This is a genomic window from Acinetobacter sp. P8-3-8, from assembly GCF_000214135.1.
GTDB lineage: Bacteria > Pseudomonadota > Gammaproteobacteria > Pseudomonadales > Moraxellaceae > Acinetobacter.
Genome location: NZ_AFIE01000012.1, coordinates 1 through 80933, shown reverse-complemented (window position 1 = coordinate 80933; position 80933 = coordinate 1). Strand labels below are relative to the sequence as shown.

The following is an 80933-nucleotide window of genomic DNA, read 5'->3' as shown; positions in this document are numbered from 1 at the left end:
GGCGTTGTATCTACATTCAATACAAGCGCATCGCTAGGCTCACTCGTATTTCCTGCAGGATCGGTTTGAGTTGTCGTAATTTCATGCGGCCCATCTGTCAATGGGGTATCTGGTGTAAATGTCCAGTTGCCTGCTGAGTCCACTGTTGTTGTACCTAGTGGTTGACCATTATCAATCACTTCAACGGTCGCACCCGGTTCACCTTTACCTGTAATCGTCGGTGTAGTGTCATCTGTCGTACCACCTGATGGAATTTCGCCTACATTTGGTCCGACATTGTCCGTAGCGCCAACACCTTCAGGCTGAATTGGTACAGCAGTGTCGATAGTAATCTTTTGTTCTGTGATTGGACCAATATTTCCAGCTTCATCAATCGTACGGATTTGAACTGTATAGACACCATCAGCCAAAGGATTATTCGTGTTGTCATAACTCCATGACCCATTATTTCGATCAACAACCGCATCTAGCCATGTTTTCCCGCCATCCAAACTAACCTGAACAGTTTCGTCAGCAGCCAAAGGCTGAGTAATCTTTCCATTAAAAATCAGGGTTTTATCATTTGTAATTAAATCTGTAGAACTTGCACCTGTATCATCCGTAATACTGGTTAATGTTGCCTTCGCAGTAGGTGAGCTTTGATCTTTATGGCTATCATGATCACGATGCGCCCACCATAAAATTCCGCCAGCGGTTACAACCGGAAATAACCAAGCAATCAACCCAGCCGTGTCATTTGAATAAAGTAATGGTTCAAGATTATCCAAACCAAGGTAATTAACAGCGCCATTTGCAGAGTCAAACTCGACTAAAGCGAAGCCTTTATCTTGTTCAGGGAACACTAATGAATTGTCGGCATTATTCGCATCGTTGAAAAAGTTATCGATGACAATTTTTTCACCGTTCTTTAGAACAACAACAACATTATTGCCTTCTCTTGTAATAGACGCTACCGCATCTTTCGTTACACCGATTTGCACAACGGATGGCTGACTCAATACAACTTCACTTGCTTGAGTGTCTTGTAATAAATCTCCGCCATTTTTAGCAACGATTACGATTCTTGTCATTATGTAGCCTCATTTTTATAAAATATGAATTAAAGAGATAATCTTGCATATAATAATGTGACTTGTGTCACAAAACAAATGTTGTAACACTATTCAACTATCGTTTTTATGGGTAAATGGGAATCAATTTAATTTTCTTATAGACAAGTTATTCATTTATCGTTGCTTTTTTTTGGGGACTATTGATTATTTTTTTTAATTATTTGTTTATTAATATTTCAAAAATATCTTTATGAGTACTTCCCACATCAGTGAAATGAAACCTGAACAAATAATGTAAATTCTGTAATCATTCATCATGTATAATCCCAGCTCTTTAAATCACAAAAAATGAGCAACTATGGCATCACTTAGCTGTTTTAAAGCCTATGACATTCGTGGGAAACTTGGCACTGAACTGAATGACGACATTGCATATAAAATTGGTCGTGCTTATGGGCAAATTTACCAACCTAAAACCGTTGTTATCGGTTGTGATGTACGCTTAACCAGTGAAGACTTAAAACAAGCAACAATTCGTGGTCTAAATGATGCAGGCGTCAATGTACTTGATTTAGGAATGACTGGAACTGAAGAGGTTTACTTTGGTGCATTCCATCTTGATGTTCAAGGCGGTATTGAGGTCACAGCCAGTCATAACCCAATGGATTATAATGGCATGAAATTGGTGCGTGAAAATGCTCGACCAATCAGTGCGGATACGGGTTTAAAAGACATTCAGGCATTGGCTGAATCAGGACAATTCACAGAGGTTCATCAAAAAGGAACCACTGAAAAATATAATATTCTTCCAGAATTTATTGATCATTTAATGACTTATATTGATCCAACTAAAATCCGTCCACTTAAATTGGTGATGAATGCAGGAAATGGGGCTGCTGGTCATGTTGTTGATGCAATTGAAGAAAAATTCAAACAACTCAATATTCCTATTGAATTTATAAAAATTCATAATGATGCAGATGGTCACTTCCCAAATGGTATCCCTAACCCGATTTTAATTGAAAATCGTGACAGTACGCGTAATGCTGTTTTAGAGCATCAAGCAGATATGGGAATTGCTTGGGATGGTGACTTCGATCGTTGCTTCTTATTTGATGAAAAAGGGCAATTTATTGAAGGTTATTATATTGTTGGCTTACTTGCGCAAGCCTTTTTACTCAAACAAACGGGAGAAAAGATTGTTCATGACCCCCGCTTAGTTTGGAATACTTTAGATATTGTTGAACAATATAACGGGATCGCTGTTCAATCGAAATCTGGTCATGCGTTTATTAAAGATGTCATGCGTGAAAATAATGCGGTGTATGGCGGAGAAATGAGTGCTCATCATTATTTCCGTGACTTTGCCTATTGTGATAGTGGCATGATTCCGTGGTTATTGGCAGTTTCTGTATTATCTGAAACTCAACAATCGTTATCAAGTTTAGTTGAAGACATGATTGAGCGCTTTCCTTGTAGTGGTGAAATCAACTTTAAAGTGACTGATACTCAAACTACCATTCAAAAAATCTTTGATTATTTTGCGGATCAAAATCCTGCTATTGATAAAACGGATGGAGTAAGTTTAGATTTCGGTGCTTGGCGTTTAAATGTACGTGCTTCAAATACCGAGCCATTATTGCGTTTGAATATTGAAAGTCGTGCGGATAAGAATCCTAAACCTATGCAAGATTATGTGGATGAATTAACTCGATTGATTCAGGGTTAATTTCTCAATTTTAAATCTTAGAATATTAAAATAGGCGCTTTATGCGCCTATTTTATTGAAGAAAATATCGTGGAAAACTACGCCTTATAACCTGTTGGATTCTGTTTTTGCCAGTTCCAACTGTCGACCAACATATCTTCTAATTTATATTTTGGTGTCCACTTCAACTCTTTATTCGCTCTTGAGGCATCAGCATAGAAACTCGCTAAATCACCATCTCTCCGATTTACAAATTCAGAATTAACCTGAATACCATTCACTTTCTCAAAGGTATCTTTAATTTGTAATACTGAAATAGGATTTCCAGTTCCTATATTCCATGCACGACACCCTCTATCTTTCAATCTGTTTTCAACAGCTAAAACATGTGCTTTTGCCAAATCCACAACGTGGATAAAATCTCTTTCGCACGTACCATCTTGGGTTGGATAATCATGACCAAAAATAGAAAGTTTCTCTCTTTGTCCGACAGCAACTTGCGTTAAATACGGCATTAGATTATTTGGAATACCTAATGGATCTTCGCCAATACGACCGCTTTTGTGAGCACCAACTGGGTTAAAATAACGTAAGAGTGCAATTGACCACCGCTCATTCGCAATTGATAACTTTTCTAAAAGCTGTTCGGTAATAAACTTAGTATAACCATAATTATTATTAGGCATACCCAATGTCATATCTTCTTGATATGGAGATGAGTTTTGTTCTCCATAAACTGTCGCTGAAGAACTAAATACCAAATTAAAGACATTGGCACGTTGCATTGCTTGAACCAACTGTATTGATCCAGCAATGTTATTATCAAAATAAGTCAGTGGTATTTGCTGGCTTTCACCTACTGCTTTTAATCCAGCAAAATGAATCACCGCATCAATTTGGTTTGAAGAAAAAGCTTGATCCAAATCATTTTGATTGCGAATATCACCTTGAATAAATTTAAGGGTCTTTCCAGTCAGTTCTTGAACACGTTTTAATGATTCTTCTGAACTATTTGAAAGATTATCTAAAACAATTACTTCATGTCCAGCTTCGAGTAACTCAACACAAGTATGCGAACCAATATAGCCCGCACCACCTGTCACTAAAATATTCGCCATAATTTTTCCAGTGTTTCTATTCTTTTCCAAGTAAGATTTTGATCAAGCCTTGTGTAGAACCATCAAGTTGAGAAAGGTCTTTTTCTTTACCACTCAGGATCGGAAGCAATTGATTGGCAATTTCTTTGCCTTTTTCAACGCCCCATTGATCAAATGGATTAATATTCCAAATCACAGATTGCACAAATACTTTATGTTCATAAAGTGCTATCAACATGCCTAAACTATAAGGGCTCAACTCTTGTAACAACAAAGTTGAACTCGGTTGATTCCCCTCATACTGTTTATACAGTGGTAATTGTGACAATTCATCCGCATTTAATGCTTTGTTACCAAAAGCCAATAATCGTGATTGTGCCAAACAATTGGATAATGCCAAATGATGCTGCTCAATCAATGATTCAGCACTTTCTGCATAAGTAAATTGATTGGCATTATAACGTTGTACAGGTGCAATAAAATCACAACTGACTGCATGTGTTCCTTGATGTAGTAACTGATAAAAAGCATGTTGTGCATTTGGACCAACCTCTCCCCATACGATTGGGCAAGTATTTAGATCCACTTTCTCATTATTGCGTTGGATCGATTTACCATTCGACTCCATTTCAAGTTGTTGTAAATATGACGCAAAATATTTTAATCGCCCATCATAGGGCAATACAGCATGCGTCTGAATATTCAGAAAATTATTATTCCAGACACCCAGCAAACCCATTAATACTGGAATATTCTGTTCAAATGGTGCTTTTTGAAAATGTTGATCAATTGCATAAGCACCTGCGAGTAGTTGCTTAAATCCTTCGACGCCAATCTGTAAAGCAATCGGGAGACCAATGCATGACCAAAGTGAATATCGACCACCCACCCAATCCCAAAGTAAGAACTGATTGTCCTTGGCAATTCCCCACTCAGTCATTTTTTCAGGTTTAGTCGAAACACCCACAAAATGATGTTGAACAACACTTTTTTGAGTCCCTAAAGCTTTTTCTAACCATTGACGGACAGTTTGAGCATTCGAAAGTGTATCAATCGTACCAAATGACTTTGAAGAAATAATAAATAAAGTAGTTTCAGGACGAAGTTGGTGTAGTAAATCAGAAAGCTGACTGCCGTCCATCGTTGAAACAAAATGAACTTTTAACGGCTTGGCAGTATTGACTTTATAATCAGATAAAGCATGACTCACCATTAATGGGCCAAGATCAGAACCACCTACACCGATATTAACAACATCCTGAATGACTTCACCTGTAGCACCACGACATTGTCCTGCATGTATTTTTTCAACAAGTTGATACATACGATCTAATTGTTGATGTACTAACTCAGCTAATTCAGGATATTCTTGGTCATGTTTAGGTAAGCGCAAAGCCCAATGCATCGCCGCTCGGCCTTCAGTATAGTTAATTGATTCTTCAGTAAATAATCGTTTAATCCATTCTTTTAACGATTTTGAATCAGCAAATTTAAATAAATCAGCACGAGTTTCTTGATTTATTCGATGCTTACTATAATCAAAACTTAATTGATTAAAAGACACTGAGAATTTTTCAAAACGCTGTGGATCTTGCTCAAATAAATCTGTTAAGCGTACTTGCTGTTGTGTCACAGCTTGGTTTTGCAATTGTTTTAAATTTTGCTGATTTTGATCAATATTTAACATAGAATTTATCATACTCGACCAACTCCTTGATAAGCAAAACCTTGTGCTTTGACAAAATCAGGATCCAAAATATTACGACCATCGAGAATCAAAGGATGGGCCATTTTCTGTAAAAGTTGTGAGTAATCTGGGCTCCAATATTGCTTCCAAGCCGTCAATATACATAAAGCATGTGCATGCTCTGTTGCTTGGTATGGATCATCGCATAAAATTAAATCTGAGCGATCACCATAAAGTTCTGCAATTCTGCCTAAAGCTTGTGGATCATGTAACTTTACCGTAACCCCTTGAGCCCAAAGTGCTGCAAGCATGGTATGAATTGGCGAATTATCAACACTCGAGGTATTTTCTTTAAAAGAAGCCCCCCAAATCGCAACGATTTTATCCGTTAATTGCCCTTGGTAGTAATTCCAAAATTTTCTAAACAAAATTTCTTTTTGTTGTTCGTTAATATTCCAAACTTGATCAAGCAATTGGCTTTTAATACCTGAACCTGCCACAGTACCCGTAAGTGTTAAAATATCGTGCGAGAAATTCTCACCACCAAAACCTACACCTGGTGAAAGATAGGTTGCACCAATACGACTATCCGCAGCTAAACCTTGTTTCACATTTTGAATATCAATATTTAACTTTTCAGCAACTTGCGCCATATCATTCATATAGCTAATTCGTGTTGCCAACATGCCAGAAATACTCAGTTTGGTAAATTCAGCATCCAAAAAAGGCATAAACAAAAATTGTTGTTTTGATTGAAAAAATGGACGAAGTAGCTCTTTGATATGTTGTTGCGTTTCTTCTTGCTCAGTACCGACAATAATCTGTTTTAGATCCATAAAGCTTTGGATCGCATTACCCTCCTGAATGGTATCAGGTAAATATGCCCAATGATCAGTGACTAAAATTTGCTTGAGCTTTTCAGTCCCTTCCAAACCAAACGTTGAACCATTAATCATCAGCTTAGGATGAATTATTGGTCGTCTTTTTAACTCTTCTGCTAAGACAATTGCTTGATCAAATTCTGTTGGATTAAAGCTAAAAAGAAATACATCACTTTGTAAATTGATCTCTTGCAAATTCACCAGTTGCAATGAATGATTTTTAATTTGTTTATGAATCAATTGATTTAAATTTTCATCTTGATAATGCACTGAAGCTTGATTTTCAGTCGCAATTTGAGGACACCAATAGACTTGATGCCCATATTCAGCAAACAAGCCAGCAATTACGCCAGCTTGAAGGGTTGTGCCAAAAACACAAATATTCATATATAATCCAATACTTTATAGATTCAACTCTTTAATGAGTTGTTTGAATTCTTCACCTAATTTAGGGTGTTCTACACCATAATGTAAAACTGCTTTTAAATACCCAATTTTACTACCGCAGTCGAAAGTCTTTCCTTTCATACGGTAAGCTTCAACATTTTCTAATTTTTGTAATGCTGCAATTGCGTCGGTCAATTGAATTTCATTACCTGCACCTTTAGGCGTTTGTTCTAACAATTGCATGATTTTGGCAGGAAGGACATAACGACCAACAACGGATAAATTAGAAGGTGCTTTATCTACAGCTGGTTTTTCAACAATACCTTGCATCACAATACTTTCACCTTCTTTAGGTGAGTGAGCAACATCGACAATACCATATTGATCTACCAAATGATCAGGTACTGCTTCGACCATAATTTGCGCTGCTTTAGATGTATCAAAACGCTGAATCATTCGCGCTAAATCATTTTCTGCGTGATTCTCTTTCACCAATACATCAGGTAAAAGTACAGCAAAGTCTTCATCACTAACAACCGCTTTAGCACATAGAACAGCATGCCCTAAACCTAAAGGCTGTGGTTGACGTACGCTAATCACACTGACATGCTTAGGTAAAATCTCAGTAATTTCTTTAAGTAAATCAAATTTTTTCTTATTTTCAAGAGTCGTTTCGAGCTCAAAATTACGATCAAAATAATTTTCTATCGATGCTTTTGAAGAATGTGTAACTAAAATAATTTCTTCAATGCCTGCTGCAACCGCTTCTTTGATGACGTATTCAATTGCAGGACGATCAACAACAGTGACCATTTCTTTGGGAATGGATTTACTTGCAGGTAAAAAGCGTGTACCTAAACCAGCAACAGGGAGAATGGCTTTCTTGATCATGATTTACTTCAACAACACTATATTATTAACGATTTGTAGACTCGGTATCTGTCGTTTCTGATCCTGAAAAGCGACTTGCACCAACAGCTTGATCAGGTGAATCAATACCTTCTTTTTTCAGCATAACTTCTACAGTTTTAAACATAATTTTAAAATCAAAGACTGTAGATTGTTTTTCAACATATTCTACATCTAAATCGAATTTTTCTTCCCAAGATAAATTATTACGACCACTGACCTGAGCCAAACCCGTCATGCCTGGCTTGACTTCATGTCTACGCATTTGATGAGGTGTGTAATGTTCTACAAATTCAGGAAGTTGAGGCCGAGGACCTACCACACTCATGTCCCCTTTTAGAACATTGATCAGTTGTGGCATTTCATCCAAACTGGTAGATCGCAATTTTTGCCCAAAAGGCGTAATTCTTTGATCATCTGGTAATGGATTACCATTTTCGTCATATGCATTTTTCATTGAACGAAATTTCATCATTTTAAAAAGCTTACCATCTTTACCAGGACGTTTTTGATAGAAAAAAATTGGAGAACCTAAATTTTTGCGTACTTTTAGAGCGACGATCATAAAGATAGGGGATAAAAGGATCAGTGCTATCAATGAAATTACGATATCTATCAAACGTTTCATTATTTAGATTACCACTCTATTTTTCAATTTTTTTCCGTAGAAAAGTATTATATATTATTCCTAACAAGGAGCTCGGCATCAGTCTAAATGCTGATCTCATAAGAAATAACATATTAGCACGAATTGGATTTTGCAACTTAAGTTCTTTCTTTAATTTTAGTAATTGTTTTTCACTTTTTATGTATTCTATACCCTTGCGACGAGCATGCATACCATTTCCAACACGTGCATAAAGAAGTACATCGGCGTGATTACCAACTTTATGTCCAGCAGCTATTACTCGCAACCATAAATTATAATCTTCCATGAATAAATGGTGTTGATAACCTCCAAGACTCTCAATTATTGATTTTTTATACGCAACCGTCATATGGTTAAAAGGGCTTCTTTTTTGTGCAAAAACTTTTATACTCTCATATTCCGTTGGCACTGATTTAAGTGCAGATGCGTCTGAAATATTTTGATTAAATTCTAGTATTTGCGAGCTAAACAAAACCACTTCTGGATTATTCTGAATATATTGAATTTGCTTTTCAAATCGATCCGACAAACAAATATCATCGGTATCCATCCGAAATACCCATTCATTTGAACAGTTCTTTAAACCTTCGTTTAGAGCTTTGCCTAACCCGACATTCTCGAGTAATGAGACTACTTTTAAAGAATCACCGATTTCATTTTTCCAATTCTGAACACGTAATGTAAGATCAACACTTATTGGACCATCTAATACAAGAATTATTTCACTTGGTTTAATAGTCTGATCTGTGTAGATACTTTTTAATGCACTATCAAAAAACTCTGGTCTTTCTTTTACATACAAAGACATTAACACTGAAAATTCTAATGTTTTCATTACTATTTACTTCGAACCAGCTTAGATAACAAAAAATACGATAATAGTCGATAAAGGCAAAAGTAAAAAGACAAATACAAAAATAAATCTGTATATGCAAAACTAGAAAATAAATATAAAAAAATAGCTAAACACAATATTACAGCATAGTAGAATAACCTAAATTTATCAAAATTTGTAAATTTCATAAAACTACTAGTAATAAAACGCTTTTTTGTGGAAAACTCTAGAGTTACACAAAAAGGGTAAATTAAGTACAAAAAAAACGCCAAACTTAAACTTTTTCCAATAAAAACAAATACAATAAAATAACGACAATAAACTAGAAACGAATATAATAGCAAATTAAAATTATTACGAATGCTGTTATAGATAGCATATGTAAATAAAATTAAAAAACACGAGAAAAATATGTATAGCGAAAAATCTCTATAAAAAACAAAAGTTAAAAGAAATAGGACAATCAAAATAAAAGATCTAAAAAGAAAAATTACTTTTCTTTTTTCCCTCATAATAACTTAATTCTTCTTCGTTTAATCTTACCGTAGGATTTTCTTCTTTTTTTATCAATTCACAATCATTAAAAATATAACCTATTTCATATGCAGAATAAATCGAAGAAATTAATAAAAATGATAAGAAAAAGTCAAAATTAAAATAAAAACAAGTTATAAGGACAGGTATAACATACGTAGTAACCCAAGCGATTTTAGCACTTAAAGACAATAATCGAGTATGAAAAGTATAAACAAAGGGAAGGTATAAAAAACCCATCTAAACTAATCCTCTAAAATATAATTAACAATTAAGCCATTTCTTTTCCAAAAATTAACATTTTTCGGTGTAGACAATATGACAGATTTTGAGGATTTTTTTTACTAAGCGACAGATCTGATAAATTATCTGTAACAACAAGCTCTATTTTTTTGTTTTTCTAAAATTTGATCTTTCACACCCAATAAATCTTTACAGATTTTTCCAGTACACACTCCATTTTTGAATTCTAATTCAGAAGCAAAAAAATCAACATTTAGCTCATTTGCTATATGAGCAACAACCACATCCAAACTAGCCGAACAAAGCAATATTTCATCAGTGTTTATTTTTTCAAATATATCAAAAGTATAGTCTATCTTCTTTTTTAATAGAAAATCTTTATAAAATTTCTCCGATAAAATTTCAATGTCTCGCCGAGTAAAATCTTGTAATAACCCAACAAACAATTCTCTATAAATGTCGCGACCAAGTATCTTTCCTAACAATAAAAGAATTATTTTAACAATTTGAGAGTTTAATAAAATCAAAATAAAACTTTTAATATTTTCTGTTTTATATACAAACTTTATAAAATCAAATGTAGTATTCGATTTATACATTGTCCAGCATACATCAAAAATAACTAAGCTCATTATTTAAATAGATCCTTTTTTATTTTTAAACCCATCCCAGATACCTTTATTCATGTATTTCATATACTTATTCCCGTCACTAACAAAGGTTGAATAGTAAAAATATTTAAAAATATATTTAACTCCATTAGAAAATTTCCAATAGAAAGGCACATAATTTCTATTCAACAGCTTTATATAATTTCTAAATTGATAATAAGTTCTAATGGGAGCGGGAATATAAACATTTATACCTAAAAATTTCTTATCCCCCTCTCCAAGTTGATGACTTAATAGTACATCCTCTATAATAAAAAATCTATAATTACCAATTGCTTTAGCACGCCAACACCATTCATGATCAACTGCATCAATAAATAAACCATCCTCCAACAGCCCAACCATATTGAAATTTTCTACTGCTATTAGTGAAGATGAACTGATTAATTCGCTTACTTCTGTAATATTGTGATATAGCTGTTTCCCTTTTTTAATACTGCCTTCGTATTTTTTATTTTCACCACGGTTAAAAGGGCGGGGGCCTACTGCTCCAACATCAATATTTTTATCCAGCAAAAATAGATAATTCTCCAATAAAGTAGGAACTAAATTTTTTGGTGGAATACTATCTTGATCTAAGAATAAGATATACTCATAATCTTTAAAGAAGTTTATTCCTATATTTTGAGCTGAAGCAATACCTATATTATTACCTAATTTTTCAAAAACCACATTACTATAGCTCAAAAAATCTAACTGATTATCTATCGTAGAATTATCTATAATATAGACCATTGAGACCTGATTAACTATCTCATTTAATATTTTAAATAACATAGGTACATTTGGGTTATATAGGACTATTATACAACCTATTTTCTTTTCTATATTCATAAATCAACCTTAGAACTATAATTAAGACAATATGACTAGTATCCAAAAAGTATGGATTACTTATAGCATATGATACATACACCGCATAAATAAATAGCAAATCTTTATAATAAATCTTTTTTAAAGCAAAATAGCACATCAGACTAAAAAAAATAATAGCATTTAAAATACCTAATTGAAATATATAATATACACTTTGCAACTCAAAGTAAATATCTCCCGTGTAGTCACGAAATGAAGTTCTAACTAACAATGTGCTACCTAATCCATTGCCAAAAATAAAATTAGCAATATTATTGGTTAACCCATTTATTAATATATTATACTGATCACTTCTTGTACCCAAAGAGTCTCCTTTCCTTAAAAGCACCTCTAATATATAGTTAATTAAATAACTAGACATTAAAATAATTGCACCAAAAATAATAATTGATTTTATTGCTTTATTCTTTCCAAAAAATAGTGAATAGCCGACTACAAACAAAGCAGTTGAAATCCAAAAAGCAAAATTACCTGCAATGCATATACCTATGAAAGCAAGTATCCTATGAACTTTAATATATTTAATATATTCTTTTACTTCTTTAATAAATGTTAAGTAAAATGCGATTGGTATTAGTGCATTGCCTTTCACTTGCACCCTATAAAAGTACCCATTGTAAGTATATAAATCCCCCCACCCTCTATCTAAAAAATATTCTCTCAAAAGTAAATAAGAACTTTGTGTATAAAAAACATTTAGTACAATTTCCATAACAATTAAAAAAAATGATTGTATAGAAATTAGAATAAAAAATATTTTTAAAATCGTTTTTGGAATATTTTCAACAAAATTACTAGTTATTAACAATAAAATAGCTAGCATAAAGTGTAAAATTAAAGAAAACTCATTTCCCTTAAATAATGAATATTGAACTAAGATACACAACCATAAAGAAACCAAAGATATATTAACAAGATTTAATCGATTATAAGCAACCATTCCAAATACTAAAATCAGTACTGCAATATTCGAAATTAAAGAATAGTCTGAAAATGGAACTTGTCTAGTAATAATAAAAAAAACAATAAAAAATAAAAAACTGTATACAACATTCCTTCCATTAATGTGCATTTCATCTAAACCTTAGCAAATATCATCTCAGTTAATATTTAAAATTAAAATGACTATATAATAAATCCAATTTCAAAAATTCATTTATGCGCATTCAATTCTAGCAAGTTTCTGAACTCATTAAATCTTTAATTAGTTTAATTTAGAAAATCATTTTCAACTAATTGTTCGTAAACTTTAAAAGTTTCATAACCAGTATTTGCCCAATTAAATTTTAGTAATACATTTGTTCTAGGTGTATCTAACTCATAAGCAGCCTTCATAGCTTTATGAATTGATTTTTTACTATATGGGTCACAAACAAACACATGTTGATCAATTAAGTCTTTAAAATATGTATCTGTTGGACAATAATCGCTATCACATACCACCACATTCATCCCACTACCTAATGCCTCTAAAGAACTAAGCCCTGGAGACTCCCTAAAAGATGCTAGTATATGAACTTTATGAGTATTAAATAGATGTCCAAGCTCATTTTGATCAAAATTTTGGGCACTAATCTTTATTCTATCCGAACCAATAGCAAGTTTCTTAACAGCTTCTAAATACCTCAAATTATTCGGTGTTACGCCACCCACTAATGTTAAATCCCAATTGGATGCTCTACAAATATCAACAAGTTGAAGTTGATTTTTTACAGGCTCTATTCGTGCTGCTGATATAAAACCTTTTCTTTCCTTATTGGAAAAATAAGGAAATTTGTTAAAATCAACGCTATTATGAATTACTGAATAGTTTTTATAATTTGTACCAAAAGTGTCATTTATAATTAGCATTTCTTCTTCAGAATTTGGTAAATACCAATCAAACTCCTGAAGAAAACTTCTTACTTTATCTTTATAGTTTTTGGTTACAGATTTGGGTTTTCCAAACATTGATGCCATATAAGCTTCTGAATTTCTGTAAATTTTATACATCCTTTTATAATTTTCACTATTACAAAAAAAACCTAGTCTTGCGAAATTATCAATAAATCGTGCATGGCTCATTTCCCAATAAATCGTAGAGAGGACCACTTTAGCACCTAACAGTTTAGCCTCTTGAACATATTCATTACTCTCCTCAAGAGTTTGCATATTAAATATATGAGCAATATCTGGAGAAAATAAATTTAAATCCTTAATATTATCTATAATTCTGATTTCAACATTATATACTTTTTCAATTTCTGCCTTAGTATTGATCATCTGAACAACGTCACCACCATGTGCAACTTTCCAGTTTTTACGGATACAATATGCGATTTTCATTATAACTCCCGAATCAGTTGAACAATTCGTTCACATGCTTTCCCATCCCCGTAAGGGTTATGGGCACGTGACATGATTTCATATTCATTTTTATCATGAATTAACTTTTCAGCTTCTGTGACTAAAGTTTCTTTATCACACCCTACTAACTTAACTGTTCCTGCTGTTATAGCTTCTGGTCTTTCAGTCGTATTTCTCATTACAAGAACAGGTTTTCCTAAAGAGGGAGCCTCTTCCTGTATACCACCACTATCTGTAATAATGAAATAAGATTGATTCATCAAATAAATAAATTCTTCATACTGAAGCGGATCAATCAAATATATATTCTTAATACTAGAAAGAATATCATTTACTGGTTGTTGTACATTAGGATTTAAATGCACAGGGTAGACAATGTCAATCTTAGGATTCTTTTGAGCTATTTCCTTTAGTCCTTCACAAATATTGATAAACCCTTGACCAAAATTCTCCCGTCTATGCCCAGTAACTAAAATTATTTTTCTCGTCTGATCTAATTGATACTGACTACAAATTCTAGATTTTATTTTCTTTTTTAGTTCTGGCTGATTTTCAATTCTTTGTAAAACATACATTAAAGAATCAATAACTGTATTCCCCGTAATGTAAATATCCTTTTGGTCTCTACCTTCTTTTAAGAGGTTTTTTCCGCTCTGCGGAGTCGGGGCAAAATGATAATTTGCCAATACACTTGTCAGTTGGCGATTCCCTTCTTCAGGCCAAGGGGAATAAATATCATAAGTTCTTAAGCCTGCTTCAATATGACCAACTTTAATTTTAGAATAAAAAGCAGCTAAACTTGCTGAAAAAGTTGTGGATGTATCCCCATGTACAAATACGATATCAGGCTTATAATCTGCTAATACATCTCTTATACCGACTAAAACATTAGCAGTAATATCATATAAATCTTGACCAGCTTTCATAATATTTAAATCGTACTCTGGAACGATATCAAATATTTCTAAGACTTGATCCAGCATTTGTCTATGTTGCGCTGTTACACAAACACGTGTTTCAAAATTTCTCGAATCTTTTTTAAATTCTTTAACTAACGGGGCCATTTTAATTGCTTCTGGACGTGTACCAAAAACAATAAGTACTTTTTTCATAATTTAAACCTAAAAATTAGTGCCAACATGCAAATAGATAGAAGTATTTCACCCGTAATCATTGAAATAAGCACTCCATTGATCAATAAATGAGGGATTAACACTAAATTTAAGAGCACTGTTACCAAAGCAGCAACAATAAAGGAAGAAGTATAAAACTTGTCTTTTCTTGAAGCTGATAAATATTGTATGCCAATAATATTATTTATTACACCAAAGAACAGCCAAATCATCATAATAGCTAAAATATAACTATATGATTGAAACGTTACGCCATAGACTAGCGTAACAATTTTTTCAGAAAATATAGCAATTGTTACTCCAACAAGTAGACCTGCTCCACCAATTATGATAGCCAATTTTTTAATATATGATTTAGCACCACCTTCTTGGTTTACTTTCCTACAACTTATTGGATAGAGTGCTTGTGTGATCGGTGTAAATAAACCAACAATCGCTCTAAATAACTTTTCAGCAGCGGAATAGTATCCTACAACTGTATTTGTTGATACAAAAGATAAAATCACCGTTCCAGAGGAAACTAATAGATTACTTAAAACTGATGTACAAAATAAATTAGAACCACCTTTTAGGTAACTTAAAATTACATTTAATTTCTGAAATTTAAACCTTATCTTAAAATTTTTCCGAATCAAAATTAACGAATAAATTCCAGCAAAGATCGCACCTAATGATGTCAAAAATGGAACTAACAAATAATCTGAACTATGCTTAACAACGAGAAAAATAGCAATTGTAAAAAAAAATTTAGATATAATATTTATAATTGTAATATATCTCATTTGCTCTACCCCCTGAAAAAACCATACAGGAAATAAAATTTGTCCAAGCACCGTTCCAAAAGTTAAATAATACAACCATGGATCTACACTAAACTTATCAAAAAAAACAATTAAAAATGTCAGTATAAATAATGAAATAACAAAAAGTGCGAATTTTATTATCATTACCGAGCTAAAGATTTCATCTAGTTTCTCACTATTCTCACGATTTAAAGAAACTTCTCTAGTAGCAGTAAAATTAAAACCATAATCTGTTAAAACTATAAAGTAACTAACAATAGCCGTAGCAAATGCCAATATTCCAAACTTCTCCGTACCCAATATTCTTACAAGATAAGGCAATGTTAATAATGGCAAAATATAGTTAAGACCCTGGAGTGTTGCTAGAGAGAAAAAGTTAGCTATAAACTTTTTTTTCTCTTCAGTGTCTAAAAATTTATTCAATAATGGTGTGGTCAAGGTATATAACTCATATCATTTTGATTATGTAAAATCACTCACTTATCCAAATTTACCCAACACAATCACATATCACTTACTTAAACAACATAGCACTCTGTAGTTCTAAAGCAATTGCATCTTTATCACTTACTAAAACTTCATCAATATTACTCAATGGCCATTCGATTGCAATTGCTGAGTCATTCCATATAATTGCACCTTCACTTTCTTTATTATAATAATTAGTTGTTTTATATAAAAATTGAGTATTATCTTCTAAAGAGACAAATCCATGAGCAAATCCTTCAGGAATCCAAAATTGCTTATGATTTTCACCTGTAAGCTCCACCCCAACCCATTGCCCAAATGTAGGTGAAGTTTGGCGAATATCCACAGCCACATCCCAAGCTCGCCCTTGAACAACTCGAACTAATTTCCCTTGAGCGAATGGAGATAACTGGTAATGTAATCCACGTAGAACACCTTTTTGCGAATAAGAATGATTATCTTGAACAAATTGCGGAATATCTAAACCGCGTTCTCTTAACACTTGCTCAAAAGCTTTTTGATTAAAACTTTCCATAAACCAGCCACGATCATCACCAAAAACTTTTGGCTCAAGTATCAAAAGACCTTTGATCTTCGTTTCAATAACATTCATTCTTTATTCTCTATACAAAGCAATACTGCATTTATTTACATCAGTGTCATCTATAAAATTATTCCAATCTCATAAAACTTTAGTTTTTTGATGTTCAGCATGCAATTTTAATAAATATTGACCATAACCTGTTTTCTTAAAGAAATTTGCGCGATTCAATAGTTGATTCGAATCAATCCAACCATTATTAAATGCAATTTCTTCTAAACACGCAATTTTCAGACCTTGACGATGTTCAACGATCTGTACAAATTGACTTGCCTCAAGCAATGAGTCATGCGTACCTGTATCTAGCCAAGCAAAACCACGACCAAGTAACTCGACATTAAGTTCTCCCTGTTGCAAAAACACATTATTAACATCTGTGATTTCTAATTCACCACGGTGTGATGGTTTAATATTTTTTGCAATATCAACAACTTTATTATCATAAAAATAAAGCCCTGTGACTGCATAATTTGATTTAGGCTGTTCCGGTTTTTCTTCGATACTTAGTGCTTTACCAGTTACATCAAAATCAACCACGCCAAAGCGCTCAGGATCATTTACATAATAACCAAATACAGTCGCACCACTTTCTTTTTCTGAAGCACGTTTCAGTTGCTCACTAAAATGCTGACCATAAAAGATATTATCTCCCAAAATCAAACAAGCATTGTCATCACCAACAAAGTCTTCACCCAAAATAAAAGCTTGAGCCAAACCATCTGGTGATGGTTGCACTTTATAAGAAAGTTTAATACCTAACTCTTCACCCGTACCTAAGAGTTTTTCAAAGTTAGGTAAATCTTCAGGTGTAGAAATAATGAGAATTTCATTAATCCCTGCAAGCATTAAAACTGACAAAGGATAATAAATCATTGGTTTATCATAAATTGGAAGTAGTTGTTTTGATGTTCCCATTGTAATTGGGTAAAGACGTGTGCCAGAACCACCCGCCAAAATTATACCTTTTCTTTTTTTCAAACTCATTGATAAAGTTCCTTAATAACTTGTGCCACACCAAGCTCCCAATTCGGAAGATGCAACTTAAAATTTTGTTGTAACTTTAGTGTATTTAACCGTGAATTTAACGGTCTTTTTGCTGGTGTTGGGTAAGCAGATGTTTCTATTGGGCTAACCTTATTCAAAACAAAATCCCTCCCATGACCACGTGCTTGAGAAAAAATAAATTGTGCATAATCATACCATGAGCACTCCCCAGCAGCTGCTAGATGATAATGCCCATATAAATTTTCTTTAGAAACTGTATTCAAATCCCAAAAACGAATGACTTGTGCCGTTACATCCGCAATTAACGGTGCTCCAGTCGGGGCACCAATTTGATCGTCAATAATTCCCAATTCTTCTTTAATCATTGCCAGTTTTAGCATGGTTTTTATAAAGTTATTTCCATGTAAACCATAAACCCAACTGGTTCTAAAATTAAAGAATTTACACCCGCTTTGCTCTAAGGCAATTTCGCCATCATGTTTCGATTTCCCATATAAATTTACGGGATTACAAATATCTTCTTCAGACCAGGCAACACTACCTGCCCCATCAAAAACATAGTCTGTAGAATAGTGGATGAACAAAATATTTTTTTGTGCGCAAATTTCTGCAAGGTGTTTTACAGCCAAGTGATTAATCAAATCCGCTTGTTCAATTTCACTTTCAGCCTTATCTACTGCTGTATAGGCTGTAGCGTTAACGATAACACTAGGTTGAGTTTGCTCAATCGCATGAGATATTGCCTCAAAGTTTGTGATATCTCCACACAAACCACTAACATCTATCGAGCGATCAAGGCTAACTATTGAACCTAAGGGCTGCAAAGCACGTTGCAATTCCCAACCAACCTGCCCATTTTTACCCAATAAAAGAATCTTCATCGATTTACTCAAAATTAGGCTTTTTTAGCTTGATATTGTTGCTGAATCCAATTTTGGTATTCACCACTTTGAATATTGGTCACCCATTCTTGGTTATATAAATACCATTCAACAGTTTTACGAATCCCAGTTTCAAACGTTTCTTCTGGTTCCCACCCAAGTTCCCGACCTATTTTACTTGCATCTATCGCATAACGTAGATCATGCCCAGGACGGTCTTTAACAAAAGTAATCAAAGTTTCATAAGATTGTTGATTATCTTGAGGTCTTAATTCATCTAAAATTTTACAAATCGTTTTAACGACTTCAATATTTTGTTTTTCATTATGACCACCTATATTGTAGGTTTCACTTACCTCACCCTCAGTGACTACTTTATATAAGGCACGTGCGTGATCTTCGACAAATAACCAATCTCGGATTTGGTCACCCTTCCCGTAGATTGGTAAGGGTTTGCCATCAAGTGCATTCAAAATCACTAAAGGAATTAATTTTTCAGGAAAATGATAAGGACCATAATTATTCGAGCAGTTGGTCACGATTGTCGGTAACCCATATGTTCTTTGCCAAGCTCTAACCAAATGATCTGAACTTGCTTTACTTGCTGAATAAGGTGAACTCGGTGCATAAGACGTCGTTTCAGTAAATAAATCCGTTGTACCTTCCAAATCGCCATAAACTTCATCTGTTGAAATATGATGAAACTTAAAAGTAGATTGTTCTTGTTCTGTTAAATTTATCCAATATTTTCGAGCAACTTCTAATAAGGTATATGTACCAACGATATTAGTAGAGATGAATTCTGCTGGACCATCAATTGATCGATCCACATGCGACTCGGCTGCAAGATGCATCACCAAATTTGGTTTAAATTGATTAAATGCTTTAGTTAACGCCTCTGAATCACAAATATCAATTTGTTCAAACTGGTATCTTGGATTTTGATCAACTTCAATCAAAGACTCTAAATTACCTGCATATGTTAATTTATCAATATTCAATACTTCATCTTGAGTATTTTTTATAATATGTCTTACAACTGCTGATCCAATAAAGCCTGCACCACCAGTAACCAAAACTCTCATATAGTATCCTATGAATCATTTTTTAATAAAATATATGTTTCAAAGCTTCCCAAACTGATCAATAGGTTAATATAAAACTATATTTTCACAAGAAACTCGCCCTATTTTAACCCTGAAGCATTATACTCAGAATGCACAATAATTCATATGATAAACCAATTTTTAGCGATACGAATCGTTTATCTTGGTAATGTTATGTATATACAATCTGATTTTCTAATTTTTATCTTAGTTTGATAACTTTACAAAGTGATTAAGAATAACAATAAAGACCTTACTTTTTCGTTTTTAATACAATACTCTCTCAACAATAAGATACCCAACTGCTTTTTTTTAGCATACAATTCAGTTTCAAGATTGAATTCTAAGTAGCAACGCAATATAAAATAAGGGTTTTGAATGTGAAGTATGCAGGCACATCACTTTTTACGATTTTAGCAATTTCTGTTTCATTTTCTGGTTGTGCAATCACCTCTGGACTTCAAACCTATGATTTACCTGAGCAAGGTCAATATAAAACAGATCAGGGCGCTGAGCTTTCTGTCGTCCAACTCAATCAGAATAATATTCCAAATCTGAACCTCACAAATCAAGAAAACTCAAATCATGTAATTTCGCTATTTCGTAACCAACAAAATATTTATCGTTTAAGTCCAGGGGATATCCTTTCGATCCAGCTTTGGGCTTATCCTGAAATTACGCCTCCTATTCAGGATGTAAACAATGTTAAAGCGATTGGGTATCCAATTGATCCGAATGGTAATGTACAACTTCCATTAGTCGGTTCAGTTCCTATTGCTGGCAAAACCCTTGCAGAAACCAACCGTTTCTTACATAACCAATTTGCGAAATACTTAAAACATCCAGATGTCGTGGTACGCGTGTTGTCCTATGAAGGACGTCGCTACTTTGTGAATGGACAAGTTGTACGAAGTGGACAATATACTCTAAATGACCAGCCAATTAGTATTTATACAGCCCTAGGTCAAGCGGGTGGTATTGATACGAAAACAGGCGATACGACCAATATTCAACTGATTCGTAATGGTCAAACATTTAATTTGAATACCATTCAACTGGAAAAACAAGGTTTATCTTTACATAACCTACTCATCCAGCCAAATGACACGATTTATGTCAATACAAAACAAGATCAAAAACTTTACGTGATGGGTGAGTCTAATAAAAGCCAAGCACTTGCTTTACGTGATCAAGGCATGACTCTCAGTGATGTACTGGGTGAAAGTGAAGGCATTAGCCCATATTCTGCAAGTGCTGCACGAATTTATGTGATGCGTACTGATTTAAGTACTAAACAATCAACGATTTATCATTTAAATTTAAGTAGTTTGGGTAACTTAGCACTGGCGAATCAGTTTGCAATGAAAAAGAATGACATTGTTTATATTGATGCAACAGGTTTAACCCGTTGGCAACGTATCATGAATCAGATTGTTCCATTCTCAAGCGCGCTTTATTCATTTGATCAGCTAGGTAAATAACATGCAGATCAAGAATATATTGGTGGTCTGTGTAGGAAATATTTGCCGAAGTCCAATGGCGGAGTTTTTTCTTAAAGATCAGTTCCCTCATCTCAGTATTGAGTCTGCTGGTCTTTCAGCGATGGTCGGACATTCGGCGGATGATAAAGCCGTTGCATGTATGGATGCTTTAAATATCGACATGCGTAGTCATATTGCACGACAGATCAATGCTGAGTTGATTAAAAAAGCCGATCTGATTTTAGTGATGAGTAAAAACCAATCACAGCATATTGAACAAAAATGGCCTTTTGCTAAAGGTAAAGTGTTTATGTTAGGACATTGGCAAAACTTAAATGTTCCAGATCCTTATAAACATGATCAAGCTTTTTTTGATGAAACATGTAAAAATATCCAAACTTATGTTGCTGACTGGCAATCACATCTTTAAATTTTAATTAGTTGTTAACTTATGAACCAAAATTCAAAAACTAATGATGATACTATTGATCTAAAAGAGTTATTCTTCTCTTTAATTGCACAATGGAAAGTGATTGCTCTGTGTGTCATTTTAAGTTTGATTTGTGCTTTATTGTATTTACGTATCTCCTCTCCAGTCTATTCAACCGATGCCATGGTGCAAGTTGAAGATGGGAAAAGTGCAGCTTCTGCCGCTTTAATGGGTGAATTAAAAGATATTTCTGGTGGTTTAGGGGCAAAATCTCCAGCAGATGCCGAAATTGAAATTTTAAATTCAAGACTCGTACTTGGCGAAGTCATTAAGAATTTAAACTTAAACATCCAAATTGAAGATAATCAAGATAATTTGCTTCATCGCTTAATTTCACAAGACAAAACTAAGCTGCTATACACGAGCAGTAGCGTAAGTTTTCAGAAAAAAAATGCTGAGTTTTCAATCAAAAAATTTGAAATTCCTTCATATTACAATGATAAAGATTTAATTTTAAGCTTTTTAGATAAGAATCAATACAGTCTAAGCTATAAAGATCAAGTTGTTTTTAAAGGTCGCTTAAATCAGCTTAATCAAACTCAAGATAATAAAGGTCTTTGGTCTGTCAACATTGAAAGCCGAAGCCCATTCCAACAAGATTTTACGATTACCAAGTTATCACTTCCTTCCGCAATAAAAGTACTTCAAGAGACTTACTCTGTTGTTGAAAAAGGAAAAATGACAGGAGTTATTGGCTTAAATTACAGTGGCACAGATAAAGAACATATTACTCAAGTTCTTAATCATATTTTAGCTGTATATCATGCACAAAATATTGAACGTAAGACTTTAGAATCTAAACAAACATTAAATTTCCTTGATCAACAATTGCCTGAATTAAAGAAGCAGCTCGAAGAATCTGAAATTAAGTTTAATAAATTCCGTGAGCAGTACAACACGGTTGATGTGACTCAAGAATCTGAGCTCATGTTAAAGCAAAATGTTGAATTGGAAAAAATGCGTATTGAGTTAAAGCAAAAACAAGCTGAATACTCTGCAAAATATACACCTGATCATCCACTTATGACTGAAATCAATGCACAACTTGCTGCGATTGATAAAAAGTCAACTGAGCTTAATCAAGCAATTAAACGTCTACCTGAAACACAGCGTTTATATTTACAACTGTATCGTGATGTGAAGGTCAATACCGAACTTTATACTTCGTTGTTAAATAGCTACCAACAACTCAAAATTGTCAAAGCGGGTGAAATTGGTAATGTCCGCATTATCGATACTGCAGTTGAACCAGTTGAACCAATTAAACCAAAGAAATTGATTGTGTTAATTCTTTCAATCTTTATCGGTGGTTTTATTGGCATCATGATTGCATTGCTTCGTAATATGCTTGCTTCAGGCATTAAAGATTCCAGCCGTATTGAAAATGAATTGGACCTCCCTGTATATGCAACTGTACCGCGTTCGCCAATTCAGGAAAGTCGTGTTCAATTACTGAAAAAGAAAAAATCAATCCCTATTCTTGCTGTTAAGAACAGTGAAGATATTGCCATTGAAAGTTTGCGTAGTATTCGTACCACCATTCATTTTGCTCTCGCAAATGCGAAAAACAATATTATTGCGGTTTCAGGCCCTGCACCTGAAATTGGTAAATCATTTATTTCGACCAACCTTGCTGCTATTTTTGCACAAAGCAACAAAAAGGTATTATTGATTGATGCTGATTTACGTCGTGGTTATTTACATAAATATTTTGATCGTGAAGCTTCACCAGGTTTAACAGAATATTTGAGTAACCAAAGTAGTTTGGAACAATGTATTGTGAAATCAGATACTGTTGCAAACCTAGACTTCTTTGCACGTGGTAAAAACCAAGGCAATGCTTCTGAAATGTTAAGTTCTCAACGTTTTAGTGAATTACTTGAGCAGCTTTCGCAACAATATGACCATATTATTTTAGATACACCGCCAATCTTAGCAGTAACCGATGGCATCATTATTTCTCAGTTTGTTGGTGTAAATCTTGTTGTTGCACGTTATGCTAAAACACAGATGAAGGAATTAGAACTCACTGTTAGTCGTTTTGAACAAGCAGGTACCAAAGTTAACGGTATTATTCTCAATGACATTCAAGCAACGGCAGGTGGTAACTACGGTTATAACTATGCTTATGCATATACCTCATCTAAAGATGATTAATTGCTGTGAAAGAGAAAGCCAGATTTTAATCTGGCTTTTTTATATGTAGATCTCTGTATATTTTTAGTTGTCAACATCAGATAACTATATCGTTTATGATGAAGACGTTATATGCTTGTTTGGTTTATGCTAATGGTCAAATTAGCCTCTTAAAAGATTAAAATTTGGGAATTTTTATGAGTAAAGCCTTACCCATCGCAGTTGCTGTAATTTTAGGTGGTGCTGCGCTTGTACCTGTTTATTATGCTTCTCAACATCCAGCCGATGTAAACAGTAGTTCAATGTCAAAAGATGCAAAACCTGTCGAAAAAATCAGTTATGCACTCGGTTATGAAGTTGCGAGTCAAACTCCACCTGAAGTCGATGTAAATACATTCATCAAAGGTGTTCGTGACGGTCACGCTAAAAAAGAACGTATTTATACAGATGCAGAATTACAAGCAGCTTATGTTGAATTCCAAAAAGAAATGCAAACGAAGCATCTAGAGCAAGCCAAAGAAGCAGCATCTTCAAATGATTCTTTCTTGGCTGAAAATGCGAAGAAAGCTGGTGTGATTACTACAGCATCTGGTCTTCAATATAAAATCACTCAAGAAGGTACAGGTAAGCAACCTACAGCAAATTCACAAGTTACTGTGCACTACAAAGGACAGTTGCTCGATGGTAAAGTCTTTGATAGCTCATATGATCGTGGACAGCCTGTCGAATTCCCTGTAAACCAAGTGATTCCCGGTTGGACTGAAGGCTTACAACTCATGAAAGAAGGTGGTAAAGCGACTTTCTATATTCCTGCAAAATTAGCTTATGGTGAACAAGGTGTTCCTGGAACAATTCCACCAAATAGCACATTAATTTTCGATGTTGAACTTCTTAAAGTGAAATAATTGTTAAAAAAGGAGAGCTACGCTCTCCTTTTTTGGATATAAATTATGAAAAAAAGCCTCGTTACCATTTGTATTAGTATGCTCAGTGTTGCTAGTTTTGCAGCACCGATTAACAATAAAAGCTCTCAACAAGATCAGCTTGGTTATAGCTATGGTTATGTTATGGGGCGTACCAATGCTGAAACCTTAAAAGACATCAATTTAAATGCATTTATACAAGGCATTAAAGAAGGTTTTTCTGGGCAAAAAGCCACATTAACAGATGAAGAAATGGCAAAAGCTTTGGCGCAATATAAACAGCAAAGTGAAGCCAAGCAAATGCTGGAGTTTAAAAAGTCCGCAGATGAAAATGCTCAATTGGGCGCAGTTTTTCTTGCTGAAAATGCTAAAAAATCAGGTGTTATCACTCGCCCGAGTGGCTTGCAATACACGGTTCTTCAGCAAGGTACAGGTAAATCACCTTCTGCTAAATCTAAGGTATCCGTGAATTACGAAGGGCGTTTAATTGACGGTACAGTTTTTGACAGCTCAATTGCACGTAATGAACCTGTTGAGTTCCAAGTAAGCCAAGTCATTCAAGGGTGGACTGAAGGTCTACAGCTCATGAAAGAAGGTGCTAAATACCGCTTCTTTATTCCTGCAAAGTTGGCTTATGGTGAAATTGGCGCAGGTGATGCTATTGCACCAAACAGCACATTGATTTTTGATGTTGAACTGTTAAAAGTTCTCCCATAAAGTAAATGAAGCACCATAAAAAAACATCGCCATTGGGCGATGTTTTTTACATTGAAACTGGAATTTTTTAATGTTTTAACTGTCTAGGTCTAAATCCTGAAGCAAACAAAGCAACCGCATAAGCGAAAATACCCACAACACACAGCCCAACGACTTCAACAATACGAATCCATTGTGAAACCGTACCATCATACCAAGTCATGGCATACCAAAGTGCTGCGATCATGGCCAGATTGGCAATCACAAATTGGATAAATAATTTCTTCCAATGTGGTCCAAATTTGAAAATATCACGCTTATGTAAATAGAAATAAAGCATCCCTGCATTGACCAATGCCGAGCCTGATGATGCAATTGCCAAAGCCATATGCTGAGCCTGCCAATCGATCAGTTTAAAGAATCCAATAAACACCACATTGAGAATGGCATTGGCAGCAACAGCCATTAAGCCAACTCGTACAGGTGTCTTGGTATCTTGCATCGCATAAAAACCAGGTGCAAAGACTTTAATCAGCATGAATGCAAGCACGCCCCCACTCATACATTGCAGTGCCAATGCCGTCATCTCTGTATCACGTGCATCAAATGCACCATGTTGAAAAAGTGCTTGAATAATCGGTGTAGACAGCATAAACAATGCGATACTTGCTGGCACACCAACCAATACAATCACACGTGCCGCCCAATCCAGCATTTTTCTAAATTTAGCCTGATCTTGTTCAGCCTTACTCATTGACAATGACGGTAGAATCACTGTACCAATTGCAACACCAATCAATCCCAATGGTAGTTCAGTCATACGCTCTGCACTATATAACCATGACACAGAACCATCTTGCATGAATGATGCCCAAATGGTATTCAGCAATAAATTGATCTGAGTTACGGATACACCAAAAAGCGCTGGTAGCATCAGTTTAAGAATACGATCTACGCCTTCATGCTTAAAATCAACTTTAGGTGGAATCAGTAATTTTCTCTTCCACAATTCTGGAATTTGAATCGCCAGTTGTAGAACCCCTGCCACAATAACTGCCCATCCCAATGCCATAATCGGTTGAGCAAGATGTGGTGAAAGCCACCATGCCCCTGCAATCATGGCAATATTTAACAGAACAGGTGAAAATGCAGGCGATGCAAACGAACCATAACTATTTAAGATACTGCTGGCAAATGCTGTTAACGACATAAACATCAGATAAGGAATCGTTAAGCGAAACATATCTACTGCAAGATCGAACTTTGCGGGATCATCATGAAACCCAGGTGCATAAACATACAAAATCACAGGTGCAATGATCATGCTGACAAGTGTCAGTAAAGACATCACCATTAACAGACAACCAAAGACCCGACTAATTAAAATCTGTACTTCTGCATGTAACTTGGTGGTTTTATATTCTGTTAAAACTGGAATAAAGGCCTGAGAAAAAGCCCCTTCAGCAAACAGCCGTCTAAAGAAATTGGGAATACGAAATGCGACAACAAATGTATCGAAATCCTTACCTGCACCAAATACATTGAGCAACACCATATCTCGGACCAAACCCAAGACTCGTGACAACATGGTCATTGCACTAACAATAAAGGTGGATCGCCACAGCGCCATCGTATTCACCTAGTTAAAATAAAGTCGCTATTGTAATTAAATATTCTTAAAATTGGGTTGTTAAATCATAAACAAATTTTTATTTTGCTTTGGACTTCTTCTCAGCAAGACATTCTCTAAAATATTGCCATTGAAAATGTGGCCCAGGATCGGTTTTACGTCCCGGTGCAATATCAGAATGCCCTGCTAAATGCGAATCTGTTTTAGGATAGGCTTTTTGTAAACTTGCGACGACATCGACCAATGTTTGATATTGAATGCTTTCAAAATCAGTATAATCACTGCCTTCCAACTCGATACCAATTGAATAATCATTACATTCAACTTTACCTAAATAACTCGAACGCCCTGCATGCCATGCACGATCATTAAAATTAACGAACTGTAAAACTTCACCTGTTCTTAAAATCAATAAATGCGCAGAAACCTGCATCCCTTGAATGGTTTGAAAATAAGGATGTTTAGACCAATCCAATTGATTTTGAAAGAATTGTTCAATATAACCACCTCCAAACTGCGAAGGCGGTAAGCTAATATTATGAATAACAATCAGTTGTATCTCAGTATTTTCAGGTCGTTGATTAAAATTTGGAGATGGAACTTGTTTTGCGCCAACAAGTTGACCATTTTCAACCTGAAATAGTGGTGCTGATTGCATGTGTCATTCCTAAAGGACAGTTCTATTTTCGATGTATCTATTCAATGTTAATGTGAATATTTTCATTCAATAGCGTTGATATTTTAGTGTACTCCGATCTGTATAAAATAAAAACTTCTTCAAACTTGCAATGACAATGCTAATATATCGCACAAATTTTAAAATGGACCGAAAGGGATTTCCATGAGCATTTCGAAAGCGTTGCTTGAACAATCGATTCAAATGAATATCCAACAGGCACTTCAAGAAGATATCGGTGACGGGGACATTACCGCCCTACTTACACCTGAAGATGAACAAGCCACTGCGACCATTATCACTCGTGAAGATATGATCCTTGCTGGTCAACCGTGGGTGAACGCACTGATTCAAGCCTATGATCCATCGGTACAAATTACATGGTTAAAAAATGATGGCGATTTAGTCAAAGCCAATGAAACCATTTATAAACTCGCTGGTTCTGCACGTAGTTTGCTCACGGTTGAACGTCCTGCATTAAATTTTGTACAAACTTTATCGGCTGTGGCGACTAAAACTGCTGAGTATGTGAAATACCTTGAAGGTACAACAACTAAACTACTCGATACCCGCAAAACTTTACCGGGTTTACGTATTGCACAAAAATATGCTGTCGCTGTGGGTGGCGGTCAAAACCATCGTTTAGGTTTATTCGATGCCTTTTTAATTAAAGAAAACCACATCATGGCAGCGGGTGGGATTGCACAAGCGATTGCCAAAGCACATCAAATTGCACCGGGTAAACCTGTTGAAGTTGAAGTCGAAACTTGGGATGAACTGAACCAAGCGATTGAAGCAAAAGCAGATATTGTGATGTTGGATAATTTCAGCCAACAACAAATGATCGATGCGGTTAAACACGTTGCAGGTCGTTGCAAACTAGAAGCTTCAGGCAATATTACCCTTGATAATTTAGCTGAAGTAGCAAAAACAGGTGTGGACTATATCTCAATGGGTGTACTCACCAAAGATGTAAAAGCAGTTGATTTATCTATGCGTTTCAATGCCTAAGTTCAGATAGATCATCGTATTTAAAAGCAGTGAATCATCACTGCTTTTTTATTGTTCTTACAAAACATAACGATGAATAATTATACAATTCGCTCATTTTGTTCAAAAATCTTTATAGAATCATCAAAATATCTTCAACAGATAAAAAGAGACACAACATGAAAAAACAACTTTTATATTCATCAATATTGGGTCTACTTATTCCAAGCATGAGTTATGCAGAGAATATCGATGTGCATGTACTTAGTGCAACGGTGAAAGACCAAAATATTGCCAATGCAGAAGTCATTCTACAAAAAAATGGTGAACGATCTGCATCGAATACCACCAATGCAAATGGTCGTACCACTGTTGATGGGAATAGTGCTGATGGTGCGGATAATTTATTAATCATCAAAAAATCCGGCTATTCAACCCTCGTTGCAAAATGCCCATGTGATGGTATGACCTATGCGCTAAGTCCTGTACTTAAAGACTTAGACAGTATGCGTATCGTACTGAATTGGAGCAAAAATCCTTTAGACCTAGACTCACATTTAAGTTATAAAAATCAGCATATTTATTGGGACAATAAACAAGGTTTAGCTGCCAATTTAGATGTCGATGATGTTGATTCTTATGGCCCTGAAACCGTCACCATTGATAAGAAACTGGATGGACAATACTACGTCTATTCTGTGCATGACTATTCGAATCGTGAACGACCAAATACCAATAGCTTATCCAATAGCCAAGCCAAAGTGATGGTCTATGCAGGTGAATCACTGATTCGATCTTATTATGTACCCACAACTAAGACAGGAAATTTATGGACTGTATTTCGAATCAGTCCCGAGGGCGAAATCCAAGATATTAACCGTATTTCAGGAACAACCGTCGGTGCAAGTCAAATTGGTTCAAGCGTCTCCAATTATCAAAACCAAAGTACCCGTGTAAATATTGTTCCTGTTTCAGCGGATGCACAAAATCGTGCTAAGGCATTAAATTTAAAAGCAGATAAAGCATATAAAGCCAATCTGTTTGAACAAGCAGCTATGCTTTATCAACAGTCTATCGATTACAATCCAAATGTAGGACAAACCTACAGTAATCTTGCGGTCGCTTATCAAAAATTGAATCGCTCATCTGAGGCGCTTTGGGCAAACCAAAAAGCGATTGCCCTTGCAAGTAATAACAATACCAAAGCCTATTCTCATTATAATATCGGCAAAATTTATGAGAATAATCAAGACTATGTCCAAGCAAAACAGCATTATCAATTGGCAAATCAATATAAACCTAGCCCAAGCTATGATGAAGCAATTCAACGTGTAAGCCATTAAAAAATATCCCTCAAGGAATCAAGTGATTCTTTGAGGGATTGATTTATATTTTGAATAGCTTATGTTTTATTGCTTTGTATAATTGAATGTTCTGATTTTCAAGTTTTACATTTTTTGAAATTTTTAATCAATATTGCTTACAAAATAAGCAACACATACATAGAAAAACCGCACTAATCAGCCTATAATCATTGTCCATTCCAAATCACCCCTGAAATTAAGCCAATGAAGACTTTGAAACAACAAGTGCTGTTTTTACTTGTCGCTTTTTTATCTGTATTTGCTTTTTTCTTATACCAAGAAGATATCACGCGTTTCTTTCAATTACGTGACATCTATTTAAAGCCGCGTTTATTTAAATATGGTTTTTCAATTTTATTGAATTATGCTTTTATCAGCTTATTTTATTTAATTTTAAGAAAGACATTTGCCACTATATTATTGAGTCAGTTCATTATTTTCTTACTGACCTTTATCAATATCAAAAAAGAACAATATCTTTCCGCAAGTTTGGTTCCAAGTGATTTTTTACTGTTTAAAGAAACCTTTATTGCTTCCCCAATTTTTTTAAAGATCACTGTATTTGCCAGTATTGCAGTTTTTATTGCGCTCTTTGCCTTTATTTATAAAAAAGAAAAATTAGGTACGAAATCTTTATTGCTTGCTAACAGTATTTTGTCAGTGGCGATTCTTGGATTTTTTATTACGGCTAATTTTACAAATAACTTTAGCGAGTCTTGTGCCAACGCTAAAAAAGGTTCAATTTGTCAATATACACAATATTTACCCAATACCCGTGGTGATTGGATTGGTGATCATTTAACCATTAAATATTTGGGTTTTTCGACCTTTTTCTTTTCAAAATCTGTGGACAGTTTGAATAATCAAATTTTTCAAACTGAAGTGATTCCTGAGCAAGAAGTCGCTACATTCTATCAGCCAACTGAAAATAATACTCCGATTACAGAACAGACCACGATTGCCAGTAAAGAAACTGTTGAACCACAACCATTACCCAATATTGTCTTTGTGATGAGTGAATCACATTGGGATGCAACGCAACTTGATAAAAGCATTCCACGAAATATCACACCAACTATCAATAAAAATCAGGTTTCCACATTGCTATCGCCAAGTTTTGGTGGTGGTACAGCCAATGTTGAATTTGAAGTTTTGACCAGTTTAAATACTTATTTAAATCATAATGAGTTGGCTTATGTGTCTAAATTAAAGCGTCCAACCTATTCATTACCCATGTATTTAAATAGCTTAGGCTATGAAACGACAGCGATGCACAATAACGGAAAATATTTTTATAACCGTAGCGCTGTTTATAACAACTTAGGTTTTAACCGTTTTACCTCAATTGAAAATATGATCAACATGGCTGATCGTGCGAAATACATCAATGCTGCAGGTTGGGCGACCGATGATTTAATTTATAACAGCATTGAAAATCAGCTCAAAAATACCGATAAACCTCAGTTTATTTATGCGATTAGTGTTGAAAACCATCCGATGTACAGTGATGATCGTTTTGGTAAAGATCACTTTAAAATCAATAAAAAGGGTGTCAGTGAGAATAGTAAACGTGCGCTCAATACCTATTTAACAGGTATGCAACGTGCCGATGATAAATTCAAAACCTTAATTGAAAATGTAAAACAACTCGATCGCCCAACCATTGTGATTTTCTTCGGAGACCATTTACCAAACTTGCAAAAAGTTTATGATGAATATGGTTTCTTCAAGTCTGAGCAAGAAAAAACTGAGAAAAAAGATGTGCGTTTCTTTGAAACACCTTTAGCTGTTTGGGCAAACTTCCCGATTGATAAAAAACAATTTCAAGGGTCATTTGTTGCTGCACACTTCTTAGCGCCTAAAGTTTTAGAAGCAGCCCATGTACCGCTTTCACCTTATTATCATTTTATTGATAAAGTAAATTCTTGCTATAAAACAGTTCATCAAACGGGTATTGAACCGCAGAAGTCTTGTGATTCCAACTCAGCTGAAATTCTTAAACAATATAAAGACATGAATATGGATGTGTTAAATGGGAAGAATTTTACTTATCAATTATTACAAGCTAAAGCTGAGAGCTAACTCATAATACAGTTCAAGTCGATTTTTCGGAGTCATCTTTTACTGAATCATATTGAACATGTTCTATCTTTTGGTCATTTTGCGCGGTTACATCTCGTTGATCCAGTCGATCTAAACGTGGATCACTGGCCATTAATACAAAAGTGATCATGGCAAAAAGAAAAATTAATATTTGCATGTTTATACCCAAGCTTGTTTTGAAATTTCAAATAGCTTAATTGACCTACTATCACATGGTTTGAAGATGTTGTATTAAAATGACTAGGGCTTTTGGCGAGTTTTGTATCTCGTATGCACATTACATGACCCGAAACTTAAATGGGTGACATCATGCAAGTGCTGTTATCATTATGATGTTAATTTCCTAACCCTCGCCTATGACATACGTTTGTAAATAGAAGAAAATAAGAAAAAGTCCATCGAATAATTCAACCGTATTTACCCACTTCCCTTTCCGATTCACCATTATTTTCCAAATAAAAAACGCACTCGAGAGTGCGTTTGATCACAGCTTAAATTGGCTTTTGTATTACCAACCAAGTGCTTCCTTTTGTTTTTTCACTAATTCTTGAATACCTTTTTCCGCCATTTCAAGCATTGCATTTGATTGCGCACGTGTAAATGGTTTTTCTTCCGCAGTTCCTTGAATTTCAATAAATTCACCTGCTTGTGTCATCACAACATTCAAATCAGTTTGGCAGTTAGAATCTTCTTCATAGCACAAATCAAGTAATACTTCGTCTTCAAAAATTCCGACTGAAATCGCAGCAACTAAACCTTTTAATGGATCATGTTTAATTTTCTTTTTCTCTAGCAGTACATTCATTGCATCGATTAATGCAACTGCTGCACCTGTAATCGCCGCAGTACGTGTACCGCCATCTGCTTGGATCACGTCACAGTCGATGGTAATGGTGTTTTCACCTAATTTTTTTAAATCCACCATTGCACGTAGGCTACGACCAATTAAACGTTGGATTTCTTGTGTACGACCAGATTGTTTACCACGTGCTGCTTCACGGTCACTACGTGTATGTGTAGATCGTGGCAACATACCGTATTCAGCAGTTACCCAACCTTGTCCCTGACCTTTGAGGAAACGTGGTACTGAATTGTCAATACTTGCAGTACACAGCACTTTTGTATGACCAAATTCAACCAATACTGAACCTTCCGCATAACGTGTGTAGTTACGGGTAATTTTAACATCACGTAATTGATCTAATGCACGTTGGTCGATACGCATAGTTTGTCCTTATGGGATTTAAAAATATTGCGCATTAGTATAGCAGAAGCAATCGATTTGGTTTTGTTACAAGATGGTGTTTTTAGAATAGAGGCTGAGTGTATTCAGCAGTTTTACTGACTCAACGCGATCTGATGAGAATAAAGCACCTCACACATCACTGTTACCACCACATTTTCAGTGACTTATTATCAAGAATAAATGAATAAGGTTGTAACGTTTGTGCTTCGATAGTTTATTATGTTTTAATACAAAGATTATTAATTAAAAGTAAACAATAACAATGAAAGCATTTATTACTGTCGGCTGTAAAACAGATCATGGTGGGATCATCCTTTTAGGTGATTCTTCTTATATCGTTGAAGGTAAAGCAGTGCATCTCGATGGGATGACGCACTATTGCCCTAAATGCCAAATCCAGTCCAAAGCGATTGCCTCTAACCGAGGTTTTATTACTGTAAATGGTAAAAGCGTCATCGTTGCGGATGATACTTCAACGTGTGGGGCAAAATTTTTAAAAATTTCTAATCTTGTGGTTATGGATAATCAGGGATGAAGATTTCTTTCTCATTTAAAGAACGTAGCTTTAATCCATAAATTTATAGATCAACCAAACTTATGAGATACGCATCATAACATCTAAGGCTCTCGCTATTTTATGATCAGATTGTTATACTCTTTTATACGCCAATGGCGTATTTTAAATTATGCTATTTATTGAAACTAGTATTTTTACTAAACAAATCAAAGAACTTGTCACTGATGAGGAATATCGTCAGTTACAACACGATCTTGTGATAAAACCTGATAAAGGTGTTGTTATTAAAAATAGTGGTGGAATACGCAAAATACGCTGTGCTCAAGGTCATAAAGGAAAAAGTGGTGGTATCCGTGTAATCTATTATTGGATTTCAGCTGATGAACAAATCTTTTTCTTAGTAGCTTACCCTAAGTCGATTAAAGACAATCTTACAGATAAAGAAACCGCAATTCTGCGCCAATTAGTGAAGGAACAGCTTCATGGACAATAATTTATTTGATGACCTAGTTTCTTCAATTAAAGAAGCTGGTGCAATTAAACGTGAAGATATTCAAGCAAGTCAGGTAACAAAACTTGAGTTGCCTGATATTAAAGAAGTACGTGAAAAAACAGGTTTGAGTCAAACTGAATTCGCTGCACGTTTGCATATTAGCCCTCGTACACTTCAGAATTGGGAACAAGGTAGACGCTACCCAACTGGACCAGCCGCAACACTCATTCGAATTTTAGACACATATCCAAGCCTAATTTAAAGCTTTATGTTTAGTCCCCTCCAATTACGTAAATTTTAAGTAATCAAAGTAGTTAATAAATATATGAACTCCATTTCAGCTATTTTTTTGAGAGAACATCCAATCAATGCTTGTATTCAGGATGCAAATGGAAACTCAAAACCATTTCCTATACTTCTAATTGACGGTGTTCCACTAAACTTATGGATAAATGGAAATACGAATATTATTGATAGAACTGACAATTTAGTCCCAGCACAGGGGTGGTTATATAATTTTGAGAATAACCATTCGCTAAGTAATGCTTGGAAACTCCTTGAACCAAAATCTTCTGAATATGGTGCAGTTTCTACTGTTGTACCTCTTTTAATCTGCTCTGATGATTTAGATCTTATATGTAGCGTTATCATGGTTGAACAAGTTGTTACTGATTCTAACGTGCAATGGACTCGATTTGGATTAGCATGTGGAAATACACATGATGTTGTAACATCTGTTATATGGGAAAACCCTATTTCTGCACCAATACTAACATTTAATTATATTGAGTTTGAACAAGCCTATAATGATTTAAAAAGATTAGATGAAATTTGGAATCAGCCGTCCATTTAACATATGTTTTTATTAAAAATTCAAAATCAATATGTTGTGAATATTAAGGAACCCAATTTGCATAAATTGGGCTCCTTAATTTCTGATTATATTTCACAATCTAAATTGGTCTAATGCAACAACCAACTCAACACTCTTTAAGCAAAAATCCCCTTCACCTTTTGCAAAGAATGCGTAATCGTAGACGTCAAATTATTAGGTAAAGAACACTTCGCCAAACGTACCCATACACTCCAAAACTGTTGGAAAAAGTTCGCTTCATTATAATTGATACCATATTCATCACATAAAGCTTTGATTTTAGGTGCAACTTCAGAATAACGATTGGCAGGCATATCAGGGAATAAATGATGCTCAATTTGATGGCTTAAATTTCCACTCAAAATGTGCAACCAATCTGTACCTGTGAAATTACTCGAACCACGAATCTGACGTAAATACCATTCAGCACGTGTTTCATTCTCAGTATTATCTGCTTCAAAAGTTTCAGCATCTTCAGTAAAGTGACCATTAAAAATCACCGCAGATGACCACAAACTACGAATAACATTGGCAACCGCATTTCCTGCTAAAACAGGCAACGCATTCGGCCCTGCAATCACTGGAAAAAACACATAATCTTTTAAAATCTGACGGCGTGCTTTTTTACGGAATTTAGTCGCATCAGCCCACACTTGTTTCCAAGTCTTGGTTTTATAGACTAAAGCATCTTCCAAATGTAAGTTTTGAACGCCGACATACCATTCAAAAAACACCATTAATTGAATCGCTAAAGGAATATTCAAAAGAAAACGAGGTTCCCATTTTTGAGATTCGCTTACTCGTAATAAACCATAACCGACATCATGGTCTTTTCCGATAATATTGGTATAGGTATGATGGATATAATTATGTGTATATTTCCAATCATCCCCAGTAGACATGGTATCCCAATCATAATTTGCACCGTTTAGACTTGGATCATTCAACCAGTCAAACTGACCATGCATTACGTTATGACCCAATTCCATATTTTCCACAATTTTGGAAATACCCAATAATGCTGTACCAAATACCCAAACAGGTGGAATCCAACCACCAAACATTAACGCTCCACGTGAAACAATTTCGCTATAACGTACAAAATTACGAATTTTATAAATGTATTTGGCATCTTGTTCACCTAAGCTCTCCATGACTTCACGACGGATTTCATCGACACGGCGACCAAATTCTGCTGTTTGTTCTGGGCTTAAATGTTTTGACTTACTGTTTGGAAAATTCACCGACATATTCATTGCTTTTTCTCCTACACTATTCATTTTTTCTAAACTGTGTCTTAAATTTTGGATATACGTTCCCTAAGCTTTGATCGTTAAAGCTTGGAAATTTTTAAATTTGTTGAATGTGACTATTGTGGCTAAAGCTAAATATTTGAAATCACAAATTAATCGTCACAGGACTGATCGCTTGGCTAATACATAACTTAATCTGTGTATTGGAAGCATGATCAATTTCGCCTGTCAGTACGTTTTTGGTCGAACCACTGACTTTGGTACACGTACACGTATTACAAATCCCCATACGGCAACCATGTGTAGGCTTCAATCCTGCCTGTTCCGCGCTTTCCAAAAGGTTAGATTTGGCCTCGAACGCTTGCTGTGAACGTAAAAACACTACAGGCTGAGCAGCTAAACTTTCATCCACTGTGATCTGGAAATATTCTTGCTTAAGTTGTTGTGTAATCTTTAAATCTTGAAAAATTTGATTCAAACTTTGCATCATTGCGGATGCGCCACATGCATAACTTTGACGTGTTTGAAAATCAGCAACGAGACTTTCTAATAATTCCACAGTCAAATGCTGTTTGTTTTGTGTTGTATTAATCGCATGATAATGAAACTGATCGTGCTGTTGAGCAAGTTTCTCTAAATCTGCATGAAATGCGTCATCACGGCTAAAATAAATCAAATCAATAGAACGGTTTGGCTCTTTTAAAGCCTCAAGTAACAGCGAATAAATAGCCGTAATACCACTACCTGATGCAATCAATAAAATAGGTGTAGTATCTTGATTAAGGACAAAATCACCTTGTGGCTGAGAAAGTTCAACAACTTTTCCAAAAGCTAACTGACTCAATACCTTAGATACTTTACCTTGTTGTTTAACAGCAATAATAACGTTGCCATTGGCTAAAAATTTCACCACAGAATAACTACGTTGTTGGCGTACACCTGCAATTTCTACAGTAACAAGAATACTTTGCCCTGCTTTGAATTGCTGATGTTTAAAATTACGATTTGGGCGTAACTGAATTTGATAAAAATCAGGACTTAAAGCACGTGTCTTCACAACAGTTGCTTTCACTTTTTTCCAAGCCCAAACAGGATTAATCTTTTCAGCGATAAAGTCGACAAAATCTTCACGAATTAATTCTGGTCGATATCCATGCTGCTGATTCGTGGCTGGCTGATATTGCATATAGTTACTCATGTTGCGTTCCTCTTTGTGCTTGCTATTTATTGAGTGAACAAATGTTCTTTTAGTGAACATGTGTACACTATAATCATTTTTTGAATTCAGTCAACACCTGTACACTGACATTCGTCGTTTAATTTGTTTATTTTTTTGATAAACTCGTCACAACAAGAATTTTTGGATAACAGAATGTCGATACGCGATGAACGTAAACAGCAAAGCCGTCAGGCTTTACTCGATGCTGCTTTAGCTTTAAGCACATCAGGTCGTTCATTTTCGAGCATTAGCTTGCGTGAAGTAGCACGAGAAGTTGGACTTGTACCAACTGCTTTTTATCGACATTTCCAAGACATGGATGAGCTCGGCAAAGAACTGGTCGATCAAGTTGCCTTATATTTAAAAAATGTTTTACATCAATTGGGTAAAGGTTTTGCACACCCTGAAACAAAAACGAAAACCAGCATGCAATTATTTTTTGAGGCTGTTGATAATAATCCGCAACAATGGATTTTTATGATCTCTGAGCGTTGGGGTGGCTCAGAAGCTGTACGTAGAGCGATTGCGCGTGAAATTGCTTTTTTAAATGATGATCTTGCCAATGATTTAAAAAAATTTGAAATTGTGCAAAATTTTCATGATGAAAATAATCTCAAAGTCATTACCAATATCTTGATTAATTTATCGTTTACTTGGGCAATGTCATGGATCAGTTTAGAACGGCTTTATTCAGGTATTGAACTTGAACTACAAAAAATGGTTCTGCAAAAACAAGCTGTCACTCAAATTCGTCTGATTTTTAAAGGGATTGAGAATTGGGATACTCAAAAAGATGAAGGCAAAATTGATAATAAATAACTGCCGCTACATCTATATGCAAGTTTTCTTGATCTAAAAATATCAATTCAATAAGTAATAAAAAAACCCGCGATCTTAAATTGCGGGTTTTTCTTAAATCGAAAATTGAGCTTATTTGCCTTTACGTTCTTTGTTAATCAAGTAATCAACAACTTGAGTCACTTTACCATCTTCACCTTGTACAACATACTTACCATTTACAACCACAGCAGGGACACCTGAAAGTTGGTATTGCGCAGCCAATTGATTTGACTCAGCAACTTTTGCAGTAATCGCAAATGAACTGTACATGCTGTTAAATTTCGCTTCAGGTACACCATAACGTGTATAGAATTTAGCAAAAGCATCTTTATCTAGGATCTGCTGACCTGTTCCATTGGCATGGAATAATGGTAAATGCGTACGTTTACGCACACCTAGTGCTTCCGATACATAATATGCACGCGCACCTTGTTCCCAAAGTGGATTCATTGCCGCAGGTGTACGAATAAAATTCACATCTTTTGGAATCTTTTTCAGCCATGCTTGCATATGCGGTTCTAATTTAAAGCAGTGCGGACATCCGTACCAAAAGAATTCACGTACTTCAATCTTACCTGGAACGCTTACTTTGCCTGGGTTTTGTACAACAGTATAATCTTTACCTGCAACAAAATCTGCAGCCATAGTATTTGCAGAAAATGCCATAACCATTGCAGTCATGCCACCAAGAATAAATTTTTTCATTGACTTTATTGTCCTCGAAGTCGTTTTGTATAGCTTATGCACTAACTATAAAACAAATATGGGAAAATCGTTTTCCTTCTGTGAAGTTTTTTACACGATTCATCGCTTTTTTCAGAATTAACGTTACACTAGCATAGCTTGAATTAATTTTTGATTAAAACAATTTACTCAGAGGTGACTGTCATGTCGCAACTTAATGTTGATCCACAAGAAATTGCTAAATTTGAAGCACTCGCTGCTTTATGGTGGGATCAACACTCTGAGTTCAGACCTCTACATCAAATTAACCCACTACGCTTAAACTGGATTGATGAACATTCAGGTGGTTTAGCTGGTAAAAAAATTCTAGACGTAGGTTGCGGTGGCGGAATCTTATCAGAAAGCATGGCACGTCGTGGTGCAGATGTTTTGGGTATTGACATGGGAGCAGCGCCGCTCAATGTCGCACGCCTACATGCAGAACAAGAAAATGTACACAATATTGAATATCGTCAAGTTCCTGTTGAACAACTTGCAGAAGAACAAGCAGGACAATACGACATTGTGACCTGTATGGAAATGTTAGAACACGTTCCAGATCCTGCATCGATCATTCAAGCCTGTCAAAAACTAGTCAAACCCAATGGTCATGTGTTCTTTTCAACCATTAACCGTAATCCTAAATCGTATTTATTCGCCATTGTGGGTGCTGAATATGTATTGCGCTTATTGAAAAAAGGTACACATGATTATCATAAATTCATTAAACCATCTGAACTTGCACATGATATTCGCAACTCAGGTTTAAAGCTGAAAGATATGACTGGCTTACATTACAATCCATTAACCAAACACTATTGGCTTGCTCCAAATGTAGATGTGAACTATATGGTCTATACCGTAAATGAAGGTGTGTAATGCAAGCTGTACTGTTTGATTTAGATGGAACATTGATTGATACCGCAGCAGACTTTATTCGTATCATTCAGGCAATGTGTCGTGAAGAAGGTCGTGCCGTGGTGGATGCAGATTTGATTCGTACACAAGTGTCAGAAGGCGCTCGTGCCATGGTAAAACTGGTTTATCCTGAATTGGCTGTGGATGATCCTATTTTCATTGCGCATCGTCAGCGTTTCTTAGATTTGTACGGTGCTGATATTGCTGTGGATACAGATCTATTTCAAGGTATGTATCCGTTATTAGAAGACTTAGAAAATAACAACATTCCTTGGGGGATTGTCACCAATAAACCCCGTGGACTCAGTGAATCTTTGCTCGAAGCATTAAACTTAACTGAACGCTGTGCTGTATTGGTTTGTCCTGAAGATGTGACACATACCAAACCCGATCCAGAGCCGATGTATCTTGCTGCAAACTACTTGAAGATTGATCCAAAACAGATTATTTATGTAGGTGATCACCCACGTGATATTGATGCAGGGCGTAATGCCAGTATGTACACCATACTTGCAGCTTATGGCTATTTACCTTTAGAACACAAAGATAATCTAGATGCATGGCAAGCTGACTGTATTGTAAATAACGTCACTGAATTACATCAAGTCATCAATAAATTGGTGGATATCAGACGAATTACAGCTTAATTTAATAAGCAATTTGTATAAATAACTCAATAACAATGATAGGAGGTCTCCCATGAAATATTCAGAATATCAACCTCGCCCAGACTTATTAAAAGGCAAGATCATCCTGATTACAGGTGCGGGAGACGGAATTGGGCGTGCCGCAGCGCTCAGTTATGCATTACATGGTGCAACTGTGGTTTTACATGGTCGTACCTTGAATAAGCTTGAAGTCATTTATGATGAAATTGAAGCCCTTGGTGCGCCACAGCCTGCTATTCTACCGTTACAACTCTCAACTGCATCACCTCACGACTACGAATTGTTGTACGAAACCTTAGAACAACAATTTGGGCATTTGGATGGTATTTTGCACAATGCAGGCATTCTTGGTGAACGCGTTGAATTAGCACATTATCCAGATGATGTTTGGGATGATGTGATGGCGGTAAATTTACGTGCGCCCTTTATCTTGACCCAAGAGCTACTTCCATTATTGCAAAAATCTGAAAATGCATCTGTCGTCTTTGCAAGCTCTGGCGTTGGACGTGAAGCACGTGCGCTATGGGGTGCTTATTCTGTATCTAAAATTGCCATTGAAGCGGTGAGTCAAATCTTTGCCAAAGAAAAGACCTATCCGAATATCCGCTTTAATTGTATTAATCCGGGCGGTACACGCACGGCAATGCGTGCAAAAGCGTATCCCGATGAAGATCCAAAAACCTTACGTACACCAGAAGCCATCATGCCTGCCTATCTTTACCTGATGGGTGATGACAGCTTGGATATGAACGGTCAAAGTATTGACGCTCAAGATTAATTAACTTGCTTCAAATAAACGCTCTTGTGTCAGATCAGACCTAAGAGCGTTTTTAGCATCAGCATCCGCAAAATGAAGCTGATCTTTTACCCAATCTGCCAATAATAAAATCGCTTCTCGAATCTCTTGAGACAATTCATGCCCTGCATTCAAACGAATACAATTGTTATAACGTTTATCCTCACCAAAAATTAACCCAGGTACGATATTGATGCTGTGCTGTTGTGCATAATAATACATCGCCAAACTATCAATTTGCTGAGGTAACTGTAACCACAAGGCATAACTGCCCTGCGGTTGATTCAGACGAATGTCTACCCCTTGAAAGGCTTGATATATAAATTGGCGATATTGTTCCACCTGTGCCATCAACTTCGGACATAATTCGTTTAGATGCTGACGATAAGCACGGCTAAAAATCAAATCAGCAAGTCCCAATTGCAACGGCGTATTCACTGACACATTCTGTGTTAGCAACGTGGCATGTAAATGCTGTAATCGTTGCGGAATACAAAACCATCCGACTCGATAAGATGTGGATAACGATTTAGAAATCGAACCACAATAAATCACATAGCCCGTTTGATCCCAGTATTTAATCGGTAATGGACGTTTAGCATTAAAACTACACTCTGCATAAATATCATCTTCAATCACATAGCACTGATATTTGGCTGCCAATTGGGCAATCTTTTCCTTATCCGCATTACTTAAACAAAAACCCAAAGGATTCTGAAAGTTTGCCGTCAATAAACACGCTTTTGCGCCTGAATCCCGCATCACTTGTTCTAAACGATCGATATCGAAACCCTCTGTATTGGCAGGAATTTCAATAATTTTCCGTTTGAGCAATGCCAAAAGTTGCAACTGACCATTATAGTTTGGGGTAGGGATGATAATGCTATCCCCCACTTGAGTAAAATTCTGAATCGCTACAGATAAAGCAGGCATACAGCCATTGCTGATATAAATATCCTCTTTGGCAATATAAAAACCATCTTCTGCCCAATGTGCTGAAAGCGCTTCTCGTAATTGTGGATGACCTTGTCGATCGCTATATAAAAAATCTTCAGGCTTACAATGTTTTAACGCACGTTGAATTGAACGGCGTAAAGCTTCTACAGGAACTAAGTTGGGTGACAATTGAATTGAACCCAAATGAATCAATCGATTATTGATTGCTGCTTCATGAATTTGAATTTGTAGCTCTAAATTGGAGACTTCACGTGGTCTAGACTTAAAGTCTGGATGATCAGGTACGGCAATGTGTTGCACTTTCTGCTGTGATTGTACGAAATAGCCTGATTTCTCTTTGACATAAATCAGCCCTTGTGCCTCAAGCAATTCATAACAACTTTTGGCTGTATTCAAACTAATCTTCTGTTGTTGTGCAAATTGGCGCAATGAGCTGAGGCGTTGCCCCACGACCAATTCACCACAATAAATCTTTTGTGCGATCTGCTGTGCAAGTGTTTGATATTGAAAAGCCATATCTGTGTCTACTTTTTAGTATTTGTTGTATCTGTATCCACAAACTTAACAGATTTATGCTTCTTGCACAGCCGATATTTTAAATAGTGTTGCTTTGAAAGGAGAAAATAAATGAGAACAATCATCATACTAAGCGTTGTTTTAGGTTTAAGTGCTTGCCAACCACAACAAGTGAATCAGGCAGCGCAACAACAACACTTTATCTGTAAATCATTGATTGAAGGCTTTTTAAAAACACAGCGTTTAGGGGAATACCAACTTGATCACTTACAACCCACTTTGCACCAAACCGCTTCAGTGAGAGCATATCGTTATCGTGCAAGTCGTGACACAACCATGAAAATTAATATTCCCACACAACAAAATTTACAATTTGAATGTCAGCAAAACTCAGCACAACACTATGAAATTAAATTGGTGAACCCTCAGCAAAATAGCAAGCAAACTTTGTTGAGTTTAGACTTACCATCACAAAAGACTATCGATACTTTGACAGCTTTTGAGCTAAAAACTCAATAAATAAACGGACACGTTTCGGCAAATGCTCTTGCTGATAATAAACCGCATGGATGCGCTGTTCATAAATTTCGATTTGATCTTCAAACAAGGCGATTAAACGTTTTTGTTTAATGTCCTTGTGTACTAAGAATGCAGATAGACACGTTATACCCAACCCATCTAAAGCCATTTTACGTACAGTTTCACCATTTGACGCTTTAATTTTCGGCCGTACTGTCAGCTTTGCACCATTTACATAGACGGGCCACGTATTTAAATGCGCCACCTTACTAAAACCAATTTGTGAATGATTAAGAATATCTTGAGGTGTTTGCGGATAACCATTTTTCTCTAAATATTCAGGGCTTGCCACGATATATAAACGGCTTTTACACAGTAATCGCGCATGTAAGCTTGAATCGTTTAATTCTCCGAATCGAATCGCAACATCTGTTTTATGTTCTAATAAATCAATAATTTGATCATTACTATTCAGCTCAATTTCAATATTCGGATAGAGCTCGACAAACTCACTCATCAACGGCGCAATGACATGTAAAACAAAAGGTGTCGCTGTATCCACCCGAATTAACCCAGATGTATCACTGTCTGATTTAAGCAAAGCATCTTCTGCTTCATTCAGATCATTGACAATTTTTCGGGCTTTTTCTAAAAATAATTGCCCTTCTTGCGTCAATTTTAACTTGCGTGTAGTTCGTTCCAGTAAAGTCACATTGAGTTTGGTTTCAAGACGTTGCAATGCACGACTCACCCCAGATGTGGTTTGTTCCAAATGCTCCGCAGCAGCGACAATCGAGCCACTATCTACGATACTAATAAAAGCTTGTAATTCTTCTAATGTTGATTTCATCTAGGTGAATCACTCTTTGATTATTGACGAATACTCAATAATATTTTGCATATTTCAATATTTTTAATCAACAATAAACCCTGCAAAATACACCCAATCTCAAAAATGAAGTAAAACGCATGTCTAAAATTATCCCGCAATTCGGTGTAGGCACATTCCGTTTAACAGGTCAGACTGTTATTGATTCAGTCAAAAATGCTTTAGATGTTGGTTATCGTGCTGTGGATACCGCACAAATTTATGGTAATGAAGCAGAAGTTGGACAAGCAATTGCTGAAAGTAAAGTTGCTCGCCAAGACTTATTTATCACCACAAAAATTTGGACAGACCACTACAAAGCAGACAAATTGATTCCAAGTTTAAAAGACAGCTTACAAAAGCTAGGTACAGATGCAGTGGATCTAACGTTGATTCATTGGCCAGCGCCACAACTTGGAATTTCTGTTGCTGAAATGATGCACAACCTACTTGAAGCAAAACAGCAGGGTTTAACTGAACATATCGGTATTTCGAATTTCAATATTGATTTAACCCAGCAAGCGATTGCAGCGGTCGGTTTAGACAATATTGCAACCAATCAAATTGAATTAAGTCCCTATTTGCAAAACCCAAAGCTTGTGGATTTTTTACAATCGCAACAGATTGATATCACGTCATATATGACTTTGGCATATGGCAAAGTGCTACATGATCCTATTTTGTTTGAAATTGCACAGCATCACCAAGCCAGTACAGCGCAAATTGCTTTGGCATGGGCATTGCAAAAAGGTTTCTCTGTGATTCCATCTTCAACAAAACGTGAAAATTTAATCGCGAATCTCAAAGCTCAAGATATTCAGTTGTCTGCTGAAGAAATGCAGATGATTGCGCAATTGGACAAAAATGGTCGTGAAGTTGATCCTGAAAACTTAGCACCAGTATGGGACTAATCAAAAATGAAAATTAACTTTCCTTTATTTGCTTTAGCCGTCGGTGCATTTGCAATAGGAACCACAGAATTTTCACCTATGGGTTTCTTGCCACAAATCGCTGAAAATCTAAACATTTCCATACCTACCGCAGGCATGCTCATCACTGCCTATGCACTAGGGGTCATGATTGGCGCACCAATTATGACTCTATGGTTTGGACATTTTCCACGACGTAAAGCACTGATTCTTGCAATGAGTATCTTTACAATCGGTAATATCCTTGCAGCGATTGCACCGAATTATTGGGGGCTAATGGGCGCTCGGGTGCTCACCAGTCTCAATCATGGCGTGTTCTTTGGGATCGGCTCAATTGTTGCGACCAGTGTCGTACCCAAAGATAAACAAGCCAGTGCTGTAGCGATGATGTTTATGGGCTTAACCATTGCCAATATTGGAGGCGTACCTTTAGCCACTTGGGTTGGACAAAACATCGGTTGGCGTATGTCTTTTGCTGCGATTGCTGTTTTAGGCGTAATAACCATGCTCTTCCTTTGGAAAGCACTACCTCAAGGTACTGTTGCCGAGCGTCCAAATGTAAAAGCAGAGTTAAAGGTATTGACGCGCATGCCTGTGGTTTTAGCCTTGCTGACCACCGTCATGAGTGCAGGTGCGATGTTTACGCTTTACACCTATATTGCGCCAAGTTTGCAAAACATTACCCATGCAAGCCCAACCTTTATCACGCTGATGTTGGTTCTGATTGGTATTGGTTTCTCTATTGGTAACCATTTAGGTGGAAAATTTGCAGACTTATCACTCACCAAAACATTGACCAGTTTCTTAGTGCTACTCATGGTGATGATGTTGTTATTCCCAATCTTAGCAAAAACTCAAATCGGCGCAGCTTTAGCCTTGGTGGTTTGGGGTGCAGCAGCCTTTGCCGTTGTTCCACCTTTACAAATGCGTGTGATGTCTGTGGCACATGAAGCACCTGGGCTTGCATCTTCTGTCAATATTGGTGCATTTAACTTAGGTAATGCGGTAGGTGCAGCCGCAGGTGGTGCTGTATTGAGTATGGGAATGAGCTATGCTGCTGTTTCAGTCACAGGTGCAATACTCACTGCTTTAGGTCTAGTTTTAGTGTTTATCCAAATGAAAATGACGACGAATATGAATACTCAGCCAGCAAACAAATCTGTTGATCTCGCACAGCAACAGCAAGTATAAAAATCATAGTACAAAAGCCCATCTTCTTTTTAAGAAGATAGGCTTTTTTGATTATTTTAAAATATCTGGCAAAGTTGGCATTTTAGTCTTTTTGGCCAGTTCTACTTTCATTCTTTGGAACATTTGATAGGGTTGCTGTTCAACCAATAAATTGGTGACGCTGGCAGGAATTGAACCTTCTGGATTGGCATGTCCTGTGGTCGTGACTTTGACTTGATTTGTACTTAGTTTTTGAAAAGTCCAATCACCAAAATAATCTGTTAAACGAATATAATTTGCATTTAAAGGTTTGCCCTGCTGAATTGCAGTATTTTTAATACTAATCGTTCCATTTTTATCTTTCGACATTTTCCCTTTCACCACCATATCTCGGTCTTTTAAAGGGAATGGAAAATCTAAAACCATATAAATCGTGAACTCCCCTTTCTTATCATCACGAGATAGGATTTCAGCCTTGGCAACATTAGGTACCCATTTTGGCGTGTAATTCACATCCAAAATCAAAGCAACAGCTTTTTCAATCGGAACATCAAATACCGTTTCAGCCTTGTATGACAAAACGGGGCTGTTGGTGTCCTTATATGTCCAAACCTTAATATTATTTTTATTAAGACTTAATTTGGCATCATTTGGTAAAGCAGCTTGTGCAGTTAGGCTAACAGCACTAACCACACAAGTAAGTAACATCATTATTTTTTTCATTTGTAATTTTCAAAAAATTGAGTCATTGTTTTAATCTTATCGCAACACGTTTTATACTTAAATGTCATTTAAGCCTAAAACATCTTTCATATCGTACTTTTTAGCATCTTTGCCCACAACCCATGCTGCTGCACGAACTGCGCCTGAAGCAAAATTCATACGACTGGTTGCCTTGTGAGTGATTTCAACACGTTCGCCTTCACCAATAAACATCACGGTATGCTCACCAACGATATCACCACCACGAATCGTTTCAAAACCAATGGTTTCACGTTCACGCGGGCCTGTATGTCCTTCACGACCATAAACAGCAACTTTCTTTAAGTCACGGCCTAAAGTATCAGCAATTGCCTCACCCATCATCAACGCTGTGCCTGACGGCGCATCTACTTTATGACGATGGTGCGCCTCGATAATCTCGATATCAACTGTATCACCAAATACTTTTGCAGCCAGTTCTAAAAGCTTGATCGACACATTAACACCCACGGAATAGTTTGCGGCATACACTACAGGTGTTTTTGTTGCAGATTGATTTAATAATTCTTTTTGCTCATCTGAAAAACCTGTGGTACCAATCACCATTGCCACACCAGCAGCACTACATAGCTTTAAATTATTTTCAGTTGCTACAGGCGCAGTAAAATCAATCACCACATCCACATCTTTTAAAACGTCTTCCAAATGTCCAACAATCTTGACACCAACAGCACCTATCCCCGCAAGTTCACCCGCATCAGCACCAATGAGTGAGCTTTCTGGACGCTCAACTGCTGCTGCAAGTTGATAACCTGCTTGTTGTACCGCTTGGATCAATGTACGGCCCATACGACCACCAGCACCGACAATACCAATACGAGGAGCGACTGACATAAGATTTTCCTAAAACTGAATTTGAGAATTTTCACTACTATAACAAAACTCAGTTCTAAGACTAAGTTTCATCTCTAAAAAATACCATGATCTTTTTTTATTCTAATGAAAACGATAACTTATGATTTAAGAATGCCGATCTAAATGGTGAAATAGATTAAAGCTTTAAACTACATCGGTAAAACTTTGAAACATTCATCACAATCTATGAACTTTTTCATCAAAGTGCAAAAAATACTCCGCAGACTACTGCCACGAATGAAAATAACAGTGATTATAAGGAGATCAATATGCATTCGAATAAAATAGCTTTCGCATTGGTAATGGGCGTAGCAATGACCTTAACACATGCTTGGGCTGATTCAGCGCCTGCAACCACAGCAACGACAACTGAAGAAAAAGCAACAGTTCAAACAGATTCAAATGCTACAACTGAACCTCAGGTTGAAGTGAAAATTGAAGATATTGATGCACCCATTTTGGAATAATCGATAGCTTATGTACAAATTAAAGAGATATTTAACCTATCTCTTTAATTTTTTTATAAATTTAAAATCAAAATGAATCCTAGATATTAAAACCTTATACTTATTCAAAAAATAATATCAAATAAGAAACTACACCAATTTTTGAAATTAACTGAATATAATGAAATTGCTTTCTACTTTTTTTATCAAGCAAATATAATTCAATGTTGCTATCGCGTTAGGCGACATGGATGTCGCCGTTGGGCGGAGGTACAGGACGTACCTCTCGCCCAACAAAGGATTTTTGTAACTTTTGATCCATCAAAAGTTAAACATTGCCTACACAAATTCATCTAAGCTTTTCAATGTAATATGGGGCAATACATACTTTGATCATTACATTCTTTCTTTAATTTTTGTAGGTTGATATTAAATGCGTCTAATTAAAATTGTTTTGGGTTTTATTCTAGCAATTCACTTCACTCATTCATGGGCAGAAGACACGGAAGTAAACCCCTCAACAAATACAGAAACGACCGTACAACAACCCACACCACAAGATGATGACGAAATTGATGCTGCTCCAGACAATACCGATTTCAGTGATGCAAATAATGCTGAAAGCAAATAACAAAACCCAATAAAAAAGGGAGATATGAAAAACATATCTCCCTTCACTTTTATACAATCAATAACTTAGTCGAATAAACGATCGAAGAATGATTTTTTCTTAGGTGATGATTTACTGTCATCGCCATCCATCGTGACTTGAAGTTCTTTCAATAATTCACGTTGACGTGCAGTTAAATGCACTGGCGTTTCAACCACAATACGGCAAAGCAAGTCACCCTGCATACTGCTACGAACTGGCTTCACACCTTTACCACGTAGACGGAACATTTTACCTGTTTGCGTACCTTCAGGTACTTTCAAGCTTACACGACCATCTAAAGTCGGAATTTCAAGCTCTTTACCCAAAGCCGCATCTGCGATACTTACAGGGACATCCATATATAAGTCAGCGCCATCACGTTGGAAAATTTCGTGTTCACGAACAACCACTTCCACGTATAGATCACCTGATTGACCATCACGGATCGCTTCGCCTTTACCTGTTAAACGAACACGATCGCCATTGTCCACACCTGCTGGAATGGTCACTTCAAGGGTTTGTTGACGGTCAGTTACACCAGAACCATGACACTTAGTACATGGGTTTTTAATAATTTTACCTTGTCCACGACATGTGCTACAGGTTTGTTGAACAGAGAAGAAACCTTGTTGCATACGCACTTGACCTGCACCATGACAAGTCTTACATGTTTCTACATCATTTGGATTTTTTGAACCTTTACCATCACACACATCACATGGAGCAGGTGCAGTAAAAGTAATGGTTTTTTTAACGCCTTTAACCGCTTCTTCAAGGCTCAATTCCATCACATAACGAAGGTCTGAGCCACGGCGTGCACGTTGTTGACCACGACCACCGCCACCAAAAGCACCACCGAAAATATCACCAAACTGGCTAAAAATATCTTCAGCGCTGAATCCACCACCGAAGCCACCGCCACCCATACCACCTTCAAAGGCATTGTGCCCCATACGGTCGTACATGCTACGTTTTTCGCCATCAGAAAGGATTTCATACGCTTCCGAAGCTTCTTTAAATTTTTCTTCAGCTTCTGGATTGTCAGGGTTACGATCTGGATGATATTTCATCGCCAACTTACGGTAGGCTTTTTTAATTTCATCATCACTAGCGGTCTTAGCAACACCTAAAACCTCATAATAATCACGTTTAGCCATGTTTGGCGATGCTCCACAAAAATTTGATAATATTTCTATGCAAACTAAATTGGGGGCATTAATTATTTTTACAAGTTTGAATTTTAGATTTTTTTAAAATACTGCTTTTTTCTGTAAATATTTAGTAAAACCTTTAAGCCACGCATTCAATAAAAATAGCCATGCAATTGCGCTGAATACGACACCTGCAACTGTGCAAGCTTTCACCCAAATAAAGCTGTCCCAATAAAAAAAGATCAGTGGGATAAACCAAAGCGCTGCAAAAATTGCAAGAATGAGAAAAATGACAGCATTACGCATGACCCATAACGCTTGTGCATGCATCCATACTTCTACATCACCAGCCATTGTTACTTTTCGGGCTAACCAATAAGCGAAGACAGCCGTAATCACCGTAAATAATGCAAGAAACATGAATATATAAGAGGTCGTGATAGAACGACGTTGCTTTTCTGAATTGTCTTGCCCCATGGGTGCTTCTAACCTCAAATCCATTGCACATTCCTTTACTTCTAATGCAATGGAATTTCCTGTGTTATTTTCTATAAAGATCAAGTGCTACTATATTAAAGTTTTTAATATTTCGCACCTAATATTCACAAAATTTTATGGATTATGCACGCTTTTTTTCACCTTAAACCATGTTGCATACAATGCTGGTAAGAAAAATAAGGTTAAAAGTGTCGCAATAATTAATCCACCCATAATTGCCACTGCCATCGGACCAAAGAAAATACTCCGTGACAGTGGGATCATGGCTAACACAGCAGCCAGTGCAGTTAGGATAATTGGACGTGCCCGACGAACCGTCGCATCCAAAATTGCATCCCATTGATTATGCCCAGCGTTGATATCTTGTTCGATCTGATCGATGAGGATTAATGAATTACGCATAATCATTCCAGACAGAGCAATTGTTCCTAGCATTGCTACAAAACCAAAAGGCTTATTGAATAGTAATAAGAATAAAACCACCCCGATTAAACCCAATGGTGCTGTCAAAAATACGATAAATGAGCGTGAAATACTTTTTAACTGAATCATTAATAAAGTAAATACAACGGCTAGGAACAATGGCATTCCCGCATTGACCGAGGTTTGGCCTTTTGCAGATTCTTCAACCGTTCCACCCACTTCGATTAAATAACCACTCGGTAATGTTGTACGAAGCTGAGCAACTTTATCAGCCATTTCATTGACCACAGTTGCGGGTTGCAACTTCGTTCGAATATCCGCACGTACCGTAATGGTCGGTAAACGGTTACGATGCCAAATTAAGCCATCTTCAAATTTATAATCAATTTGAGCAATTTGAGCGAGTGGTACAGTCGTTCCTTGACTGGTGGGTACAGCCAAACTAGACAAAGAAGCCACATCAACACGCTCAGCTTGATCACCTCGGATACGAATATCAATCAACTCACGCTTTTCACGGTATTGGTTAATGATTACACCTGTCAGCGAACTGTTTAAGAAGTTTGCTAGATCCTCCGAAGTCACTCCCATTTGACGTGCACGATCTTGATCAATATTCAGTGAAATAATCTTACTTTGCTCACCCCAATCTAAATGTACATTGGTGGTATTTGGGTTTTCACTGAGTAATTTTGCAAGCTGTTGCGCCTCTTGACGTACAATCACTACATCTTCACCAGATACACGATACTGTAATGGATAACCCACAGGTGGGCCATTTTCTAATAACGATACCCGTGTTCTCACTTGCGGTAATAATTGACGAATTTGCGTATCTAAGGATTTACGAATTTCATCACGATCATCCAAAGAAGAAGCCAAAACCACAAATTGTGCAAAACTGGCTTGCGGCATTTGTTGATCTAAAGGTAAATAGAAACGTGGCGAACCTGTACCCACATAGGCCACATAATTATCAATCCCTTTCTGTTGGGACAGGAATTTTTCAACTTTTTTCACTGCATTTTCAGTTGCAGTCAAAGAAGCCCCTTCTTCTAATTTTAAATCCACCAGAATTTCAGCACGATTCGAAGGTGGGAAAAATTGCTGTGGAACCAATTTAAACATTGCCACTGACAGCACAAATATTCCCACGGTGATTGCGATGACCGTTTTACGATATGTCACACACCAATTCACCATTTTTCTAAAGCTTTGGTACATCTTGCTTTGATAAGGATCGAAGTGCTCACCCTCATGATGGATGACAGCTTGTGGTTTTGGTTGTTTACGTAATCTTGCCCATAGACGAATATACCAAGGCGCTTTATGTACGGTATTGGTAAAATCAGGCAGTAACTTGTCGCCTAAATACGGTACAAAAACAACCGCTGCAACCCACGACACAATCAGCGCAATAGTCACCACTTGGAAAATCGAACGCGTATATTCCCCTGTACTTGACGCTGCTGTTGCAATGGGTAAAAAGCCTGCTGCGGTAATTAATGTCCCTGTGAGCATTGGAAATGCTGTGGTTTTCCATGCAAAGCCTGCTGCTTGCATTCGGCTATAACCTTGTTCCATTTTTATCGCCATCATTTCCACGGCGATAATGGCGTCATCAACCAATAAACCCAAAGCCAGAATCAAAGCACCTAATGAAATTTTATGTAGGCCAACATCAAATAAGCTCATCCCTGCAAAGGTCATGGCTAAAACCAGTGGAATAGAAAAAGCCACCACTAAGCCGGTACGGAAACCTAAAGAAAAGAAGCTGACTAAAAGTACGATAATCACAGCTTCAGCAAGCACCTTCACAAATTCGTGAATACTGCGCTGTACAGCAACGGGCTGATCCGAAACTTTTTTCAGCTCCATACCTAGAGGTAATGTTTTTTGTAATGTCTGGAATTCTGTTTCTAGGTTTTTCCCAAGTGCAATAATATCGCCGCCTTTACGCATCGATACCGCAAGGCCAATCCCATTTTCACCCATAAAACGCATACGTGGTTGTGCAGGATCACTAAAACCACGATAGACCTCAGCTACATCACCCAATTGAATGGTTTTATTACCAACCAATAAAGGCATTTTTTTCAGGTCATCTACATTCTGTAAAGCGCCACTGACCCGAACTTGTATACGATCTGTACCTGTTTCAAAGAAACCCGCACTGGTAATACTGTTCTGTTTCGCAAGTGCTTCTTGAATGGCTGTCACAGGGACACCCATTTGTACCGCTTTAGTATTGGAAAGCTCAATCCAAATCTTTTGATCTTGTAAACCGACTAAATTAACTTTGCTTACATCTTTAACGCGTTGTAGCTGTAACTGTAAGCGGTCTGCATATTCTTTGAGTGTGGCATAATCAAAATCATTGCCTGTTAATACATAAATATTCCCGAAGGTATCGCCAAACTCATCATTAAAAAATGGCCCTTGTACACCTGAAGGAAACTGTTGTTTGATATCTCCAACTTTTTTACGTACCTGATACCAAACATCAGGAAGCTGGCTCGATTTTAATGAGTCCTTTGCCATGAACATGACCATCGACTCACCCGGACGTGAGTAGGCCATGATCTTTTCGTATTGGCCTGTGCTCATCAACTCTTTTTCAATTTTATCAGTGACTTGAAGTGAAACTTCTTGTGCTGTCGCACCCGGCCAATAAGTCTGTACCACCATGACTTTAAAGGTAAACGGCGGGTCTTCACTTTGGGATAATTTTGAATAGGAATACATCCCTACGATTCCCATTAGAATCATAAAATAAAGTACCAAGCCCTTATTTCTTAATGCCCATTCTGAAAGGTTAAAGTTCATATTTAACCTCCTGCTTTAACAGGGCTAGCAGAAATTTTTACAGCACGATTTTCATGGTCAATCGGATTAATTTTTTGTTTTTCTCGAAGCAAATGTACACCACCAACAACCACCCACTGCCCTGCCTGTAAACCACTGAGGATAGGCACACTATCACGACCATACGCCCCCAAAGTTACAGCAACTTTATGAATACGTTGATCAGAATTGACCACCCAAATATAAGCTTGTTTATTGGTCGCAGAAACACTGGATAAAGGAATGCTCAATACATTTTGAATATTTTGATTAAAGAAAACCCGTGCACTCTGTCCAAGTTGAATCACAGACTGCCCTTCTTTTAACGCTACTTTGACACTAAACGTACGCGACTGATCTGCCGCAGGTGAAATCTCTCTGACATAAGCAGCAAATTTATCTTGTGGTTTAGACCACAAGGTAATCCATGCACTTTGCCCTACTTTAATGTCAGCAATCGCTTGTTCAGGCACACCAATCACCACTTCTCTGTCACCATCAATTGCGAGTTGATACGCTGCTTGTCCTGCTGAAATCACTTGTCCAACTTCAATATTACGCTGGGTAATTACACCATTCTTATTGGCAACTAACTGGTTATATCCTGTTTGATTTGAGGATACGTCATAGTTGGACTGAGCTTGTTTCAATGCTGCATTTGCCGAATCATATTGATTTTTAACTGCATCGTATTGCGAACGACTGACTGCATTGATTGGCAATAATTGCTGAAAACGTTTTAATTCATCTGCGGCAACTTTGGCAGCAGATTGAGCACTTTCAAGTTGAGCCTTGGCAGAGTTCAGCTGTAACTGGGCATCTTTAACATCTAATTTTGCTAAAACTTGCCCAACTTTGACTCGATCACCGACATCGACATAACGGTCAGTAATTTGCCCACCCACACGAAATGCAAGTGCAGTTTGCTGCCGAGCTTGTACATCTCCTGCATAACTTTTTTGATCTTCAAGTGAAGTCGCAGGTTGAGTTACCATAACAAAAGGAATTTGTTCTGTTTCAGGTGCTGGCTTACTGCACCCCCAAAGCGTCACACTCGACACAATAAGCAAGCTGATCACAGCTGATTTTGAAATACTCATACGCAAAGCTCTTATTCAAATGCACTTTTTCAGGCAAAATAGCGTTGGGATATTAATTTGGTTAATTTTTAATTAATATACTGCATGGTACACTAATTGAGAACGATCTATTGTGTAAATGACTTATTTTTCTTTTTTTGGAAATAATCGTGCAAACAACTGTTGGGCGTCCAAAGGACTTAGAAAAGCGTAAACATATTTTAGAAGCAGCTAAAAAGTTGTTTCTTAAACTGGGTTATCATGGTTCGAGTATGAACCAAATCGCCAAAGAAGCAGGCGTGACTAAACTCACGGTATATAACCATTTTCAAGACAAAGAAACGTTATTTAGTTGTGCCATAGAAGCAACCTGTGAAAAAACGATCAATGCTAGCCTTATTAGGCTGAATGCAAATAGCGATTTTCAGACACATTTTTATCAAGTGTGTGAATTGGCATTGCATATCATTAATTTGCCTGAAGCAATTAAGCTTGAACATTTATTATTGGAACTCGCAGCCGAACAAAACCCTTTAGCCATGCAGTTTTATAATGTGTCACATCAGCGCATGTGTGATGTATGGCAAGACTTTTTTGAACAAGCAACACAGTTTAAATTCATTCAACCTGATGATATTGAAAAACAAATTAATTTGATTTTATCGCTATTGCTGGGTATTCGGCACCACGAAGTGCTATTGGGTATTCGCCAGCCCCCTACAGCGCAAGAGAAGCAGCAGATTATTTTGGAAAGTATTGAACTATTTATGATGAAATATAAAGCTCAGCCACAGTATTAAAAAACTAAATAATAGCGCTTTCTTGTTTCAGGCATACTCGATATACCTCGATCAAAATCAAGTCATGTATTCTTCTTGCACAGTCATTTACATACTTTTGTAGGAAGCCTCTTGGATTGTGAAGGAATCACGTTATAGTCGAAATAACAAGAATGGGAGAGTGACAAAATGGTTCAACAAATTGATGCTCCGCTGCGTGAGGACGTGCGCTTACTCGGAAATCTTTTAGGTGAAACCTTAAAGGAACATGCAGGACAAGATTTGTTTAATCAAATTGAACAGATTCGTGCTTTAGGTAAAGGCGCAAGAGATGGTCAAGTTGAAGCAGAAAAACAACTTGAACAACTTTTTTTAAATTTAAAAGATGACGAGATTCTGCCGCTTACTCGTGCATTTTCACATTTCTTAAACTTCGCCAATATTGCTGAGCAATATCATGTGGTACGCAGTCGTCGCCAAAGCGAATTTGATGAAAATGCCCCATCTCCAAATGTACTTGATCATTTATTTTCAAAATTTAAAGATCAAAATATTTCAGCAGAAACCTTATATAAGCAAATTTGTGAACTCAAAATTGAATTGGTACTCACAGCACATCCAACGGAAGTGAGTCGTCGTACTTTAATTCAAAAATATGATGGTATTAACAATTGTCTTTCGACTTTTGATCAACAAAAACTCACCCCTAAACAACGTGCTGACGTACTAACAGATTTAAAACAACTGATCTGTTCTGCATGGCAAACCGATGAAATTCGCCAACATCGTCCAACACCGATTGATGAAGCTAAATGGGGCTTTACCACCATTGAGCAAACTTTGTGGAATGCCGTACCGAAGTTCATTCGTGAATTGGATGATTTGGTACAAGACAATTGCGATAAAACCTTACCATTAGATATTTCACCAATCCGCTTTGCCTCTTGGATGGGTGGTGACCGTGATGGTAATCCAAATGTGACGCACAGCATTACCCAAGAAGTGCTTTGGTTATCTCGTTGGAAAGCAACAGATTTGTATGTCCATGACATCGAAGATCTGCGTTGGGAGCTTTCGATCGAAGCCTGTTCGAATGAATTGGTGCAAGCTTTAGGCTATCAACATCCTGAGCCTTATCGTGAATATCTACGTGCAACCCGTGAACGCTTAAAAGCAACTCGTCAATGGTTGACTGATAAATTACGTGGCTTACATTCTGAGGTAGATCGTAGTTTAATTATTCGTCATAAAGATGAATTATTACAACCACTTCTCCTTTGCTATCGCTCATTGATGGCTTGTAATCTTCCTGAAATTGCCAATGGCAAATTACTCGACTTTATTTATCGTGTGAATTGCTTTGGTATCGAATTATTGAAACTGGATATTCGACAAGAATCAGGTCGTCATCGCCAAGCGATTTCAGCAATTACAGAATATTTAGGACTGGGGAATTTTGAAACGTGGACAGAACAAGCCCGTCAAAACTTCTTATTGCAAGAGTTACAAAGCAAACGTCCGTTATTACCAAAACACTTAAATGAGCCTGTAGGTAGTTTGATTGAACATCCTGATGTTCAAGAAGTTTTTGCAACGATGCGTACTCTGGCAGAACAGCCAAAAGAAAGCTTGGGCGCTTATATTATTTCGATGGCGGAATATCCAAGTGACATTTTAGCTGTATTGTTATTGCAAAAAGAAGCAGGTATTGAACATCCGCTACGTGTAGTCCCTTTGTTTGAGACCTTAAAAGACTTGGATGGTGCTGCCAATACCATGCAGACCTTATTCAATATGCATTGGTATAAACAGCATATTCAAGGTAAACACGAAGTCATGATTGGTTATTCTGACTCTGCCAAAGATGCAGGATTCATGTCTGCCAATTGGGCACAATATCGTGCGCAAGAAGAATTGACTGCAATTGCCAAACAACACGGCGTGCAATTGACCCTATTCCACGGTCGTGGTGGTTCAATCAGTCGTGGTGGTGCGCCTACACAGCAAGCTTTGTTCTCACAACCACCGGGTTCTATTTCAGGTGCAATTCGTGTAACAGAACAAGGCGAAATGATCCGCTTTAAGTTTGGTTTAGAAGAAATCGCTTTGCAGAACTTGGAAATTTATACTGCTGCAACACTTGAAGCGACCTTATTACCACCGCCTACCCCGAAACAAGAATGGCGAGATTTGATGCATACCATGACTGATTTATCTGTCAAAGTGTATCGCCAAACGGTGCGTGAAAATCCTCATTTTGTGAAATACTTACGTACAGTGACGCCTGAGCTTGAGTTACAAATGTTGCCACTAGGTTCACGTCCTGCAAAGCGTAAAGTCAGTGGTGGTATTGAATCTCTACGTGCTATTCCTTGGGTTTTTGCTTGGACACAAATTCGTTTGATGCTGCCAGCATGGTTAGGCACAGGTGCTGCGATTAACCAAGTGATCGATCAAGGTCAAAAAGCCGTTTTAGATGAAATGCTAACAGAATGGCCGTATTTCCAAACCTTGATTGATATGTTGGAAATGGTATTGTCTAAAGCCGATTCGAATATCGCACTTTACTATGAATCGCACCTGACCAATGATGAGGATTTAAAAGTTTTAGGTGCTGAATTACGTCAACGCTTACATGATGCTGTACAAACCTTATTGGCAATGAAAGGTGAATCTAAACTTTTAAGTTCAAATGAGGTGCTTGATCAAGCGATGAAAGTACGTAAACCGTATTTATTACCTTTGCACTTATTACAAGCTGAATTGATGAAGCGTCGTCGTGCTTATTTGGCAGAACGTCAAGCAGAGCATACACCTGTGGATCATGCATTAATGGTCAGTATTGCAGGTATTGCCGCAGGCTTACGTAATACGGGTTAAATTGTTGTTTTTTAATGGTGGAGGAATATGGCAGTATTTCCTCCATTTTTTAAAAAATGTCGACCCTGTCAATAATTTTATTTTCCTCATTAATAATGAATAAAAAAAATTAATCAATTGCAAAATATTTAATTATGAACAATTCCTCGATTTACATTTTTTAATACTTTGATTTTACAAACTTACACAATTTCATTATTTGACCAAACGGTATAAAACAAACGTTATTCTTAATAAATGCAAACCTTTAGTTTTACCAAAGTGTTTAAAACTTAAAACAATAAAGAGTATCATGTGCGCAATTTGTTTTTTATGTGCTTATTTTATGTCCAACTGGTTTCCTAAATGGCGTCCATACACAGGTAGCATCGATTCACGACCTGTCGGAACCAATGAATATCTACCGCCTGCGCAAAGCATCGTTCTAGGCATTCAGCATGCTTTTGCCATGTTTGGTGCAACTGTTTTAGCGCCATTTTTAATGGGCTTCGATCCAAACCTTGCTATTTTAATGTCAGGGATTTGTACCATCTTGTTCTTTATCGTCACAGGTGGTCGTGTTCCTAGTTATTTAGGCTCAAGTTTCGCATTTATTGGTGTGGTGATTGCTGCAACGGGCTATGCTGCATCTGGTACAGGCGCCCCAAACCTTAACATTGCGCATGCTGCTGGCGGCATCATGGCGTGTGGTGTGCTATACACAATTTTTGGTTTTATTGTGATGGCGACAGGCACCAAATGGATCGAAAAGCTTATGCCACCTGTCGTGACAGGTGCTGTGGTCATGATCATTGGTTTAAACCTCGCCCCTGTTACTGTTAAAGGCGTTGCTGGTAATAACTTTAATATGTGGATGGCTTTGGTCACTGTACTGTGCATGGGTTCAATCGCAGTCTTCACCAAAGGTTTATTACAACGCTTACTTTTATTGGTTGGCTTGTTACTGGCTTATCTGGTCTATTTTATTGTTTCGAATGTGATGGGAAATGGTACCCCAATTAATTTTGCACCCATCCAAGAAGCGGCTTGGTTCGGTCTTCCAACCTTTCACTCTCCTGTGTTTGATGTTAACGCAATGTTGATTATTGCCCCGATTGCATTGATTTTAGTGGCTGAAAATTTAGGTCATATCAAAGCTGTCAGCGCAATGACAGGTGAAAACTTAGACCCGCAGATTGGTAAAGCGTTTGTTGCAGATGGTATTGCAACAACACTTTCAGGTGGTGTTGGTGCTCCGGGAATGACCACTTATGGTGAAAACATTGGTGTCATGGCGGTAACACGTGTTTACTCTACGATTGTTTTCGTTGTTGCAGGTGTTTTCGCAATCTTTTTAGGTTTTTCACCTAAATTTGGTGCAATCATTCATACCATTCCAACGGCAATTTTAACGGGTGCTTCTATTGTGGTATTCGGTTTGATTACCATTGCAGGTGCGAAAATCTGGATTGAAAATAAAGTCGATTTTTCTAAAAACAAAAACTTGATGGTTGCGGCAGTAACGATCATTTTAGGAACAGGTGATTTTGCTTTACAATTTGGTGATTTCAACTTAGGTGGTATTGGTACCGCAACATTTGTAGCACTAATTCTCAACTGGTTCTTTAGCTTAAAAGATAAATCATAATAAAAAGCAAAGATCACTTTAGAGCAGCCGAAAGGCTGCTTTTTTTTAACATTTTGATATGAATATCAATTGCTTCAGAATGAAATAATCGCCGAATAAAAAAAGCCCGACATCCTGTCGGGCTTTTTCGTATTCGTACCTGAGGTATAACTCCTGTCGTACCTTCACTCCATTGCTATATCTTGTTATTTTTATCTGGAACATCCTGTTCTCTATGTTTCTATCATAGGAAAATCGGCAACTTTGTTCTAGCCGTAAAAGACCTAAATTGATGTACGCCTGAGCGTACAAATTGAAAAACAACTTATCCAAAGTATTGTGACTGAAATTGCACAATATTTCATAAAATATCAATAAATTAACAATAAAAAACCCAATCATATTCGATTGGGTTATTCATCACTTTTCAACTTTTAACTTTGTTGCTCACGCTCCAATAACGTCTTTAAACAAGGAGAAAAGAACAAATGACCTTGGTACATGCCTTTGACGGTTTTAGTCATTACCATCACCCAAAGCATCATTAGAATGGTAGCAAATGCCAAACCAACATCAACAATAAAATTGATATAAATTTGATGACCTAAATTCAAAACAGCTAAAGTAAATACACCCAATGGGAACGTCAAACCCCACCAACCCAGATTAAAAGGTAAGCCTGTAACCGCATGTTTAAGTGTAGTTAGTACAGCGATGGCAAACCACCAAACACCGAAACCGAGTAAAATAAAACTTGCCAAGATACCTGCATTTTGGAAAAGCTGACCTAAACCTTCTAACTGAATCCCTGCCAAAACTTGTGGTGCTTGAGCGCCTAAAATGAGAAGTGCTAAAGCACCTGTACCAATAGGCCCTAAAGCTAACCAGCCTGTAATCGCCAATTCTTTACTAGGTAATTGATGTAACGCTAAACGCAACATAAGAATCGTTAAAACGGCAAATGCAGGCAAAACAGACATTCCCCAAAGCATGTAACTTGCAAATAAAATCCCAACAGCATGTTGTCCAGCATCTAAATGCGCTAGCAATAAACCACCAGAAGCAGCAGCTACCTCACAAGCCACGATGGGCAATAGCCACATTGCAGTCATACTATGTAATTGATGATCTTGCTTACTGAACATACAAAATGGGACTAGAATACCTATTCCTACAGCTAAAATTGCATCGGCAAACCAAAGCATATGTGCGATATGAATGGCTAAATCACCATAAATAGTCAGTCCAAATTTTAAAAAGCCATTAATGACAGTCGCTAAACCCATTGGAATAGCACCTAAAAACAATGCCATGCTTGGATGGGAAAAAATCTGCTTTGCTTCTTGAGGATAAATCAACCAACGCAAAATATAGAGTATGATAAATGTCGTAAATAATAAGGTGTTGAATTGCGAAAGCAACGTTGCCAATTGCCATAAAAATGCTTGAGCAAATGGAAATTCAGGTAAAATCAATGCAACGACACCTGTTCCCATAGTCACAGTAAACCAATTGGGCGTGAACTGTCGGATCACATCTTTAGGTTGCTCAAGTTGGTAAAATGGCTTTTTCATCGCTTTATCCTCATTTCAGCAGATAAATTGATTATAAGAGCGCCTTTTAATAAATAAAATTGATTTATAATTATAAAATGAATCATTAAAACTGATATAAAGTTTATTCTTTATAAAATTTTCTGGATAAAAACACAACAACAAAGACGAAACTGTGAGAATATGGCAATATATATCCTTTCAAATTTTAAGCTTATTTTGAAATCATGCAGCTGTTACGTCTAAATGCTCTAGCACCGAATTTTCAATTGCCCAAAACCGCAGTGACGATTGGCAATTTTGATGGTGTCCATTTGGGACATCAAGCCATGGTTTCACAACTCAAACAGATTGCCCAAACACAACATTTAAAAACCTTGGTGATGATCTTTGAGCCACAACCTTTAGAATTTTTTAAAGGCTATGAAGCGCCGCCTCGTATCAGTTCACTCAGAGAAAAAGTAGAATATTTAACTGAGTTAGGTGTCGACTATATTGCGATTGCTAAGTTTGATAATCAATTCCGTAGTTTAAGCGCAGAAAATTTTGCCGACATTCTCAAAAATAAACTCAATGCACAAAATTTAGTGCTTGGCGATGACTTCCATTTTGGTAAAGATCGCCAAGGCAATAGTGAATTTTTAAAACAATACGGCTTTCACGTCACCAATCTCAATACCATTGAATTTGATGGTGAACGTGTCAGTTCAACTCGAATTCGTCAAGTTCTTCAAGCAGTCGACTTATCACTTGCAGCAAAATTACTCGGTCGTCCATATAGCATGATTGGTCGTGTGCAATATGGTGATCAAATTGGTCGTACACTGAATTTTCCAACCATTAATGTTCGAGTTGGACGTCATAGACCATGTTTAAGCGGAATTTATGGCGTTGAAGTCATTTGTGAAACAACTGCTTTAACTGCGAAAGTGAAAGCAGAAAATCCACATAAAACGGGCGTCCTTGGTTATCAAGAGCATGCTTTATTTGGTGCAGGTCATGTCGGAACACGTCCTGCAATTCAGCAAGAACACCCAGAGTGGCGATTAGAAGTACATTTTCCAAATGTTTCTGCTAATCTGTATGGTCTGTTAATGCGGGTGACTTTCCTCGACTATTTACACGGCGAATTAAATTACCCATCGCTTGAAGCACTTCAAGCAGGAATTGACGATGATGTTGAGCGATTACTTGAATTTCGCAAAAACACCCCCAAGTTTCCTTTTTAATCAAATTTTTTATTGTAAAACGTGTCAGCAATCGTGCTGATAATATTGGATGACAACTTGCATGAGCGATAAGCAAACTCCTGAAAATGCTGTGGATTATAAAGCCACACTAAACCTCCCAGGTACTGAATTTGCAATGAAAGCAAATCTTGCAGTACGTGAAGCGAAATGGTTAGAAGAGTGGTATGCCGACAATATTTATCAGCAGATTCGTGCATCGCGTATTGGCAAGAAAAAATATGTGCTCCATGACGGCCCTCCATATGCCAATGGTCAAATCCACTTAGGTCATGCGGTGAATAAAGTCCTCAAAGACATCATTATCAAAAGTCGTGTGATGGATGGCTTTGACGCGCCTTATGTTCCGGGTTGGGACTGTCACGGTCTTCCTATCGAACTTAAAGTTGAAGAAAAAGTCGGTAAAGTTGGCGTTAAAGTGGATGCATCGACTTTCCGTAAAGCTTGTCGTGAATATGCCAATACACAAATCGAATTACAGAAAAAAGATTTCGTGCGTATGGGCGTGTTTGGGGATTGGGACAATCCTTATCTGACCATGAACTTCAAACAAGAAGCAGACATTGTTCGTGCATTGGGCGAAATTGCCAAAGCAGGACATATCGAGCCAGGTCTTAAACCAGTGAATTGGTGTTTAGACTGTGGTTCTGCACTTGCTGAAGCTGAAGTTGATTATCAAGATAAGAAATCAGATGCCATCGATGTTGGCTTTGGTGTCGTTGATCTTGCTGATTTATCTGCAAAAGTTGGTGTAACCGTTAGTAATCCAACAGACGTTGTCATTTGGACAACGACGCCTTGGACGCTACCAGCCAACCAAGCTGTTGCACTTCATGCTGAAATTGAATATCAATTGGTCGAAATCCAATCTGATCGTGGTACACATAACTTAATCTTAGCCAAAGATTTAGTTAGTTCTGCATGTGAGCGTTATAAACTTGAAAATCCAAAAGTTTTAGCTGATTTTGTCGGTGCTAAACTTGAAAACTTACAGTTACAACATCCGCTCATTACAGATCGCCAAGTGCCTGTGATTTTAGGTGAACATGTCATTGCAACCAGTGGTACAGGTGCAGTACATACAGCACCTGGTCATGGTGTAGACGATTATAAAGTCGGTTTACAATACAATTTAACGGTTGATAATCCAGTCGGCGGTAATGGTGTGTATTTACCTACAGCTCCGATTTTTGCAGGCGAGCATATCTATAAAGCCAATCCGCAAATTATTGAAGCTTTATGCACTGCGGGTAAACTTTGGGCGCATGTTGCGATTACGCATAGCTATCCACATTGCTGGCGTCATAAAACACCGATTATTTTCCGTGCGACACCACAATGGTTTATCAGCATGGATGCCAAAGGTTTACGCCAAGATGCATTAAATGCCATTGAAAATGATATCGATTTTGTTCCTGATTGGGGTAAAAACCGTATCCAATCGATGATTGATGGTCGTCCAGACTGGTGTATCTCACGCCAACGTACTTGGGGTGTACCAATTCCATTCTTCGTGCATAAAGATACGCATGAGTTGCACCCTCGCACACCTGAACTGATCGAAGAAGTTGCTAAACTGATCGAACAAGAAGGTATCGACGGTTGGTATAACCGTGATGCAAGTGAATTTATCGGGGCTGATGCTGAACAGTACAATGCGGTACGTGATACTTTGGATGTGTGGTTTGACTCAGGTACAACACATTATGCGGTATTGCGTGAACGTGAAGATTTGACTGATCCTGCTGATTTATATTTAGAAGGTTCAGATCAACATCGTGGTTGGTTCCAATCTTCATTATTAACATCGGTTGCGATTAACAAACGTGCGCCTTATAAAGGCTTGCTCACTCATGGTTTCGTCGTGGATGAGAAAGGCCGTAAGATGTCAAAATCGATCGGAAATATCATCACACCTCAAGACATCATTAAAGATATGGGTGCGGATGGTCTACGTTTCTGGATTGCTTCGGCTGACTACCGTTATGAAATGACGGCGGGTAAAGAAATCTTTAGCCGTGCATCTGATGGTTATCGTCGTATTCGTAATACTTTACGTTTCTTGTTGGCGAACTTAAATGGTTTCAAGCCATCAACAGATGCATTGCCTGTAGATCAATTGATCGCGATTGATCAATATATTTTACAACGTGCTGCTGATGTGCAAAAAACCATTCAACAAGCTTATGAAGATATGAATTTCCATATCGTGACCAATGCTTTGACTAACTTCTGTATCAATGACTTGGGTGGTTTCTATTTAGACATCATTAAAGACCGTCAATACACAACTAAAGCAGATTCTAAAGCACGTCATTCGGCACAAACTGCGCTGTATCATTTGGTACAAGCTTTTGTTCGCTGGATGGCACCTATCTTGAGCTTTACTGCACAAGAAGCTTGGCCATTGATTCCAGAACAGTCTGAGAAATATGTATTCACTGCGGAATGGTATGACATTCCAGTTGCATCTACAGCGAACTTAATTTCTGAAGCAGATTGGCAAACGTTGATCGCAGTTAAGTCTGCGGTGAATAAGCAAATTGAAGCAGCACGTAATGCGAAATTGATCGGTTCAAATCTTTCTGCAAAAGTAGAACTTTGGGCAGATGCTGAACTTAAAGCTGTATTAGACCAGTTAGGTGATGAGCTTCGTTTCGTATTAATCACATCTCAAGTGATTGTAAATGCATTGGATGAAACTCAAGGTGAAGCAACAGATCTTGACGGTCTACGTGTCAAAGTGTCTGCGGCAGATGGTGAGAAATGTGCGCGTTGTTGGCATGTTCTACCTGATGTAAATACACATTATGAACATCCAGGTCTTTGTTCTCGTTGTATTATCAACCTTCCTACAGGTCAAGGCGAAGAGAGAAAATATGCCTAATCCGCAAAGTAAAAAGGGCTTATTCCCGTTTTATCCTCATAATTTAATGTGGCTTGGACTTTCCGTCCTTGCCATCATTATTGACCAGTGGACAAAGAATATTGCAAGTACACATCTGACTTATGCAGAACCTGTACCTGTACTGCCCTTTTTAAATTGGACTTTATTGCATAATTACGGCGCAGCTTTTAGCTTTTTGTCCGATGCGGGCGGTTGGCAACATTATTTGTTTACTGGGCTGGCTGGAATTGTCTCAATCATCTTTATTTTTTGGCTATTGCGTATGCCAAAAAGTACCGTGATTTTGCCGATGGCCATTGCATTGATCTTGGGTGGAGCGATTGGTAATTTAATCGATCGTATTAGCTTAGGCTACGTTGTTGATTTTATTCATGTGTTTTACCAAAATCACCACTTTCCTGCATTCAACATTGCCGATAGTGCTATCACTCTCGGTACAATTTTATTGTTAATTGATACCTTCTTTTTAGAAAAGCAGCGTATTCAACGTGCGGAAGCGCAAAATGACTGATGAAATAATTAATCCAAATGACGAAACCCGTATCGCAGATGGATCAAAAGTAGACTTACACTTTTCTGTTGCTATTGAGAATGGTGTAGAGATTGATACTACCCGTAGCCGTGAAGAACCTGTGAGCTTAGTCATGGGTGATGGTAGTTTATTACCGGGCTTTGAGAAGGCTTTATTTGGTCTTCGTGCAGGTGACCGTCGTACTGTTAGCCTTCCTCCTGAAGATGCTTTCGGCCCGTGGAACCCTGAAAATGTACAAAAATTTGATACTGTGAAGTTTGAACAACGTCCTATTGAAGGTCACATGATCGAGTTTGAAGACAAAGCCAAACAAAGCTTATTTGGTGTGGTAAAAACGGTGGGTGATGACATCACTGAAGTCGATTTTAACCATCCATTAGCAGGTAAAAATATTACTTTTGAAGTTGAAATTTTCAAAGTGACGCCTGCGGGTCAGCAAGGCATAAAATTGATGTAGATTCATCAGTTTAAAAGAAGCTCCTACGGGAGCTTTTTTGTTGGGAAATTTTTTATCAATTTTTTTTATCAATCAGTTTTTAAAATAATTCGCTATGTGTGCCTACACGGACAAAAACAATCATATCGAATTTAGATAAAGCTTCAATACGATAACGTCAGTTCGGGATAAATTCTGATGTAAGCTATTGAAAAGATAGATTAAGCACAGCGGAGTCTCACCGTTTAAAGTCTAATGCAAGGATTAACCTTCGGTTCGACCTGAGAGGTACTACCTCGCAAGGCTTTCGGGAAAAGTAGGCAAAACCATTTGTCAGTCGCCAACTCGACAGATACTATCACGTACCTAATATATTGCAAAAACAGTATATTACAGATGTAACCTGCCTCGAACAATGCGACTGACATTTCCGCGTATCATATAGTTGGGAGCATATCTTATCCCAAGCTCAGGTTACGATAAATCAATAAGAAATCTCCGCCAACATGTAACTCACGATAATTCGTCCAATTGCCCGTCAAAGCATGGTCTTTCCACTCACCCCCTAAAGGCTCATCATTTGCAATGAGTAACATCATCACTGTCTTGAGTTTTTTCATATCATAACGACCATTACGAGAAAGCCGTTGCCAATCTGCTAAAAACTCTTTTGTATAATCTGATGATCGAGCCAAAACAGCACGCTTATCTTTAGCTGTTTTTTTCGAGGTCATTAAACAAGCCTTCTACTGTCTCAAAACGTGCTTTTTTCGCCTGAATAAGATCATCGGCTTCATTCATTGCTGAAACAGTTACAGTATTTGGTACACGTATATCAAATGGAATGGCTTGTTCAGCAACCACACGCGTCAAAAAAATGCGTACAGCATCGGAAACAGACATTCCCATCGCTTTTAAGGCCTGCTGTGCTTGCAACTTGGTTTCATCATCAATTCGTACATGTAACATAGACGTTTGTGAAGTCATCATATAACTCCTTATTCTGTATCTCGAATGAGATACAGAATAACACAAAACTCATCTTAACGATCTTCTTTTAAACAATGTTACATTGACAGATTGGTATATTCTTAAAAATGAAACCCCAATTTGGATACGATAGTGAAAATAATGACTTAACCAGTAACTCAGCTATAATCTCACGAAATCACTATACTTCTTAAAATCATGCGCCTTGACTTCTTTGATCTACAACTCTTTCTCCATATCGTGGACACTGGAAGTCTCACCAAAGGTGCAGAGCGCTCATCTATTTCGTTACAAGCCGCCAGTGAACGCATCAAAAAACTCGAACAACAATACACTGTCAGTCTTTTTACACGCCATGCTTCTGGCGTTAAGCTGACCATTGCAGGTCAAACTTTTGCTGAACAAGCTTCACTGTTAATTCAACAACGAAAACAACTTGAACAAGCCATGTTGCCCTATGCTGAAGGTCTCACAGCACAAATGACTTTATGGTGTAATTCTTCTGCACAAAGTGAATATTTACCCGCACTATTGCCACAATATTTAGTTGAAAATCCACATGTACACATAGATTTAAAAGAAGCTGAAAGCAATGATATTATTCAAGCCATTGAAAAAGGTTCGGCAAAATTAGGATTAATTTCAAGTTTCTTTAATTCACAACAACTACAAACTTTAGAGTTTTTTGATGATCCATTGGTTCTGATTTGCCCTGCGGATCATGCATTAAATGTACATAGTGAATTACAGCTCATCGACAGTTTAAATTATCCTTTTGTTGGACTGATGCAATATCACTCCTTACAGCAATCGATAGAAACTCAAGCAAAACTACTCAACTGCGCCATTCAATATCGTTTAAGGCTTCCTAATTTTGCCGCAATCGCTCAGGTTGTTGCCAACGGCGTAGGCATTGCAATCATGCCCAAACGAGCGGCACAACGCTTAAAACATTTGTATACATTTCATCAAATAGACTTGGTCGGTGAATGGGCAAAACGCCAACTGCTTTTGGCTGCACAAAATTTTGATGAATTACCAACAGCGTACCAACACTTTGCTCAATTTTTACTATCACAGAAATCAACATTGATTTTAGATGAGGACTTTAAAACTTAAAGCCAAACTCAAACCACCCCGAACTGATGTAATACCGAATACACACCAAAAATCACCAAGCCACAAAAGAACACTTTTCTGAATTTTTGTTCTGGAATGCGATAACGAATCTTGGTACCTGCCCACATGCCGACCAATGCAGGAATTAAAGCAATCAACGACAACTTATAATCAATCGGTGTATTTTCAACAGGATTTAAATGTAGAAATACAGCTAAACAAATTGTAGAAACGGTAAAAGCCAAACCGAGTGATTGCACCAAATCATCTCTTTTTAAATGTAAGGATTGCAAATACGGAACGACTGGAATCACCACCACACCTGTAGCAACAGTCAAAGCACCTCCCAAATATCCCACGATTGGAGATAACCATTTTTCATAGGGTGCAAGATCTGGCATATTTTTTGAAAATAGACCATATAGCCCATACAACGCCAGCATTCCGCCCAATAGTGCTTCACTATGGAAACTAGTGTTTGCGTGGCCTAAAGTCGGAAAAATACTCCAAATTGAACCGATAATAATACCGAGTAACAACGGATAGAAACGGCATACCAATTGCCAAACATGACCTTCAGCAAAAAGTTGCCAAATATTGGTCACCATGGAAGGAATAATCAATAAAGTGGCTGCTTGAAATGGGCTAATCACCAAACTCAATAAACCCATAGAAACAGCAGGTAAACCTAAGCCAATGGTTCCTTTAATCATCCCAGCGATCGCAAAAACACCGACGACAAAACCAATCATTGTGCATTCCTCATTTTCTAAGCGAATGCTAAAACATCAATGACCATCTTAAAATCATTCATTTTAGAATAGAGCCTCAATCAAAAATTGAGGCTTATATGATTCATCGTTCAGTGAATTGGTTCGCTTCATATCGAATGTTGAATATCTTGTTCTGAAAGATATAGGAAGATTAAGCTTTGATGAGTGAATATGATTTTTAATTGCATACCAATAATAAAACCCTGAGAAATATCAGGGTTTTATTATTTCGATCAAGATTAATCAGTTTTTGCCATTCGTTTTGGGTAAAAATATCGTTGCAAAACCCAAGAGCGGAATAAAAGAACACAGCTTAAATACCCATTCAATCCCATTCCGATCTGCTAAAGCACCGAGTGCTGCTGCAGCAATTCCACTGATACCAAACATCATCCCGAACATCATTCCCGCGACCATGCCCACACGTCCCGGTACAGCCTCTTGCGCATAAACCACCATGGCAGCAAAAGCTGAAGATAAAATCATACCTGCTAACATTGCAAGGATCACTGTCCAGAACAAATTGGCATGGGGCATCATCAATGCAAACGGCACCATGCCTATGAATGAAATCCAAATAACCGCTTTACGACCAATACGATCTCCAATTGGCCCACCGACAAATGTACCTACTGCCACCGCAGCCAAGAAGGCAAATAAATACAATTGTGCATGTTGCAAAGGCACATGAAATTTATGAATGAGATAAAAAGTATAATAATTACTTAAATTTGCGATATAGGTGAACTTTGCCAAAATCAACACTGAAATCACAATCAATGCACGTAATAAGGTTTTTCCATGCAGTTTATATGCTGTAGAAGCTGCCCCACTACTCACCATTTTATGTGCATGATGAATCGTCCACTGACTGACTTTAAACAACACACAAACGGCAATAAAAGCAAACAACATGAACCATGCTGAGGCAATTTGTCCATTGGGTACAATTATCAACGCTGCCAATAATGGGCCAATCGCTGAACCTGAATTTCCACCCACCTGAAAAGCAGATTGAGCTGTTCCAAAACGTCCACCAGAAGCCATACGTGCTACTCGTGAAGCTTCAGGATGAAACGTCGATGATCCAACGCCAATCATTGCAGCAGCAATCAATAAAACATAAAAACTCGGTGCAATCGCTAAAAGCCCAATCCCCAGCAAAGTCACAATCATCCCAAGCGGTAATAAATATGGTTTCGGATGTTTATCTGTATACAATCCAATCCACGGCTGTAGTAACGAAGCCGTAATTTGATAGACCAAAGAAATCAGACCGACTTGAGCAAAATTCAGCGCAAAATTATGTTTAAGCACTGGATAAATTGCAGGTAATGTTGCTTGGATGAGATCATTTAATAGATGTGCAACAGCCACCGCACAAATAATTGAGGCAACCATGCCTTGTGTTTTATTTTGACCCTGTCCGATGTCTTGCTGTGTTTGAGTCGGCGATTGCATCAGATTTCGCTCTCCATTTGCCTTTTGAGTATGCTATTTTAATTTGTCATCTATTCACCTAAGTTCCAATAATCATCGCATAAGTGACAAAATTGGCTCAAATATTCAACTTAAATAAATCAATACTCCATGGAAAAGTTCGACGAAAACGCTGAAGAAACATCTCAAAAGCTGGTCATTGCCATGGGAGGAAAGCATCCCTATCGTAGTGTGATTGCTTTACATCATCACACACGGGCTCAACTTTTATACGCTTCTGAAGGCTCAATTCGTGTACATACCACACATCATGTTTGGGTTGTACCACCACAATGTGCGTTATGGATTCCTGCTTTTATCAAACACAGCATTGTTTCATTGAGTAATATTCGTTTAAGCACCGTATTGATCGAAGAAAAAGCATCTCAACCGATTGGAGAACAATGTTTTTTGCTTAGAATGACCAATCTTTTACGTGAATTGGTACTGCGGTTAAATCAATTTGATGAAGTTCGTGAACACGGTGCTTCGTTTGATGATGAAGTAGAAAAATCTTTGCATCTTTTGATTTTTAACGAAATTAAACAGGCTTCAACATTTCCCATTGTAATTCCATGGCCACATGACCCTCGTTTAATTTCCATTTGTGAAGAATTACTGGAAAACCCAAAGAATATAAAAGATTTAAATACATGGGCAGATCAAATTGGCACCAGTAACCGAACTTTAATCCGACTGTTTCAGAAAGACACAGGACTGACTTATCGTGCTTGGATCCAACAAATGCACCTTGCTTTAGCACTTGGAAAATTAGCGCGTGGTGAGTCTATTGCTCGTATTGCTGAAGCATTGGGTTATCGAAGTTCGAGTGCATTTAGCGCCATGTTTAAAAAACATTTAGGCGATACACCACAACATTTTAGAAAAGAATAATTGAGCTATTTATTCTAAAAAAGCATCAATTCATTTTCTAAAAAAATCAAATCATGGTCTGATTTCTTTTAATTCTCGTTGTATAAAATGCTGAATCATTGCTCTGTAAATGGTTTCAACCAAATCGGGATCTGTACCAACTTCAAACGCTTTTTGGCGTACGTTATCAATCACTTGTTGCACACGCTCAGGAGATTGAGCATCTTCTGTAGTTCGTTTAAAACGCACAGCTTGATCGACATAAAATTGACGCGTTGCGATGATATCAATCAATTGTTGATCTAACTGATCAATCTGTTCACGGACTTGTTCTAAAGATTCACACTTCTCTTTTTTCATCATTTGATTCTTCTATGTTCTGTTCTTCTAAGTCTTGTTGAGCACGTTCCAGCTCATTCTCAGCTTTATACTTCTGTTCTAACACATTACTAAAAATACTTTCAATCATCCAAACACGATATAAGCTATTAAATACATAACGCTTGCCTTCGATTCTTAATTCTAACACTGGGAAATCAGGTTGATGCTTCTCATCACATTGAAGATCATTGCTTTTTAATAGCGCTTCAATATCGAGATCAATTAATTTTTCGATATTTAAATCACGCTGTAATTTTTGAAAATGTGCTTGAAAAGACAAATCCTGACCCCGTGTCCAAACAGCTTGTAAAATCTCATACATCGCATCTACACGTTGTTCTTCTGGCACACTGTAATAAAGTTGCGCCATATTCAGAATACTGTCTTTTGTTGGTCTACAAAATGGCGTGAATTTCACTTCAGTCCGTTTGGATAAACGAGTCGCCAAACTCCAATCAAAAAAGTCACGGCCGTGATAACTTAAAGGGAATACATTCAACTGAATATTATAATAATTTGCCAGTTCTTCTTTGATATAAGCCAGCAATAGCCAACTAATAGGATCTTCTAAAGCAATATATAAGTCCAATTCAGGATGCATGGCTTGAATTTCTGACAATTCCTCTGCATCACTCATCAAATGTTCACGCCATTCGATATGATTAATCAAGAAGATTGGATTATCTACCAGTACCTTTTGTTGTTTTAAACGGCGTGTTAAACGTAATAAATCATCTACAGCATGATATTTACGTCCACCGAATTCAAAGTAGCTTTCTAAAACAGGTGTATCGTTAAAAATACGTTCTGGAAAATTTTGTGGTTTTTGATGCTTACTCGCCATAACGAATAAAGTGCGTAATTTTCCATACTGTTGTTGCCATAACATATGGAACACATCTTCAAGTAAATAGAGAAAATTCTGACCTGTTAATGGCGTATTTCTTAGAATAATTTCCGCTTGTTGTAATGCTTCTTGAGTCGGTTGTTCAGGTTTTTCATTGTCATAACTAAAACGATGTTGCGTCGCGAGAATCTTGGCATCATTTAAACTATAAGTGCGCCATTCCTCTACAGTCATACCATTGGGGGGTTCTGCTGAAGTATTCGAAATAATGACTTTTAATGGTTTTAAATCATCCCGAAGTATCTCTTCAAGTTGTGGCAACTGTTGTACTGCAAGATAGCTATAAACATCGTCTAAACGCAAATAAATACTCAGCCCATGCTCCGTGGATAACACCTCTTGACGGGTTGGTTTTTGATAAAACCAACTCGATCGGATTGGATCAAACCAACGGCGTAGCAATGACATGTGTAGGGCCTCGAAATAAGCGCTTAAAAATAAATAGGATTTGATTGAAACTCATTCAAGCATATCATCCATTCACCTTGGATGCTGAAAAAAATCAATCTGAATAAATCCATCAAATTTTATAGCAATTCATCTCAAAATGATCAATGTCTTAATTCTCAAATGAATGAACACATTTAGGTCAATCACCATAAAAAAGCACTCAACTTGTGAGTGCTTTTTGGATTTTTTAAGTTTTTGCGATTCGAGATTTAGAGCTCTCGCACAGCGCCTTTTGAAGCACTTGTGGTATGCATCGCATACGCTTTTAAAGCTTTAGACACTTTACGTGGACGCTCTTCCGCTGGATGCCAACCTTTTGCTTCTTGTTTTGTATGACGGTGCGCCATTGTCGCATCATCAACTGCCAAGTGAATGGTACGGTTTGGAATATCAATTTCGATACGGTCACCATCTTCAACCAATGCAATCGCGCCGCCTTCAGCTGCTTCAGGAGAAACGTGACCAATTGAAAGACCTGAAGAACCACCAGAGAAACGACCATCTGTTAATAATGCACAATCTTTGCCTAAACCTTTCGATTTTAAATAGCTGGTTGGATAAAGCATTTCTTGCATACCCGGACCACCACGTGGACCTTCGTAACGAATCACCACCACATCGCCAGCAACAATTTTACCTGCTAGGATAGATTCCACAGCAGCATCTTGGCTTTCAAATACACGAGCTGTACCATTGAATTTCAAGATTGAATCATCAACGCCTGCAGTTTTAACAATACAGCCTTCAAGTGCGATGTTGCCGTAAAGGACAGCCAAACCACCATCTTTAGAGAATGCATGTTCTGCATTACGAATCACACCATTTTCACGGTCACCATCTAAACGTGAATAATAACGATCTTGAGAGAATGCTGTTTGTGTTGGCACACCACCTGGTGCAGATTTAAAGAAGTTATATACGTCTTCATCTTCTGTACGGATAATATCCCACTTATCTAAAGCATCTTTTAAGGTTTTCTCATGTACGGTAGGCACAGAAGTATCGAGTAAACCTGCACGGTCTAATTCACCTAAAATCGACATGATACCGCCTGCACGATGTACATCTTCCATATGTACATCTTGTTTCGCAGGAGCAACTTTACACAATACAGGCACTTTACGCGATAAACGGTCAATATCATCCATGGTGAAATCAACTTCTGCTTCGTTCGCAGCCGCCAATAAGTGAAGAACTGTATTGGTCGAACCACCCATCGCGATGTCTAAAGTCATGGCATTTTCATACGATGCTTTCGTCGCAATGTTACGTGGCAACAAACTGTAATCATTTTGTTCGTAGTGACGTTTGGTAATCTCAACAATCAACTGACCCGCTTTTTCAAATAATTTTTTACGGTTTGCATGCGTTGCTAAAGTTGAACCATTGCCCGGTAATGAAAGCCCTAAAGCTTCCGTTAAACAGTTCATTGAGTTTGCGGTAAACATCCCTGAGCATGAACCACAGGTTGGGCATGCTGAACGTTCGTATTCTGCAACTTCTTCATCGGTAAAGCTGTCATCAGCAGCCACAATCATGGCATCAACAAGGTCAATGGCATGTTCATTACCACGGATTTTCACTTTACCCGCTTCCATTGGTCCGCCTGACACGAAAACCACTGGAATGTTTAGGCGCATAGAGGCCATCAACATTCCCGGTGTGATTTTGTCACAGTTAGAAATACATACCATTGCATCGGCACAATGTGCATTTACCATATATTCAACTGAGTCTGCAATTAAATCACGAGAAGGCAATGAATAGAGCATGCCATCATGCCCCATTGCGATACCATCATCGACGGCAATGGTATTAAACTCTTTCGCTACACCGCCTGACGCTTCAATTTGACGTGCCACGAGCTGACCTAAGTCTTTTAAATGTACATGGCCAGGTACAAATTGTGTGAATGAGTTGACCACTGCAATAATCGGTTTACCAAAATCGTCATCTTTCATTCCTGTCGCACGCCATAAGCCACGTGCGCCAGCCATATTTCTTCCATGTGTCGATGTTTTTGAGCGATAGTCAGGCATTTTTACTTCCAACATTATTTGAGCTGAAATGAATTCAATAATTCATTTTGGCGGAATAAAACTGATAATCAGTCGAAATATATCTACATCATACTATAAGATGTTGTGTAACAGATGATCAAACGCAGGATCGTTTTTATACAATCGTGATTTGTGATGATTTCAACGATTATTTTGTCAATCGGGTATTCTAAAAACTAATATAAACCGATATTTGAGAATACAATACAAAACTTATATGAATAATTTTTAAAAAAAGCATAATTAAATTTTATAAATATAAGTAATTCAAACAAAACTCACGAATAAAAAAGGCTTCCGAGGAAGCCTATCTATTCAAATATTCATTACTTCTGTTTGATTAAATACAAACCTGTACATTGTTTGCCTTCGCGGTCTGTACATAATTCAGCTGTTTTTGCAGACATCCATCTTAAACTCAAACGAATATCAGCATTGGTATAATCCACAGGTTGTCCGCCACAGCCTGCTTTTTTATTGTCGGTTTGCACTTTCATCGCCAAAATATCTAAAGCTTTGGCATCATTACTTCTAAGTACAGAAAACTCACCCGTCATTCTTTTCTGTTTCGTAGTATAGGTGAATTGTTGAGGCTTGGTGAATTGATAGGTTTCTGTACATTGCGTCTTAGCATTGTAAATCGACCAAATTCCCCAAAAATCGTTGGCTAAATTGACTTGTGATTTATCAAAAGCTTGCGCTTGCATAGCCAATCCTAAACCAAGTGCAGCAAATACTATTTTCTTCATTTCGTATTTCTCAAAGTATTTAAATTAATGTTCTGGACGAAGATAAACTGGGCAGTTCTTTCCAAGTGAATCTATACAAAAATAGATTTTTTGATCCGATTCTTTCTTTAAAAAGTTGGTGGTTGACGACCCTGCTTGATTCTCACGGCTTCCAGTGCAATCAGGTTGTTGATTATCCGTTTGGAAACCAATCACAACAGCTGGTAATTCAAAACTATTTTCTTTCGATATAAAACTATACGTTCCAGAAACTCGTTCTTGATTACTACTAATTAATACTTCACCAGAAGGTAGAAAACGATAAGTTTCTATACATGCCGTTCCAGTTTGCACCAAGCCCCATTGCGGAGTTTTTTGTAAAATCTGCATTACAGATGCTGTCTCTGCTTTTGCAACGCCCACAATGCTCATCAATAAACTTAATACAACGAGTCTTTTTTTCATGCTGTTACCCAATTCCCTGTTTAACTCTATCACTTTTACCATGAAATATTAACGCGACGATTCGGTGCTAGGCATTCTATTAATTGAATTTTTCTATTTACCCCAGAACATTGTTGATAAGCATCGGTTTTATTTTTCGCTTCAAACTGAATTTGCTCAACATTTACACCTTGCTGAACTAAAAGTTGAGTCACGGTATTGGTTCTTGCTTGAGATAAATTTTGATTATATTTGAATGAGCCTAAGCGATCAGTATAACCATAAACTTGTACCGTTTTCCCATTTGACTGCTTAATTTCGTCAGCAATTTGACGCACGACTTCTGGGTTTTTTACGCCATTTTTATCAGAACGATCAAAATAAAATAAAACCGTTGCTGTCTGATTTGCAGGAGAAATCACACTTTGTTCTGTATCAGATTGATTATTTACGCCCCATGCCATTAAACCTTGGCAAGCTTCACCTTTCCAATACAGATTTTCAGATAAATAATGTTTATCAAAATCAATACGTAATTGGCAACGTTTATATTGAGTTGAATCAGGCTCTCTAATGTCTAATACATAATTCCATGTTCTGACAGCAAATAAGCCTTCAGAGAATTGTGGATTGCCCAAAATATGGCGAATTTGATCTTTGCTCAAACCTTTATCTAATCGTGCAACATTGTCATATTCATAACGTGGTACTTGTTTTAAATAACTGTCTTTCAGTTCTGGAAAATGAATGTCTTGAGCTGTTTGTGTTTCTATTTCAGCAGCATGACTTAAAGACATCACTAGACCACTGATTACACTTAACAGAATTGTTTTGTTGAATGCTTTCATTTTTTATCTCTCTAAAATTAGGGAAGAAAAAGGAAGGTTCGAAAACCTTCCTTGTCTAGTGAATTAGTCAATTACGCCACTGATACCAATACGTACGCTTGGATCACCTTCAGATGCTGCTGCCACACCACCAGTGATAGACCAACGACCGTTATCAGCAGTTTTACGTAACGTCACACCTACAGCGTTCTCACCACCATGGTATGCCGCACCAGCCGCATAGGTATATTTACCAGGAACATACGGTGCCGATTCCATTGCTAATGCAGCTGCAATACCTGCATTGGCTTTTTTCTCAACATCGTCTATGCGGTTGTTGGTTACACGGAATGCGTTATCAAGCTTATTATTCACATTATCAATTTTATTGTTTAATGTTTGATCCGCTTGATTTAATGCATCAATTGCACCGCCTACATTGTTATAAGTGTTACCACCAACATTATAGCTTGGAGCAGTCGTGAAGCTACCTGTGATATTGTCATAACCAGCACCACCACCAAGATAGTCAACAACTGTCTGGTTGGTCTTATTCAATTGACTACCATTCACTGCATCTTTAGAAGTTGCATTGACAGCGCCATCTTTAACACCAGTCACAACACGCGCACCTTCGGTACCCGTCATATCTACAGTCGTACCGCCAGTGTCTTTACCAACAGTAATTGGTGCATTCTTATCAGCCTGTTGAACAAGACCAGAAGTACCATTGTTAATATTGGTAATCTGTTGTTGAACATTCCACAACTGACCGCCATTCACTGCATCTTTAGAACCCTGTGCAATAGAACCATCAGCAACATTATTCAGTTTTGTTCCATTACCGTTGTTATTCGATAATGTTACTGAATCTTTGCTTGCATTGTCATATTGAACGGCATTATTCGCAACTTGATCAACTTTGTTTTGAACATCAGTGATCGCTGTATCCAACTGCCCTTTATTCACTGCATCTGTTGAATTAACACCATTCGCAACATTGGTAATTTGTTTATTACCCGCACTAATGCCTGCTGTCGTTACACTTGGACCATTGGTAATGATCAATCCAGTATTACCTAGTGTCACATTTGAACCAACCGTTACACCGCTGTTGTTAATAACAGTATTGCCTGTAGTCAACGAATTAACATTCAAGTTATCAGCTAGTTTGACTGCAATCTTGCCATTCTTCACTTCAGTTGAGATGTTTTTGTCATCACCAACAACTTCAACAGACTCACCCAATTTCTTCTGTACGGTTTGTCCATCTTGAGCAGTTAAGGCAAAACCTTTATTGACAATGTTTCCAGTCGCATCGACAACTGCATTGTTCAAGTCACCCGCATTTACCGCTTTAGATGCATTTGCAACATTGGTGTAATCACCTGCACTTGCAACATTATTCAAGCTTGTACCACCTGTTGTGGTGATCTTGCCTGTTGTCGCGTCTTTCGTACTGCTTGATGTTGTTCCTGCAAAAGTTACGCTGTCTTTGTTTGGTACGCCTGACTTGTCATCATACTTCACAGCGTAGTTGTCTAATGTACTTTGCGCTGTATTTAAAGTGTTGATTGCTTTGTTAATACTGGTTTCAGCATTACCACTACTGTCTTTAACAGTAAGAGCTGTATTGTCTACACCAGCAATGGTCTTACCTGCATTGTCTTTAACCGAAATGCCATCTTTACCAATGACTGTTGAGCCAGTCGTTCCATCTGTACCGTTATTTACAGTGATACCAGTTAAGTTGTTCAAGTTTTTGTTCAACTCAATTGCAACCTTACCACCCACAACTTTCGTCGTGATGTTGCTGTCTGCGCCAACAACTTCTACAGCTTCACCTAGGTTTTTCTGTACTTTGCTACCATCCGCTGCTTGTAATGCAAAGCCTTTTGTAGTGGCTGCATTCGTCGCATCTGTAACCGCATTGTTCAAATCACCTGCATTTACAGCTTTAGAAGCATTTGCAACATTGGTGTAATCACCTGCACTTGCAACATTATTCAAGCTTGTACCACCTGTTGTGGTGATCTTGCCTGTCGTTGCATCTTTAGTGCTACTCGCTGCTGTACCGTTGCCGTTACCTGCTGTAATACTGTTGTAGTTGGTACTACCATCAGCATTCTTGTCGTATTGAACACCATTGCTTAGTACAGACTGGATCGCATCATTGATGTTATCTTTGCCTGTTCCACCAATGTTGCTCATTGTGATATTACGCAACGTTGGGTCACTTGAATTATTGGTTGCATTACCACCAAGAATGTCTTTAACAGAATCAAGTCCTTTATGTAGCTGTCCTCCATTGATTGCATCGGTTGAACCTGCTGCCAATGAACCTGCTGCCAAACCACTAATCTTGTTGGTACTGCTATCAATTA

General features: G+C 37.2%; 75 protein-coding genes and 1 pseudogene. 31 read left to right on the top strand and 45 right to left on the bottom strand.

Annotated elements, in window-relative coordinates; genetic code table 11:
• On the bottom strand, positions 1-1070 hold a 1070-nt coding region (locus tag GGG_RS19595), incomplete at its 3' end, for an Ig-like domain-containing protein (protein WP_010113584.1).
• A gap of 340 nt (positions 1071-1410) precedes the next feature.
• Here GGG_RS19595 and GGG_RS0107645 point away from each other — a divergent pair.
• Positions 1411-2781, top strand: coding sequence for a phosphomannomutase(PMM) (locus GGG_RS0107645; protein ID WP_010113581.1), 1371 nt, complete (start codon positions 1411-1413; stop codon positions 2779-2781).
• A gap of 77 nt (positions 2782-2858) precedes the next feature.
• On the opposite strand, the gene galE is transcribed toward GGG_RS0107645, so the two are convergent.
• The 17 genes from galE to rfbB all read right to left on the bottom strand — a co-directional run bounded on the left by galE (position 2859) and on the right by rfbB (position 19851).
• Positions 2859-3878 (bottom strand): UDP-glucose 4-epimerase GalE, encoded by a 1020-nt coding sequence (galE, locus tag GGG_RS0107640; RefSeq protein WP_010113579.1) that lies wholly within the window; start codon positions 3876-3878, stop codon positions 2859-2861.
• Between the two features lie 16 nt (positions 3879-3894).
• Positions 3895-5556 (bottom strand): glucose-6-phosphate isomerase, encoded by a 1662-nt coding sequence (pgi, locus tag GGG_RS0107635; RefSeq protein ID WP_010113577.1) that lies wholly within the window; start codon positions 5554-5556, stop codon positions 3895-3897.
• On the bottom strand, positions 5553-6812 hold the full coding sequence (locus GGG_RS0107630; protein ID WP_010113576.1) for a nucleotide sugar dehydrogenase: 1260 nt from the start codon (positions 6810-6812) through the stop codon (positions 5553-5555). Before GGG_RS0107630 ends, pgi begins: the two co-directional genes overlap by 4 nt.
• 15 nt (positions 6813-6827) lie before the next feature.
• Complete coding sequence (gene galU, locus GGG_RS0107625) at positions 6828-7703, bottom strand: UTP--glucose-1-phosphate uridylyltransferase GalU (protein WP_010113574.1); 876 nt, start codon at positions 7701-7703, stop codon at positions 6828-6830.
• A 25-nt stretch (positions 7704-7728) separates the two neighbouring features.
• Positions 7729-8349, bottom strand: coding sequence for a sugar transferase (locus GGG_RS0107620; RefSeq protein ID WP_010113572.1), 621 nt, complete (start codon positions 8347-8349; stop codon positions 7729-7731).
• 16 nt (positions 8350-8365) lie between these two features.
• A complete protein-coding gene (locus GGG_RS0107615; protein ID WP_010113569.1) occupies positions 8366-9205 on the bottom strand; it encodes a glycosyltransferase in 840 nt (279 codons plus the stop codon).
• 477 nt (positions 9206-9682) lie between these two features.
• Positions 9683-9979, bottom strand: a complete 297-nt coding sequence (locus GGG_RS20440) for a hypothetical protein (RefSeq protein WP_010113566.1) — start codon at positions 9977-9979, stop codon at positions 9683-9685.
• A 125-nt stretch (positions 9980-10104) separates the two neighbouring features.
• On the bottom strand, positions 10105-10614 hold the full coding sequence (locus GGG_RS0107605) for a haloacid dehalogenase-like hydrolase (protein WP_010113564.1): 510 nt from the start codon (positions 10612-10614) through the stop codon (positions 10105-10107).
• A gap of 3 nt (positions 10615-10617) precedes the next feature.
• Positions 10618-11487 carry a glycosyltransferase gene (locus GGG_RS0107600; protein WP_010113562.1) on the bottom strand — a complete coding sequence of 290 codons (870 nt, stop codon included), beginning with the start codon at positions 11485-11487 and terminating at the stop codon, positions 10618-10620.
• Positions 11444-12601 carry a hypothetical protein gene (locus GGG_RS0107595; protein ID WP_010113561.1) on the bottom strand — a complete coding sequence of 386 codons (1158 nt, stop codon included), beginning with the start codon at positions 12599-12601 and terminating at the stop codon, positions 11444-11446. The genes GGG_RS0107600 and GGG_RS0107595 overlap by 44 nt, the downstream gene beginning before the upstream one ends.
• A 137-nt stretch (positions 12602-12738) precedes the next feature.
• Positions 12739-13854 carry a glycosyltransferase gene (locus tag GGG_RS0107590; protein ID WP_010113560.1) on the bottom strand — a complete coding sequence of 372 codons (1116 nt, stop codon included), beginning with the start codon at positions 13852-13854 and terminating at the stop codon, positions 12739-12741.
• Complete coding sequence (wecB, locus tag GGG_RS0107585; protein ID WP_010113559.1) at positions 13854-14987, bottom strand: non-hydrolyzing UDP-N-acetylglucosamine 2-epimerase; 1134 nt, start codon at positions 14985-14987, stop codon at positions 13854-13856. Before wecB ends, GGG_RS0107590 begins: the two co-directional genes overlap by 1 nt.
• Complete coding sequence (locus GGG_RS0107580) at positions 14984-16249, bottom strand: flippase (protein ID WP_010113558.1); 1266 nt, start codon at positions 16247-16249, stop codon at positions 14984-14986. Before GGG_RS0107580 ends, wecB begins: the two co-directional genes overlap by 4 nt.
• Before the next feature lie 76 nt (positions 16250-16325).
• A complete protein-coding gene (gene rfbC, locus GGG_RS0107575; RefSeq protein WP_010113557.1) occupies positions 16326-16892 on the bottom strand; it encodes a dTDP-4-dehydrorhamnose 3,5-epimerase in 567 nt (188 codons plus the stop codon).
• Positions 16893-16961: 69 nt separating this feature from the next.
• Complete coding sequence (rfbA, locus tag GGG_RS0107570; protein WP_010113556.1) at positions 16962-17864, bottom strand: glucose-1-phosphate thymidylyltransferase RfbA; 903 nt, start codon at positions 17862-17864, stop codon at positions 16962-16964.
• Positions 17861-18766 carry a dTDP-4-dehydrorhamnose reductase gene (gene rfbD / locus GGG_RS0107565; RefSeq protein WP_010113554.1) on the bottom strand — a complete coding sequence of 302 codons (906 nt, stop codon included), beginning with the start codon at positions 18764-18766 and terminating at the stop codon, positions 17861-17863. Before rfbD ends, rfbA begins: the two co-directional genes overlap by 4 nt.
• Positions 18767-18780: 14 nt before the next feature.
• Positions 18781-19851 (bottom strand): dTDP-glucose 4,6-dehydratase, encoded by a 1071-nt coding sequence (rfbB, locus tag GGG_RS0107560; protein ID WP_010113552.1) that lies wholly within the window; start codon positions 19849-19851, stop codon positions 18781-18783.
• Positions 19852-20252: 401 nt separating this feature from the next.
• Here rfbB and GGG_RS0107555 point away from each other — a divergent pair, with 401 nt between their 5' ends.
• The 5 genes from GGG_RS0107555 to GGG_RS0107535 all read left to right on the top strand — a co-directional run bounded on the left by GGG_RS0107555 (position 20253) and on the right by GGG_RS0107535 (position 25619).
• Positions 20253-21353 carry a polysaccharide biosynthesis/export family protein gene (locus GGG_RS0107555; RefSeq protein WP_010113550.1) on the top strand — a complete coding sequence of 367 codons (1101 nt, stop codon included), beginning with the start codon at positions 20253-20255 and terminating at the stop codon, positions 21351-21353.
• Position 21354: 1 nt separating this feature from the next.
• Positions 21355-21783 carry a low molecular weight protein-tyrosine-phosphatase gene (locus GGG_RS0107550; protein ID WP_010113548.1) on the top strand — a complete coding sequence of 143 codons (429 nt, stop codon included), beginning with the start codon at positions 21355-21357 and terminating at the stop codon, positions 21781-21783.
• Between the two features lie 21 nt (positions 21784-21804).
• Positions 21805-24000, top strand: a complete 2196-nt coding sequence (locus GGG_RS0107545) for a polysaccharide biosynthesis tyrosine autokinase (RefSeq protein WP_010113547.1) — start codon at positions 21805-21807, stop codon at positions 23998-24000.
• 176 nt (positions 24001-24176) lie between these two features.
• A complete protein-coding gene (locus GGG_RS0107540) occupies positions 24177-24884 on the top strand; it encodes an FKBP-type peptidyl-prolyl cis-trans isomerase (protein WP_010113546.1) in 708 nt (235 codons plus the stop codon).
• A 45-nt stretch (positions 24885-24929) separates the two neighbouring features.
• Positions 24930-25619, top strand: a complete 690-nt coding sequence (locus GGG_RS0107535) for an FKBP-type peptidyl-prolyl cis-trans isomerase (RefSeq protein ID WP_010113545.1) — start codon at positions 24930-24932, stop codon at positions 25617-25619.
• Between the two features lie 67 nt (positions 25620-25686).
• Here the strand turns inward: GGG_RS0107535 and murJ are convergent, their stop codons facing one another.
• Entirely contained in the window at positions 25687-27237 is a 1551-nt protein-coding gene (gene murJ, locus GGG_RS0107530; RefSeq protein ID WP_171057670.1) for a murein biosynthesis integral membrane protein MurJ, read from the bottom strand.
• 70 nt (positions 27238-27307) lie between these two features.
• A complete protein-coding gene (gene ampD, locus GGG_RS0107525; RefSeq protein WP_010113543.1) occupies positions 27308-27886 on the bottom strand; it encodes a 1,6-anhydro-N-acetylmuramyl-L-alanine amidase AmpD in 579 nt (192 codons plus the stop codon).
• A 183-nt stretch (positions 27887-28069) separates the two neighbouring features.
• Between ampD and nadC the strand changes: the two genes are divergently transcribed.
• The 3 genes from nadC to GGG_RS0107510 all read left to right on the top strand — a co-directional run bounded on the left by nadC (position 28070) and on the right by GGG_RS0107510 (position 32340).
• Entirely contained in the window at positions 28070-28915 is an 846-nt protein-coding gene (nadC, locus tag GGG_RS0107520; RefSeq protein ID WP_010113541.1) for a carboxylating nicotinate-nucleotide diphosphorylase, read from the top strand.
• Positions 28916-29073: 158 nt separating this feature from the next.
• Positions 29074-30237 (top strand): tetratricopeptide repeat protein, encoded by a 1164-nt coding sequence (locus GGG_RS0107515; protein ID WP_010113539.1) that lies wholly within the window; start codon positions 29074-29076, stop codon positions 30235-30237.
• Positions 30238-30462: 225 nt separating this feature from the next.
• Positions 30463-32340, top strand: a complete 1878-nt coding sequence (locus GGG_RS0107510; protein ID WP_010113537.1) for an LTA synthase family protein — start codon at positions 30463-30465, stop codon at positions 32338-32340.
• A 13-nt stretch (positions 32341-32353) separates the two neighbouring features.
• Here the strand turns inward: GGG_RS0107510 and GGG_RS21005 are convergent, their stop codons facing one another.
• Both GGG_RS21005 and rph read right to left on the bottom strand, forming a co-directional pair.
• Positions 32354-32518, bottom strand: a complete 165-nt coding sequence (locus tag GGG_RS21005) for a hypothetical protein (protein WP_157998076.1) — start codon at positions 32516-32518, stop codon at positions 32354-32356.
• Positions 32519-32869: 351 nt separating this feature from the next.
• Positions 32870-33586 (bottom strand): ribonuclease PH, encoded by a 717-nt coding sequence (rph, locus tag GGG_RS0107500; protein WP_010113535.1) that lies wholly within the window; start codon positions 33584-33586, stop codon positions 32870-32872.
• 283 nt (positions 33587-33869) lie between these two features.
• Between rph and GGG_RS19585 the strand changes: the two are divergent.
• The 4 genes and pseudogenes from GGG_RS19585 to GGG_RS0107480 form a co-directional block, all read left to right on the top strand.
• Positions 33870-34133 (top strand): annotated as a pseudogene (locus GGG_RS19585) (PAAR domain-containing protein); the annotation flags it as partial.
• Between the two features lie 160 nt (positions 34134-34293).
• Entirely contained in the window at positions 34294-34617 is a 324-nt protein-coding gene (locus GGG_RS0107490) for a type II toxin-antitoxin system RelE/ParE family toxin (protein WP_010113531.1), read from the top strand.
• The gene (nadS, locus tag GGG_RS0107485; RefSeq protein WP_010113529.1) at positions 34607-34879 is read left to right on the top strand and encodes a NadS family protein; all 273 of its coding nucleotides are present in this window, start codon (positions 34607-34609) and stop codon (positions 34877-34879) included. The genes GGG_RS0107490 and nadS overlap by 11 nt, the downstream gene beginning before the upstream one ends.
• Positions 34880-34942: 63 nt before the next feature.
• Entirely contained in the window at positions 34943-35470 is a 528-nt protein-coding gene (locus GGG_RS0107480; RefSeq protein ID WP_010113528.1) for a hypothetical protein, read from the top strand.
• A gap of 137 nt (positions 35471-35607) precedes the next feature.
• Here GGG_RS0107480 and GGG_RS0107470 read toward each other — a convergent pair whose 3' ends face one another.
• Positions 35608-36741: an acyl-CoA desaturase gene (locus GGG_RS0107470; RefSeq protein WP_171057671.1), complete on the bottom strand. Its 1134-nt coding sequence runs from the start codon at positions 36739-36741 to the stop codon at positions 35608-35610.
• A gap of 148 nt (positions 36742-36889) precedes the next feature.
• A complete protein-coding gene (locus tag GGG_RS0107465) occupies positions 36890-37942 on the bottom strand; it encodes a flavin reductase family protein (RefSeq protein ID WP_029574491.1) in 1053 nt (350 codons plus the stop codon).
• A gap of 174 nt (positions 37943-38116) precedes the next feature.
• Here GGG_RS0107465 and GGG_RS0107460 point away from each other — a divergent pair, with 174 nt between their 5' ends.
• A complete protein-coding gene (locus GGG_RS0107460; protein WP_010113525.1) occupies positions 38117-38782 on the top strand; it encodes a TetR family transcriptional regulator in 666 nt (221 codons plus the stop codon).
• A gap of 111 nt (positions 38783-38893) precedes the next feature.
• Here GGG_RS0107460 and GGG_RS0107455 read toward each other — a convergent pair whose 3' ends face one another.
• On the bottom strand, positions 38894-39508 hold the full coding sequence (locus GGG_RS0107455; RefSeq protein ID WP_010113524.1) for a thiol:disulfide interchange protein DsbA/DsbL: 615 nt from the start codon (positions 39506-39508) through the stop codon (positions 38894-38896).
• A 183-nt stretch (positions 39509-39691) separates the two neighbouring features.
• Here GGG_RS0107455 and ubiG point away from each other — a divergent pair, with 183 nt between their 5' ends.
• From ubiG to GGG_RS0107440, 3 genes are read left to right on the top strand one after another with little or no spacing between them, the layout of a single operon-like run.
• Positions 39692-40405: a bifunctional 2-polyprenyl-6-hydroxyphenol methylase/3-demethylubiquinol 3-O-methyltransferase UbiG gene (gene ubiG / locus GGG_RS0107450; protein ID WP_010113523.1), complete on the top strand. Its 714-nt coding sequence runs from the start codon at positions 39692-39694 to the stop codon at positions 40403-40405.
• Entirely contained in the window at positions 40405-41091 is a 687-nt protein-coding gene (locus tag GGG_RS0107445) for an HAD family hydrolase (protein WP_010113521.1), read from the top strand. The genes ubiG and GGG_RS0107445 overlap by 1 nt, the downstream gene beginning before the upstream one ends.
• Positions 41092-41143: 52 nt before the next feature.
• Positions 41144-41890: a YciK family oxidoreductase gene (locus GGG_RS0107440; protein ID WP_010113519.1), complete on the top strand. Its 747-nt coding sequence runs from the start codon at positions 41144-41146 to the stop codon at positions 41888-41890.
• On the opposite strand, the gene GGG_RS0107435 is transcribed toward GGG_RS0107440, so the two are convergent.
• On the bottom strand, positions 41891-43381 hold the full coding sequence (locus GGG_RS0107435) for a PLP-dependent aminotransferase family protein (protein WP_010113516.1): 1491 nt from the start codon (positions 43379-43381) through the stop codon (positions 41891-41893). It abuts the gene before it with no gap.
• Positions 43382-43492: 111 nt separating this feature from the next.
• On the opposite strand from GGG_RS0107435, the gene GGG_RS0107430 reads away from it, so the two are divergent.
• Positions 43493-43900 (top strand): hypothetical protein, encoded by a 408-nt coding sequence (locus tag GGG_RS0107430; protein ID WP_010113514.1) that lies wholly within the window; start codon positions 43493-43495, stop codon positions 43898-43900.
• On the opposite strand, the gene GGG_RS0107425 is transcribed toward GGG_RS0107430, so the two are convergent.
• The gene (locus tag GGG_RS0107425) at positions 43860-44750 is read right to left on the bottom strand and encodes a LysR family transcriptional regulator (protein WP_010113512.1); all 891 of its coding nucleotides are present in this window, start codon (positions 44748-44750) and stop codon (positions 43860-43862) included. The genes GGG_RS0107430 and GGG_RS0107425 overlap by 41 nt on opposite strands.
• Before the next feature lie 119 nt (positions 44751-44869).
• Between GGG_RS0107425 and dkgB the strand changes: the two genes are divergently transcribed.
• Together dkgB and GGG_RS0107415 are read left to right on the top strand one after the other, a co-directional pair.
• Positions 44870-45679, top strand: coding sequence for a 2,5-didehydrogluconate reductase DkgB (gene dkgB / locus GGG_RS0107420; RefSeq protein ID WP_010113510.1), 810 nt, complete (start codon positions 44870-44872; stop codon positions 45677-45679).
• 6 nt (positions 45680-45685) lie between these two features.
• Positions 45686-46888 carry an MFS transporter gene (locus GGG_RS0107415; protein WP_010113508.1) on the top strand — a complete coding sequence of 401 codons (1203 nt, stop codon included), beginning with the start codon at positions 45686-45688 and terminating at the stop codon, positions 46886-46888.
• 51 nt (positions 46889-46939) lie between these two features.
• Here GGG_RS0107415 and GGG_RS0107410 read toward each other — a convergent pair whose 3' ends face one another.
• Together GGG_RS0107410 and dapB are read right to left on the bottom strand one after the other, a co-directional pair.
• Positions 46940-47590, bottom strand: coding sequence for an START domain-containing protein (locus tag GGG_RS0107410; RefSeq protein ID WP_029574490.1), 651 nt, complete (start codon positions 47588-47590; stop codon positions 46940-46942).
• Between the two features lie 57 nt (positions 47591-47647).
• Positions 47648-48463, bottom strand: coding sequence for a 4-hydroxy-tetrahydrodipicolinate reductase (gene dapB / locus GGG_RS0107405; protein WP_010113505.1), 816 nt, complete (start codon positions 48461-48463; stop codon positions 47648-47650).
• A gap of 290 nt (positions 48464-48753) precedes the next feature.
• Here dapB and GGG_RS0107400 point away from each other — a divergent pair, with 290 nt between their 5' ends.
• Positions 48754-48951 carry a hypothetical protein gene (locus GGG_RS0107400; protein ID WP_010113502.1) on the top strand — a complete coding sequence of 66 codons (198 nt, stop codon included), beginning with the start codon at positions 48754-48756 and terminating at the stop codon, positions 48949-48951.
• 412 nt (positions 48952-49363) lie between these two features.
• Entirely contained in the window at positions 49364-49561 is a 198-nt protein-coding gene (locus tag GGG_RS0107395) for a hypothetical protein (RefSeq protein ID WP_010113500.1), read from the top strand.
• Between the two features lie 65 nt (positions 49562-49626).
• On the opposite strand, the gene dnaJ is transcribed toward GGG_RS0107395, so the two are convergent.
• The 4 genes from dnaJ to GGG_RS0107370 all read right to left on the bottom strand — a co-directional run bounded on the left by dnaJ (position 49627) and on the right by GGG_RS0107370 (position 55598).
• The gene (gene dnaJ, locus GGG_RS0107390) at positions 49627-50739 is read right to left on the bottom strand and encodes a molecular chaperone DnaJ (protein WP_010113499.1); all 1113 of its coding nucleotides are present in this window, start codon (positions 50737-50739) and stop codon (positions 49627-49629) included.
• A 93-nt stretch (positions 50740-50832) separates the two neighbouring features.
• Positions 50833-51210, bottom strand: coding sequence for a hypothetical protein (locus tag GGG_RS0107380; RefSeq protein ID WP_010113497.1), 378 nt, complete (start codon positions 51208-51210; stop codon positions 50833-50835).
• A gap of 135 nt (positions 51211-51345) precedes the next feature.
• Entirely contained in the window at positions 51346-54480 is a 3135-nt protein-coding gene (locus GGG_RS0107375; RefSeq protein WP_010113495.1) for an efflux RND transporter permease subunit, read from the bottom strand.
• A 2-nt stretch (positions 54481-54482) separates the two neighbouring features.
• Entirely contained in the window at positions 54483-55598 is a 1116-nt protein-coding gene (locus GGG_RS0107370; RefSeq protein ID WP_010113493.1) for an efflux RND transporter periplasmic adaptor subunit, read from the bottom strand.
• 149 nt (positions 55599-55747) lie between these two features.
• On the opposite strand from GGG_RS0107370, the gene GGG_RS0107365 reads away from it, so the two are divergent.
• The 3 genes from GGG_RS0107365 (at position 55748) to GGG_RS0107355 (ending at position 60863) form a co-directional block, all read left to right on the top strand.
• Positions 55748-56377, top strand: a complete 630-nt coding sequence (locus tag GGG_RS0107365; protein ID WP_010113491.1) for a TetR/AcrR family transcriptional regulator — start codon at positions 55748-55750, stop codon at positions 56375-56377.
• A 168-nt stretch (positions 56378-56545) separates the two neighbouring features.
• Entirely contained in the window at positions 56546-59236 is a 2691-nt protein-coding gene (gene ppc, locus GGG_RS0107360; RefSeq protein ID WP_010113489.1) for a phosphoenolpyruvate carboxylase, read from the top strand.
• 325 nt (positions 59237-59561) lie between these two features.
• Entirely contained in the window at positions 59562-60863 is a 1302-nt protein-coding gene (locus GGG_RS0107355; RefSeq protein ID WP_010113487.1) for a solute carrier family 23 protein, read from the top strand.
• Between the two features lie 413 nt (positions 60864-61276).
• Here GGG_RS0107355 and GGG_RS0107350 read toward each other — a convergent pair whose 3' ends face one another.
• A complete protein-coding gene (locus GGG_RS0107350; RefSeq protein WP_010113485.1) occupies positions 61277-62416 on the bottom strand; it encodes a TDT family transporter in 1140 nt (379 codons plus the stop codon).
• Positions 62417-62622: 206 nt separating this feature from the next.
• Here GGG_RS0107350 and ribF point away from each other — a divergent pair, with 206 nt between their 5' ends.
• The 4 genes from ribF (at position 62623) to GGG_RS0107330 (ending at position 67539) form a co-directional block, all read left to right on the top strand.
• Positions 62623-63624, top strand: a complete 1002-nt coding sequence (gene ribF, locus GGG_RS0107345) for a riboflavin biosynthesis protein RibF (RefSeq protein WP_010113484.1) — start codon at positions 62623-62625, stop codon at positions 63622-63624.
• Between the two features lie 61 nt (positions 63625-63685).
• Positions 63686-66529, top strand: coding sequence for an isoleucine--tRNA ligase (gene ileS, locus GGG_RS0107340; protein ID WP_010113482.1), 2844 nt, complete (start codon positions 63686-63688; stop codon positions 66527-66529).
• Complete coding sequence (gene lspA / locus GGG_RS0107335; RefSeq protein WP_010113480.1) at positions 66522-67061, top strand: signal peptidase II; 540 nt, start codon at positions 66522-66524, stop codon at positions 67059-67061. Before ileS ends, lspA begins: the two co-directional genes overlap by 8 nt.
• Positions 67054-67539: a peptidylprolyl isomerase gene (locus GGG_RS0107330; RefSeq protein WP_010113478.1), complete on the top strand. Its 486-nt coding sequence runs from the start codon at positions 67054-67056 to the stop codon at positions 67537-67539. Before lspA ends, GGG_RS0107330 begins: the two co-directional genes overlap by 8 nt.
• 437 nt (positions 67540-67976) lie before the next feature.
• Here the strand turns inward: GGG_RS0107330 and GGG_RS0107325 are convergent, their stop codons facing one another.
• Both GGG_RS0107325 and GGG_RS0107320 read right to left on the bottom strand, forming a co-directional pair.
• The gene (locus GGG_RS0107325; protein ID WP_010113476.1) at positions 67977-68252 is read right to left on the bottom strand and encodes a type II toxin-antitoxin system YafQ family toxin; all 276 of its coding nucleotides are present in this window, start codon (positions 68250-68252) and stop codon (positions 67977-67979) included.
• Positions 68230-68505 carry a type II toxin-antitoxin system RelB/DinJ family antitoxin gene (locus tag GGG_RS0107320; protein ID WP_010113474.1) on the bottom strand — a complete coding sequence of 92 codons (276 nt, stop codon included), beginning with the start codon at positions 68503-68505 and terminating at the stop codon, positions 68230-68232. Before GGG_RS0107320 ends, GGG_RS0107325 begins: the two co-directional genes overlap by 23 nt.
• A 201-nt stretch (positions 68506-68706) precedes the next feature.
• Here GGG_RS0107320 and GGG_RS0107315 point away from each other — a divergent pair, with 201 nt between their 5' ends.
• Complete coding sequence (locus GGG_RS0107315) at positions 68707-69627, top strand: LysR family transcriptional regulator (RefSeq protein ID WP_010113472.1); 921 nt, start codon at positions 68707-68709, stop codon at positions 69625-69627.
• Between the two features lie 8 nt (positions 69628-69635).
• Here the strand turns inward: GGG_RS0107315 and GGG_RS0107310 are convergent, their stop codons facing one another.
• Both GGG_RS0107310 and GGG_RS0107305 read right to left on the bottom strand, forming a co-directional pair.
• Positions 69636-70379, bottom strand: a complete 744-nt coding sequence (locus GGG_RS0107310) for a sulfite exporter TauE/SafE family protein (RefSeq protein WP_010113470.1) — start codon at positions 70377-70379, stop codon at positions 69636-69638.
• Between the two features lie 264 nt (positions 70380-70643).
• Entirely contained in the window at positions 70644-71861 is a 1218-nt protein-coding gene (locus tag GGG_RS0107305; RefSeq protein ID WP_010113469.1) for an MFS transporter, read from the bottom strand.
• 129 nt (positions 71862-71990) lie between these two features.
• On the opposite strand from GGG_RS0107305, the gene GGG_RS0107300 reads away from it, so the two are divergent.
• Positions 71991-72773, top strand: a complete 783-nt coding sequence (locus tag GGG_RS0107300) for a helix-turn-helix domain-containing protein (RefSeq protein ID WP_010113467.1) — start codon at positions 71991-71993, stop codon at positions 72771-72773.
• A 51-nt stretch (positions 72774-72824) separates the two neighbouring features.
• Here the strand turns inward: GGG_RS0107300 and GGG_RS0107295 are convergent, their stop codons facing one another.
• From GGG_RS0107295 to GGG_RS0107265, 7 genes are all read right to left on the bottom strand, one after another.
• Entirely contained in the window at positions 72825-73112 is a 288-nt protein-coding gene (locus GGG_RS0107295; protein WP_010113466.1) for a chorismate mutase, read from the bottom strand.
• On the bottom strand, positions 73093-74448 hold the full coding sequence (locus GGG_RS0107290) for a hypothetical protein (RefSeq protein ID WP_010113465.1): 1356 nt from the start codon (positions 74446-74448) through the stop codon (positions 73093-73095). Before GGG_RS0107290 ends, GGG_RS0107295 begins: the two co-directional genes overlap by 20 nt.
• Before the next feature lie 251 nt (positions 74449-74699).
• Positions 74700-76529, bottom strand: a complete 1830-nt coding sequence (gene ilvD / locus GGG_RS0107285; RefSeq protein WP_010113464.1) for a dihydroxy-acid dehydratase — start codon at positions 76527-76529, stop codon at positions 74700-74702.
• 347 nt (positions 76530-76876) lie between these two features.
• Complete coding sequence (locus GGG_RS0107280; RefSeq protein ID WP_010113463.1) at positions 76877-77299, bottom strand: hypothetical protein; 423 nt, start codon at positions 77297-77299, stop codon at positions 76877-76879.
• A 24-nt stretch (positions 77300-77323) separates the two neighbouring features.
• On the bottom strand, positions 77324-77743 hold the full coding sequence (locus GGG_RS0107275) for a hypothetical protein (RefSeq protein ID WP_010113462.1): 420 nt from the start codon (positions 77741-77743) through the stop codon (positions 77324-77326).
• Positions 77744-77778: 35 nt separating this feature from the next.
• Positions 77779-78570, bottom strand: coding sequence for an OmpA family protein (locus GGG_RS0107270; protein WP_010113461.1), 792 nt, complete (start codon positions 78568-78570; stop codon positions 77779-77781).
• Positions 78571-78633: 63 nt separating this feature from the next.
• Positions 78634-80933, bottom strand: a 2300-nt coding sequence (locus tag GGG_RS0107265; RefSeq protein ID WP_034599082.1) for a YadA-like family protein, incomplete at its 5' end; no start/stop codon positions are given.

What these genes read in the sequence shown, in the direction of transcription:
- GGG_RS0107645 (WP_010113581.1), top strand. Translation starts at nt 1,411, where the DNA reads ATGGCATCACTTAGCTGTTTTAAAGCCTATGACATTCGTGGGAAACTT.
- galE (WP_010113579.1), bottom strand. Translation starts at nt 3,878, where the DNA reads ATGGCGAATATTTTAGTGACAGGTGGTGCGGGCTATATTGGTTCGCAT.
- pgi (WP_010113577.1), bottom strand. Translation starts at nt 5,556, where the DNA reads ATGATAAATTCTATGTTAAATATTGATCAAAATCAGCAAAATTTAAAA.
- GGG_RS0107630 (WP_010113576.1), bottom strand. Translation starts at nt 6,812, where the DNA reads ATGAATATTTGTGTTTTTGGCACAACCCTTCAAGCTGGCGTAATTGCT.
- galU (WP_010113574.1), bottom strand. Translation starts at nt 7,703, where the DNA reads ATGATCAAGAAAGCCATTCTCCCTGTTGCTGGTTTAGGTACACGCTTT.
- GGG_RS0107620 (WP_010113572.1), bottom strand. Translation starts at nt 8,349, where the DNA reads ATGAAACGTTTGATAGATATCGTAATTTCATTGATAGCACTGATCCTT.
- GGG_RS0107615 (WP_010113569.1), bottom strand. Translation starts at nt 9,205, where the DNA reads ATGAAAACATTAGAATTTTCAGTGTTAATGTCTTTGTATGTAAAAGAA.
- GGG_RS20440 (WP_010113566.1), bottom strand. Translation starts at nt 9,979, where the DNA reads ATGGGTTTTTTATACCTTCCCTTTGTTTATACTTTTCATACTCGATTA.
- GGG_RS0107605 (WP_010113564.1), bottom strand. Translation starts at nt 10,614, where the DNA reads ATGAGCTTAGTTATTTTTGATGTATGCTGGACAATGTATAAATCGAAT.
- GGG_RS0107600 (WP_010113562.1), bottom strand. Translation starts at nt 11,487, where the DNA reads ATGAATATAGAAAAGAAAATAGGTTGTATAATAGTCCTATATAACCCA.
- GGG_RS0107595 (WP_010113561.1), bottom strand. Translation starts at nt 12,601, where the DNA reads ATGCACATTAATGGAAGGAATGTTGTATACAGTTTTTTATTTTTTATT.
- GGG_RS0107590 (WP_010113560.1), bottom strand. Translation starts at nt 13,854, where the DNA reads ATGAAAATCGCATATTGTATCCGTAAAAACTGGAAAGTTGCACATGGT.
- wecB (WP_010113559.1), bottom strand. Translation starts at nt 14,987, where the DNA reads ATGAAAAAAGTACTTATTGTTTTTGGTACACGTCCAGAAGCAATTAAA.
- rfbC (WP_010113557.1), bottom strand. Translation starts at nt 16,892, where the DNA reads ATGAATGTTATTGAAACGAAGATCAAAGGTCTTTTGATACTTGAGCCA.
- rfbA (WP_010113556.1), bottom strand. Translation starts at nt 17,864, where the DNA reads ATGAGTTTGAAAAAAAGAAAAGGTATAATTTTGGCGGGTGGTTCTGGC.
- rfbD (WP_010113554.1), bottom strand. Translation starts at nt 18,766, where the DNA reads ATGAAGATTCTTTTATTGGGTAAAAATGGGCAGGTTGGTTGGGAATTG.
- rfbB (WP_010113552.1), bottom strand. Translation starts at nt 19,851, where the DNA reads ATGAGAGTTTTGGTTACTGGTGGTGCAGGCTTTATTGGATCAGCAGTT.
- GGG_RS0107550 (WP_010113548.1), top strand. Translation starts at nt 21,355, where the DNA reads ATGCAGATCAAGAATATATTGGTGGTCTGTGTAGGAAATATTTGCCGA.
- GGG_RS0107545 (WP_010113547.1), top strand. Translation starts at nt 21,805, where the DNA reads ATGAACCAAAATTCAAAAACTAATGATGATACTATTGATCTAAAAGAG.
- GGG_RS0107540 (WP_010113546.1), top strand. Translation starts at nt 24,177, where the DNA reads ATGAGTAAAGCCTTACCCATCGCAGTTGCTGTAATTTTAGGTGGTGCT.
- GGG_RS0107535 (WP_010113545.1), top strand. Translation starts at nt 24,930, where the DNA reads ATGAAAAAAAGCCTCGTTACCATTTGTATTAGTATGCTCAGTGTTGCT.
- ampD (WP_010113543.1), bottom strand. Translation starts at nt 27,886, where the DNA reads ATGCAATCAGCACCACTATTTCAGGTTGAAAATGGTCAACTTGTTGGC.
- nadC (WP_010113541.1), top strand. Translation starts at nt 28,070, where the DNA reads ATGAGCATTTCGAAAGCGTTGCTTGAACAATCGATTCAAATGAATATC.
- GGG_RS0107515 (WP_010113539.1), top strand. Translation starts at nt 29,074, where the DNA reads ATGAAAAAACAACTTTTATATTCATCAATATTGGGTCTACTTATTCCA.
- GGG_RS0107510 (WP_010113537.1), top strand. Translation starts at nt 30,463, where the DNA reads ATGAAGACTTTGAAACAACAAGTGCTGTTTTTACTTGTCGCTTTTTTA.
- GGG_RS21005 (WP_157998076.1), bottom strand. Translation starts at nt 32,518, where the DNA reads ATGCAAATATTAATTTTTCTTTTTGCCATGATCACTTTTGTATTAATG.
- rph (WP_010113535.1), bottom strand. Translation starts at nt 33,586, where the DNA reads ATGCGTATCGACCAACGTGCATTAGATCAATTACGTGATGTTAAAATT.
- GGG_RS0107490 (WP_010113531.1), top strand. Translation starts at nt 34,294, where the DNA reads ATGCTATTTATTGAAACTAGTATTTTTACTAAACAAATCAAAGAACTT.
- nadS (WP_010113529.1), top strand. Translation starts at nt 34,607, where the DNA reads ATGGACAATAATTTATTTGATGACCTAGTTTCTTCAATTAAAGAAGCT.
- GGG_RS0107480 (WP_010113528.1), top strand. Translation starts at nt 34,943, where the DNA reads ATGAACTCCATTTCAGCTATTTTTTTGAGAGAACATCCAATCAATGCT.
- GGG_RS0107470 (WP_171057671.1), bottom strand. Translation starts at nt 36,741, where the DNA reads ATGTCGGTGAATTTTCCAAACAGTAAGTCAAAACATTTAAGCCCAGAA.
- GGG_RS0107465 (WP_029574491.1), bottom strand. Translation starts at nt 37,942, where the DNA reads ATGAGTAACTATATGCAATATCAGCCAGCCACGAATCAGCAGCATGGA.
- GGG_RS0107460 (WP_010113525.1), top strand. Translation starts at nt 38,117, where the DNA reads ATGTCGATACGCGATGAACGTAAACAGCAAAGCCGTCAGGCTTTACTC.
- GGG_RS0107455 (WP_010113524.1), bottom strand. Translation starts at nt 39,508, where the DNA reads ATGAAAAAATTTATTCTTGGTGGCATGACTGCAATGGTTATGGCATTT.
- ubiG (WP_010113523.1), top strand. Translation starts at nt 39,692, where the DNA reads ATGTCGCAACTTAATGTTGATCCACAAGAAATTGCTAAATTTGAAGCA.
- GGG_RS0107445 (WP_010113521.1), top strand. Translation starts at nt 40,405, where the DNA reads ATGCAAGCTGTACTGTTTGATTTAGATGGAACATTGATTGATACCGCA.
- GGG_RS0107440 (WP_010113519.1), top strand. Translation starts at nt 41,144, where the DNA reads ATGAAATATTCAGAATATCAACCTCGCCCAGACTTATTAAAAGGCAAG.
- GGG_RS0107435 (WP_010113516.1), bottom strand. Translation starts at nt 43,381, where the DNA reads ATGGCTTTTCAATATCAAACACTTGCACAGCAGATCGCACAAAAGATT.
- GGG_RS0107430 (WP_010113514.1), top strand. Translation starts at nt 43,493, where the DNA reads ATGAGAACAATCATCATACTAAGCGTTGTTTTAGGTTTAAGTGCTTGC.
- GGG_RS0107425 (WP_010113512.1), bottom strand. Translation starts at nt 44,750, where the DNA reads ATGAAATCAACATTAGAAGAATTACAAGCTTTTATTAGTATCGTAGAT.
- dkgB (WP_010113510.1), top strand. Translation starts at nt 44,870, where the DNA reads ATGTCTAAAATTATCCCGCAATTCGGTGTAGGCACATTCCGTTTAACA.
- GGG_RS0107415 (WP_010113508.1), top strand. Translation starts at nt 45,686, where the DNA reads ATGAAAATTAACTTTCCTTTATTTGCTTTAGCCGTCGGTGCATTTGCA.
- GGG_RS0107410 (WP_029574490.1), bottom strand. Translation starts at nt 47,590, where the DNA reads ATGAAAAAAATAATGATGTTACTTACTTGTGTGGTTAGTGCTGTTAGC.
- dapB (WP_010113505.1), bottom strand. Translation starts at nt 48,463, where the DNA reads ATGTCAGTCGCTCCTCGTATTGGTATTGTCGGTGCTGGTGGTCGTATG.
- GGG_RS0107400 (WP_010113502.1), top strand. Translation starts at nt 48,754, where the DNA reads ATGCATTCGAATAAAATAGCTTTCGCATTGGTAATGGGCGTAGCAATG.
- GGG_RS0107395 (WP_010113500.1), top strand. Translation starts at nt 49,364, where the DNA reads ATGCGTCTAATTAAAATTGTTTTGGGTTTTATTCTAGCAATTCACTTC.
- dnaJ (WP_010113499.1), bottom strand. Translation starts at nt 50,739, where the DNA reads ATGGCTAAACGTGATTATTATGAGGTTTTAGGTGTTGCTAAGACCGCT.
- GGG_RS0107380 (WP_010113497.1), bottom strand. Translation starts at nt 51,210, where the DNA reads ATGGGGCAAGACAATTCAGAAAAGCAACGTCGTTCTATCACGACCTCT.
- GGG_RS0107375 (WP_010113495.1), bottom strand. Translation starts at nt 54,480, where the DNA reads ATGAACTTTAACCTTTCAGAATGGGCATTAAGAAATAAGGGCTTGGTA.
- GGG_RS0107370 (WP_010113493.1), bottom strand. Translation starts at nt 55,598, where the DNA reads ATGAGTATTTCAAAATCAGCTGTGATCAGCTTGCTTATTGTGTCGAGT.
- ppc (WP_010113489.1), top strand. Translation starts at nt 56,546, where the DNA reads ATGGTTCAACAAATTGATGCTCCGCTGCGTGAGGACGTGCGCTTACTC.
- GGG_RS0107355 (WP_010113487.1), top strand. Translation starts at nt 59,562, where the DNA reads ATGTCCAACTGGTTTCCTAAATGGCGTCCATACACAGGTAGCATCGAT.
- GGG_RS0107350 (WP_010113485.1), bottom strand. Translation starts at nt 62,416, where the DNA reads ATGAAAAAGCCATTTTACCAACTTGAGCAACCTAAAGATGTGATCCGA.
- ribF (WP_010113484.1), top strand. Translation starts at nt 62,623, where the DNA reads ATGCAGCTGTTACGTCTAAATGCTCTAGCACCGAATTTTCAATTGCCC.
- ileS (WP_010113482.1), top strand. Translation starts at nt 63,686, where the DNA reads ATGAGCGATAAGCAAACTCCTGAAAATGCTGTGGATTATAAAGCCACA.
- lspA (WP_010113480.1), top strand. Translation starts at nt 66,522, where the DNA reads ATGCCTAATCCGCAAAGTAAAAAGGGCTTATTCCCGTTTTATCCTCAT.
- GGG_RS0107330 (WP_010113478.1), top strand. Translation starts at nt 67,054, where the DNA reads ATGACTGATGAAATAATTAATCCAAATGACGAAACCCGTATCGCAGAT.
- GGG_RS0107325 (WP_010113476.1), bottom strand. Translation starts at nt 68,252, where the DNA reads ATGACCTCGAAAAAAACAGCTAAAGATAAGCGTGCTGTTTTGGCTCGA.
- GGG_RS0107320 (WP_010113474.1), bottom strand. Translation starts at nt 68,505, where the DNA reads ATGACTTCACAAACGTCTATGTTACATGTACGAATTGATGATGAAACC.
- GGG_RS0107315 (WP_010113472.1), top strand. Translation starts at nt 68,707, where the DNA reads ATGCGCCTTGACTTCTTTGATCTACAACTCTTTCTCCATATCGTGGAC.
- GGG_RS0107310 (WP_010113470.1), bottom strand. Translation starts at nt 70,379, where the DNA reads ATGATTGGTTTTGTCGTCGGTGTTTTTGCGATCGCTGGGATGATTAAA.
- GGG_RS0107305 (WP_010113469.1), bottom strand. Translation starts at nt 71,861, where the DNA reads ATGCAATCGCCGACTCAAACACAGCAAGACATCGGACAGGGTCAAAAT.
- GGG_RS0107300 (WP_010113467.1), top strand. Translation starts at nt 71,991, where the DNA reads ATGGAAAAGTTCGACGAAAACGCTGAAGAAACATCTCAAAAGCTGGTC.
- GGG_RS0107295 (WP_010113466.1), bottom strand. Translation starts at nt 73,112, where the DNA reads ATGAAAAAAGAGAAGTGTGAATCTTTAGAACAAGTCCGTGAACAGATT.
- GGG_RS0107290 (WP_010113465.1), bottom strand. Translation starts at nt 74,448, where the DNA reads ATGTCATTGCTACGCCGTTGGTTTGATCCAATCCGATCGAGTTGGTTT.
- ilvD (WP_010113464.1), bottom strand. Translation starts at nt 76,529, where the DNA reads ATGCCTGACTATCGCTCAAAAACATCGACACATGGAAGAAATATGGCT.
- GGG_RS0107280 (WP_010113463.1), bottom strand. Translation starts at nt 77,299, where the DNA reads ATGAAGAAAATAGTATTTGCTGCACTTGGTTTAGGATTGGCTATGCAA.
- GGG_RS0107275 (WP_010113462.1), bottom strand. Translation starts at nt 77,743, where the DNA reads ATGAAAAAAAGACTCGTTGTATTAAGTTTATTGATGAGCATTGTGGGC.
- GGG_RS0107270 (WP_010113461.1), bottom strand. Translation starts at nt 78,570, where the DNA reads ATGAAAGCATTCAACAAAACAATTCTGTTAAGTGTAATCAGTGGTCTA.